This is a genomic window from Streptomyces sp. NPDC051219 (genome assembly GCF_040682335.1).
GTDB lineage: Bacteria > Actinomycetota > Actinomycetes > Streptomycetales > Streptomycetaceae > Streptomyces.
The window spans coordinates 167982-272923 of sequence record NZ_JBFBAS010000005.1 but is presented as its reverse complement, the minus strand read 5'-3'; the positions used below and the strand labels follow the sequence as shown (position 1 = coordinate 272923).

The 104942-nt window shown below is 70.9% G+C and carries 89 protein-coding genes and 7 pseudogenes (1 of these 96 only partly in view); 57 read left to right on the top strand and 39 right to left on the bottom strand.

Annotated elements, in window-relative coordinates:
* Nucleotides 1-792: pseudogene (locus tag AB0M62_RS09550) on the bottom strand (hypothetical protein); the annotation flags it as partial.
* A gap of 48 nt (nt 793-840) precedes the next feature.
* Between AB0M62_RS09550 and AB0M62_RS09545 the strand changes: the two are divergent.
* Nucleotides 841-1578, top strand: coding sequence for a tetratricopeptide repeat protein (locus tag AB0M62_RS09545; RefSeq protein WP_366073535.1), 738 nt, complete (start codon nt 841-843; stop codon nt 1576-1578).
* Nucleotides 1579-1653: 75 nt separating this feature from the next.
* On the opposite strand, the gene AB0M62_RS09540 is transcribed toward AB0M62_RS09545, so the two are convergent.
* Nucleotides 1654-2931, bottom strand: a complete 1278-nt coding sequence (locus AB0M62_RS09540) for a DUF1015 domain-containing protein (RefSeq protein ID WP_366073534.1) — start codon at nt 2929-2931, stop codon at nt 1654-1656.
* A 71-nt stretch (nt 2932-3002) separates the two neighbouring features.
* Here AB0M62_RS09540 and AB0M62_RS09535 point away from each other — a divergent pair, with 71 nt between their 5' ends.
* The 4 genes from AB0M62_RS09535 to AB0M62_RS09520 all read left to right on the top strand — a co-directional run bounded on the left by AB0M62_RS09535 (nt 3003) and on the right by AB0M62_RS09520 (nt 7123).
* A complete protein-coding gene (locus AB0M62_RS09535) occupies nt 3003-4073 on the top strand; it encodes an HAD-IIA family hydrolase (RefSeq protein ID WP_366073533.1) in 1071 nt (356 codons plus the stop codon).
* 172 nt (nt 4074-4245) lie between these two features.
* Nucleotides 4246-5205: an iron chelate uptake ABC transporter family permease subunit gene (locus AB0M62_RS09530; protein WP_366073559.1), complete on the top strand. Its 960-nt coding sequence runs from the start codon at nt 4246-4248 to the stop codon at nt 5203-5205.
* Nucleotides 5202-6272 (top strand): iron chelate uptake ABC transporter family permease subunit, encoded by a 1071-nt coding sequence (locus AB0M62_RS09525; protein WP_366073532.1) that lies wholly within the window; start codon nt 5202-5204, stop codon nt 6270-6272. Before AB0M62_RS09530 ends, AB0M62_RS09525 begins: the two co-directional genes overlap by 4 nt.
* The gene (locus AB0M62_RS09520) at nt 6269-7123 is read left to right on the top strand and encodes an ABC transporter ATP-binding protein (RefSeq protein WP_366073531.1); all 855 of its coding nucleotides are present in this window, start codon (nt 6269-6271) and stop codon (nt 7121-7123) included. The genes AB0M62_RS09525 and AB0M62_RS09520 overlap by 4 nt, the downstream gene beginning before the upstream one ends.
* A gap of 49 nt (nt 7124-7172) precedes the next feature.
* Here AB0M62_RS09520 and AB0M62_RS09515 read toward each other — a convergent pair whose 3' ends face one another.
* Complete coding sequence (locus AB0M62_RS09515; protein ID WP_366073530.1) at nt 7173-7520, bottom strand: SCP2 sterol-binding domain-containing protein; 348 nt, start codon at nt 7518-7520, stop codon at nt 7173-7175.
* Nucleotides 7521-7596: 76 nt separating this feature from the next.
* Here AB0M62_RS09515 and AB0M62_RS09510 point away from each other — a divergent pair, with 76 nt between their 5' ends.
* The 6 genes and pseudogenes from AB0M62_RS09510 (at nt 7597) to AB0M62_RS09485 (ending at nt 13925) form a co-directional block, all read left to right on the top strand.
* Nucleotides 7597-7911, top strand: a complete 315-nt coding sequence (locus AB0M62_RS09510; protein ID WP_366073529.1) for a hypothetical protein — start codon at nt 7597-7599, stop codon at nt 7909-7911.
* Nucleotides 7912-7918: 7 nt separating this feature from the next.
* The gene (locus AB0M62_RS09505; protein WP_366073528.1) at nt 7919-8734 is read left to right on the top strand and encodes a TlyA family RNA methyltransferase; all 816 of its coding nucleotides are present in this window, start codon (nt 7919-7921) and stop codon (nt 8732-8734) included.
* A pseudogene (locus tag AB0M62_RS09500) lies at nt 8731-9636 on the top strand (NAD kinase); the annotation flags it as partial. The gene AB0M62_RS09505 and the pseudogene AB0M62_RS09500, both read left to right, overlap by 4 nt.
* 121 nt (nt 9637-9757) lie before the next feature.
* The gene (gene recN, locus AB0M62_RS09495; protein WP_366073527.1) at nt 9758-11509 is read left to right on the top strand and encodes a DNA repair protein RecN; all 1752 of its coding nucleotides are present in this window, start codon (nt 9758-9760) and stop codon (nt 11507-11509) included.
* Between the two features lie 218 nt (nt 11510-11727).
* On the top strand, nt 11728-12534 hold the full coding sequence (locus tag AB0M62_RS09490; RefSeq protein ID WP_366073526.1) for a hypothetical protein: 807 nt from the start codon (nt 11728-11730) through the stop codon (nt 12532-12534).
* A gap of 275 nt (nt 12535-12809) precedes the next feature.
* Nucleotides 12810-13925: a glycosyltransferase family 4 protein gene (locus AB0M62_RS09485; protein ID WP_366073525.1), complete on the top strand. Its 1116-nt coding sequence runs from the start codon at nt 12810-12812 to the stop codon at nt 13923-13925.
* A gap of 141 nt (nt 13926-14066) precedes the next feature.
* Here the strand turns inward: AB0M62_RS09485 and AB0M62_RS09480 are convergent, their stop codons facing one another.
* From AB0M62_RS09480 to AB0M62_RS09470, 3 genes are all read right to left on the bottom strand, one after another.
* Nucleotides 14067-15704: a PucR family transcriptional regulator gene (locus tag AB0M62_RS09480; protein WP_366073524.1), complete on the bottom strand. Its 1638-nt coding sequence runs from the start codon at nt 15702-15704 to the stop codon at nt 14067-14069.
* A 132-nt stretch (nt 15705-15836) separates the two neighbouring features.
* Complete coding sequence (locus AB0M62_RS09475) at nt 15837-17219, bottom strand: FAD-binding oxidoreductase (protein ID WP_366073523.1); 1383 nt, start codon at nt 17217-17219, stop codon at nt 15837-15839.
* A 114-nt stretch (nt 17220-17333) separates the two neighbouring features.
* Complete coding sequence (locus tag AB0M62_RS09470) at nt 17334-19142, bottom strand: glycoside hydrolase family 15 protein (RefSeq protein WP_366073558.1); 1809 nt, start codon at nt 19140-19142, stop codon at nt 17334-17336.
* Between the two features lie 451 nt (nt 19143-19593).
* On the opposite strand from AB0M62_RS09470, the gene AB0M62_RS09465 reads away from it, so the two are divergent.
* From AB0M62_RS09465 to AB0M62_RS09405, 13 genes are all read left to right on the top strand, one after another.
* Complete coding sequence (locus AB0M62_RS09465) at nt 19594-21258, top strand: CTP synthase (protein WP_366073522.1); 1665 nt, start codon at nt 19594-19596, stop codon at nt 21256-21258.
* Nucleotides 21259-21354: 96 nt separating this feature from the next.
* Nucleotides 21355-21981 (top strand): NUDIX hydrolase, encoded by a 627-nt coding sequence (locus tag AB0M62_RS09460; protein ID WP_366073521.1) that lies wholly within the window; start codon nt 21355-21357, stop codon nt 21979-21981.
* A 400-nt stretch (nt 21982-22381) separates the two neighbouring features.
* Nucleotides 22382-24319, top strand: coding sequence for a tetratricopeptide repeat protein (locus AB0M62_RS09455; RefSeq protein ID WP_366073557.1), 1938 nt, complete (start codon nt 22382-22384; stop codon nt 24317-24319).
* A 145-nt stretch (nt 24320-24464) separates the two neighbouring features.
* Nucleotides 24465-25580, top strand: coding sequence for an alanine dehydrogenase (gene ald, locus AB0M62_RS09450; RefSeq protein ID WP_366073556.1), 1116 nt, complete (start codon nt 24465-24467; stop codon nt 25578-25580).
* Between the two features lie 369 nt (nt 25581-25949).
* On the top strand, nt 25950-27104 hold the full coding sequence (locus tag AB0M62_RS09445; RefSeq protein ID WP_366073555.1) for a ParA family protein: 1155 nt from the start codon (nt 25950-25952) through the stop codon (nt 27102-27104).
* Nucleotides 27101-27682: a hypothetical protein gene (locus AB0M62_RS09440; protein ID WP_366073554.1), complete on the top strand. Its 582-nt coding sequence runs from the start codon at nt 27101-27103 to the stop codon at nt 27680-27682. The genes AB0M62_RS09445 and AB0M62_RS09440 overlap by 4 nt, the downstream gene beginning before the upstream one ends.
* Nucleotides 27683-27941: 259 nt before the next feature.
* Entirely contained in the window at nt 27942-29111 is a 1170-nt protein-coding gene (locus AB0M62_RS09435) for a segregation/condensation protein A (RefSeq protein ID WP_366073520.1), read from the top strand.
* Nucleotides 29108-29749: an SMC-Scp complex subunit ScpB gene (gene scpB / locus AB0M62_RS09430; RefSeq protein WP_366073519.1), complete on the top strand. Its 642-nt coding sequence runs from the start codon at nt 29108-29110 to the stop codon at nt 29747-29749. Before AB0M62_RS09435 ends, scpB begins: the two co-directional genes overlap by 4 nt.
* Nucleotides 29749-30843 carry a pseudouridine synthase gene (locus AB0M62_RS09425; protein ID WP_366073518.1) on the top strand — a complete coding sequence of 365 codons (1095 nt, stop codon included), beginning with the start codon at nt 29749-29751 and terminating at the stop codon, nt 30841-30843. Before scpB ends, AB0M62_RS09425 begins: the two co-directional genes overlap by 1 nt.
* Before the next feature lie 120 nt (nt 30844-30963).
* Nucleotides 30964-31611, top strand: a complete 648-nt coding sequence (gene pnuC / locus AB0M62_RS09420; RefSeq protein ID WP_366073517.1) for a nicotinamide riboside transporter PnuC — start codon at nt 30964-30966, stop codon at nt 31609-31611.
* On the top strand, nt 31608-32687 hold the full coding sequence (locus tag AB0M62_RS09415) for an AAA family ATPase (protein WP_366073516.1): 1080 nt from the start codon (nt 31608-31610) through the stop codon (nt 32685-32687). Before pnuC ends, AB0M62_RS09415 begins: the two co-directional genes overlap by 4 nt.
* Nucleotides 32684-33418: an NUDIX domain-containing protein gene (locus AB0M62_RS09410; RefSeq protein ID WP_366073515.1), complete on the top strand. Its 735-nt coding sequence runs from the start codon at nt 32684-32686 to the stop codon at nt 33416-33418. Before AB0M62_RS09415 ends, AB0M62_RS09410 begins: the two co-directional genes overlap by 4 nt.
* Nucleotides 33415-34455, top strand: a complete 1041-nt coding sequence (locus AB0M62_RS09405; protein WP_366073514.1) for an ADP-ribosylglycohydrolase family protein — start codon at nt 33415-33417, stop codon at nt 34453-34455. Before AB0M62_RS09410 ends, AB0M62_RS09405 begins: the two co-directional genes overlap by 4 nt.
* Before the next feature lie 112 nt (nt 34456-34567).
* Here AB0M62_RS09405 and AB0M62_RS09400 read toward each other — a convergent pair whose 3' ends face one another.
* The 5 genes from AB0M62_RS09400 to AB0M62_RS09380 all read right to left on the bottom strand — a co-directional run bounded on the left by AB0M62_RS09400 (nt 34568) and on the right by AB0M62_RS09380 (nt 37649).
* Nucleotides 34568-35248 carry a nucleotidyltransferase domain-containing protein gene (locus AB0M62_RS09400; RefSeq protein ID WP_366073513.1) on the bottom strand — a complete coding sequence of 227 codons (681 nt, stop codon included), beginning with the start codon at nt 35246-35248 and terminating at the stop codon, nt 34568-34570.
* A gap of 175 nt (nt 35249-35423) precedes the next feature.
* Entirely contained in the window at nt 35424-35864 is a 441-nt protein-coding gene (locus tag AB0M62_RS09395; protein ID WP_366073512.1) for a Rieske (2Fe-2S) protein, read from the bottom strand.
* 10 nt (nt 35865-35874) lie between these two features.
* Nucleotides 35875-36477, bottom strand: a complete 603-nt coding sequence (locus tag AB0M62_RS09390) for a DUF6529 family protein (RefSeq protein WP_366073511.1) — start codon at nt 36475-36477, stop codon at nt 35875-35877.
* A 21-nt stretch (nt 36478-36498) separates the two neighbouring features.
* Nucleotides 36499-37206, bottom strand: coding sequence for a hypothetical protein (locus AB0M62_RS09385; RefSeq protein WP_366073510.1), 708 nt, complete (start codon nt 37204-37206; stop codon nt 36499-36501).
* 98 nt (nt 37207-37304) lie between these two features.
* On the bottom strand, nt 37305-37649 hold the full coding sequence (locus tag AB0M62_RS09380; protein ID WP_366073508.1) for a DUF952 domain-containing protein: 345 nt from the start codon (nt 37647-37649) through the stop codon (nt 37305-37307).
* 151 nt (nt 37650-37800) lie between these two features.
* Between AB0M62_RS09380 and aroH the strand changes: the two genes are divergently transcribed.
* The 5 genes from aroH to der all read left to right on the top strand — a co-directional run bounded on the left by aroH (nt 37801) and on the right by der (nt 42274).
* A complete protein-coding gene (aroH, locus tag AB0M62_RS09375; protein ID WP_366073507.1) occupies nt 37801-38163 on the top strand; it encodes a chorismate mutase in 363 nt (120 codons plus the stop codon).
* On the top strand, nt 38160-39245 hold the full coding sequence (locus AB0M62_RS09370) for a prephenate dehydrogenase (RefSeq protein WP_366073506.1): 1086 nt from the start codon (nt 38160-38162) through the stop codon (nt 39243-39245). Before aroH ends, AB0M62_RS09370 begins: the two co-directional genes overlap by 4 nt.
* A 124-nt stretch (nt 39246-39369) precedes the next feature.
* Complete coding sequence (gene cmk, locus AB0M62_RS09365; protein WP_366073505.1) at nt 39370-40095, top strand: (d)CMP kinase; 726 nt, start codon at nt 39370-39372, stop codon at nt 40093-40095.
* 53 nt (nt 40096-40148) lie between these two features.
* Nucleotides 40149-40736, top strand: coding sequence for a lysophospholipid acyltransferase family protein (locus tag AB0M62_RS09360; RefSeq protein ID WP_366073553.1), 588 nt, complete (start codon nt 40149-40151; stop codon nt 40734-40736).
* A gap of 68 nt (nt 40737-40804) precedes the next feature.
* The gene (der, locus tag AB0M62_RS09355) at nt 40805-42274 is read left to right on the top strand and encodes a ribosome biogenesis GTPase Der (RefSeq protein ID WP_366073504.1); all 1470 of its coding nucleotides are present in this window, start codon (nt 40805-40807) and stop codon (nt 42272-42274) included.
* 15 nt (nt 42275-42289) lie between these two features.
* On the opposite strand, the gene AB0M62_RS09350 is transcribed toward der, so the two are convergent.
* Nucleotides 42290-42703, bottom strand: a complete 414-nt coding sequence (locus AB0M62_RS09350) for a hypothetical protein (RefSeq protein ID WP_366073503.1) — start codon at nt 42701-42703, stop codon at nt 42290-42292.
* Nucleotides 42704-42813: 110 nt separating this feature from the next.
* Nucleotides 42814-43614, bottom strand: coding sequence for a hypothetical protein (locus AB0M62_RS09345; RefSeq protein WP_366073502.1), 801 nt, complete (start codon nt 43612-43614; stop codon nt 42814-42816).
* 394 nt (nt 43615-44008) lie between these two features.
* Here AB0M62_RS09345 and AB0M62_RS09340 point away from each other — a divergent pair, with 394 nt between their 5' ends.
* From AB0M62_RS09340 to AB0M62_RS09330, 3 genes are all read left to right on the top strand, one after another.
* A complete protein-coding gene (locus AB0M62_RS09340) occupies nt 44009-44578 on the top strand; it encodes a transglycosylase family protein (RefSeq protein ID WP_366073501.1) in 570 nt (189 codons plus the stop codon).
* A 434-nt stretch (nt 44579-45012) separates the two neighbouring features.
* A complete protein-coding gene (locus tag AB0M62_RS09335) occupies nt 45013-46293 on the top strand; it encodes a glycosyltransferase family 4 protein (protein WP_366073500.1) in 1281 nt (426 codons plus the stop codon).
* 74 nt (nt 46294-46367) lie between these two features.
* On the top strand, nt 46368-47327 hold the full coding sequence (locus AB0M62_RS09330; protein WP_366073499.1) for a YafY family protein: 960 nt from the start codon (nt 46368-46370) through the stop codon (nt 47325-47327).
* Here AB0M62_RS09330 and ctaD read toward each other — a convergent pair.
* Entirely contained in the window at nt 47287-48984 is a 1698-nt protein-coding gene (gene ctaD / locus AB0M62_RS09325; protein ID WP_366073498.1) for a cytochrome c oxidase subunit I, read from the bottom strand. The two genes, AB0M62_RS09330 and ctaD, sit on opposite strands and share 41 nt — an antisense overlap.
* Nucleotides 48985-49411: 427 nt before the next feature.
* On the opposite strand from ctaD, the gene AB0M62_RS09320 reads away from it, so the two are divergent.
* On the top strand, nt 49412-49627 hold the full coding sequence (locus AB0M62_RS09320; RefSeq protein ID WP_366073497.1) for an I78 family peptidase inhibitor: 216 nt from the start codon (nt 49412-49414) through the stop codon (nt 49625-49627).
* A gap of 126 nt (nt 49628-49753) precedes the next feature.
* Here AB0M62_RS09320 and AB0M62_RS09315 read toward each other — a convergent pair whose 3' ends face one another.
* Together AB0M62_RS09315 and AB0M62_RS09310 are read right to left on the bottom strand one after the other, a co-directional pair.
* A complete protein-coding gene (locus AB0M62_RS09315) occupies nt 49754-50815 on the bottom strand; it encodes a phosphatase PAP2 family protein (RefSeq protein WP_366073496.1) in 1062 nt (353 codons plus the stop codon).
* A gap of 227 nt (nt 50816-51042) precedes the next feature.
* Nucleotides 51043-52290 carry a glycosyltransferase family 39 protein gene (locus tag AB0M62_RS09310; RefSeq protein WP_366073495.1) on the bottom strand — a complete coding sequence of 416 codons (1248 nt, stop codon included), beginning with the start codon at nt 52288-52290 and terminating at the stop codon, nt 51043-51045.
* A gap of 239 nt (nt 52291-52529) precedes the next feature.
* On the opposite strand from AB0M62_RS09310, the gene AB0M62_RS09305 reads away from it, so the two are divergent.
* A complete protein-coding gene (locus tag AB0M62_RS09305) occupies nt 52530-54224 on the top strand; it encodes an MFS transporter (RefSeq protein WP_366073494.1) in 1695 nt (564 codons plus the stop codon).
* Nucleotides 54225-54306: 82 nt separating this feature from the next.
* Complete coding sequence (locus AB0M62_RS09300) at nt 54307-55503, top strand: acyl-CoA dehydrogenase family protein (protein ID WP_366073493.1); 1197 nt, start codon at nt 54307-54309, stop codon at nt 55501-55503.
* A gap of 17 nt (nt 55504-55520) precedes the next feature.
* On the opposite strand, the gene sepF is transcribed toward AB0M62_RS09300, so the two are convergent.
* Nucleotides 55521-55958 carry a cell division protein SepF gene (gene sepF / locus AB0M62_RS09295; RefSeq protein ID WP_366073492.1) on the bottom strand — a complete coding sequence of 146 codons (438 nt, stop codon included), beginning with the start codon at nt 55956-55958 and terminating at the stop codon, nt 55521-55523.
* A gap of 276 nt (nt 55959-56234) precedes the next feature.
* Here sepF and AB0M62_RS09290 point away from each other — a divergent pair, with 276 nt between their 5' ends.
* From AB0M62_RS09290 to AB0M62_RS09280, 3 genes are all read left to right on the top strand, one after another.
* A complete protein-coding gene (locus AB0M62_RS09290; protein WP_366073491.1) occupies nt 56235-57464 on the top strand; it encodes a DUF5685 family protein in 1230 nt (409 codons plus the stop codon).
* A gap of 1006 nt (nt 57465-58470) precedes the next feature.
* On the top strand, nt 58471-59370 hold the full coding sequence (locus AB0M62_RS09285) for a S1 family peptidase (protein WP_366073490.1): 900 nt from the start codon (nt 58471-58473) through the stop codon (nt 59368-59370).
* Nucleotides 59371-59520: 150 nt separating this feature from the next.
* Entirely contained in the window at nt 59521-60000 is a 480-nt protein-coding gene (locus AB0M62_RS09280) for a hypothetical protein (protein WP_366073489.1), read from the top strand.
* Between the two features lie 7 nt (nt 60001-60007).
* Here the strand turns inward: AB0M62_RS09280 and AB0M62_RS09275 are convergent, their stop codons facing one another.
* Entirely contained in the window at nt 60008-60904 is an 897-nt protein-coding gene (locus tag AB0M62_RS09275; protein ID WP_366073488.1) for a DUF4231 domain-containing protein, read from the bottom strand.
* Between the two features lie 226 nt (nt 60905-61130).
* On the opposite strand from AB0M62_RS09275, the gene fxsA reads away from it, so the two are divergent.
* The 5 genes from fxsA to fxsT all read left to right on the top strand — a co-directional run bounded on the left by fxsA (nt 61131) and on the right by fxsT (nt 69760).
* The gene (gene fxsA, locus AB0M62_RS09270) at nt 61131-61295 is read left to right on the top strand and encodes an FxSxx-COOH cyclophane-containing RiPP peptide (protein WP_366073487.1); all 165 of its coding nucleotides are present in this window, start codon (nt 61131-61133) and stop codon (nt 61293-61295) included.
* 9 nt (nt 61296-61304) lie between these two features.
* On the top strand, nt 61305-63575 hold the full coding sequence (gene fxsB / locus AB0M62_RS09265) for a radical SAM/SPASM protein FxsB, inactivated metallohydrolase extension form (protein WP_366073486.1): 2271 nt from the start codon (nt 61305-61307) through the stop codon (nt 63573-63575).
* Nucleotides 63576-63663: 88 nt separating this feature from the next.
* Entirely contained in the window at nt 63664-64368 is a 705-nt protein-coding gene (locus tag AB0M62_RS09260; protein ID WP_366073485.1) for an AAC(3) family N-acetyltransferase, read from the top strand.
* Nucleotides 64369-64440: 72 nt separating this feature from the next.
* Nucleotides 64441-65841 carry a TIR-like protein FxsC gene (locus AB0M62_RS09255; RefSeq protein ID WP_366073484.1) on the top strand — a complete coding sequence of 467 codons (1401 nt, stop codon included), beginning with the start codon at nt 64441-64443 and terminating at the stop codon, nt 65839-65841.
* Nucleotides 65825-69760, top strand: coding sequence for an FxSxx-COOH system tetratricopeptide repeat protein (gene fxsT, locus AB0M62_RS09250; RefSeq protein ID WP_366073483.1), 3936 nt, complete (start codon nt 65825-65827; stop codon nt 69758-69760). The genes AB0M62_RS09255 and fxsT overlap by 17 nt, the downstream gene beginning before the upstream one ends.
* Before the next feature lie 15 nt (nt 69761-69775).
* On the opposite strand, the gene AB0M62_RS09245 is transcribed toward fxsT, so the two are convergent.
* Nucleotides 69776-70642 carry an alpha/beta hydrolase gene (locus AB0M62_RS09245; RefSeq protein WP_366073482.1) on the bottom strand — a complete coding sequence of 289 codons (867 nt, stop codon included), beginning with the start codon at nt 70640-70642 and terminating at the stop codon, nt 69776-69778.
* Between the two features lie 436 nt (nt 70643-71078).
* On the opposite strand from AB0M62_RS09245, the gene AB0M62_RS09240 reads away from it, so the two are divergent.
* Complete coding sequence (locus AB0M62_RS09240; protein ID WP_366073481.1) at nt 71079-72164, top strand: S1 family peptidase; 1086 nt, start codon at nt 71079-71081, stop codon at nt 72162-72164.
* 127 nt (nt 72165-72291) lie between these two features.
* Here AB0M62_RS09240 and AB0M62_RS09235 read toward each other — a convergent pair.
* Nucleotides 72292-72672 (bottom strand): annotated as a pseudogene (locus tag AB0M62_RS09235) (PASTA domain-containing protein); the annotation flags it as partial.
* Between the two features lie 297 nt (nt 72673-72969).
* On the opposite strand from AB0M62_RS09235, the gene AB0M62_RS09230 reads away from it, so the two are divergent.
* From AB0M62_RS09230 to AB0M62_RS09220, 3 genes are all read left to right on the top strand, one after another.
* Nucleotides 72970-76482 (top strand): DNA polymerase III subunit alpha, encoded by a 3513-nt coding sequence (locus tag AB0M62_RS09230; protein ID WP_366073480.1) that lies wholly within the window; start codon nt 72970-72972, stop codon nt 76480-76482.
* Nucleotides 76479-77504: a hypothetical protein gene (locus tag AB0M62_RS09225; protein ID WP_366073479.1), complete on the top strand. Its 1026-nt coding sequence runs from the start codon at nt 76479-76481 to the stop codon at nt 77502-77504. Before AB0M62_RS09230 ends, AB0M62_RS09225 begins: the two co-directional genes overlap by 4 nt.
* A gap of 318 nt (nt 77505-77822) precedes the next feature.
* A complete protein-coding gene (locus AB0M62_RS09220; protein ID WP_366073478.1) occupies nt 77823-78683 on the top strand; it encodes an alpha/beta fold hydrolase in 861 nt (286 codons plus the stop codon).
* Between the two features lie 38 nt (nt 78684-78721).
* Here the strand turns inward: AB0M62_RS09220 and AB0M62_RS09215 are convergent, their stop codons facing one another.
* Nucleotides 78722-79777: a lytic polysaccharide monooxygenase gene (locus AB0M62_RS09215; RefSeq protein WP_366073477.1), complete on the bottom strand. Its 1056-nt coding sequence runs from the start codon at nt 79775-79777 to the stop codon at nt 78722-78724.
* Between the two features lie 277 nt (nt 79778-80054).
* A pseudogene (locus tag AB0M62_RS09210) lies at nt 80055-80293 on the bottom strand (IS607 family transposase); the annotation flags it as partial.
* Nucleotides 80294-80330: 37 nt separating this feature from the next.
* On the opposite strand from AB0M62_RS09210, the pseudogene AB0M62_RS09205 reads away from it, so the two are divergent.
* Nucleotides 80331-80536, top strand: a pseudogene (locus AB0M62_RS09205) (hypothetical protein); the annotation flags it as partial.
* A gap of 42 nt (nt 80537-80578) precedes the next feature.
* On the opposite strand, the gene AB0M62_RS09200 reads toward AB0M62_RS09205, so the two are convergent.
* From AB0M62_RS09200 to AB0M62_RS09190, 3 genes are all read right to left on the bottom strand, one after another.
* Nucleotides 80579-81277: an alpha/beta hydrolase gene (locus AB0M62_RS09200; protein WP_366073476.1), complete on the bottom strand. Its 699-nt coding sequence runs from the start codon at nt 81275-81277 to the stop codon at nt 80579-80581.
* Nucleotides 81278-81684: 407 nt separating this feature from the next.
* The gene (locus AB0M62_RS09195) at nt 81685-82335 is read right to left on the bottom strand and encodes a hypothetical protein (protein WP_366073475.1); all 651 of its coding nucleotides are present in this window, start codon (nt 82333-82335) and stop codon (nt 81685-81687) included.
* Nucleotides 82336-82376: 41 nt separating this feature from the next.
* The gene (locus tag AB0M62_RS09190) at nt 82377-83060 is read right to left on the bottom strand and encodes a response regulator (RefSeq protein ID WP_366073474.1); all 684 of its coding nucleotides are present in this window, start codon (nt 83058-83060) and stop codon (nt 82377-82379) included.
* Nucleotides 83061-83190: 130 nt separating this feature from the next.
* Between AB0M62_RS09190 and AB0M62_RS09185 the strand changes: the two genes are divergently transcribed.
* The 5 genes and pseudogenes from AB0M62_RS09185 to AB0M62_RS09165 form a co-directional block, all read left to right on the top strand.
* On the top strand, nt 83191-84174 hold the full coding sequence (locus tag AB0M62_RS09185) for a tripartite tricarboxylate transporter substrate binding protein (protein WP_366073552.1): 984 nt from the start codon (nt 83191-83193) through the stop codon (nt 84172-84174).
* Nucleotides 84171-84698, top strand: a complete 528-nt coding sequence (locus tag AB0M62_RS09180; RefSeq protein WP_366073473.1) for a tripartite tricarboxylate transporter TctB family protein — start codon at nt 84171-84173, stop codon at nt 84696-84698. Before AB0M62_RS09185 ends, AB0M62_RS09180 begins: the two co-directional genes overlap by 4 nt.
* A 1-nt stretch (nt 84699) precedes the next feature.
* Nucleotides 84700-86196, top strand: a complete 1497-nt coding sequence (locus tag AB0M62_RS09175) for a tripartite tricarboxylate transporter permease (RefSeq protein WP_366073472.1) — start codon at nt 84700-84702, stop codon at nt 86194-86196.
* A pseudogene (locus AB0M62_RS09170) lies at nt 86193-86633 on the top strand (GNAT family N-acetyltransferase); the annotation flags it as partial. The gene AB0M62_RS09175 and the pseudogene AB0M62_RS09170, both read left to right, overlap by 4 nt.
* 9 nt (nt 86634-86642) lie before the next feature.
* Nucleotides 86643-87140 (top strand): annotated as a pseudogene (locus tag AB0M62_RS09165) (NUDIX domain-containing protein); the annotation flags it as partial.
* A 58-nt stretch (nt 87141-87198) separates the two neighbouring features.
* Here the strand turns inward: AB0M62_RS09165 and AB0M62_RS09160 are convergent.
* Both AB0M62_RS09160 and AB0M62_RS09155 read right to left on the bottom strand, forming a co-directional pair.
* Nucleotides 87199-87675, bottom strand: coding sequence for a DUF402 domain-containing protein (locus tag AB0M62_RS09160; RefSeq protein WP_366073471.1), 477 nt, complete (start codon nt 87673-87675; stop codon nt 87199-87201).
* Complete coding sequence (locus tag AB0M62_RS09155; RefSeq protein ID WP_366073470.1) at nt 87672-88604, bottom strand: GNAT family N-acetyltransferase; 933 nt, start codon at nt 88602-88604, stop codon at nt 87672-87674. The genes AB0M62_RS09160 and AB0M62_RS09155 overlap by 4 nt, the downstream gene beginning before the upstream one ends.
* 89 nt (nt 88605-88693) lie before the next feature.
* On the opposite strand from AB0M62_RS09155, the gene AB0M62_RS09150 reads away from it, so the two are divergent.
* The gene (locus tag AB0M62_RS09150) at nt 88694-89068 is read left to right on the top strand and encodes a GntR family transcriptional regulator (protein ID WP_366073469.1); all 375 of its coding nucleotides are present in this window, start codon (nt 88694-88696) and stop codon (nt 89066-89068) included.
* A gap of 38 nt (nt 89069-89106) precedes the next feature.
* On the opposite strand, the gene AB0M62_RS09145 is transcribed toward AB0M62_RS09150, so the two are convergent.
* From AB0M62_RS09145 to AB0M62_RS09125, 5 genes are all read right to left on the bottom strand, one after another.
* Nucleotides 89107-90201 (bottom strand): DUF5925 domain-containing protein, encoded by a 1095-nt coding sequence (locus AB0M62_RS09145; protein WP_366073468.1) that lies wholly within the window; start codon nt 90199-90201, stop codon nt 89107-89109.
* 51 nt (nt 90202-90252) lie between these two features.
* Nucleotides 90253-91026, bottom strand: coding sequence for a polysaccharide deacetylase family protein (locus AB0M62_RS09140; protein WP_366073551.1), 774 nt, complete (start codon nt 91024-91026; stop codon nt 90253-90255).
* A 98-nt stretch (nt 91027-91124) separates the two neighbouring features.
* Nucleotides 91125-92159, bottom strand: a complete 1035-nt coding sequence (locus AB0M62_RS09135; protein WP_366073467.1) for a glycosyltransferase family 2 protein — start codon at nt 92157-92159, stop codon at nt 91125-91127.
* Nucleotides 92156-93019, bottom strand: a complete 864-nt coding sequence (locus tag AB0M62_RS09130) for a glycosyltransferase family 2 protein (RefSeq protein ID WP_366073466.1) — start codon at nt 93017-93019, stop codon at nt 92156-92158. The genes AB0M62_RS09135 and AB0M62_RS09130 overlap by 4 nt, the downstream gene beginning before the upstream one ends.
* 320 nt (nt 93020-93339) lie before the next feature.
* Nucleotides 93340-93732, bottom strand: a complete 393-nt coding sequence (locus tag AB0M62_RS09125; RefSeq protein ID WP_366073465.1) for a hypothetical protein — start codon at nt 93730-93732, stop codon at nt 93340-93342.
* A gap of 247 nt (nt 93733-93979) precedes the next feature.
* Between AB0M62_RS09125 and AB0M62_RS09120 the strand changes: the two genes are divergently transcribed.
* Nucleotides 93980-94789, top strand: a complete 810-nt coding sequence (locus AB0M62_RS09120) for an SGNH/GDSL hydrolase family protein (protein ID WP_366073464.1) — start codon at nt 93980-93982, stop codon at nt 94787-94789.
* Here the strand turns inward: AB0M62_RS09120 and AB0M62_RS09115 are convergent.
* From AB0M62_RS09115 to AB0M62_RS09100, 4 genes are all read right to left on the bottom strand, one after another.
* On the bottom strand, nt 94773-96362 hold the full coding sequence (locus AB0M62_RS09115; RefSeq protein ID WP_366073550.1) for a serine/threonine-protein kinase: 1590 nt from the start codon (nt 96360-96362) through the stop codon (nt 94773-94775). The two genes, AB0M62_RS09120 and AB0M62_RS09115, sit on opposite strands and share 17 nt — an antisense overlap.
* 119 nt (nt 96363-96481) lie before the next feature.
* Nucleotides 96482-97996: a sulfite exporter TauE/SafE family protein gene (locus AB0M62_RS09110; RefSeq protein ID WP_366073463.1), complete on the bottom strand. Its 1515-nt coding sequence runs from the start codon at nt 97994-97996 to the stop codon at nt 96482-96484.
* Nucleotides 97993-99372, bottom strand: a complete 1380-nt coding sequence (locus AB0M62_RS09105; protein WP_366073462.1) for a tetratricopeptide repeat protein — start codon at nt 99370-99372, stop codon at nt 97993-97995. The genes AB0M62_RS09110 and AB0M62_RS09105 overlap by 4 nt, the downstream gene beginning before the upstream one ends.
* Before the next feature lie 94 nt (nt 99373-99466).
* A complete protein-coding gene (locus AB0M62_RS09100; protein ID WP_366073461.1) occupies nt 99467-101002 on the bottom strand; it encodes a DUF4331 domain-containing protein in 1536 nt (511 codons plus the stop codon).
* Between the two features lie 277 nt (nt 101003-101279).
* Here AB0M62_RS09100 and AB0M62_RS09095 point away from each other — a divergent pair, with 277 nt between their 5' ends.
* Complete coding sequence (locus AB0M62_RS09095; RefSeq protein WP_366073460.1) at nt 101280-101543, top strand: hypothetical protein; 264 nt, start codon at nt 101280-101282, stop codon at nt 101541-101543.
* A 77-nt stretch (nt 101544-101620) separates the two neighbouring features.
* Here the strand turns inward: AB0M62_RS09095 and AB0M62_RS09090 are convergent, their stop codons facing one another.
* The 3 genes from AB0M62_RS09090 to AB0M62_RS09080 are packed head-to-tail and all read right to left on the bottom strand — an operon-like array spanning nt 101621 to nt 104664.
* The gene (locus AB0M62_RS09090) at nt 101621-102829 is read right to left on the bottom strand and encodes a CaiB/BaiF CoA-transferase family protein (protein WP_366073459.1); all 1209 of its coding nucleotides are present in this window, start codon (nt 102827-102829) and stop codon (nt 101621-101623) included.
* 60 nt (nt 102830-102889) lie between these two features.
* Nucleotides 102890-103678, bottom strand: coding sequence for an ABC transporter permease (locus AB0M62_RS09085; RefSeq protein WP_366073458.1), 789 nt, complete (start codon nt 103676-103678; stop codon nt 102890-102892).
* Nucleotides 103675-104664 carry an ATP-binding cassette domain-containing protein gene (locus AB0M62_RS09080; RefSeq protein WP_366073457.1) on the bottom strand — a complete coding sequence of 330 codons (990 nt, stop codon included), beginning with the start codon at nt 104662-104664 and terminating at the stop codon, nt 103675-103677. The genes AB0M62_RS09085 and AB0M62_RS09080 overlap by 4 nt, the downstream gene beginning before the upstream one ends.
* Before the next feature lie 64 nt (nt 104665-104728).
* Between AB0M62_RS09080 and AB0M62_RS09075 the strand changes: the two genes are divergently transcribed.
* Nucleotides 104729-104942, top strand: the 5' portion of a protein-coding gene (locus tag AB0M62_RS09075; protein ID WP_366073456.1) for a TetR/AcrR family transcriptional regulator. The gene runs 518 nt beyond the window's last position; the window shows 214 of its 732 coding nt (coding positions 1-214); its start codon is at nt 104729-104731; its stop codon lies off the right edge, out of view.

Sequence of the window (104942 nt, the reverse complement as noted above, 5' to 3'; positions counted from 1 at the left end):
GGTGGTCGTCCGGCCGGCGGTGGTGGCTACCGGGGCCGGGACGAGCGTCCCAGCGGTCCTGCGCGCCGTGACGACCGCCCCAGCGGTGGCGCCGGTGGTGGGTTCCGCCGTGATGACCGCCGTGATGACCGTGGTGGTCGTCCGGCCGGCGGTGGTGGCTACCGGGGCCGGGACGAGCGTCCCAGCGGTCCTGCGCGCCGTGACGACCGCCCCAGCGGTGGCGCCGGTGGCGGGTTCCGCCGTGACGACCGTGCGCCGCGTCGGGACGACGAACGTGGTGGATACCGCGGGCCGCGTCGCGAAGACGACCGTGGCGGCCGTCCGGGCGGTGGCTTCCCCCGTGACGACCGTGCACCGCGTCGTGAGGACGACCGTGGCGGGTTCCGCCGTGACGACCGTCGTGATGACCGTGGTGGTCGTCCGGCCGGCGGTGGTGGCTACCGGGGCCGGGACGAGCGTCCCAGCGGTCCTGCGCGCCGCGACGACGAGCGTGGCGGTGGCTACCGGGGCCGGGACGAGCGTCCCAGCGGTCCTGCGCGCCGCGACGACGAGCGTGGCGGTGGCTACCGGGGGCGCGAAGACCGTCCCAGTGGTGGTGGCTTCCGTTCGGACGACCGACGCGACGCCCGACGCGACGACCGGGACCGCGGTGGGTACCGCGGGCAGCGTGACGACCGGGACCGCGGCGGTTACCGGGGCCAGCGTGATGACCGCGACCGGGGTGGCTATGGGCGCGGAGACGACCGTGACCGCGACCGTGACCGCGAGCCCATCAGGCGGCTGCCGATTCACGAGGACGTCACCGGTGACGAGATCGACAAGGACGTACGCCAGGAGCTGATGAGCCTGCCGAAGACCCTGGCCGAGGATGTCGCCAAGAATCTCGTCATGGTCGCGCGGCTGATCGACGAGGAGCCCGAGCAGGCGTATGAGTACTCGCGCATCGCGCTGCGGCTCGCCTCGCGTGTGGCTGCCGTACGTGAGGCGGCCGGTTTCGCCGCGTACGCGACCCAGAAGTACACGGAGGCGCTCGCCGAGTTCCGTGCCGCGCGGCGGATGACCGGTTCCGTGGAGCTGTGGCCGGTCATGGCCGACTGCGAGCGGGGTCTCGGCCGTCCCGAGCGGGCCCTGGCGATGGCCGGTGAGCCCGAGGTGCAGAAGCTGGACAAGGCCGGCCAGGTCGAGATGCGACTGGTCACCGCCGGGGCGCGCAGGGACATGGGGCAGCTCGATGCCGCCATCGTGACCCTTCAGAGCCCGGAACTGGCTTCGAACTCGGTGCAGCCGTGGACCGCACGTCTGCGGTACGCCTACGCCGACGCGCTGCTCTCGGCTGGTCGTGAGGACGAGGCGCGTGAGTGGTTCGCCAAGGCGCTCGAGGCCGACAAGGACGGGGCCACGGATGCCTCCGACCGGCTGGCGGAGATGGATGGCGTGGAGTTCGTCGACGCCCTCGGCGACGAGGACGACGAGCCGGTACTCGACGTTGATGTCGACGCCGACCGTGAGCCGGAGGCCGTGGCCGAGGCTGATGCAGCCCCGGTCGTCTCCGACGACGAGAAGAACGACAACGCCTGATCGGGCGTGAGAAAGGGCGGCACCCCCACGGGGTGCCGCCCTTTGCCGTTTCCGGACGCCGGGTCGAGGGACCGGTCAGTCCGTCGTAAGGCTGCGCAGGACCAGGCCGGTGGCCGGCTTCGGGCCGAAGGACGTCGACTTCCGCGGCATCGTGACGCCTTGGCGGGCCAGGTCGCGGACGACTTCCTCGTGTACCGGATGCATCAGGACAGCCGTGCCGCCGCGACGCTCAGCCTGGTCGACCGTGGCCTCGGCGTCGTGGATGTACGCGATGTGCTCCGGAGCGTCCGGGATCTGCCACACCTGTTCCAGCAACGTGGCGTGCAGGACCGTGGCGTCCAGTCGGCGCCAGGCCTCCGGACGGTCCCGTCGGATCGTCGAGTCGAGCAGTGCGGGGTCGGGGTGGGAGACCAGATGGAAGGAGCCGTCTCCGGCGAGGAGGAACGCGTTTCCTTCGCCCGCCGCATCACCCAGTGCCATGAGAGCTGCGGGAAGCGGGCCCTCGACCCTGCGGATACGGAAGGAGCCGGCCAGCGCGGAGAGCGCGTCCGCGACCGGCAGCCGGTGCAGCACGCGGTGGATGGCGCGGACCTGGAGCGGGTAGCGGGCCGTGTCGACCAGCAACACCAGGCCGAAGTCCCAGGGGCTCGACGACGGGTGCTCGGCCTGGAGCCGGAGGTACGTCGCCCAGCGGTGGTGGCCGTCGGCGATCAGGGCCTGGTGCTCCGCCAGATCGTCGGTGATCTCGGCCAGGTCGGCGGAGTCCGTGATCGACCACAACCGGTGGCAGAAGCCGTCCTCGGTTGTGGTGGACAGCAGTGGTGAATCGTGCACGGTGCGCTCGATGACGGCTGCCGCCCCCGTCGGTTCTCCGCCGCTGACGTAGGTCAGCAGGAGCGGTTCGAGGTTGGCCGCGGTGGCGCGCATCAGATCGGCACGGTCCTTGACGACGTGCGGCATGACGTCTTCGTGCGGGAGGACGATGCCCGCGCCGGGGGCGGAGAGTTCGAGCGATCCGATGAGCCCGCGCTGGAGGAGATCGCCCTTGCGCTGTTCGTACACGTACAGAGCGGGCTCGGTGTCGGGAGCGAGGACGCCTTCGGACAGCCAGCGGTGGAGGGTGTCGGCCGCCTTCTCGTTGCGGGCGGAGGGCCCGGCCGCCTGGGGGAGGATCAGCCTGACGATGTTGTGGGGGTCCGCGGACTCCAGGTGGTGGAGGCCGTCGGGCCGTACGACGACGTCGTACGGCGGAGAGGTGACGGCGGCGAGGCTGCCGACCCGCTCGGGGACATAGCGCAGCCCGTGAAAAGGGATCAGGCGCAGTCCGCGGTCCGCGGCCCCAGTTCTGCTCATTGATGCATCGTAAGTGGGGTGCCGCGATGAGCGATGATCGGGGGACACGCACCGAGTGAGGAGTGGACAGGATGACCCCGAGCAGGACCAGGCCCGAGGGCAGCGAGCGAACGCTGAACGAGGCGTACGACACGGCCCTGCTCGATCTGGACGGGGTGGTGTACGCGGGTGGTGAGGCGATCGACCATGCCGTGGAGTCGCTCGGCACCGCCCGGGCGGGCGGAATGCACCTGGCGTACGTGACCAACAACGCGCTGCGGACACCGGAGGCCGTTGCGGAGCACTTGACCGAACTCGGGGTGGCTGCGGAGTCCGCTGACGTGATCACTTCGGCGCAGGCGGTCGCCCGGCTGATCTGCGACCAGGTTCCGGCGGGGGCTCGGGTGCTGGTGATCGGCGGGGAGGGGCTGCGGGCCGCGCTGCGTGAGCGGGGGCTGGAGCCGGTCGAGTCGGCGGAGGACGATCCGGCGGCGGTGGTGCAGGGGTACGGCGGGCCGGAGCTGGCCTGGGGGCGGTTCGCCGAGGCGTGCTACGCGATCGCGCGCGGGGTGCCGTGGTTCGCGTCCAACACCGACCTGACGATTCCGAGTGCGCGCGGGATCGCGCCGGGCAACGGCGCGGCGGTCGAGGTGGTACGGATCGCCACCGGTGCGGAGCCGCAGGTCGCGGGCAAGCCGCTGCCGCCGATGCACCGGGAGACGATTCTGCGTACGGGCGCGGAGCGGCCGCTGGTGGTCGGCGACCGGCTGGACACGGACATCGAGGGCGCGTTCAACGGCGGCGTGGACTCGCTGCTCGTACTGACCGGGGTGACGGACGCGGCACAGTTGCTGGCGGCCGAGCCCCGGCACCGGCCGACCTATGTCGACGCGGACCTGCGCGGGCTGCTCACCGGGCAGCCCCAAGTGACCGAGGCGGCGGGCGGATTCACGTGTGGCGGGTGGACCGCGCGGGCGTCGGGCGACGCGCTGGTTCTGGACAGCGACGGCAACGAGAAGGACGAGCGCGCAAACCACGAGCAGACCAAGGACGGTGACGCTCTGAACGGGCTGCGGGCGCTGTGCGCGGCCGCCTGGACGCAGGCCGGGGACGGCTCGTGCACGCTTGACGCGGGAAAGGCGCTGTCCCGGCTCGGGCTGTGAGCCGTTGGGCGGCGCAAGGGAGTTGAGGGACACTCGGAGACCGCCTCGCCGTGGCAGCGTTCGGAGGGTAGGCTAACCTAACCTCGTGTTGGTCGACAGTCCTCCCGAACAGAGCGCGGAGCCAGTCCTCGCGCCCCGCAAACGCAATGCGGCGCGCGCCGCAGGGCTACTTGTGTCCCTCGGCGCGCTGCTGCTCGTCGCGCTGGCGAGCGTCGCCATCGGCGCCAAGCAGATCCCGATGGACCAGGTCTGGCACGGCCTGTTCCACAACACGGGCACCGCCACCGACGTTGTCGTCGAGAAGGTGCGCATCCCGCGCACCCTGCTCGGGCTGCTCGTCGGTTCGGCACTCGGGCTCGCCGGCGCAGTGATGCAGGCGCTCACCCGCAACCCGCTGGCCGAGCCGGGCATCCTGGGCGTGAACGCGGGGGCCGCGGCCGCCGTCGTCTCCGGCATCAGCTTCCTCGGGGCCTCCTCGATGACCGCGTACGTGTGGTTCGCCTTGGCCGGGGCCGCGGCCGTGTCGGTGCTCGTCTATCTGCTGGGGGGCAGCCGCAGTGCCACGCCGGTACGACTCGCGCTGGCGGGCACGGCGGCCACCGCGGCTCTGTACGGCTACACCAACGCCGTCCAGCTGATGGACTCCGCGGCACTCGACAAGCTCCGCTTCTGGACAGTCGGTTCCCTGGCGTCGGCCAATATGGCCACCGTCGGCCAGGTACTGCCGTTCCTCGCCGTGGGCCTCGTGCTCGCCCTGGGCATCGGCCGTCCGCTCAACGCCATGGCCATGGGTGACGACACCGCCAGGGCGCTGGGCGCCCATCTGACGCGTACGCGTGTCGTCGCGATGGCCGCCGTCACCCTGCTGTGCGGGGCCGCGACCGCCGCCTGCGGGCCGATCGTCTTCATCGGACTGATGATCCCGCACCTCGTCCGGGCCATCACCGGGCCGGACATGCGCTGGATCCTGCCGTACGCGGCGGTGCTGTCCCCCGTCCTGCTGCTCGGCGCGGACATCGTCGGCCGGGTGATCGCGCGGCCCTCGGAGCTCCAGGTCGGGATCGTCACCGCACTCATCGGCGGGCCCGTCTTCATCCATCTCGTACGCCGCCGGAGGATGGCCCAGCTGTGAGTGCTCGTTCCCGGGGCAGAACCCCCGTACAGCCCAGTCCCCCCGCCATACGTACGCCGGGCGGTCTCTCCTTCCGGGTGGACCCCAGAGCGTTCGTCGTCGCGCTGCTGCTCGCCGCGGCGGCGCTCGTCGTCGGCGTCGTACTCATCGGTAGCGGGGACTACCCGATGTCGCCCGGTGAGGTGGTACGCACGCTGACCGGGGGCGGCACCCCCGCACAGGAGTTCATCGTCGGGGACCTCCGGCTGCCGCGCGTCCTCGTCGGGCTGCTCGTCGGGGCCGCGCTGGGGATCGCGGGCGCGGTCTTCCAGTCCGTCTCCCGCAATCCGCTGGGCAGTCCGGACGTGATCGGCTTCGGTTACGGATCGTCGGTGGGCGCGCTCGTCGTCATCGTCCTCTTCAAGGGCGGAGCGGCGGAGGTCGCCGCCGGCGCGGTCGGCGGCGGTCTGCTGACGGGTGTCGCGGTCTACCTCCTCGCGTGGAAGCGGGGTATCCAGGGCTACCGCCTGGTGCTGGTCGGCATCGGTGCGTCCGCCATGCTCACCGCCGTGGTCCACTACCTGCTGACCAAGGCGCAACTGGTCGACGCCACCCGGGCCACGGTCTGGATGACCGGCTCCCTCAACGGGCGTGACTGGGCCCAGGTCTGGCCGCTGCTCGCCGTGTGCGGGGTCCTCGTGCCGGTGGTACTGGGTTACGGACGCGCCCTGCGGATGCTGGAGATGGGGGACGACGCGGCGTACGCCCTCGGCGTCCGCGTCGAGCGCACCCGGCTGGTTCTCATGTCCTGTGCCGTACTGCTCACCGCCGCGGCGACCGCCGCGGCGGGCCCCATCGCCTTCGTGGCTCTCACCGCGCCCCAGCTCGCCCGGCGGCTCACCCGCTCGGCGGGCCCCAACCTCGCTGCCTCCGCCCTGATGGGCGCCGCGCTGCTGCTGGTCGCCGACTGGGCCTCGCAGCAGGCGTTCGGTTCGGACCAGCTGCCAGTCGGCGTCGTGACCGGACTCGTCGGTGGTGTCTATCTGCTGTGGCTGCTGGTCACCGAGCGCAAGGCAGGACGCATATGAAGACTTACAGGAGAACCGCAGTGCAGCGCCTTACAGCGGAAAACGTCACCCTCGGGTACGACCAGCGGGTCATCGCGGAGAGGCTCTCCGTCGAAATCCCGGACAACTCCTTCACGGTGATCGTCGGCCCGAACGCCTGTGGCAAGTCGACGCTGCTGCGCGCACTGTCCCGGATGCTCAAGCCCTCGCAGGGCCGGGTGCTGTTGGACGGCCAGGCCATCGGCTCGATGCCCGCCAAGAAGGTGGCCAGGACACTGGGGCTGCTGCCGCAGTCGTCCATCGCGCCCGACGGGATCACGGTCGCAGACCTGGTCGCGCGCGGCCGCTATCCGCACCAGGGCCTGCTGCGCCAGTGGTCGCCGGAGGACGAGCGGATCGTCGGGGATTCGATGGCCGCCACGGGCGTCGGTGAACTGGCCGACCGCTTCGTGGACGAACTGTCCGGTGGCCAGCGGCAGCGTGTCTGGATCGCGATGGCCCTTGCCCAGCAGACCCCGCTGCTGCTGCTCGACGAGCCGACGACCTTTCTCGACATCCAGCACCAGATCGACGTCCTCGACCTCTGTGCCGACCTGCACGAGACGCAGGGGCGCACGCTCGTCGCCGTACTGCACGACCTCAACCACGCCGCCCGCTACGCCTCGCACCTGATCGCCATGCGAGACGGTCAGGTCGTCGCCGAGGGCCCGCCCGGCGAGGTCGTCACGGCCGAGCTGGTTGAGAGGGTCTTCGGGCTGCGCTGCCAGGTCATCGACGATCCCGAGACCGGGACGCCGCTGGTGGTGCCGGCCGCGCGCAAGGCACGTGCACCCGAAGCGGTCAGGGTCTGTCCGGCCGGTCAGGCCGGATGAGCGAGCGGTGCAGGCGCACGCGGGCCCGGCATGACCGGGCGGACATGCCCTAGAGCAGAGTCCGCAGCTTCAGCAGGTCGCGGAAGCCGGCCTCGAGCCTCACCCGGCCCGAGGCCCATGCCCTCGCGAAGTTCAGGTCGCCGCCGACCATGGCCACCAGGTCGTCACCCGTCATCACGAGCCGGATCTGCGCCTTCTCCCGAGGCGGGCCCGGCAGCGTGTCGACCACGTGGATCCGGCCCTCGGCGAGCCGGCCCGTGAAGGTGGTGTCGAGATCGGTGATGTGGCAGCTCAACGAGCGGTCGAGGGCAGCCGCGCTGCGCACGTCGCCGTCGGCCTTCGCCAGGTTGTCCGAGAGTGTGTCGAGTGCGCCGCGGCACTCTTCGATCGTCGCCATCGTGATCGACGTTACCTCAGCCCGCGGACAGGCCATCGTTCGCCGACGTGGGTCGTGTTCGGGGTAGCGTCGGGGCATGAGCGACTCATGGCCGGGCCCCGAGGCCGAGCCCGCGGCCGCGCAGGCGGAGGACGAGGCGATCACGAAAGCGCCGTCCTACGAGCCCGCCGCGCCCGCGCCCCTCGGCGTACCCCGCACTCCCACCGGCGACGCCGACGTGGACGCGCAGCTCCTGCGTCTGGCGGACGCCGACCACCTCGCGGCGGACGGGCACATCGAGGTGTACGAGGATGTCCACCGGGGGCTGCGTGACGCGCTGACCGCGCTCGACGCCCGCCCGGGTCCGCCGGCGCCCCCTCCCGGCCCTTCCGAGTACGACAACAGGAGCTGAACCGAAAGTGGCAGGAGTGGCACGTCGCCGCCTCGACGCCGAGCTGGTCCGCCGTAAGCTCGCCCGCTCGCGCGAGCACGCGAGCCAGCTGATCGCCGCGGGACGGGTGACCGTCGGCGGCACCACCGCGACCAAGGCCGCCACCCAGGTGGAGACCAGTGCGGCCGTCGTCGTCCGTACCGACGAGAGCGACCCGGACTACGTTTCGCGCGGCGGCCACAAGCTCGCGGGCGCGCTGGCCGCGTTCGTGCCGCTCGGGCTGAAGGTCGAGGGGCGGCGGGCGCTGGATGCGGGGGCGTCGACCGGCGGCTTCACAGATGTACTGCTGCGCGCCGGGGCGCGCCAGGTCGTGGCCGTCGATGTCGGCTACGGACAACTTGCCTGGTCTCTGCAGAGCGATGAACGCGTCACCGTCAAGGACCGTACCAACGTCCGGGAACTGACTCTCGACGTGATTGACGGTGAGGCGGTGGACGTGGTGGTGGGTGACCTGTCGTTCATCCCGCTGGGGGTGGTACTGCCGGCCCTGGCGAGGTGCGCGGCACCGGACGCCGACCTCGTGCTGATGGTGAAACCGCAGTTCGAGGTGGGCAAGGACCGGCTGGGCAGTGGCGGGGTGGTGCGCAGCCCCGAGCTCCGCGCCGAGGCCGTGCGCACAGTGGCGCGCCAGGCGGGAGAACTGGGCCTCGGGGTGCAGGGTGTCACCGCAAGTCCGCTGCCGGGTCCTTCCGGCAATGTCGAGTACTTTCTGTGGCTCAGGGCCGGGGCGCCCGAGTTGGATCCAGCCGATGTTGACCGTGCAGTGGCGGAGGGGCCGCGTTGACGACGACAACAGCATCACGAACTGTCTTTCTCCTTGCGCATACCGGCCGTCCGGCCGCCATTCGCAGTGCCGAACTCGTCGTCCAGGGGCTGCTGCGCAGCGGCCTGGGAGTACGGGTGCTCGCTGCGGAGGCGGCCGATCTGCCGCTGCCGCCATCCGTCGAACTGGTGAGCGAAGCCTCGCCGAGAGCGCTGGAGGGCTGCGAGCTGCTGATCGTCCTGGGCGGTGACGGGACGCTGCTGCGCGGCGCGGAGTTCGCCCGCGCTTCCGGCGTGCCGATGCTGGGCGTCAACCTGGGGCGCGTCGGGTTCCTCGCCGAGGCCGAGCGGGACGACCTCGACAAGGTGGTCGACCGGGTGGTCACCAAGGCCTACGAGGTGGAAGAGCGGATGACGATCGACGTCGTCGTCCGCAACAACGGCGATGTCGTGCACAGCGACTGGGCGCTCAACGAGGCCGCCGTGCAGAAGGTCTCGCCCGAGCGCATGCTCGAGGTCGTCCTGGAGATCGACGGCCGTCCCGTGTCGGGATTCGGCTGCGACGGCATCGTCTGCGCCACCCCGACGGGCTCCACCGCGTACGCCTTCTCGGCCGGCGGCCCGGTGGTCTGGCCCGAGGTGGAGGCGCTTCTGATGGTGCCGATCAGCGCCCACGCCCTGTTCGCCAAGCCGCTGGTGACCTCGCCGGCCTCGGTGCTCGCTGTGGAGGTGCAGCCGGGTACGCCACATGGCGTGCTGTGGTGCGACGGACGCCGGACGCTCGAACTCCCCTCGGGGGCACGGGTGGAGGTACGGCGAGGTGCGGTGCCGGTACGGCTGGCGCGGCTGCACCACGCGTCCTTCACCGACCGGCTGGTGGCCAAGTTCGCACTGCCGGTGTCGGGCTGGCGTGGAGCGCCGCACCAGGGTCTCTCGCTCGGATCAGGTCAGACCCCGCGAGCCCGACAAGATCCAAACGAGAGACCCTGGGGCCCAGGAGGGTGAAGGGGGCGGGGCCCGTCGCACACCGGGCCGCGGACCTCGTATGGTCGTGTCCGTGTTGGAGGAGATGCGGATACGGTCGCTCGGGGTCATCGACGATGCGGTCGTCGAGCTGTCACCCGGGTTCACCGCGGTGACCGGCGAGACCGGTGCGGGCAAGACCATGGTTGTGACCAGCCTCGGGCTGCTGCTCGGCGGCCGGGCCGACCCGGCCCTGGTGCGGATCGGGGCCAAGGCCGCGGTCGTGGAGGGGCGGATCACCGTGCCCGCGGACGCGCCCGCCGCCGTACGTGCCGAGGAGGCCGGGGCCGAACTCGACGACGGGGCGTTGCTGATCAGCCGCACCATCTCCGCCGAGGGGCGCTCGCGTGCTCACCTCGGCGGGCGGTCCGTGCCGGTGGGGCTGCTCGGTGAGCTCGCCGACGACCTCGTCGCCGTACACGGGCAGACGGACCAGCAGGGGCTGCTGCGGCCCGCCCGGCAGCGGCAGGCGCTGGACCGTTACGCGGGTGACGCGGTGGCGGTCCCGCACGCCAAGTACGCGGCCGCGTACCGGCGGCTGCGGGCGGTGGCCACGGAGCTGGAGGAGCTGACCACCCGGGCCCGCGAGCGGGCTCAGGAGGCCGATCTGCTGCGCTTCGGACTCGACGAGGTCGCGGGTGTCGAGCCCCGGCAGGGCGAGGACGTGGAGCTCGCGGCGGAGGCGGAGCGGCTCGGCCACGCCGAGGCGCTGGCCTCGGCGGCTGCCGTCGCCCATGCGGCGCTCGCCGGCAACCCCGAGGACCCGGAGGACGTGGACGCGAGCACGCTCGTCGCGGGTGCGCACCGGGCCGTGGAGGCCGTACGTTCCCACGATCCCGCGCTCGCCGCGCTCGCCGACAGGATGGGCGAGATCGGCATCCTGCTCGGTGACGTCGCGGGCGAACTGGCTGGTTACGCGGACAACCTGGACGCCGATCCGCTGCGCCTCGCGGCCGTGGAGGAGCGGCGGGCGGCCCTGACCCATCTGACCCGCAAGTACGGGCAGGACATCGACGCCGTACTGGCGTGGGCGGAACAGGGCGCCGCGCGGCTGACCGAGCTGGAGGGCGACGACGACCGGATCGGCGAGCTGACCGAGGAGCGGGATGCGCTGCGCGGGGAACTCTCCGGTCTGGCACAGGCGTTGACGGACGCCCGGACGGAGGCTGCCGCGCGTTTCGCGGATGCCGTCACCGCCGAACTGGCTTCGCTCGCCATGCCGCACGCGCGGGTCACCATCGACATCCGGCAGCAAGACGATCCGGACGGCATCGAGGTCGGCGGGCGGCCGGTCGCCTGTGGCGCGTCCGGTGCGGACGAGGTCGAGCTGCTGCTCGCCCCGCACCCGGGCGCCCAGCCCCGGCCCATCGCCAAGGGCGCGTCGGGCGGTGAACTGTCCCGGGTGATGCTCGCTGTCGAGGTGGTCTTCGCGGGATCGGATCCGGTGCCCACGTACCTCTTCGACGAGGTGGACGCCGGAGTGGGCGGCAAGGCGGCCGTCGAAGTCGGGCGGCGGCTGGCGAAGCTGGCCAAGTCCGCGCAGGTCGTGGTGGTCACGCACCTGCCGCAGGTCGCCGCGTTCGCGGACCGGCAGCTGCTGGTCGAGAAGACGAACGACGGCTCGGTGACGCGCAGCGGTGTGACGGTCCTCGAAGGCGAGGACCGGGTGCGCGAGCTCTCACGGATGCTGGCCGGCCAGGAGGATTCCGAGACGGCGCGTGCCCACGCGGAGGAACTTCTCGCCGCGGCGCGTGCGGACGCGGTGGCTTCCTGACGGGCACGGTTGAAGGTCACGCTCTGAAGGTCAGGCCTGCAGGTCGGTCCCGAACGTCACGGCTGACGGTGACGGCTGACGATGACGCGGGCCCCGGGAGACGCGAGAGCAGGGCGCAGGCGGTGTCGCGTGCGGCTCCCCGACGTCCCGCCCCGAGCTCGCCGCTCGCGCTCAGGCCGCCGCCGCGCTGCCGCGGCGCGCCCCATAGGGTGGTCGGCATGGCACCTGGGCACCGCACCTCCGTCGGCACAATTGCCGTGCTCGGCACGGCCGTTGGGGTCACCCGCGCCGGATTCGTGGCTTTGCGCCGCAGACCTCCGGGCCGGCCGGCGCTGTGGGAGCGGAAGAACTTCGCAGGGCGTGTCGTCGATCTGTTCGCCGGGCCCGCGACCGCCGTGGGAACCGCGCTCGGCGTGGCCCTCGCGCCTGGGGTGCCCGGACGGGAGAGAGGTGCGGCAATGCTGGCCGTGCTGGTCGCCGGAGCCTGTGGCACGTACGACGACCTGGCTGGCGCCGGGGATCCGCGACGCGGCTTCCATGCGCATTTGTCCGCCCTGCGGGAGGGACAAGTGACCACCGGTGCGGTGAAGCTCTTCGGGATCGGCGGCGCCGGGCTCGCCGCGGGCGCTCTGTTGAGACAACGGCCGGTCGACAGACTGCTGGCGGGCGTGGTGATCGCGGGCACCGCTCATCTGGTCAACCTGGTCGACGTACGTCCGGGAGGAGCAGCCGCGGCCGTACTCGCGATCGGCGCGCCGGGCCTGCTGAAGGGCGGCTCGGCGGGGACGTTCGCCGCGGCGCCCATCGGTGCCGCGGCCGCGGTGGCGGCCGACGACCTCGGCGAGCGCACGATGATCGGCGACGCCGGTGCGCACGCGCTCGGGGCGGCCCTCGGTGTCGCCGTCGTCGCGGGCAACGGCCGGGCCGGGCTCGCGGCGCACGCGCTGGGGCTGGTCGCGGCGGCGGTGTACGGGGACAAGGTCAGCCGTGCGGTGGCGAATTGGGGGACTTCCTCACCCGTGTGAGTGATACCGGGCCTGCCGTGACAGCCCCCGGCGGGGGGATCCACCCCTTGGCGGTGCCGGAACGCGCGTACGGGCTGGCATCCTTGGCGGCAGCAGCTCGCCGCACTTCTGCCGCCCGCTCGTCATCCCCCGAGTGATCCTCCGAGTCATCGCCCGTCTGCCGCCCCGCCGTCGCCTGTCACCGTCCCGCCCGCGCCCGTCCCCTCTCGCTGGACCTCGTAGTACCTCGTCCCGTCCGAGTACCGTCCGACGCCCGACTCAGGAGCTCCGGCCACGTGAGCAGCACCCCGGTCCCGCCGTACGGCAAGGCGCCGTTGCGCACTGTCCAAGTGCTGAGCGGCGCCAGCGCGGGCAGCAGCGCGCACGTCAGGTCGCTGGCCGCGGGGCTGGCGGCGAGGGGCGTGCGGGTGACCGTCTGCGCCCCCGCCGACGCCGACCGTGCCTACGACTTCATCGGGGCGGGCGCCCACTTCGCCCCGGTGCCGCGGCGCGGGGATGCTGCCGCGGTGGCCGCTCTGCGTACGGTGTGCGGCGCGGCGGACGTGGTGCACGCGCACGGACTCCACGCGGCGATGAGGGCCGCCCTCGCGCTCAGGGGCAGGCCGGTTCCCCTGGTGGTCACCTGGCACACGCGGGCGCATACCGAGGGCGCGCGGGGGCACGTGACGCGTCTGATGGAGCGGAGGGTGGCCAGGGCGGCGACTGTCGTGCTCGCCACGTCCTCAGACCTGGTCGACCGGGCGCGCCGCCGGGGGGCGCGCGACGCGCGGCTCGCGCCGGTCACCGTGCCGGGCCCCCGGCGGGCTTTCGGAGGCGCGGCGGACAGCAAGGCCCGGGTGGAACTGGGGGCGGTCGGACGCCCGTTGCTGATGGCCGTCGGCAGTCTCGTGCCGCACCGGGGGTACTCCATGCTCCTGGACGCGGCTCGCCGGTGGCGGAGCCTGGACCCCGTACCGCTGCTCGTCATCGCGGGGGAGGGGCCGCAGCGGGGTGAGCTGCGACGCCGCATCGAGGCTGAATCGCTGCCCGCCCGGCTCGTCGGCCGCCGCGACGACGCCGCCGAACTGCTGGCCGCCGCCGACCTCGCGCTGCTGCCCAGCCGCTGGGAGGCCCGCTCCCTGCTGGCGCAGGAGGCGCTGCGGGCCGGCGTGCCGCTGGTCGCCACAGCGGTGGGCGGGGTTCCGGAACTGGTGGGCGACGCTGCCGTACTCGTCCCGTACGGGGACGCCGAGGCTTTCGCCGACGCGGTCGAGCGGCTGCTGTCCGACCCGGCCCGCCGGAGTGAACTTGCCACGGCGGGACAACTGCAGGCGGCGACCTGGCCGACTGAGGACGACACGGTCGCGCAGGTGCTGGCGGTCTACGACGAACTGGCGGAGCCGGGCCGTTAGCGGTCGGGCCGCCCAGTGGCACTGGGCCGGCGAGGCGCCGGCTTCCTCTGTGGGACGCACTTCCCTGGGCGGGCCGAGACACGCACTCCCGCGCCTCGGCCGCCCGTCGCCCGTACGCACTCGGGCGACGGGCGGGGACGGTCAGGGCGTGTGGCGGCGGGCTCTGAGGGCCAGGCTCAGGGCCAGTACGGTCTGGGGGTCGTCCAGGTCCGTGCCCAGCAGTTCCGAGATCCGGGCGAGCCGGTTGTACAGCGTCTGACGGTTCAGGTGCAGCTCGCGGGCCGTCTCCGCCTTGCGGCCCGCATGCGCCAGATACGTCTCCAGAGTGGGCAGCAGTGGCGGCTTCGATGTCCGGTCGTGGGCCCGCAGCGGCCCGATCGCGCGGTCCACGAACGCCGCGAGGTCGGGGTGCTCCCGCAGCCGCCACAGCAGCAGGTCGATGTCCAGCCGCCGGGCGTCGTACCACGGCCGGTCCATCAGGCCCTGCGCGGCCGTAGCCGTCTCCGCGGCGTGCCGCAGTCCCGCGCTCGCCGCCGCCCAGCCACCCGCGACACCGACCACCACGACGGGCGGATGTCCGCCCGCCCGCTCCAGGCCGGCCCGTTCGACACCGGCTCGCAGCGCCGCCGCCACCCGGTCCGCCACCGCCGTACGTTCGGACTCGGAGCGCAGGCCGAGCAGCAGGGGCACCCGTCCCTCGACCGGGCGCACGCCCAGCAGCACCGGCACCCCGACCGAGGAGAGCTCCTCGAGCACCGCACGTGCGAGCACCGCCCAGTTGCCGGTCGGCGACAGCTCGGCCGCGAGCCGCATCACTACCGGCAGCAGCGGTCCCTCGCCCGGTTTGAAGCCGAGCACCCGGGCCTGGGCGGGGGCGTCCTCCGCGGCGATACGGCCCTCGGCCAGATCGGTCAGGAAGTCGCCGCGCCCGCGCGCCGCGAGCTCCTCCTCCTGGCGCGCCTGCATCAGGACGACGGCGAGGATGCCGGCGGCACGCTCCGCCGCGATCCGGTGCACCGGCAGCAGCGGCGAGGACACGGCCAGCAGGACTATCCGGGCGCGCACCGCCCCGGTCCCGTGGCCACCCCCCGGCACATCCACCAGAACGGCGTTCGCCGGCGGGCCGTCCTCGCGCGCCTCGCGCTGGCCGCGCAGTCCCTCCCACATCTGCAGCGGATCGGCCAAAGCCGGTTCCGGACCGGCGGCGTTGGCAGCTGCGTACAGCAGCTGTCCGTCCGGGGTCTCCAGGAAGACCGGGTCGCCGGTGAAGTCGGCCAGGATGCCCAGCACCTGGGGGATTCCACCGCCGCCCAGGACTGCCTCGGTACACCGAAGGTGGACCTCCTCGGCCTGCTGGAGCAGGGCGTAGTGCCCGTTGACGATCTCGGTGTGGATCTCTTCCGTCACTGTCACGAAGGGCACCTCGCGGTGCAGTTGCACCAACGGCAGCCCTGCCGCCCGCGCGGTCTCCACGATCGTCGCCGGCAGTCGGCCGAAGCGCGGTCCCAGCTCCACGACGAGGGCCGCGATCCCGCGGTCGGCGAGCCTGCGTACGAAGGCGCGCTGCTCGGCCGGCCGGGTGCCGAGCCCCAGCCCCGTGGTGAGCAGCAGCTCGCCGCCCTTCAGCAGTGAGGCGATGTTCGGAACCTCGCCCGCGTGTACCCAGCGCACCGTCCGGTTCAGGCGGTCCGAGGCGGCCACGACCTCCGGCAGTCCGCTGCGGAGTCCGGGCAGTTCGAGCGCCCGCTGCACGGTGATTCCGCCGCCCTGTGTGTCCAAGGAATTCGCCTCGTGATGTGTCGCGCCGGTGGGTGGGCCGACCTTCTCCGCCGGGGTTCCGGATGGGTGTCCCCCGGGGCAGGCACAGCCATGGCTGGGGACGCTACCTGGGCGAATGTTCCGTGAACAACCTCATTGCGGCCTGATGTTGTGGTTGCGACTGAACACGTTGTCGGGGTCGTACTGCGTCTTCACCGCGGCGAGACGCTCGAAGTTCTCGGCGCCGAACCCGGCCACCACCCGCTGCTCGCCCTCGTTCCCGATGAAGTTGAGGTACACGGTCCCGTTGGACCAGGGCTGCATGTCGGACCGTACGTCGCGCACCCACTGACGGCCGCGCTCGTCGTCGGCGGGGTTCTCCCACAGACCGAAGGGGTGCACGATCCACGGTGCCGTCCGCCACGGCACCGGGTACCCGGCCGAGTCGTCGGCCACCGCGCCGCCCTGTGGGAACAGCACGTGCTGGGACGCCGAGGGCACGATCATGGTCCGGGCACGGTCGCAGAAGACGTCTGCCGCCTCGTCCGGGAAGGAGTCGAGATACTCGGCGGACCAGTAGTTCCGCAGGCCCGGCGGATCGTCCAGCATGCACTGCAGTTCCGCGTACGGCATCTCCGCGATCATCGCCGCCTCGGGCCCGAGGTCCAGCAGCGGTGCGGCCGCCTTCCGCGCCTGCTGCTCCGTACCCACGTAGGTCACCAGCGCGGCACCGAGAAGGTTGCCGACCAGGTGCTCCGGCACGAACTCCTCCGGTGGCCCCGTCAGGAAGATGAAGCCGCCGCCTGCCTCGGGCGGAGCGGACTCCACGAAATCGCGGTACGTACGCAGTACGCCGGGACCCGCCTCTGCCTGCCACAGCAGCAGGAGGACCGTCACTCCGGCGACCGGATGCAGCCGCAGCGTGAGCGAGGTGGCCACGCCGAAGTTTCCGCCCCCGCCGTGCAGTGCCCAGAACAGCTCCGGATTCTCGTCCTCGGAGGCGTGCACCCGCTCGCCCTCGGCGGTCACCAGGTCGACGGCGGTCAGGTTGTCGCAGGCCAGCCCGAGCTTGCGGTCCAGCCAGCCGGTTCCGCCGCCCAGGGTGAAGCCGCCGACTCCGGTGGTGGACACCCGGCCGCCGGTGGTGGCCAGACCGAACGGCTCGGTGGCCCGGTCCAGATGACTCATGGTGGCTCCGCCCCCCACCCGGACCGTACGGCCGACGGGATCGACACTCACCGCGTGCATCCGGCGCAGATCCACCACGAGGCCGTCGTCGACCAGTGCCATGCCGGCGACGCTGTGACCACCACCGCGTACGGAGACCGGCAACTCGTGGTCGCGGCCGAACCGGACGGCAGCGGCCACGTCCTCGTCCGTCTCGCACTGGACGATGATGGCGGGATGCCGGTCGATCATGGCGTTGAAGACGGCGCGGGCCTCGTCGTACCCGATTTCACCGGACGTCAGCACTTCGCCGGACAGATCCTCCCGGAGCCGGTCGAGAAACGGGTCGGCGATGCCTTGGGGAGCCATGATGCCCCCTTCCGAGGGGCGCGACAGGACCTACTCATCGTAATTCGCACAGTCCTGCCGCGCCTGTGCCCGAGCCGTCCGCCGGGCCTTGTGCCCGAGCGCCGGCCCGAGCCCTCAGCCGCCGTACGCGCCGCTGGCCGTCAGCCGCAGCGCCGTGTCGATCAGCGGGACATGGCTGAAGGCCTGCGGGAAGTTCCCGACCTGGCGTTGCAGGCGCGGGTCCCACTCCTCGGCGAGCAGGCCCAGGTCGTTGCGGAGCGCCAGCAGCCTCTCGAACAGCAGGCGTGCCTCGTCGACCCGCCCGATCATCGCGAGGTCGTCGGCAAGCCAGAACGAGCAGGCGAGGAAGGCCCCTTCGTCCCCCTCCAGACCGTCCACGCCCGCCTTGTCGCCGGCCGTCGGGTAGCGCAGGACGAACCCGTCCGACGTGGACAGTTCGCGCTGGATGGCCTCGATGGTGCCGATGACCCTCTTGTCGTCCGGCGGCAGAAAGCCCATCTGGGGGATGAGCAGCAGCGAGGCGTCCAGCTCCTTCGACCCGTAGGACTGGGTGAAGGTGTTGCGCTCCTTGTCGTAGCCCTTTTCGCAGACGTCGCGGTGGATGTCGTCGCGCAGTTCGCGCCACCGTTCCAGCGGCCCGTCCGCGTCACCGGACTCGATCAGCTTGATCGTGCGGTCGACCGCGACCCAGGCCATCACCTTGGAGTGCACGAAGTGGCGGCGGGGGCCGCGCACCTCCCAGATGCCCTCGTCGGGCTGGTCCCAGTGCTTCTCGAGATAGCGGATCAGTTTGAGCTGGAGAAGCGACGCGTAGTCGTTGCGCGTCAGGCCCGTCATATGGGCCAGGTGCAGTGCCTCGGTGACCTCGCCGTACACGTCGAGCTGCAGCTGGTTCGCCGCGCCGTTGCCGACCCGGACCGGCGCCGAGTTCTCGTAGCCGGGCAGCCAGTCGAGCTCGGCCTCGCCGAGCTCCCGTTCGCCCGCGATCCCGTACATGATCTGCAGGTTCTCCGGGTCGCCGGCCACCGCACGCAGCAGCCACTCGCGCCAGGCGCGGGCCTCCTCGCGGTAACCGGTGCGCAGCAGCGACGACAGCGTGATCGCGGCGTCGCGCAGCCAGGTGTAGCGGTAGTCCCAGTTCCGTACGCCGCCGATCTCCTCCGGCAGCGAGGTCGTGGGAGCCGCGACGATCCCGCCGGTGGGCGCGTACGTGAGCGCCTTCAGTGTGATCAGCGACCGGACCACCGCCTCGCGGTACGGGCCGTGGTACGTGCAGTGCTCGACCCATTCCCGCCAGAAGTCCGAGGTCGCCTCCAGCGCGCCCTCGGGATCCGGCAGCGGGGGCGGCTCCTTGTGGGAGGCCTGCCAGCTGATCGTGAAGGCGAGCCGCTGGCCCGGGGCGATGGTGAAGTCCGAGTACGTGGTGAGGTCCTTGCCGTACGTCTTCGTCGGGCTGTCCAGCCACACCGAGTCGGGACCGGCGACCGCGACCGTACGCCCGTCCACCCTGTGCACCCACGGCACCACGCGTCCGTAGCTGAAACGCATGCGCAGCGCCGAGCGCATCGGCACCCGGCCGCTGACTCCCTCGACGATGCGGATCAGCTGGGGTGCGCCGTCACGCGGTGGCATGAAATCGGTCACCCGGACCGTGCCGCGGGGGGTGTCCCACTCCGATTCGAGGATGAGCGAGTCCCCGCGGTAGCGGCGGCGGTCGGCGCGCGGCGGCTCCGTGCCCGGCGCGACCGCCGGGCCGATGCGCCAGAAGCCGTGTTCCTCCGTGCCAAGCAGTCCCGCGAAGACGGCATGGGAGTCGAAGCGGGGCAGGCACAGCCAGTCGGCCGTGCCGTCCCGGCAGACCAGGGCAGCGGTCTGCATATCTCCGATGAGTGCGTAATCCTCGATGCGCCCGGCCACGTGCATCTCCAGTCGAACGGCCACGTCGCCCCTCGGGGCGCTTACTGCGGCGCCCCGGAAGGCGCTCTCTGCGGTCAAGGGTCGTTGACGAGCTCTTGTTCCGGGCGGGCGGGGGTGGTGCCTTATGCCGGCCTGCTCGGCAGCGAGTGTCCGAGCAGGATACGACGCAGCATGATGATCCGCGTGACGCTCTTGGCAACGCGACTGCTCCGAACGAGTGAGCCAAGGGTGATGGGATGCCGGACGACTGCCCAGCGTGAGCGCCGGGACGCGGGCTGTGGCGGCGCATGGCCGGAAGCGGCCTGCCCCTCGCGCTGATACCCTGGTACCCCGTGGACCGGTGGCCACCTGTGACGTTTCAGGGGCCCCGAAACCGCAGCGACGGCACCTCCCGGAACTCACGGGCCGGCAGCCGGTACGCACCTCACCTCGCGACCACGGGAGCCCCCTCTTGGCGATGCCGCCCAAATCCATGACGACCAAGCACATCTTCGTCACCGGGGGTGTCGCGTCCTCCCTCGGCAAGGGCCTCACGGCCTCCAGCCTGGGTGCGCTGCTCAAGGCGCGGGGCCTGCGGGTCACCATGCAGAAGCTCGACCCGTACCTGAACGTCGACCCGGGGACGATGAACCCGTTCCAGCACGGTGAGGTGTTCGTCACCAACGACGGCGCCGAGACCGACCTGGACATCGGCCACTACGAGCGCTTCCTCGACGTCGACCTCGACGGCTCGGCCAACGTCACCACGGGGCAGGTGTACTCCACGGTCATCGCCAAGGAGCGCCGGGGCGAGTACCTGGGCGACACCGTGCAGGTCATCCCGCACATCACCAACGAGATCAAGCACCGCATCCGCCGCATGGCGACCGAGGATGTCGACGTCGTCATCACCGAGGTCGGCGGCACGGTCGGCGACATCGAGTCGCTGCCGTTCCTGGAGACCGTCCGCCAGGTCCGTCACGAGGTCGGCCGGGACAACGTCTTCGTCGTGCACATCTCGCTGCTGCCCTACATCGGCCCGTCCGGCGAGCTGAAGACCAAGCCCACGCAGCACTCCGTCGCCGCGCTGCGCAACATCGGTATCCAGCCGGACGCGATCGTGCTGCGTGCCGACCGCGACGTCCCGACGTCCATCAAGCGGAAGATCTCGCTGATGTGCGACGTCGACGAGGCCGCCGTCGTCGCCGCGATCGACGCCAAGTCGATCTACGACATCCCGAAGGTGCTGCACACCGAGGGCCTGGACGCGTACGTCGTGCGCAAGCTCGACCTCCCGTTCCGCGATGTCGACTGGACCACGTGGGACGACCTGCTGGACCGCGTCCACAATCCCGACCACGAGGTCACCATCGCGCTCGTGGGCAAGTACATCGACCTGCCCGACGCCTACCTCTCGGTGACCGAGGCGCTGCGCGCCGGCGGCTTCGCGAACAAGGCGCGGGTCAAGGTCAAGTGGGTCGCCTCCGACGACTGCAAGACTCCGGCGGGCGCGGCGAAGCAGCTCGGCGACTGCGACGGCATCCTCATCCCCGGCGGGTTCGGCGACCGCGGGGTGAACGGCAAGGTCGGCGCGATCACGTACGCCCGTGAGAACAAGGTGCCGCTGCTGGGTCTGTGCCTCGGCCTCCAGTGCATCGTCATCGAGGCCGCGCGGAACCTGGCGGACATCCCCGACGCCAATTCGACCGAGTTCGACGCGGCGACCGCCCACCCAGTCATCTCCACGATGGAGGAGCAGCTTGCCTTCGTCGAGGGCGCCGGTGACCTCGGCGGCACCATGCGGCTCGGCCTGTACCCGGCGAAGCTCGCCGAGGGCTCGATCGTGCGCGAGGCGTACGCGGACCAGCCCTATGTGGAGGAGAGGCACCGCCACCGTTACGAGGTCAACAACTCGTACCGCGCGGAGCTCGAGAAGAAGACCGGGATCGTGTTCTCCGGCACGTCCCCGGACAACAAACTCGTCGAGTACGTCGAGTACCCGCGGGAGGTCCATCCCTACCTGGTGGCCACGCAGGCCCACCCGGAGCTGCGTTCCCGCCCCACCCGCCCGCACCCGCTCTTCGCGGGCCTGGTCAAGGCATCGGTCGACCGGCAGCAGAGCGTGGGCCGGAAGGACAAGTAGTTCCAGGCGATACGGTTGACCGGGGTACGGGTCTTTGAGACCTGTCCCCCGGTTTTCTGTGTGTGGAAGGACGTTCATGACCATCGAGGACACCGCATGATCATCAAGGACACGCCCGAGGAGTGGCGGGTCATCGCGACGGCGACCCCTTTCAAGGGCAACAAGACCAGCGTCCGCACGGACGACGTGGTCATGCCCGACGGTTCGGTCGCCCGCCGTGACTACCAGGTCCATCCGGGTTCCGTGGCCGTCCTCGCCCTCGACGAGGAGGGCCGGGTCGTCGTGGTCAACCAGTACCGGCACCCCGTGCGCCACAAGCTGTGGGAGATCCCGGCCGGGCTGCTCGACGTCCCGGGGGAGAACCCGTTGCACGCGGCGCAGCGCGAGTTGTACGAGGAGGCGCACGTCAAGGCCGAGGACTGGCGGGTGCTGGCCGACGTCTACACGACGCCCGGCGGCTGCGACGAAGCGGTACGGATCTTCCTGGCCCGCGATCTGTCGGAGGCCGAGGGCGCGCGCTTCGAGGTCGCCGAGGAGGAGGCCGACATGCAGCTGGCCCGAGTGCCGCTGCAGGACCTGGTCAGGGGAGTGCTCGCCGGCGACCTGCACAACAACTGCCTGGCGGTGGGAGTCCTGGCGCTCGGCGCGGCGCTGGCGGGCGACGGCGTGGACGCGTTGCGCCCGGCGCAGGCGCCTTGGCCTGCCCGGCCGTTCGAGGCATGACGGGTCGTGCGGCAGATGGAGCAGTTGATCTGACGATCGGTTGATCCGATCGGGCGATGTGCCCGCCCTGCTCTGCCGGGTTCGTCGCTCAGCGTGAACTACGCTCGGAATCCCCCGACCGGAGTCCCCGGGCGGGCTCGTGCGCAGGTGGACGGGAGTGTGGCCCGTGGCGGATCAGGCGGTGGACACCAACGGCCCGGAGGCGGTGTCCGAAGCGACGGACACCGAGCACGGGCCGGACGGGTCCGCGGTCGGTGCGGCGCCCTCGAACGCCCGTCCGGCCCCCACCGCCGGACGCCCCGAACAGCACTCCGGTACGGGCTCGGCCGCACGGGGCGGCGGACCCGGCTCTGGAGGCGGTGGTGGGGAGCACGGCTGGTTCTTCGGGCGGGGGCGGGAGCTGCAGGCTCTCAGGGCCGACATCGAGCGGGCAGGGCTCGACACCATCTCCGGGCGCAAGGCACCGCGGGCCCGAGTGCTCCTGATCGCGGGCCGTCCCGGGTCGGGGCGGACCGCGCTCGCGGAGGAACTCGCCGGACAGCTCGAGAAGGACTACGCGGACGGTGTGCTGTACGCCCGGCTGACCGACTCCGGCGGGCAACCCGTCCCCACCGACCGCACCGCCCGTGAACTGCTCGGCGCCCTGGACCTCCCCACGCCGCCCGGCGCCGGCGAGGACGAGTTGGCCGAATCGCTGCGCGAGGCGCTCGCCGCACGCCGTGTGCTGCTGCTCCTCGACGACGCCGCGGATGCCGAGCAGGTGGACATGCTGCTGCCCGACAACCCCGACTGCCTGGTCGTCGCCACCGCGCGGGGTCCGCTGACGGGCATCCCCGATGTCCGGCCGTGCACGCTCGGCGGCCTGGACACGCCTTCGGCCGTGGAGCTGCTGAGCCGTTTCACCGGTTCGGTCCGGATCAAGGTCGACCCGCGCGCCGCCGAGGCGCTCGCCGAGGAGTGCGCCGGGCAGCCCGCGGCGCTCGTGCTGGTCGGCGGCCGGCTGGCCGCCCGCCCCGAGGTTTCTGTCGCGGACGTGGTCAGACAGCTGCGCGCCATGCCGGGCGAGCACGGGCCGGTCGGCCGTGCCTTCCGGCTCTCGTACGAAAGCCTCGCTCAGCCCGCCGCGCGGATACTGCGACTCCTGGCGCTGGCGCCCGCCGGTCTCGTCGACGCGCACACCGCGTCCGCCCTCGCGGGCTGCTCGATCTCTGCCGCCGATTCCACCCTGGACGACTTCGCCGTGCTCGGCCTGCTGCGGCCCGCCGGGTCTGTCCCGCCGCAGTACGCGGTCCCGGGCTGCCTCGTGCCGATGATCCGGGCCGCGATGGAGGCGCAGGAGCGCTTGGCGGAGGTGCAGCTGGCCCGGGCCCGGATGCTGGAGCGGAACGTACGCCTGCTGCAGTCGTGCCGCGCGATCACCGAGCCCGACGGATCCGCCGCCCGCCGGAAACTGGCCGGACTGCCCCGAGGTCTGCGCTTCCCGAACCGGCAGGCGGCCGCCGACTGGCTGCGGACGCGCCGGCCCGCGCTGCTGGCCGCCGCGGAGGCTGCGGTCGCCGACGGCGAGCTGGACACCCTGGCGCGGCGGCTGGTGTCCGCCCTGGTGCGGGCGCTGGCCGCGCACCGCGGAACCGAGGCCGCGGCCCCCGAGCTGTACGGGCTGCACCGGCTGGTCCTCGATGTGGCCGACCGGCGCGGACTGCACCGCGAGAAGGCCGCGGCGCTGCTGAATCTGGCCGATCTGGACGCGCAGACCGGGCGTACGCGGGAGGCGCTGGCCCGCTACCGCGCCGCGCTGGACGCGGGACGTGCGGCGAATGACCCGTACGCGACCGGCCGGGCGATGGAATCCGTAGGCGGCGCGTACCAGGAGCTGGAGGACTGGCAGCGGGCCGCCGACTGGTACGGCAGGGCGCTCACGCAGCGGCTGGCCCGCGGCGAGCGGGCCGACGAGGCCCGGTTGTACGGACGGCTCGGCACCGTGCACACCTACGCGGGCCGCTACGGCGAGGCGCTGCGGAACTGGCGCGCGTCCGCGGCCGGGCATCGCAGGCTCGGCGATCTCGCGGGCCATGCGCGGGCGTTGAGTGAGATGGCGCGGGTGCAGGAGTACGCCGGCCGGCCCACGGAATCGCTGCACACCTGCCGGGAGGCGGTGGATCTCGCGCGTCGGGCCGGTGACGTGCGACTTCAGGCGGCACTCCAGCTGCGGCTGGCCGACACCCTCGACCGGCTGGGTGACCCGGCGGCGGGCCGGCTGCACCGCGCTACAGCCGAAAGACTGTTGGAAGATGACCCTGTTACCTGCGAAATCCGTAGTGGTTTCCTTGAGGATTGATGCTTTGTAAGGCTAGACAGCGAGAAGTCCTTCATTAGACTGGCTCTGCCGCATGTTCCTGCGGTGTATCCCGATGTGCCGTCGCGCATCCGGGTATGTATGGAATTGCCCCCGTAAATTCCCTGAGCCAAGGACCGTGATCGACGTGAAGGTCGGCATCCCCCGCGAGGTCAAGAACAACGAGTTCCGGGTGGCCATCACCCCCGCCGGAGTGCATGAGCTCGTCCGCAACGGCCACCAGGTCTTCGTCGAGCAGAACGCCGGCGTCGGCTCCTCGATCACGGACGTGGAGTACGTCTCCGCCGGCGCGCAGATCCTCGGCACCGCCGACGAGGTCTGGGCCACCGCAGACCTGGTGCTGAAGGTCAAGGAGCCCATCGCCGAGGAGTACCACCGCCTCCGCAAGGACCAGACGCTCTTCACCTACCTGCACCTCGCCGCGTCGCGCGAGTGCACGGACGCGCTGCTGGAGTCCGGCACCACCGCCATCGCGTACGAGACGGTGGAGACCGCCGGCCGCGCGCTTCCGCTCCTCGCCCCGATGTCCGAGGTGGCCGGCCGGATCGCCCCGCAGGTCGGCGCGTACCACCTGATGCGCTCGGTCGGCGGCCGTGGTGTGCTCCCCGGCGGCGTCCCCGGCACGCAGGCGTCGAAGGCCGTGGTGATCGGTGGCGGTGTCTCCGGCTGGAACGCGGCGCAGATCGCCATCGGCATGGGCTTCCACGTCACGCTGCTCGACCGCGACATCAACAAGCTGCGTGAGGCGGACAAGATCTTCGGTACGAAGATCCAGACGATCATGTCCAACGCCTTCGAACTCGAGAAGGCGGTCCTCGAGGCCGACCTCGTGATCGGCGCCGTGCTCATCCCGGGCGCGAAGGCCCCGAAGCTGGTCACCAACGAGCTCGTCTCCCGAATGAAGCCCGGAAGTGTACTTGTCGACATTGCAATCGATCAGGGCGGCTGCTTCGAGGACTCGCGTCCGACCACCCACGCCGAGCCGACCTTCCAGGTCCACAACTCGGTCTTCTACTGCGTCGCCAACATGCCCGGCGCGGTCCCGAACACGTCCACCTACGCACTGACCAACGCCACGCTGCCTTACATCGTGTCGCTGGCCAACAACGGCTGGGTCGAGGCGCTGCGTCGTGACCCCGCGCTCGCCAAGGGCCTCAACACCCATGAGGGCCAGGTCGTTTACGGTCCGGTGGCCGAGGCGCACGGGCTCGACACGGTCGAACTGCACACGCTGCTCGGCTGACGCGTCAACACGCACCGTCAACCTCACGCATCCGGCCGGACCTTGCCTCGCAGGGTCCGGCCGGATGCGTATCGGGACAGTTTGCGAAGCTCGCTCAACTCGCCTCGAACGTAACCCTTTAACCGTTTCGCACACTCGCGAAATTTCGCAGTGACAGGCCGTACGCCCTTGACAGAGGGGCGTTCGGTTGCCGACACATCGTGCCGGGTCCGGCGGATTGTGTTGCTGCGGAGCGGTGACACGCCATAGAGTCGCCAACCGTCGGCATGGTGCCACGCTGACCTATCGATAAGTTTCCTGGTCACGTCCAAGGAGGTAAGACGACTTGTGAATGAGTCGACATTTACTCCCGGGGGTGGTCAACCAGGAATCCCCCCCCTACGCCCTGCGGGCGCGGGGGAGGTGCCCCCAGCGCGGGGCCAGGGCCCTGGCGGGCTCGAGGCTGTCGGCTCCGTCGCTGTCCGCACCTTCGCAAACCACCAGCACATGACGACAGCCCACCAGAGCATGGACGGCCAACACGTGAACGCCATGGCCGGCGACCGGAGCGGCCGAGAGCCCACCGGCTTCGCCGACTACGACGAAGTCCCCGAGGGGCACTTCTACGACCCCGACGCCGAGTACGAGCCCGATCCCGAGTACGCGGCCACCCTGGCGCCCGACGCGGCCCGTCAGCGCCGTGAGCGGATCGGCCCGACCGGACGGCCACTGCCCTACTTCCCGATCCCGGGCCCGTTGACGGACCACGGCCCGGCGAAGATCATCGCGATGTGCAACCAGAAGGGCGGCGTCGGCAAGACGACGTCCACCATCAACCTGGGTGCCGCGCTCGCCGAGTACGGACGCCGGGTGCTGCTCGTCGACTTCGACCCGCAGGGAGCCCTGTCGGTCGGCCTCGGCGTCAACCCGATGGAGCTCGACCTCACCGTCTACAACCTGCTCATGGAGCGGGGCATGTCGGCCGACGAGGTCCTGCTGAAGACCGCCGTGCCCAACATGGACCTGCTGCCGAGCAATATCGACCTCTCGGCCGCGGAAGTGCAGTTGGTCAGCGAGGTGGCCCGTGAGTCGACGCTGCAGCGCGCCCTCAAGCCGCTGATGGCCGACTACGACTACATCGTGATCGACTGTCAGCCCTCGCTGGGCCTGCTGACGGTCAACGCCCTGACGGCGGCACACAAGGTGATCGTGCCACTGGAGTGCGAGTTCTTCGCGCTGCGCGGTGTGGCGCTGCTGACCGAGACCATCGAGAAGGTCCAGGAGCGACTGAACCCCGACCTGGAACTCGACGGCATTCTCGCCACCATGTACGACTCCCGCACGGTGCACAGCCGTGAGGTGCTGGCGCGCGTCGTCGAGGCTTTCGACGACCACGTCTACCACACGGTGATCGGCCGGACCGTGCGCTTCCCGGAGACCACGGTCGCCGGCGAGCCCATCACCACGTACGCCTCCAACTCCGTCGGTGCCGCCGCTTATCGCCAGCTCGCCAGGGAGGTGCTCGCCCGGTGTCACGCCGAGTGAGTCTGCCGGGGGCCGACGAACTGTTCCGTACGACCGGGGGGATGGCACTTCAGTCGTCGTCGCCGCGGCGCGGCGTGAACGGCGAAGCGAGGGTGCCGGCGCCGGCCGGTGAGAGCGATCCCGTGCCGGAGCCGGCGGCGGCGCAGAGCGGCGAGGCCGCGGAGCACTCCGCCGCGGACGCCGACTCCGGCGAGCCGCGCAGCAGGGCGGCGGACGCGGAGCAGACCGCCGCCGCGACCGGGCGCCGGCCGCAGGAAGGTTCTGGCACACGGCCCGTGCCGGCTCAGGCGGCTCAGGCGGCTTCCGCCGGGGCGTCCGGCGGCGGGCAGCAGCGCCGCCGCGGCCGGGGCGCCAACCGACGGCCCAGCGGTCGGGAACGGCACGACGAGAAGATCACGGTCTATGTCTCCGCCGAGGAGCTGATGGACCTCGAGCACGCGCGGCTCGTCCTGCGCGGTGAGCACGGCCTCGCTGTCGACCGCGGGCGGATCGTGCGTGAGGCGGTCGCCGTCGTCCTCGCGGACCTGGAGTCGCGCGGCGACGCGAGCATCCTCGTACGGCGCCTGCGCGGGCGCTGACCGGCCAAGGGGGCGTCCGGCCGATTGCGCCGGGGCTCGCGCGGTCACAGTGCATGAGCCTTGCTCCGCGGAGTTCCGGGCCTCGCCGCGTTGTCGTCGGCCGCCGACGCTCCGCACAGGCCTCCGCCTCCGGCGTGCGATCCACGGCACCGGCCCCCGCTCCCTGATCCGGCCCTGATCGACCGGACACCCCCAGCGCCGGTAGCCTGCCCACTCGTACGGGCTGCCCGCCCGCTGATCCCCCGCACCCTGGACCGCGATGCCCCAGCCCGAAGACCCGGCCTCCGCCCGGCCCGCCCGCGCACCGCGCCGCAGCCTGGGCCGTGGCCCCGGGGTGGACCTGCCGGCGCCTTCGGAAGGCGAGACCGAGCCCGAGGTGCTGCCGGCGGCAGAGGGCGAGGAGACGCCGGAGGAACTGCCCGGTCCCGCCCCGTCCCCAGAGCGGCGAGAGGCCCGCGGTTTCCCCGACCGCCGCCGCCCCCTCGCCGGCGGCGCGCGCGACCTCGCGGCAGAGGCGTCCGCCCGACCCCCGGAACCGGCCCCCGAGCCGGAACCGCCAACGCACCCGGAGGCGGCAACCCACCCCGCGCCGCGCGCGGCCGGAAACCAGCAGCTCTCGGCCGGGGACGGTCGGTTCACCGTCCGGCTGGCCAACTTCGAGGGCCCCTTCGATCTGCTGCTGCAGCTGATCTCCAAGCACAAGATGGACGTGACGGAAGTCGCGTTGTCCAAGGTCACCGACGAGTTCATGGCCCACATCCGTGCCATGGGCGCCGACTGGGATCTGGACCAGACCACCGAGTTCCTGGTGGTGGCGGCGACGCTGCTCGACCTCAAGGCCGCCCGGCTGCTGCCCGCCGCCGAGGTGGAGGACGAGGCCGACCTCGCCCTCCTGGAGGCGAGGGACCTGCTCTTCGCGCGGCTGCTGCAGTACCGGGCGTACAAGCAGATCGCCGACATCTTCAGCGCGCGGCTGGACGCGGAGGGCAAGCGCTACCCGCGGACCGTGGGGCTGGAGCCCCACCACGCCGAGCTGCTGCCCGAGGTGGTCATCAGCATCGGCGCGGAGGGTTTCGCCAGGCTCGCGGTGAAGGCGATGCAGCCCAGGGCGAAGCCGCAGGTGTACGTCGACCACATCCACGCGCCGCTGGTCAGTGTGCGCGAGCAGGCCGACGTGCTGGTCGCACGCCTGCGCGAGCACGGGGAGGCGAGCTTCCGTACGCTCACCGAGGACGCGCCGGACACCCTGACCGTCGTGGCGCGCTTCCTGGCCCTGCTGGAGCTGTACCGGGAAAAGGCAGTGGTCCTCGACCAGGAGGAGGCGCTCGGCTCCCTCATGGTCCGCTGGACGGGCGGCGACGGGGCGCAGCCGGCCGTGACGGACGAGTTCGATCAAGAGGTTCGGCAGAACCGGGAGGAGAAGCCGTGAGCGAGGAGATTCCGGCGGGACCGGGCACGGTCGCCGATCTCGGCCTCAAGCCCGCCCTCGAAGCGGTGCTCATGGTCGTGGACGAACCCGCCACGGAGGAGCACCTCGCCAAGATCCTCGAGCGGCCGCGCCGCGCGGTGGCGGACGCGCTGCGCGAGCTGTCGGACGAGTACACCGTGCAGGGACGCGGCTTCGACCTGAGGCTGATCGCCGGGGGATGGCGGTTCTACACCCGCCCCGAGTACGCCGAGGCCGTCGAGGGCTTCGTCCTGGACGGACAGCAGGCCCGGCTCACACAGGCCGCCCTCGAGACGCTTGCCGTGGTCGCCTACCGCCAGCCGGTGAGCCGTTCGCGGGTCTCAGCCGTACGCGGAGTGAACTGTGACGGCGTGATGCGGACGCTCCTCCAGCGCGGTCTGGCGGAGGAGGCGGGGACGGAACCCGAAACAGGTGCGATCCTGTACAGGACGACGAACTACTTCTTGGAGCGAATGGGCCTGCGTGGCCTGGACGAGCTCCCGGAGCTCGCGCCCTTCCTTCCGGAGGCGGACGCGATCGAGGCCGAGACGCAGGAAGGTGTTCCGTCGTTCGACCCGGACGCACCGGACACCGAAGCAGACGACAAGACGGAACTTTAATGCAAAGCAGCGGCAGGAACAGCGGAAGCGGCAACCGGAACCAGCGGGGTGCGGGCTCCGGGCGTGACGGGCGTGACGACAAGCAGAAGCGCGACCGTCCCCGCCCCGAGGAGCGCCGTTACGACGTAGGCGGAGGATCCGCCGACAAGCCCGCGGAGCGGGGCAGGGGCGCGTCCGCCCGCGGCGGTGCCAAGGGCGGACCCAAGGCACCCGCGGGCGGCAAGAGCGGCGCCCCGCGCCGCTCCGGCGGTGGCCGGCCGCAGAGCGGTCCGGCCCGCCCGCGCGAGCTCGACGCCCGGATCGAGGAGCGCAACCGGGAGCGCCACAACAAGCCGCAGGTCAAGACCCCCAAGACGTTCCCCGGGGCCGAGCAGGAGGGCGAGCGGCTGCAAAAGGTCCTCGCCCGGGCCGGCATGGGCTCGCGCCGGGCGTGCGAGGAACTGATCGAGCAGGCCCGCGTCGAGGTCAACGGCGAGATCGTGCTCGAACAGGGCAAGCGGGTCGACCCGGAGAAGGACGAGATCAAGGTGGACGGCCTGACGGTCGCCACCCAGTCGTACCTGTTCTTCGCGCTGAACAAGCCTGCCGGTGTCGTCTCCACCATGGAGGACCCGGACGGCCGGCAGTGCCTCGGCGACTACGTCACCAACCGGGAGACCCGGCTGTTCCACGTCGGCCGGCTCGACACGGAGACCGAGGGCATCATCCTGCTCACCAACCACGGCGAGCTGGCCCACCGGCTGACCCACCCCAAGTACGGCGTCAAGAAGACGTACCTCGCCGCCATCCAGGGCCCGCTCCCGCGCGACCTCGGCAAGCAGCTGAAGAACGGCATCCCGCTGGAGGACGGCTACGCCCGTGCCGACCACTTCCGGGTCGTCGAGAACACCGGCAAGAACTACCTCGTCGAGGTCTCCCTCCACGAGGGCCGCAAGCACATCGTCCGCCGGATGCTCGCGGAGGCCGGCTTCCCGGTCGACAAACTCGTACGGACGCACTTCGGGCCGATCCCGCTGGGCGACCAGAAGTCCGGCTGGCTGCGCCGCCTCACCAACACCGAGGTGGGCATGCTGATGCGCGAGGTCGGTCTCTAGGACCGAGAGCACGAGCCCGCGGCCGGTTCCCTGACAACGGGGGGCCGACTGCGGGCTTTTGTGTCTTGTGGTGGGCACCGCCAGCCCTTTATAGTCAGAGTGACCATAAAGGAGGCGGGCGTGAGTCTCGCAGACGTACTGGACCCTCTGCAGCAGCCGTTGTTCACCGTGCTGGACACCCCCTTCACCTGGACCGAGGTCCTGGGGTTCGGCAGCGGCGCGCTCTGCGTCCGGCTCGTCGCCCGCCAGCACATCTCCAACTGGCCGATAGGCATCGCCAACAACGCCTTCTTCATCCTGCTGTTCACCCAGGCCGGCCTGTACGCCGATGCGGGGCTGCAGGTCGTCTTCATCACCCTCGCCGGGTACGGCTGGTGGACCTGGACCCACGGGGGTGGACCAGGTTCATCCGTCCTCCCGGTGCGCCGCACCACGCGCACCGAGTGGACTGGCCGGCCTCGGCGGGGGTGGTGGGGAGCCGTGACCCCTTTGGCGATTGCTTCGTTGATACGTTCATCGGGCGGATCGTGGACCCGCCCCGGCCGCCGGGAGGGTGGTCGCTGGACAGGCATGACCTGTCGAACTCCCCGGAGCGATTCAGGGGAGAGTCCTTTGCGCTTGCGTGAAGGAGAACTCCAAATCCCGCTGTACGCCTATGGCTGGATGCACCTGACGCCTCGATTGGCGTCTTGCGTTGCTGGACTGCGCGACTGGCTCCGCCCTTCGGCGGGACCGGACGCGCGGCCGGTGGCGGAGGCACTCGTATGAAGCGCTACGAGCACGGCCTCGTCCTCGGCAAGTTCTATCCGCCGCACGCCGGCCACCACCATCTCGTACGGACCGCCGAGGACCGGTGCGAGCGGGTCACCGTGCTGGTCTGCGGTGCCCCGGTCGAGTCGATCCCGCTCGAGGACCGCGTCAACTGGATGCGTGAGACGCACCCGTACGCCGACGTGGTCGGGGCCGTGGACGACATCCCCGTGGACCTCACCGACAACGCCGTCTGGGACGCGCACATGGCCGTCTTCCGGCCGGCCGTCCCCGGGCGGGTCGATGCGGTGTTCACCTCGGAGTCGTACGGCGAGGAACTCGCCCGGCGCTTCGGCGCGGAACCGGTCTGCGTCGACCCCGACCGTACGGTGTTCCCGGTCTCCGGGACCGCCGTACGCAAGGCCCCGGTCGGCTGCTGGGACTTCCTGGAACGTCCGGTGCGGGCCGCGCTCACCCGCCGGGTCGTGGTGCTCGGTGCCGAGTCCACCGGCACCACCACCATGGCGCGGGCACTCACCGAGCACTTCCAGCGCCGGGGCGGCGTCTGGGCACAGACCCGCTGTGTGCCGGAGTACGGTCGGACCTACAGCGAGCGCAAACTCGGCTCTCTGCGGGCCACCTGGCCGGACGCCCGGTGGGAGGGCGTCGAATTCTCGGCGGACGACTTCCCCCGGATCGCCCGCAAGCAGCAAGGCATGGAGAACGCTGCCGCCCGGGCCACCTCGCCCGTACTGTTCTGCGACACCGACGCGTTCGCGACCACCATCTGGCACGAGCGCTATCTGGGCGGCAGCCACCCCGAGGTCGCCGAGATCGCCGCGCTCGGACGTCAGCACCTGTGGCTGCTCACCGACCACGAGGACGTGCCCTTCGAGGACGACGGCCTTCGTGGCGGAGCGGAGCTGCGGCCCTGGATGACCGGACGCTTCCACGCGGAACTGACCCGTACAGGGCGGCCGTTCCTGATGCTCGGCGGCCGCCATCAGGAGCGGCTCGCCACCGCCGTCGCCGCGGTGGACAGTCTGCTCGCCGAGGGCTGGCACTTCACCGACCCACTCCCGGAGCTCCGGTGAACGCCGGTTCGCCCGAGGGCTACGACCCGCACGCCTTCGAGCCCTTCGCGGTGACCGTCGACCTCGCCGTCTTCACCGTGCGGGGCGGCCGGCTGCACGTCCTGCTCATCCGGCGCGGACAGGACCCGTACGCGGGCGCGTGGGCGCTGCCCGGTGGCTTCGTACTGCCGAGAGAGTCCGCGGAGACGGCCGCCCGACGCGAACTCGCCGAGGAGACCGGCCTCTCGGAGCGCACGGTGGCCGCGCTCCACCTCGAACAGCTGCGCACGTACAGCGAACCGGACCGGGACCCCAGGATGCGGGTCGTCTCCGTCGCGTACACCGCGCTCGTCCCCGACCTGCCCGAGCCGCGTGGCGGCGGTGACGCGGCCCACGCCCAGTGGGTTCCCGCAGACGCGGACGAACCCCTCGCCTTCGACCACGACCTGATCCTCGCCGACGCCCGGGGGCGCATCGGCGCGAAGCTCGAGTACACCTGCCTCGCGACCTCCTTCTGCCCGCCCGAGTTCACGCTCGGCGAGCTCCAGCAGGTGTACGAGACGGTCTGGGGCACCGCACTCGACCGCCCCAACTTCCGGCGCAAGGTCCTCGCCACCCCCGGCTTCGTCGAACAGGTGGCGGGGGCCGCGCGGCTCACCGGCGGGCGGGGCAAGCCCGCCGCGCTCTACCGCGCCGGCCCCGCCACTGCCCTGCACCCACCGCTGCTGCGCCCGGAAGGACGGCCCCGATGATCGGCACGAACGGCATGAACGGCACCCTGACCCGTACCAAGCAAGCGGCCACCGGCTCGCTGATCGGACTGGCCCTCGGCGACGCGCTCGGGTTCCCGACCGAGTTCAGTGATGTGCCCGCCATCCTGGGAAAGTTCGGGCCCTGGCGGGAGATGGACCTGCCCAAGCCCGCGATCGTCACGGACGACACCCAGATGACCCTCGCGCTGGCCCAGGGCATCCGTACCGCGATGGACCGAGGGCTGCTGGGCCCGCTGCGGCTGGCCCGGCCGGTGCGCGAGGAGTTCGTGAACTGGTACCACTCGCCGGAGAACAACCGGGCACCCGGGCGGACCTGCATGGTCGCCTGCCGGCTCCTGGACAGTGACCGGCCCTGGCAGGAGGCGAGCCAGGTCGGCTCCAAGGGCTGCGGCGCCAATATGCGGGTCGCGCCGGTCGGGCTCGTGCCGGGGCTGAGCGAGGAACAGCGCGCGGGCGCCGCACAGATGCAGGCCGCGCTGACACACGGCCACCCGACGGCGCTGGCGGCGAGCGACCTCACGGCCCGCGCGGTGTTCCTGCTCGCCCAGGGCGCGGAGCCGACCGGACTGGTCGGGCAGCTGCGTTCGTACGCGATGGACAACCGCACCCGGTACCACGAGCGCTGGCTCGGCGACCTCTGGACGTACGCGCACGACGCCTCGCCCGGGGTCTTCATATCCCGTGGCTGGGACGAGTGCCTGGCCGTCCTGGACCGCCTTGCCCAGGCCCTGCGCACACCGTCGCCGGAGACCGACCCCTGCCTGGCGACGGGGGAGGGCTGGATCGCCGAGGAGGCACTCGCGACGGGACTGCTGTGCTTCCTGCTCTTCCCCGGGGAACCGGTCACCGCCCTGCGCAGAGCGGCCTGCACGAAGGGCGACTCCGATTCGATCGCCTGCCTGGCGGGCGCCTTCGCGGGCGCGCACCTGGGTGCGGGGGCCTGGCCGCGGGAGTGGGAGGCCCGCATTGAGTACCGGAGCGACCTGCTGTCGCTCGGGGCGCTCTGGGACGCCTGACCCGCGACGGATCGATCGCGAGGGGCCGCTGCGGACCGCCGCGGTCCGTCGCGGTTGCCGGTGCGGCCGGCCAGGGCGCAGGAGCCCTGAATGGATCCAGCCCTGAATGGATCTAGTCGAACGTGTAGTGGACGGCGCGGACGCGGTGCAGCCACGCCTCGGCGGCCGCTTCGTCCGGCTGGTCGGGCAGGACGCTCTTCGTTTTGTCGAAGAGCCGCTCGAACCCCTTCAGCATCGGGAGGGCGACCATGGCGTCGGCCGCCACTTCCTCACCGAACTGGTGGTAGGACTCCGGGTCGTCGACACGTATCTGCAGCCGGCCGGTGGCGTACAACTCGAAGCCCTGATGGCACAGCCGCCGGAGATGTCTGGCGTGCTTGGCGGTGCGATTGCGGGTCTCGGCCGAGAGCGATCCGTTGCCGCGGTCGTAAAGGCGCTTGAACTGCTGGGTGGCGTAGCCGAGATAGGCGTCGCGGACGCGCTTCGCGGACAGCAGGTTGCTGCGGATGCCGATCAGCTCGTCACCGAGCGGGGTGCGCACTTCGTACAGGTCGTCCGGGAGCCAGACGAGTTCCATGACGGAAGGGTTGCCGCGGAGGGCGAGCCGGCACCATTTCGCGGCTTCGTGGAGGGTGCGGTCGGGGCCGGTGGTGACGTGGGACGCGGTCGGCTGCTGGAGGCCGTGGAATGATGCGGTGTCCGCGGCGAAGACACCGAGGCGGTCGATGTCGGATCCCGGTTTGGCCAGTCCGTAGGCGGTGGAGCCGACTATCCCTGACAGCAGTATGTTCATGGTGCGGCGTCTCCGGCGAGGACGGTTGCGGTCGGCCAAACGCTACGACAGCCGCCCTGCGCGGTGTTCGGAATTTCGGCGACAGGCCGCAGTCCGTGAACTCCTCGGCAGCGGGCCGGTTGCAGGCTTCGGCGAGGGAGCGGAGCGCCCCTGGCGTGGCCTGCACGCGGGAGCCTTACGCCAGACGGATCGTGTCCCCATCGACGGTGATCTTCATCTCCTCCAGGGGACGTGTGGCCGGCCCCTCCTCGACCGAGGCGTCCGCGACGGCGAATTTGCTGCCGTGGCAGGGGCAGTCGATGGTGCCGTCCGCCACCTTGTCGACCAGACACCCCTGATGGGGGCATACCGCCGAGAAGGCTTTGAAGTCGCCCGCATCGGGCTGCGTGACCACGATCTTCCGGTCCTTGAACACCATGCCGCCGCCCACCGGGATGTCCGCCGTGGCGGCCAGCTCCTCGCCGCCGGGCGGCTGAGCCTGCGTGGCCGAAGTCGCCCTCGGGGTGCTGTCCGCGCCGTTGTCGCCCTCGTTGTACTCGCTGCAGCCGATGAGCGCGCTGCCCGCCACCGCGGCGCCCGCCGCCAGTACCGTCCGTCGGCAGGTGGTTTCCCGCATGGCCGTCTCCTTAGGTCGTCACCCCGAAGGTGCGGAAGAACCACAGCGCCGAGGTCAGCCAGATCACTGTCAGCGCCGCGAACGTCAGGCCGCCCACGATCGGCAGCAGCCAGCCGGGCAGCCGCTCCGTACGCAGCAGGAGCATCTTGGCGCTGAATGCCCCGAAGAAGAAGCACCCCACCAGCGAGTGCCACATCACGCGCGATTCGTAAGCCTGATAGCCCAGCCCGTACAGGCAGTGGACGGCGACGGGCACCGTCAGCAGGAAGGCGATCCGGCCCGACCACCGGTGCGCGGGCGCGGTCCACGAGGCCACGCGGATCCCCGGCAGCCGGCCGTACATGGCGAGCGCCGACACAACCTGGACGAGGGCGAACGCGAAAGCCGCGGTGGCCAGCCAGGACTTGACCGCTCCGGTGCTGTTGAAGCCGGCCAGGTTGAAGGCGGTCCCCGCCGGATCGTGGGTCCTGCCGTACACGCCGAGACCGACCGCGACCGCGGCGGCGACGAGCGCCGGGACCAGGAAGCGGGCCGGACTCGGCCGGGCGTGGCCGTGGGCGGCTCGGGGCGGGCCGGGGAACGAGGCGGTCCGGGCGTTGGGATCGACGGGCATGGCGTACTCCACTCCCTGCGCTCAGGGGACGGCGGGGCGGGCGGTGAGCTGCTGACCGTCGATCGTCACCGATCCGGTCCGGGGATCGATCCGGGGAGCGGGGGCGGGGTCGCCGTCACGCTTGAGGATCCCGACCTGCCGGCCGTCGGGAAGGACGATCCAGCCGCCGTCGAGCTTCGCTCCGCCCACCTCGGCGGTGGCGCGGTAGAGGCTCCCACCCGGCTTGTCGGCCCGCGGAGCGGTGAACTGCCGGCTCTTGCCGCTGATCTCGACCGTGCCCTCGATCCTGCCGCCGCTCAGGGTGCCTTCGAGCGTGGCGCCGTTCCGGCCGGTCAGTCGCATAGAGCCGTCGTCCTGGACGTCGCCGCGCAGCCAGGACTCCACGCTTCGCCCGTCGCAGAAGTACGCGATCGCCTTCCCGTCCCGCAGGGACACGGCGACGGCCGCGGTGTCGTCCTCGGTGCGGCCCGAGTACTCGGCGTCCGGCGGCGGCTTCCCCGGCGGCGTCACCGACGGAGTGGCGGTGGGCGTAACGCTGGGCGTGGTGGTGGGCGTGGTCGAGGAGGGCGTGCCGGCTGCGGCGGGGGCGCTGGGGGACGGGCTTGCGCCGGTCTCCGTGCCCTCCCCGTACGACGAAGTCTTCGTCCCCGTGGTGGCGTTGAGGGACAGCATGAACAGTCCGAGGAGCAGACCGGCCAACAGGGTGAAGAGCGGTCCTGAGCGTTTCATCGCGTCCTCCCCCAGGGGCGGGGCATCGCAGTCGCCCCATGCAACCGGACCGGCACCCCGCGCGTCCAGAGGGGAACAGGACGGGACGGCCTACGCCATCAGGATCCGGCGGGCCACGGCTCCAGGCCCAACGCCCGGCCCGCCTCGTCCCGCCGCACCTCCAGCATCCCGGTCACGGCGGCCCGGTCGATCGGTCCGTACACGTGCGGGAAGAACTTCTCGCCGTTGCCCTCGCGGCGGACCTCGGCGTCCAGCAACGCTTCGTCGATCAGCAGCACCAGCAGGGGGCCGGGCGTCTCCCGGTAGTACTCGTCCGCGATCGCCAGTGCCGAGTCCTCGTCCGGCGAGCAGTGCACAAAACCCTCCGCGGCCAGGGAGCCGGGGGTGTAGGGGAGGCCGGGTGAGGCCGTCCACTCGTCCAGGGACACGACATGAAAGATCATGACCCCGTTCTACCGCAGCCCGCACGCCGGGTTCCTGCCCGTCCCGTACTCCGGCAGCCGTCTCGCAGGACGGGCGCCGGGGCCTTGTGCTCCTCCCGCTGACTACGCTGATCGCAGCAGGGACAACCGAGGTACGGAGCAAGGAGCAGACGTGGCGGTACGAGCGGTCCGGGGAGCCGTCCAGCTCGAGCGGGACGAGGCCGGGCACATGGACGAGCAGGTCAGCGAGCTGCTCACCGCCGTCCTCGAGCGGAACGGCCTCACCGCCGACGACCTGATCAGCATCTGGTTCACGGCCACGCCCGATCTGCGCAGCGACTTTCCGGCCGCCGCCGCCCGCAAGCTGGGCATCATCGACGTACCGCTGATCTGCGCCCAGGAGCTGGACATCGTAGGTGCCATGCCACGGGTCGTCCGCGTGCTCGCGCACGTCGAGACGGACCTGCCCAAGTCCCGGATCGCGCACGTCTACCTCGGCGCCGCGGGCGCCCTCCGCAAGGACATCGCCCAGTGAGAACCGCTGTCGTCATCGGAACCGGCCTGATCGGTACGTCCGCCGCCCTCGCCCTCGCCGGGCGGGGGGTCGTGGTCCACCTGGTCGACCACGACCCGGCCCAGGCCCGTACCGCCGCAGCCCTCGGCGCCGGTACGGACGAGCCGCAGGAAGGACCCGTCGATCTCGCGATCGTCGCCGTCCCGCCCGCGCACGTCGCGGCGACCCTGGCCGACGCCATGCAGCGCGGCATCGCCCGCGGCTACATCGATGTCGCCAGCGTCAAGGGCGGCCCACGCCGCGAGCTGGAGGCGCTGGGCCTCGACCTCACGCCGTACATCGGTACGCACCCGATGTCCGGCAAGGAGCGTTCCGGCCCGCTGGCCGCCACGGCCGATCTTTTCGAGGGACGCCCCTGGGTGCTCACCCCCACCCGGGACACCGACACCGAGGTGCTCAACCTCGCTCTGGAGCTGGTGGCGCTGTGCCGGGCCGTGCCGGTGGTCATGGACGCGGACGCGCACGACCGGGCGGTGGCGCTCGTCTCGCACACGCCGCAGCTGATCTCGAGCATGGTCGCGGCCCGGCTGGAGAGCGCCGACGAGTCGGCGGTACGGCTGTGCGGCCAGGGCATCCGCGACGTCACCAGGATCGCCGCCTCCGACCCCCGGATGTGGGTCGAGATCCTCACGGCCAACCCGGGACCGGTCGCCGACGTGCTGGCCGGGGTCGCGGCCGACCTGGACGAGACGGTCCAGGCGCTGCGTGCCCTGCAGTCCTCGGACGAGGACAAGCGCCGCGGCGGCGCCGAGGGCATCGAGGACGTCCTGCGCCGCGGCAACGCGGGCCGGGTCAGGGTGCCCGGCAAGCACGGCGCGGCTCCCACCACGTACGAGGTCGTCGCGGTCCTCATCAGCGACCGGCCGGGCGAGCTGGCCCGGATCTTCGCGGACACCGGCCATGCGGGCGTCAACATCGAGGACGTCCGGATCGAGCACGCGACCGGGCAGCAGGCGGGCCTGGTCCAGCTGATGGTGGAGCCCCGTGCGGTACCGGTCCTGACGGCGGCCCTGCGTGAACGGGGCTGGTCCATCCGGCAGTAGACCCGCGCCCGGCCCGGGTGCGGGCGATGGGCGCGACCGTCCGTGCCGGGCGGCCTTGAATACTCGGTAACCTTGGGCGGGGGCGCTTACGCGTGCCCGTCCTCCCGCCCCGTGTACCAGGAAGGTGTCCACCACCGTGGAAACCGCAGCAACCGTCGCCCGGACTGCCCCGGCAGCTGTGATTGTCGCCATCGACGGTCCCTCCGGCACGGGCAAGTCCAGCACCTCCAGGGCCGTGGCCGCCAAGCTCGGGCTGCACTACCTGGACACGGGCGCCCAGTACCGGGCCATCACCTGGTGGATGATCACCAGCGGTGTGGACGTGACCGACGTCGCCGCGGTGGCGACGGCCGCCGCCAAGCCGTCCATCGAGTCCGGTACGGACCCGGCCGCGCCGACGATCACCGTTGACGGCATGGACGCCTCGGGGCCGATCCGCACCCAGGAGGTCACCACCAAGGTCAGCGCGGTGAGCGCGGTGCCGGAGGTGCGGGCCCGCATCACCGAGCTGCAGCGGTCCATCGCGGCCGCGGCGGAGGGCGGCATCGTGGTCGAGGGGCGGGACATCGGCACCACCGTCCTGCCGGACGCCGACCTCAAGATCTTCCTCACCGCCTCCCCGGAGGCGCGGGCCGCCCGCCGCAGCGGCGAGCTCAAGGGGAAGGACGCCCTGAGCCTCGCGGCCACCAGGGAGGCGCTGATCAAGCGGGACGCGGCCGACTCCGGCCGCAAGACCTCGCCGCTCGCGAAGGCGGACGACGCGGTCGAGGTGGACACCACAGCACTGACGCTGGAGCAGGTCATCGAGTGTGTCGTCACCCTCGTCGAGGAGAAGCGGGTAGCCGCGTGAGCGCACCCACCCTGCGGGGTGCGGCGGTCGGCCGCCGGATCGGCATCGGACTGATGTACGGGCTGTGGAAGCCGCGCGTACTGGGAGCCTGGCGGGTTCCTGCGAGGGGACCGGTCATCCTGGCCGTCAACCACTCGCACAACATCGACGGACCCATGCTGATGGGCACCGCCCCCCGCCCGGTGCACTTCCTGATCAAGAAGGAGGCGTTCGTCGGCCCGCTCGACCCGTTCCTGCGCGGAATCGGTCAGCTGAAGGTGGACCGTACGACCGTCGACCGCGCCGCGATCACCAACGCGCTCGGCGTACTGGAGAACGGCGGGGTGCTCGGGATCTTCCCCGAGGGCACCAGAGGCGAGGGCGACTTCGCCTCGCTGCGCGCCGGGCTCGCGTACTTCGCGGTACGCAGCGGGGCGCCGATCGTTCCGGTGGCGGTGCTGGGAAGCACTGAGCGGAACGGACGGTTGATACCGGGGCTGCCCCCGCTGCGAAGCCGCGTCGACGTCGTGTTCGGCGAGGCCTTCCAGGCAGGCGAGCGAAGCGGGCGCCGTACGCGCAAGGGGCTGGACGAAGCCACGGTGCGCATCCAGGAACGGCTGACCGCCCACCTGGAAAACGCCAAGCGCCTCACCGGGCGCTAGGCGAGACTTGAGTAGTGGGCTGCGGACTGTGGTCCATCGATGATGCAACGAACGAGGTACGGACTTTCATGAACGACCAGATCCACTCCGGCGACGAGCACGGGGAGCTTGGCGACGCCGAGTACGCGGAGTTCATGGAGCTCGCCGCTCAGGAGGGCTTCGACGCCGAGGAGGTGGAGGGCGCGATCGGCGAGGCCGGTCACGGTCCGCTGCCCGTCCTCGCCGTCGTGGGCCGCCCGAACGTCGGCAAGTCGACCCTGGTGAACCGCATCATCGGCCGCCGCGAGGCCGTCGTCGAGGACAAGCCCGGCGTCACCCGCGACCGCGTCACCTACGAGGCCGAATGGGCCGGCCGCCGCTTCAAGGTCGTCGACACCGGCGGCTGGGAGCAGGACGTGCTCGGCATCGACGCGTCCGTCGCCGCCCAGGCCGAGTACGCCATCGAGGCGGCCGATGCGGTCGTATTCGTCGTGGACTCCACGGTCGGCGCCACCGCCACCGATGAGGCCGTCGTCAAGCTGCTGCGCCGGGCCGGCAAGCCCGTCGTGCTGTGCGCGAACAAGGTCGACGGTCCCAGCGGTGAGGCGGACGCGACGTCGCTGTGGTCGCTGGGGCTCGGCCAGCCGCACCCCGTCTCCTCGCTGCACGGCCGCGGCACCGGCGACATGCTCGACGCCGTTCTGGAGGCCCTGCCCGAGGCCCCGGCGCAGACCTTCGGCAACGTCATCGGTGGCCCGCGCCGTATCGCGCTCATCGGCCGCCCGAACGTGGGCAAGTCGTCCCTCCTCAACAAGGTGGCGAACGAGGAGCGGGTGGTCGTCAACGAGATCGCCGGCACCACGCGCGACCCGGTCGACGAGCTGATCGAGCTCGGTGGCATCACCTGGAAGTTCGTGGACACCGCCGGTATCCGGCGCCGGGTCCACCTCCAGGAGGGCGCGGACTACTACGCCTCACTGCGTACCGCCGCCGCCGTGGAGAAGGCCGAGGTCGCGGTCGTACTGATCGACGCGAGCGAGTCCATCAGCGTTCAGGACCAGCGGATCATCACCATGGCCGTCGAAGCGGGCCGCGCGATGGTCATCGCCTTCAACAAGTGGGACACCCTCGACGAGGAGCGGCGCTACTACCTCGAGCGCGAGATCGAGACCGAACTCGCCCAGATCGCGTGGGCCCCGCGGGTCAACGTCTCGGCCCGGACCGGCCGCCACATGGAGAAGCTGGTCCCGGCGATCGAGACCGCCCTGGAGGGCTGGGAGTCCCGCATCCCGACGGGCCGGCTGAACGCCTTCCTCGGCGAGATCGTCGCCTCCCACCCGCACCCGATCCGCGGTGGCAAGCAGCCGCGCATCCTGTTCGGTACCCAGGCAGGCACCAAGCCGCCCCGCTTCGTGCTCTTCGCCTCCGGTTTCCTCGAGCACGGCTACCGGCGTTTCGTCGAGCGTCGGCTGCGCGAGGAGTTCGGTTTTGAAGGCACCCCGATCCACATTTCGGTGCGGGTGCGGGAGAAGCGTGGCGGCAAGCAGAAGAGGAAGTAGGGCCGCGCGTACGGCTCAGAGCCCCCTGCGGGGCGCGGGCGGCAGCGCCGCCGGGAAGTGATTCCCGGTGTGGTGCTGTCGCCCGCCGCTGTTTCCGGTTCCGCCGTGACCAGTTCCGCCGTGCCCGTTTCCCGCGCCGTTTCCGTGGCTGTTGTGTCCGGTGTGGTTGCTGTGCCACGCGGCGCTGTGCCAGGACCCGCCGTGGCTGCTCGGGGCGCCGTGACTCCCGATGCCGAACGCCGTGAACCCCAGATCCTCCTCGCCGCTGCGGTCGCCCGGCAGGGTCCTGAAGGACCGGCGGTACTCCGAGTACAGCGCGTCGTAGATCGGGGTGTGCGAGAAGTGGCCGGCCTGGTTGTCCCGCGCTGGTCGCATCGAGGGAATCTGGCCGCTGATCGGCTGATGGCGGGGGGGATCGTATGAATGCACGTATCTGCCAACGAACCGGGCGGCCGACGGATGCGGGCCGGGCGAGGAAATCGCAGATCGCCGGGGGTGCGGCCGGTGCACCCGGCGCACCCCCGGCGCGCGGGGGCCGGTCAGGTACCCGCGAGCGGCATCGCGGCCGCTACGAGCACCCCGGAGGCCGCGGCCTTCTCCAGGGCGTCCCGGAGCAGGTCCTCGCGCGGCTGCTGACCGATGGAGCCGACCGGGGCCGCGTACACCAGGACGGTGTGCGACCGGTTGACCGCCGCACGCCAGCCGTCGGTGACCTGGAGCGGCTGGTGCGCCTGCCACCAGGAAACGGGGCTCCCGCCACCGGGCCCCGGCTGAAGTACGGCGTGCAGCTGACCCATGGCGAGCAGCACGGACCAGCCGGGCAGGCCGGCCGGCCGCCGCGTGAGGTCCGTGACCGGCATGAAGCCCTGCTCGATGAGAAGCGGCAGGAAGTCGTCGCCGGGTCCGGAGGTGCCGGGACGGGCGATCCGTGCGGTCGGCTCGACGACGAGGGCCGGGAACAGGTCCCCGTCGAGAAGCACGAGTCCGCTCGTGACGCCGAGCACGGCCTGCCCGCCGGGCTGCCCCGCCTGGGCAGGCAGGCTGGGCTGTCCCGCGAGTCCCTCCTCGGCGGTGATGCTGCGGACGGCGCCCTGGAGCTGCTCCTCGGACACCGTCACCACCTGGGACGGAATGCAGGACGCGTGGGCGAAGGCGAGCACGGCCGTCTCGTTGCCGACGAACAGCACGGTGCTGGTCCGCTCCTGTTCGGAGTCGCCCGGGGTGCGGCATGAGGTGCAGTCGTAGTTGCCCGGCGCGGACTCGCCGGCGAGCAGCAGGTCGGCTTCTTCGTCGCCGATCTCGGCGCGTACGTCATCACTGACGTCGAGCATGCGCGGCAAGGGGTGCTCCTCGGACTCGGTGCGGTGCCGGGTGGTTCCCGGCTCTCAGAACACAACGGGCGATCCGTCGCCGGAGTCACGCAGGAAAGGGAACGGAATCGAACCGCGAAGCGGAAGGTGGGCCGCCGCCGGTCGTCTCACTCCACGTCAAAACCTCTGACCGGGACGATGGTTGGCCGGGTGCGGGTGCGGGTGCGGGTGCGGGTGCGGGTGCGGGTGCGTGCGGGTGCGGGTGCGCGCGGGCACAGGTCCTGCAGGGGCAGGTCTCCGGGCCCGGTACGGCTCCAGACCCTAGGTGCAGGCCGAGCCCGTCCGGTCGGCCGACCGGGTGGGGCCGACGCGTGAGCCGCGCGGCGCAGGCCCGGTGACCCGTGCATCTGCATAGCGTGACCCGATGCCGACACTCCGCCTCTGGCCGGTCGCCCTGCTCACTGCCGTGCTGATCGCCGTGCCGCTGCCCGCCAGGGCCGCGCCCCTGCCCCCCGCCGCAGCCACGGCAGCGTCCGGCAGCGCTTCCGGCGCCCCCGGCTGCGCCGCCACCGGCTGGCCGTGGAACTGCCTCGCCAAGTGCGAGAGCGGCGGGAGATGGCACGTCAATACGGGCAATGGCTACTACGGCGGGCTGCAGTTCTGGCAGCCGACCTGGAAGCAGTACGGCGGGCTCGCCTACGCCCCACGCGCCGATCTCGCAACCCGCGAGGAGCAGATCGCGGTCGCGGAGAAAGTGCTGCGTACCCAGGGCTTCAAGGCCTGGCCGGTGTGCTCCGCGAGATACGGACTGAAGGGCCGCGCGCATGTGGTGAAGCGGGGGGAGACGCTGAGCTCGCTCGCCCGCAGGTACCGGATCAAGGGTGGCTGGCGCGTCCTCTACCGGGCCAATGCAAAGGTCATCGGGCCCTCCCCGGACCGCCTCGCCGTCGGCGCCCTGCTGGCCCTGCCGAAGGGTGCCGGCACCGGCCGCTGAGCAGTTCGGCCGCTTTCCCGCCGAACACCTCGGCCCCTCGCCGGAGTTCGCCACCACCGGCGCCGCCCCGGCCGCAACCACGAGGACAAGGACCACCCGGCAGTCCGCCGGGTCCGGCAGGGGATGCGGAGCGGGAGGGGCGACCGGCCGCTCTGCCGGTGACAGTTGGGCGGGGCGGGGCGGCGGCGATGTGGTCACCGATGCCGCGGATTCCTGTCTGCCCGGCCTCACTCGGGCTGTCGTCCGCCCGCCGGCAGCGCGGGCGCAAATGGGTGACACGGGGCGGTGAACGGCCGCGAACCGCTTCGACGTACCCCGGCAGGCCTATCTGAACTGAAGTCCTGGCCGCCTGGTGAGATCCTTGTACTTGCTGACAATGGCACTGCTGTTCGTTGGCCTGAACGGCAGTTCACAACAGGGGGATCCATCCGAGCATGCACATATCGTTCCTGCTCCACAACGCGTATGGAATCGGCGGCACGATCCGGACGACGTTCAACCTCGCCGAGACGCTCGCGGAGCACCACGACATCGAAGTCGTCTCGGTCTTCCGGCACCGGGAGCAGCCCATGATGGGCGCACCGGCGGGCGTACGCATGAGTCACCTGGTTGATCTGCGGAAGGGAAGCCCGGACTTCGACGGCGACCATCCCGACCGCGACTTTCCGGCGAAGGTCTTCGCGAGCGGCGACAGCCGCCACAAGCAGTACAGCCGGCTCACCGACACCCGGATAGCCGAGCACCTGAAGTCCCTGGACGCGGACGTCGTCGTCGGTACCCGCCCCGGCCTCAACGTGCACATAGCCCGGCAGACCGGGCGCGGCCCGGTGCGGGTCGGTCAGGAGCACCTGACCCTCGACAGCCACGGTTACCGGTTGCGGCGCGAGCTGGGCAGCCGGTACGCACTGCTCGACGCGATCACCACGGTCACAGAGGCAGACGCCAGGGCCTACCGCGCCAGGCTGCGGCTCGCCGGTGTTCGGATAGACGCCGTGCCCAACAGCGTGCCCGCCGCCTCGGTCGAGCCGGCCGACGGTTCGGCGAAGGTGATCGTCGCGGCCGGCAGGCTCACTCCGGTCAAGCGGTACGACCTGCTGGTCCAGGCTTTCGCCAAGGTGGTCGCAGCGCACCCCGACTGGCGGCTGCGGATATACGGCAGCGGCGACGCGACCGGGAACGAGAAGGGCGCCCTGGGCGTCCTCATCAAGGAACTCGCCCTGGACGACCACGTGTCCCTGATGGGCTCGGTCAGCCCGCTGGAACCCGAGTGGGTGAAGGGCTCGATCGCCGCTTCCACCTCCCGGCTCGAGTCCTTCGGCATGGCGATCGTCGAGGCGATGCGCTGCGGACTGCCCGTCGTCTCGACCGACTGTCCGAACGGCCCGCGCGAGATCATCGACAACGGCGTCGACGGCCTGCTGGTGCCGCCGGGCGATGTGGAGGCGATCGCCGGTGCGCTGCTGGAACTCATCGGGAACGACGAACTGCGGCGCCGGATGGGCCGGGCGGCGCTGGCCGCATCGGCCCGGTTCGACCCGGCACGGATAGCCGAACGGCACGAGGCGATCTTCAGAGATCTGCTCGCGCACAGCCGCGGACGGTCCCGCAGCGCCCTGCGCGACTCGGTGCTGCGCGGCCGCGGGGCGGCGCTCGGCCGGGCATACGCCCTCCGGGACATGGCCGCAGCCCAGGTGAGGAAGCGGCGCGCCGCCTGATGCTGCGGCCGGGCAGGGATGGAGGACAGCTTTGAGGACAGCCGTTGTCCTCAATCGCTGGCAGACTCGTGTCCATGTTGGAGACCTCGGCACGACTGCTCCGCCTGCTGTCACTGCTCCAGGCCCACCGCGAGTGGTCCGGCGCCGGCCTGGCGGACCGGCTCGGCGTCACGCCCCGCACCGTACGGCGTGACGTCGACCGGCTGCGCGAGCTCGGCTATCCCGTCAACGCCAGCCCCGGAACGGGCGGCGGCTATCAGCTCGGCGCGGGAGCCGAGCTGCCGCCGCTGCTGCTCGACGACGAAGAGGCCGTCGCGGTCGCCGTCGGCCTGCGCACCGCCGCGGGCAACGGCATCGAGGGCATCGGCGAGACGTCCGTACGCGCACTGGCCAAGCTCGAACAGGTGCTGCCCCACAGGCTGCGCCGCCGGGTCAGCGCGCTCAACGCCTTCACCGTGCCCATGCTGCACGGTCCGCGGACCTCTTCGGTCGACGCGTCCGTGCTCACCGAACTGGCCAACGCCTGCCGGGACAGCGAACGAGTGCGGTTCGAGTACCGCGACCACGAAGGCTCCACCACCCGGCGCACCGCCGAACCTCACCGGCTGGTGTGCACAGAACGGCGCTGGTACCTCGTCGCCTGGGACGTCGACCGCGCCGACTGGCGTACGTTCCGGGCGGACCGGATCGTCCCGTGGCCGCCGCACGGCCCGCGGTTCGCCCCGCGCAAGCCGCCGGCCGACGACCTGGCCGCGTATGTCTCGAAGGGTGTCTCCACCCACGCCTACGCCGCCCATGCGTGCATCCGGCTGCTGGTGCCGCTGGAGGAGGCGGCGCAAGCCGTCTCCCCGTCCGCCGGGGTACTGGAGGCCGTGGACGCGCACAGCTGTCTGCTCCGCACCGGAGCCGCGAGCCTCGATGTGATGGTGATCCATGTGGCGATGATGGGCTTCGACTTCGAGGTGGTCGAGCCGGTGGAGCTCTCCGACCACATCAGGGCTGTACGGGACCGGCTTTCCCGGGCCCTGAACTGATCTGCCGCTCCTCGGCCACCGCCGCGTACTCGGGGTGGTGGAGGTCGAACGCGGGCGACTCGGAGCGCACGCGGGGAATCGTCAGGAAGTTGTGGCGGGGCGGCGGGCAGGAGGTCGCCCACTCCAGGGACCGCCCGAACCCCCACGGGTCGTCGACCTCGACCTTCTTCCCGTACTTCGCGGTCTTCCAGACGTTGTAGAGGAACGGCAGGGTGGACAGCCCCAGCAGGAAGGAGCCGATGGTCGAGACCGTGTTCAGCGCGGTGAAGCCGTCGGTGGCCAGATAATCCGCGTACCGGCGGGGCATTCCCTCGGCGCCCAGCCAGTGCTGCACGAGGAACGTCATGTGGAAGCCGACGAAGAGCGTCCAGAAGTGGATCTTGCCGAGCCGCTCGTCGAGCAGCTTGCCGGTGAACTTGGGCCACCAGAAGTGGAAGCCCGCGAAGGTCGCGAACACCACCGTCCCGAAGACGACGTAGTGGAAGTGCGCCACCACGAAGTACGAGTCGGTGACATGGAAGTCCATCGGAGGCGAGGCGAGGATCACGCCGGTCAGCCCGCCGAACAGGAAGCTCACCAGGAATCCGACGGTCCACAGCATGGGGGTCTCGAAGCTCAGCGAGCCCTTCAGCATCGTTCCGCTCCAGTTGAAGAACTTCACCCCCGTCGGGACCGCGATCAGGAAGGACATGAAGGAGAAGAAGGGAAGCAGCACCGCGCCCGTGGCGAACATGTGGTGCGCCCAGACGACCACGGAGAGGCCGGTGATGGCCATGGTCGCCCCCACGAGAGGGATGTAACCGAAGATCGGCTTCCGGGAGAAGACCGGCAGGATCTCGGTCGCGATGCCGAAGAACGGCAGCGCGATGATGTAGACCTCGGGATGGCCGAAGAACCAGAACAGGTGCTGCCAGAGCAGCGCGCCGCCGAACTCGGACTGGAAGACCATCGATCCGTACCGCCGGTCGGACTCCAGCACCAGCAGCGCGGCGGCGAGCACGGGGAAGGCGAAGAGCACCAGGATCGAGGTGAAGAGCACGTTCCAGGTGAAGATCGGCAGCCGGAACATCGTCATGCCGGGCGCGCGCATCCCGATGATCGTGGTGATGAAGTTGACCGCGCCGAGGATCGTGCCGAAGCCGGAGAGCGCGAGCCCCATGATCCACATGTCGGCGCCGATACCGGGTGTGCGGTCCAGACTGTTGAGCGGGGCGTAGGCGAACCAGCCGAAATTCGCCGGGCCGCTCGGGGTGAGCAGTGAGCCGAGCACGATCACGCCGCCGAAGAGGTAGAGCCAGTACGCCAGCATGTTCAGCCGGGGGAACGCCACGTCGGGGGACCCGATCTGCAGGGGCATGATCGCGTTGGCGAACCCGGCGAACGCCGGGGTGGCGAAGAGCAGCAGCATGATCGTGCCGTGCAGGGTGAAAGCCTGGTTGAACTCGTTGTTCGACATCAGCTGCAGGCCCGGCCGGGCGAGCTCGGCCCGCATCATCAGGGCCATCAGGCCGGCGATCAGGAAGAACAGGAACGACGTGATCAGGTAGAGGTGCCCGATTTTCTTGTGGTCGGTGGTGGTCAGCCAGTCCACGACGATCCGGCCGGGATGCTTGATCCGTTCCGGTCCCGCAACGGACTCTGCGGTCTCCGTCCCCATCGCTGTCCCCTCGCTGTCCGTCCCGTCTGCGGATCGGGCCTCAGGCTCAAGCCATGATGCTCGCAGGCGGCGGTGTCCAACAGGGCGCGGACGCGCCAGGACACATCCCGTTGTGTGGATCCGGTGGGGATACCGTGAATTGCCAATGGCCCGTCAATCTGCCCCCGTCGACGGGTCACGGGGAATTCGGCGCGGCGTTCGGCCGCTTGGTCCGGTGGAAATTCGGAAGGCAGTTCAACGGGGCGCGCACCGGGCGGGGAATTGCGGCGGGTGAACCGCGGAACTTCCCATTCGAGTAGGCCCGTTCGAGGGAAAGCAGTGTCGTGATCCTGTGACACAAGCGTGACCGGTGGGGGACGAATGGTGAGGCGCCCGGCTGACGGCCCCCGACTTCCGCCCCCGCCGTCCGACGCCTACGGTGAATGTCATGGCACCCATACCGACCCCCTCCGCAGACCCCGCAGACAGCCCCGAGTCGTACGTCGGACTGGACGCGGCCGCCGCCGAGCAACTGGCCCGCAGGCGCGGCTGGAGCACCGTCAGAGCGCTGCCGCCGGGCGCGATCATCACCCTGGAGTACCTTGCCGGACGACTGAACTTCGAGGTCGACGGCGGCGTCGTCCGTCGTTGCTGGAAGGGCTGAGGCGGGCTCGAACGGCCCGGGCGGGCGGAGACGGTCCGTTACGGACCGAGGCCCTGGCAGGCTCCTCGGGAGCGTGCCAGGGCCTCGTCTCGCGGTGGCGAGGTGGTGCGTACCTCTGCCGGGGGCTCAGCCGCCCGCCAGCGGGCGGGCCGAGGGATTGCGGGACACCCGTTCCGGGTGCGGCGGCCGCCGGCCGCCCACGGGCGTGACCGGCGTCCGCTCGGAACGGACCGTGTGCGGCTTGGGCGACGAGAGATGCGCGGTGGTCCTGCTGGACGTGGCGCTGACGGTGGCGGCGCCACGCCCGGTGCCCACGGGCTTGCGGACAGGGGGTTCTTCCTCCACCGCCGGGATGCGCTGCGGGTACATCGCGGGCCTGACCCCCACCGGGACCGGGACCGGTACCGGTACCGGAGCGCGGCGCTCGCGCAGCCGGGTGCGCAGCTCGTCGCGCCTGGCCAGGATCCATGCCTCGGCGACGGCGATCAGCGGCTCGAACCAGGGCAGGGCCAGCAGGATCAACAGCCCGGCGGCCCATCCCAGCAGAACATCGCTCACCCAGTGCGTACCGAGGTAGACGGTGGTCGCTCCGACGCCGAGGGCCACGACCGCGGACAGCACGGACAGGTAGCGCCTGGTCCGCAGCGTGGAGGCCAGATACGCCAGGATGCCCCACGTCACCACCGCGTTCGCGGTGTGTCCCGAAGGAAATATATCGCCGCCCGCGAAGAGTTCGGCCGATCCGATCTGGGTCGCGTAGTGCGGACCGAGCCGGCCGAGGCCCAGCTTCACGGCGCCCACCGTGACGTTGAGCAACAGCAGGGACACGCCGAGCGTGATCAGCGGGCGCAGGGTGTGCTGGCGCCAGGACCGCCAGCCGAGCCAGGCCGCGACCATCACCGCGGTGGGGCCGCGCTGGCCCAGCACCACGAAGTAGTCGAGGAACGCGTGCAGTTCCGGCCATTGCTCGTAGGGCCGGAAGAACATGATCTGCCAGTCCAGCCGGACCAGCCAGGAGGTGGTCAGCACGGCCACGACGATCGCCAGGTAGAAACCCAGGGTCGAGCCGAAGAGCACCGTGCGGTGCCGGCTCATCCGAGGGATCTCTAGATGGGCCGGTCGTTCGGGCTCACGGTCCAGCCGGGCGAAGACCCGGTCCAGACGGGTGAGAGTTCGGTCGGTACGCACTCAATCGACGTTACAGCGAGCGCGTCGGAGCCCACGTCGAATCGGTCGCTTTGTGATGACGATGTGATGTGGACTTGGTCTCAATCCGGCCTTAATTCCTATGAATCCAGGAAACCCTGTGCTGCGCCGAGAATGATGTTCGGATCAATTCAATTGATTATGGATGCGGCAGTTGTGCGTCCGCCGTATTCAATTCACCCGGGCGCTGCGGAGACTTTCCCGTCTGCTCACGGCGGCCCGGTGCCGTTCAGCCACAGAGCCCCGTACACCGCCGAGGCCAGCGCCACCGGGCCCAGCACCAGCACCGCCCGTGACGTGCGCAGACGTGCCAACGCCACGGCGACCGGCAGCAGCAGCGGGAACGCCGGCATCAGCAGCCGGGGCTTGGAGCCGAAGTAACCGGAGGCGCACAGGGCCAGAGCCACCACGATCCCGCAGAACACCAGCAGCGGCAGCGGCTGGCGCTGCCGCAGGCACAGCCGGTAGAGCCAGAGCACGAGGAGGACCCCGGCGATCAGTCCGGCACCGGCCGCGAAGGCGGGCGAGGCCAGCCGCTCGCCGATGAACCGGGCGAACGCCAACCCCCCGTCGAAGCCGTTGCCCCACCCGCCCTGGACCTCGAGATAGCCGAAGAGCCCGCCGCCCGTCCGGTGCCCGACCCACAGCACGTAGCCCGCGGCGCCGAGCGGAGCGAGCACCACTCCCCACAGCATCCGCCACCGGCCGCGCGGCCCGTCGGGGCTCCACCCGCCGACGCCCCACTCACCGACACCACTCCCGCTGTCGTCCGGCCTGCCGCCGTCCGACCCCCCGGCCCGTGACTCGCGGATCAGTGTCACGGCCCCGGCGACCCAGACCGCCGCCACCACCGCGGCCCCCACCGGCCGGGTCAGCCCGGCCAGGGAGGCGAGGACCCCCGCCCACACCCAGCGCCCGCTCAGCAGCGCGTACAGCGACCAGGCCGCCAGCGCGGTGAAAAGCGTCTCGCTGTACGCCATCGACTGGACGATCCCCACCGGCAGCACCGCCCAGAGCACCACCGCCAGGGTCCCGGCCCGGCGCCCGTACAGCCGGTCCGCGATCGCGAAGATCCCCCAGGCGGCGAAGAGCGAGGCAGTCCAGGCCACCACGAGTCCGGCATCCGCGGGCGAGAGCGGACTGATCGCCGAGAGCAGCCGCTCCAGCCAGGGCAGCAGTGGGAAGAACGCCAGATTGGAGTGGACGTCGCCGTTTGCGAGCCGTACTTCGTAGCCGTACCCGAGCTCGGCGACGCGGGTGTACCAGAGCGAGTCCCAGCGCGCCGACAGCAACTGGTGCGGGCTGCTGCCCGCCGCCGCTCCCCACACCCCCAGTACCGCGACTCCGAGCAGCCGGACCGCGGCGTACGCGAGCAGCGCGGGGGCCGCGTGGCGCAGCGCGGTCCCGGCGGGAGACGCCGAGGAGCCCGGGGAAGCGGCGGGAGCGAGAACAGTCACGAAGACGATTATCCGGGCAGCGCGCGAAGCGCCGGCCGCCCGTCGGCGTGTACGCAAAGGCGGGAGTGGCGTACGCCACACCCCGTGGCCTGCGGAGGTGAGAGATGGACCACGCATCCTGTCCGTGGACTCGCGTACGCTGACGGCTCACTCGCCTGTCGATGCCGGGACCCGGGGTACGCGGAGAACGCCGTCCTCGCTGGTCCGCCGAGCGCGAGGGATCACTGGGAGGTACGTACATGTCAGGGACGAACACGGCCGGCAACCGCCGCCCCGACGCTCCCTGGCAACGCCTCACCGCGACGGCCGACGGCGTGAACCGCTGGGTCGTCCTCGTCGTCCTGTGCGTGAGCCTGCTGTTCGTCGCCCTCGACGCCACGGTGCTGCATGTCGCCGTCCCGGCCGTCACCGAGGACCTGCGCCCCGGCGCGATCGAGTTGCTCTGGATCGTCGACGCCTATCCGCTGGTCTGCGCTTCGCTGCTGATCCTCTTCGGTACCCTCGGCGACCGCGTGGGACGACGCCGCATCCTGCTGCTCGGATACGGACTGTTCGGCGTGGCCTCGGCGGTCGCCGCCCTGGCGGACACCCCGCAGGTGCTGATCGCGGCCCGGGCGCTGCTCGGCGTCGGCGGCGCCATGATCATGCCGGCCACGCTCTCGATACTCCGCCAGGTCTTCCCGGACCGACGGGAGCGGGCCACCGCCATCGGCATCTGGACGGCGGTCGCCGCGATAGGCGCCGCCACCGGCCCGGTGCTGGGCGGGTTCCTCGTCCAGCACTACTGGTGGGGCTCGGTCTTCCTGATCAACATCCCGCTGATGGCGCTGATCCTGCCCATCGGCCGCTGGCTGCTCCCAGAGTCGAAGGGCGAGGGCAACGGCCCGTGGGACGTGCTCGGCGCGCTGATGGCCGCGGCCGGAGTGCTCGGTGTCGTGCTCGGCGTGAAGCGGGCCGGTGGCGGTGAGGGCATCGTCGACGCGAAAACCCTCTGCCCGCTGATCGTCGGCGCTGTGCTGCTGGTCTTCTTCGTGCGCAGGCAGAAGCGGCGCAGCCAGCCGCTCATCGACGTGCGGATGTTCGCGCGCCCCACCTTCTCCACCTCCGTGGGCTGCATCGTCCTGGCCATGCTGGCGCTGGTCGGCCTGGAGCTGATAGCCGTCCAGTACCTGCAGCTGGTCCTGGACCTCAGCCCGCTGGAGACCGGACTGCGGCTGCTGCCGCTCACCTTCGCCGCGATGGCGGCCGGCGCCACCGGTTCGTACACGCTGCAGCGACTCGGCCCGCGGGTCATGGTCTCGCTCGGCTTCGCGCTCACCGCCGCCGCCGTCCTCCTGCTCACGCTGATGGGCCAGCAGGACCGGCCCCTCCTGCTGACCGTCGGCTTCGTCCTGCTCGGCTTCGGGCTGCAGACCACGCTCTTCGGCGCGTACGAGTCGATGCTCAGCGAAGCGCCGGCGGAGCAGGCGGGCGGCGCGGCGGCCATAGGGGAGACGTCGTACCAGCTGGGTGCGGGTATGGGTATCGCCCTGCTCGGCAGTGTCATGAATGCCGCCTACTCGCCGGCCCTTTCCCGCGTGGCCGGGGTCCCGTCCGCCGAGAGCAGCGCCGCCGGTCACTCACTCGGTGAGGCATACCAGGTCGCGGCCCAGCTGGGCGGATCCGCCGGAGACGCGCTGCGCACGGCCGCGCGGGACTCCTTCGTGCACGGTCTGCATGTGACCCTCTTCGTCAGCGCGGGCCTGCTGCTGCTCGGCGCCCTTGCCGCGCTGCGGCTGCCGCGGGTGATGGAGTGCGCCGCGCCGCAGGGGGAGCAGGCCGTACCGCAGGCGGAACAGGAAGCCGGGACATCGCAGCGGGAGGCCCGGGTCCCCGTACCGGCGTCGCGCCGGGAACCCGCCGAGGCGGCCGGCTCTGGACGCGCGGGACACTGACCCGTAACGTCGGCGCCGAGCCGTGACTACCACTGCTAGTTTCGCAGCGTACCCAGCGCGTATGCCTGCCGGGAGGCCCCGCATGTCCTCGTCCGCACCCTCGAAGCTGCCCCCCTTCGACGCCGGCGATCCGCTCGGTATCGACGACCTGCTCAGCGCCGAGGACCTGGCGGTTCGCGACACCGTCCGCTCGTGGGCGGCCGACCGGGTCCTGCCGCACATCGCCGACTGGTACGAGAAGGGCGAGCTGCCGGGCATCCGCGAACTGGCGAGGGAGCTCGGCTCGATCGGCGCGCTCGGGATGTCCCTCCAGGGCTACGGCTGCGCGGGCGCCACCGCGGTGCAGTATGGGCTGGCCTGTCTTGAACTGGAGGCTGCCGACTCCGGCATTCGCTCGCTCGTCTCCGTACAGGGGTCGCTGGCGATGTACGCCATCCACCGCTTCGGCTCCGAGGAGCAGAAGCAGCGCTGGCTGCCCGGCATGGCCGACGGCTCGGTCATCGGCTGCTTCGGTCTGACCGAGCCCGACCACGGCTCCGACCCGGCCGGCATGCGGACGTACGCCAAGCGCGACGGCAGCGACTGGGTGCTGACCGGGCGCAAGATGTGGATCACCAACGGCTCGGTGGCCGGAGTCGCGGTCGTGTGGGCGCAGACCGATGACGGCATCCGTGGATTCGCCGTCCCGACGGACAGCCCCGGCTTCTCCGCACCCGAGATCAAGCACAAGTGGTCACTGCGCGCCTCGGTCACCAGCGAGCTGGTCCTCGACGAGGTACGGCTGCCCGCCGACGCGGTACTGCCCGGGGTCACCGGACTGCGCGGGCCCCTGAACTGTCTGAACCACGCCCGCTACGGAATCGTCTGGGGAGCGATGGGCGCAGCACGCGCCAGCTTCGAGGCGGCGGTCGAGTACGCGCGGACGCGAGAGCAGTTCGGCAGGCCGATCGGCGGCTTCCAGCTCACTCAGGCCAAGCTGGCCGACATGGCGCTCGAACTGCACAAGGGCATCCTGCTCGCCCACCATCTGGGCCTGCGCATGGACGCGGGGAAACTCCGTCCCGAGCAGGTCAGTTTCGGGAAGCTCAACAATGTGCGCGAGGCCATCGAGATCTGCCGTACCTCGCGCACGATCCTGGGCGCCAACGGGATCTCGCTCGAGTACCCCGTGATGCGGCACGCGACGAACCTCGAGTCGGTGCTCACCTACGAGGGCACCGTCGAGATGCATCAGCTGGTGCTGGGCAAGGCGCTCACCGGTCTCGACGCCTTCCGGTAAACCGGCGAGCGCCCTGCTCAGCTCTGGTTGAAGAAGCCGTCCCCGGGCCGGCCGCCGGCTTCGCCACTGACGACCTGGGTGTCGACGGGGGACAGCAGGAAGACCCGGGTGGCCACGCGCTCGATCGAGCCGCGCAGGCCGAAGGTCAGGCCGGCCGCGAAGTCCACCACGCGCTTGGCGTCGGAGGGCTCCATGGACGTCAGGTTCACGATGACCGGGACTCCCGCCCGGAAGAGCTCGCCGATGCCGCGGGCATCCCGGAAGCCGTCCGGTGTGACCGTGGCGATCCGGCGGCCCTGCTCGTGCGCGGCCTCGGAAGCCACCCGCACGCGCGGGTCGGTCACCCACTGCTCGCCGGCCCCGGATCCCTCGGCGTACTCGTCGTCGTAGTAACGCTCGTCGTCGCTCTCCTCGACGAGTCCCAGCCAGGCACTCGCCTTGCGCACCGAACCCATGGACGCCTCCTCTCACCGCGGTCTGTCTGCGTTCCGCACACCTATGGTCGTCCATGATGCGGATAGCGCGCCAAGTGGATAGACGCCGCGTAGGGGTTTCGTGACGCTACTGGTGCAGAACTTATGGCGATTCGTCAAGGTTCTTCCTGCACCCGGCTGCTGACAGAGTGAAAATATGACTCATCGATCCGTACGGGTGACGCGGGAGCGTACGGGTGAACGGATCGCTCGATACGATGCGGGCCGCGCAGCCGCACGACTTTCGGGGGGACCGTCATGTTCGGAATCGTCAGACCTTGCACGCACCGGCTCACCGATGGGTTCAAAGCGGAGTGGGTGGCGCATCTCTGTGGGCTCTGTCTGGCACTGCGAAGTGACCACGGCCAGTTCGCCCGGGTCGTCACCAACTACGACGGCCTGATCGTCTCGGTTCTGACGGAGGCTCAGGCGGAGCGCGGCACGGACCGGCGGCGCACGGCCGGCCCCTGCCCGCTGCGGGGTATGCGCACCGCGCCGGTCGCCCAGGGCGAGGGGGCCCGGCTCGCGGCCGCCGTCTCGCTGGTGCTGGCGTCGGCGAAGGTACGCGACCACGTCGCCGACCGGGACGGACTGTTGGCCCGGAGGCCGCTGGCCGCCGCCGCCCGCAGGGTCGCCGCGGGCTGGGACAGGGCGGGCGCGCGCACCGGGGCGGCGCTGGGTTTCGACACCGCCGTACTCCTCGACGCGGTCGACCGGCAGCCGGGCATCGAGGCGGGGGCGGGGCCCGGCACTCCACTGCTCACCATCACCGAGCCGACCGAGACGGCCACCGCGGCGGCCTTCGCCCATACCTCGGTGCTCGCCGGCCGGCCCGGGAACGCCGCCCCGCTGGCCGAGGCGGGCCGGCTCTTCGGCCGGCTCGCGCACTTGCTGGATGCCGTGGAGGACCAGGCAACTGACGCGGCGTCGGGCGCCTGGAACCCGCTCACGGCGACGGGTACCTCTCTGGCGGAGGCGCGGCGGTTGTGCGACGACGCGCTGCACGGAATCAGGCTGGCACTGAAGGACGCCGAGTTCGTGGACGGCAGGCTGGCGCATCTGCTGCTCGCGCACGAGCTGAAGGCCTCGGTCGACCGTGCCTTCGGCACGACGAGCTGCGCACACCGTGCGAGCCACGGGGACCAGGGCGGACCCGGCGGCTTCGGGCCGCCGCAGTCGTGGCAAGGCGGTCAGAGCGGCAATGCGTATGGAGGCGGCCCGTACGGCGGCAACCCGTACGGCGGGGGCGCTCCCGGCGTACCCGGGGGACCCGGCGGCACGCCGCCCGGTGTGGGTCCCACGAACGAGCCGCAGCGCCCCGGAAGGCGGGGCTTCTGGGAGGGCTGCGCGGTCGCGATCGGGCTGTGCTGCACATGCAAGCTCTGCTGCGCCAAGGAGTACGAGGGCCCGTGGTCGCGCAAGAAGCGCGAGGGCTGCTGTCGTGACTGTGACTGTGACTGCTGCGACTGCTGCTCCTGCGACTGCTGACCCGGCCCGGCCGGAGGTGATTCGGCCTGAGGTGGCCCACCCGGAGGAGCCCCGGCCACCCGCGTCGCGTGTCGAGGGGGGACCGCCATGGCCCGGAAGGTCGAATTCCGGCCGTCCCGGGGGAGTGGCGCGGGGAGGGGGGACGCGATCGTGCCGAGTGCCACCCCGGAGGACGGCTCACCGTCGACGGCAGGCCGTTCACCGGCGGGTCCGCCTCACCGCGGACACCGGACCGTTCGCCGGATCGCGGGTCGCGGTCGGCGAGCGACGCCTGATCGTGCCGCTCGCGAAGGCCGGTGGGAGATGCGCGTCCTGAACCCCCGATCGGCCACGCACCAAGCCTTCGCGGGCATCGGTGCCACCGCGTACGACGCCCGCCGGGTACGGCCGGGCCCCCTCCGACCGAACCCGGAACGGAGCACCGTACGGGTCAGGACGCAGACGGCCACGAAGGGGGCCGGTCTCGGCGCGGGGAAGTCGCCTTCCGGCTCGACGGCGACGAGTGCACCGTCCACGCGCCGCTTGAGGGAGAGGGTCGCTCCGGGCGGTCTTCGGCGCCGGGACCAGCGGGAACAGCAGATGCCGGTTCCGATTTCTGCGGCCCTCCGCCGCCCGATGCCGAGGGCGCCGTGGCGGTTGGCTTCGACCGGTCGCCACTGCCGCCGCACCTTTATCAACCACTTCATCCGCCCCGCCGCGCCGCCAGGGAACACCCTTCCGTTCAAGCCTCGGACGGGAGACCGGAACCTTCTCGGCCGCTGAACCGTCCGACCACCGAGACGGGAGTCCCCAGCCCCGGCGGATCACGAGCCGCCGGGGCCGGTGCGCGTGTGCGCTCCCGGTCGGCCGAAAGGCGCCCTTGCGTACGTTGATTGACGCCGCGAATACTCCCGAACAGCGCTTGTCAGGGGCACGGCTTGTCCGGATTCCGGACGTGCCCCCGGCTGCGCCTCACGGGCCCCGAACCCCACAACGGGCCCCCGATTCCCCTCGGGAGGAACGAGAAGTGAGGATCAAGCGCACCAACCCCCGCAGCGGTATGGCGAGACGAACGCGGCTGCTGGCCGTGACCACCGGCCTCATCGCAGCTGCCGCACTCGCCGTACCCACCGCCAGCGCCGACCAGGCCGGTACGTACAGTGCCACCCAGCTCACCCAGGCCGGCGCGTCGGTGCTCCGTGCCGATGTGGCCGGTACCGCCTGGCATGTCGACAAGGCCGCCAACACCCTTGTCGTCACGGCCGACAGCACCGTCTCGAAGGCCGAGATCGCCGAGATCAAACGGGAAGCCGGCGCCAACGCCGGAGCGCTCCGCATCGAGCGGACGCCCGGCAAATTCTCCAAGCTGATCTCCGGCGGCGACGCCATCTACGCGACCAGCTGGCGCTGTTCGCTCGGCTTCAACGTCCGCAGCGGCAGCACGTACTACTTCCTGACTGCCGGCCACTGCACCGACGGCAACCCGCCCTGGTACACCAATTCCTCGCGCACCACGAGCATCGGTCCGACGGCCGGCTCCAGCTTCCCCGGCAACGACTACGGCCTCGTCCGGTACAGCAACACCTCGCTCGCGCACCCGGGCACCGTCGGCGGCCAGGACATCACCAGCGCGGCCAACGCCACGGTGGGGATGTCCGTCACCCGCCGCGGTTCCACCACCGGCACCCACAGCGGCAGCGTCACCGGCCTCAACGCCACCGTCAACTACGGCGGCGGCGACGTCGTCTACGGGATGATCCGCACCAACGTCTGCGCCGAGCCCGGCGACAGCGGCGGCCCGCTCTACTCGGGCACCCGTGCCATCGGTCTTACCTCCGGCGGCAGCGGTAACTGCTCCTCCGGCGGCACGACGTTCTTCCAGCCGGTCACCGAGGCCCTGAGCGCGTACGGCGTCAGCGTCTACTGATCCCCGCCAGTCCCACCAGCTCGCAGCCAGCGGCACAGGGGCCCCCGTCCGGCACACAATCCGGGCGGGGGCTCGCGTGTGCGCGCCCCTGGACGTCTTGCGCCCTTTTGAGAGGATGCACAGGGGGATTCCCGGGGGAGGCTGTCAGGTATGAAGCGCATCGGGGTGACGGGCCACAGGACCATTCCGGGCGAGGCGCTCGACGAGGTGCGTGCACGGCTGCGCGCTCTGCTGTGCGGCCACGACGGGCCGATGGAGGCACTGTCGAGCCTGGCCGCGGGCGCCGACCAGCTCTTCGCGGACATCGCGCTGGAAGGCGGGGCGGACCTCACGGTCGTCATTCCCAGCGGCGACTACGAGGAGGGGTTCGACGACCCCGGCGAGCTCGCCCGCTACCGCGCGCTCAAGAGCCGGGCCACGCAGGAGATCCGGATGGCCTACACCCACTCGAGCGATGACGCCTACTACGCGGCCGGCACCTATATCGCCGACAACTGCGACCGGCTGGTCGCGGTGTGGGACGGCCTCCCGGCGCGCGGCCGCGGCGGCACGGCGGAGATCGTCGAATATGCACGTGCACTCGGCAGACCCGTCACCGTCATCTGGCGCGAGGGCGTACGGCGCACCTGATCCGAAGTCAGCTGCTGTGCCGTGCCAGCCAGTCCGTGTGCTGGGGGGAGACGTACCGTTCGGTCTCGTAGACGGCGCCGGACCACTGCGGCTCGGTGACCGTGGTCTGCATCGCGACCAGCATGGCCGACAGATCCCGCTCCACCACGGAGTGCGCTTCGATGAGGGCGTGGTGGCGCCGGACCTCGTTCCAGGCGATGCCGGCCGCCGCCGCGGCGGAGAACAGCCCGGCGAGATTGGCGGACGGCCCGGTACCGAGGGCTCGCAGCGAGCTGAACATCAGGGCCAGGAAGGTGAGTACGGCGATGGAGGAGGCCCACAGGGTGGTCGCCTTCCGTGACACCTCGGTGCGCCTGCGGTACCAGTTGCGCTGCTCGATCAGCCGGTCACGTACGTACGTCTCTCTGCGGACCTGGTAGGCCCGGACCCGTAACTCCCGCATGGGCGCGGTTATTTCGACACCGGAGGCCGAGCCGGCATCCCCGCGCGGGTCCTGCCAGCCGATCTTCCGCAGCTCCTGCAGCCCCGCCTCCATGCGGGCGTGGAACAGCCCGTCGGGGTCCGCCGTGTCCGACTCGAACGGCGCACCGTGCACGGCATACCGCCAGCAGAGCGATTTGATGAACTCGGCGGCCGAGCGGTTCAGTTGCCACTGCGGTCTGGCCCTGCGCCGGGCGATCCGGAAGCTGAGGAACAGCACTCCCGCGTACGCCGACGCGCTGAGCGCCCCGACGAGCTGGAGTCCTCCAAGCTCGACACTCCACGGCAGCGCGGCAGCCACCGCCGCCAGCACCAGCAGGAGCAGCTGGGTCCTGGTGGCCTGGGTGGATTCCTGCTGGCGAGAGATCGCCGCGGTGTCGGCCCGATGGAACAGGGCGGGTAGGTCATCGTTCCGGAACACCATGCTCTGCAGTGGACCGGGAAACTCCGTCACAGCCACCCCCGTCTGCTGTTCTGGTCCTCACCCTTTTGACGGAATGCTTGCCTTCGATCTTTTGGCGCAAGCACCGCGCAACGCTCGTGTATCAGGTGCTCGTGCTTCAGTTGCCAACAGTGCGCAGAAGAGTAAAGTCCACGCTGACACTACAGCGTCGCTGTTGTCATCACCATGCCCAGCCCTAAGGACGGCCGTGAAGATCTCTGCAAATCCTTCGTTCGCCGCTGCGAAGAAGCGTCGTGTGCCCGTGGCCGAGATCGACGTTCACAGCGCTTCCGCCGCGGCGAAGCTCGGCCGGGTACTTCCGGCGGCGAGCGGCCGTCCCGTGCAGGCTCCGACGTTCAACTCGGCGCTCTAGACTGGTGGAATGACCGGCCTGATCGCATTTCGCGAGATCGTTCTCAAGGTTCACAGCAGGTGTGATCTTGCTTGTGATCATTGCTACGTCTACGAACATGCAGATCAAAGCTGGCGCGCCCGTCCGAAAGTGATCTCGGAAGAGGCCATTTCCCGGACCGCGTCCCGCCTGGCCGAGCATGCCGGAGCACATTCGCTCCCCTCCGTCACGGTGATTCTCCATGGAGGGGAGCCTCTTCTTGCCGGGCCCGCGAGACTGCGGCTGGTCTGCGAAGAGTTCACCCGGGCCCTCGACGGCGTGGCCGCCCTCGACCTGCGCATCCACACCAACGGACTGCAGCTGAGCAGCCGCGTTCTGGACCTCTTCGTCGAGTACGGAGTGAAGGTCGGCATCTCGCTCGACGGCGACAGGGCGGCCAACGACCGCCACCGCCGCTTCGCGGACGGCCGCAGCAGCCATCCCCTGGTGTTACGTGCTGTCGACCTGCTCCGCGAGGAGCGCTACCGGCACCTCTACCTGGGCCTGCTCTGCACGGTCGACGTGGCCAACGACCCCCTCGCCGTCCATGACGCGCTGACCGCGCTGGGCCCTCCGCGCATCGACTACCTGCTGCCCCACGCCACCTGGCAGACGCCCCCGGCCAGGCCGGACGGCGCCGGCACACCTTACGCGGACTGGCTGCTGCGCATCTTCGACCACTGGGACCGGCAGGGCCGGCCGGTTCCCGTCCGGCTCTTCTCCTCCGTCCTCAGCACGCTGGCGGGCGGCGCCAGCCTCACCGAGTCGCTCGGTCTCGCGCCGACCGATCTGGTCGTCGTGGAGACCGACGGAACCCTGGAGCAGGTCGATTCGCTCAAGAGCGCATACGAAGGCGCGGCCGCCACCGGCTTCGACGTCTTCTCACACTCCTTCGACCAGGTCGCGGCACATCCAGGCGTGCGTGCCCGGCAGCTTGGTCTGGCAGGCGTCAGCAAGGAGTGCCGGGAATGCCCGGTCGTACGCTCGTGCGGCGGTGGCCTCTACACCCATCGCTACAAGCCGGAATCCGGATTCGACAACCCGTCGGTCTACTGCGCGGATCTGCAGGCGCTCATCGAGGGCATCGAGGCCCGGACCATGCGTACGGTCACGGCGGCCGAGGTGTCCGACCCGGCGGAGCTGGCCGCCTCCCAGCAGGAACTGACGAGCACACTGCTCGCCCAGCTGCACAGCGATCTGGACGGTCGCGGGGGCGACGAATGGGACCGGGCATGGGCTCTGCTGGGTGAGATCGAACAGAGCTCCGACGCCCTCGATCCGGTCCTGGACCACCCCTATACGCGCAGCTGGCTGCTGGGCACGCTGGAGGCCGTACGGGAAGGGCGCTCCTGCGAGGCGGACCCTGCCGGCCAGTTGGCCGCGGTCGCCGCCGCGGCGGTGGTGGGGGGAGAGCTGGACCTGACGGTGCGGGTGCCGTATCAGGACGGCCGGCTCAGCCTGCCGACTCTCGGGCGGTTACTTCCGGCGGCCACCGCCGCAGGGCAGACCTGGGCCGAGGTGCGGGCCACCGGCGAGGGTGGCTTCGTGGTCCGCAGCGGGCGGCGGGAATGGCGGACCGGCGGGCCCGGCGGGCCGGACGACGAAGCGGCTGGGTGGCAGCGGGTCCGCAGGCTCACCGCCGAGGGGGTGCCGCAGCTGGCGCTGGACGATGTGGACCCGTACCGCGACTGCTTCTCGATGCCATTGCACCGGCGGCTGGGCGCACGGCAGGTGGCGGACTGGCAGGCGAAGCTCGCCCGCGCCTGGGCCCTGCTCGGCGCGGCCGTACCGGAGCTGGCGCGGGCGGCGGCCGCCGGGCTGACCACCCTGACTCCGCTGGAGAAAGAGGAACCCGACGGTGTGGGTTCGGTGGGCCGGCACGGCCCGGGGGCGCTCGGGATCGCCATGTCGTACAGCGCGGACGCCACGGCCCTCGCGCTGCTGGCGGGATATCGCCGGGCCCGGCTGCGAGCGCTGACCGAGGTGGCCGATCTGTACGCACTGGACGCCGAGTGGCTGCACGAGGTGCCGTGGCGGGAGCGGCCGGTGCCGGTGTCGCGGTTGTTGGCGGACGTGTACGAGCGGGTGGCCGTGGCGGCGTACCGGGCGGGCCGGGCGGACGCCGGCGCGAGCGGGAACGGGAGCCTGGACGACACCAGGCGGGCCATGGAGCGGCTGGGGGGTGCGGCCGAGCTCACCAGCAGTGGCAAGAGCCTGCTGGCCGGCCTGTGGAGCGAACTGGAAGAGGCGACCCATGGCTGAGCGGCCTCTGGCTGAGCGGCCTCTGCGTGAGCACACGGCCGCGCTGGCCGGCGACCTCCGGTCCCTGGGGCTGCGCCGCGGGACGACGGTGCTCGCGCACGCTTCGCTGCACAACACGGGGCTCCGGCCGAGCGCCCTGCGCGAGGCGCTGCTGGAGGTGCTGGGGGAGGACGGCACGCTGATGGTGCCCACTTTCACCCCCGAGAACTCCGCGTCTTCCTCCGCCCATCTGGCACGTGTCCAGGGAATGACCGGCGAGCAGATCCGGGCATTCCGTGCGACCATGCCCGCCTTCGACCCGGAGCGGACGCCGAGCCAGGGAATGGGCAGGCTGGCCGAATCGGTGCGGACGGCGCCCGGCGCGGTCCGGAGCACCCATCCGCAGACTTCCTTCGCGGCCCTGGGCAGGAGCGCGAAGGCTCTGCTCGCCGATCATGAGCAGGACTGCCATCTAGGCGAGGCATCGCCATTGGGGGCCATGTTCCGGGAGGGGGGCCAGGTGCTGATGGTCAACGTGGGATTCGCAGTCTGTTCTGCTTTCCACCTCGCGGAATATCGAATTCCCTTCACCCCCTTGCGCGAGTACCGATGTGTGGTGAACCTGCGGGGTAGGGCGGTATGGGTCGCTTACAAGGATGTCGAGCTGGACGACAGCGATTTCGCGGAGATCGGCGCGGCGTTCCCGGGTTCCGAGGTGCGCACCGGACAACTGGGAGGAACAACCGCAATGCTGTTCTCGATCAAGGAAGCGGTTGACCACGCTGTTGCCTGGATGACTCAAAACAGGCGTTGATTGACTGAAGGTTGAGGGGATGTGGCGGGGGCTGCTCGGGAATGATGTTCTTCCTCGCATCTTCCTCACTCCATGCGATGTGAGCGGTCATCACAGGACGGGGGTCGTGTGCACGCAGCAGCACAACAGCGAGCGGCGGACCATCGACCGTACTTCTTTCTCAGCTACGCGCATACGCCGAGGTACGGGGCCGGTGGTCCCGATCCCGACATGTGGGTCGAGCGGCTGTTCCGGGACCTCTGCGGACATGTGATGGCGCTGACCGACCTCCCCGCCGGCGCGCCCGCGGGTTTCATGGACCGGGAGATACGCTCCGGCGAGGGCTGGTCGGAGCGGCTGGGGGCGGTCCTCGCCTCGTGCCGGGTCTTCGTACCGCTGTTCTCGCCGCGCTATTTCGCCAGTGAGATGTGCGGAAAGGAGTGGTACGCCTTCGCGCAGCGGGCGATCCACCACAGCGCTCTCAGCAACCAGCCGGCCGAGGCGATCGTGCCGGCGCTCTGGGTGCCCGTACCACCCGACGAACTGCCGGGGCCCGCCGAGCGGTTGCAGTTCAACCACGGCACCTTTGGGGACCGCTATGTGACCGACGGGCTCTACGGTCTGATCAAGCTCCGGATATTCGCCGAGGAGTACGAACGGGCCGTCTATGAACTGGCCAAGCGCATAGTCCGGGTGGCGGACACCGTACGTCTGGGCCCCGGCCGGCCGGTCGACTACAGGCTCGCCCCGAGCGCCTTCGGAAACCCCAGCGGCCGATCAAGGACCATGCAGGTCACGGTCGCCGCCGCCAACCGCCATGAACTCCCCGAGGGACGCAATTCCGAGTACTACGGGGATTCCGCACTCGACTGGAACCCCTACCACCCGGTGTCCCAGCGACCGGTCGCCTATGTCGCGGAGGACCTGGTGCGCTCGCTCAACTACCAGACCACCATGGCCTCTTTCGACGAGGAGGCGGGGCACTTCGACAACAAGCAGCCCCCGACCAAGCCGGAGATCCTGCTCGTCGACCGCTGGGCGGTGGCCGACGAGGAGCGAAGGCAGCGGCTCGCCGCCTTCGACCAGGACGCCCGGCCGTGGGTGAGCGTGGTCGTGCCGTGGAACCGGCTCGACCACCAGAGCCGGGCAAAGGAGACCGAATTGGCCCATCGGCTCGAGGACACGATGCCGACCAAGATGAGTCAGGGAAGGGCCGCGTGCCGGACCGCCGCCAACGGTGTGCCCAGTATGGAGGCCTTCGGCCAGATACTGCCCCAGGTGGTGGAAGCCGCCGCGCAGCAGTTCCTCAGACACGCCCAGGTCTATCCGCCGGCCGGGGGAGTCCACACCGAACGGCCCCGGCTGGTCGGCCCCATGGCGCCGGACGGTCCCACGCAGCACCCACCGTCCGGGTGGACGCAGAACAGCCCGCTGCATGACAGCGACGACGACCTCGATGCCGATGCGGAGGACACGGATGACAGCCAGTCGTGACGGACGCATCGTCACCTTCTATTCGTACAAGGGAGGTACGGGCCGCACCATGGCCCTGGCCAACACGGCCTGGATCCTGGCGGCGAACGGCAAGCGCGTCCTCGCGGTCGACTGGGACCTTGAGGCGCCCGGCCTCCACCGCTTCTTCCACCCCTTCCTGGACCCCTCCACGCTCGGCGCCACCACCGGTGTCATCGACCTGATCACCGAGTACGCATGGGCCGCGACCAGCCCCGTCCAGCGCGCCGACGACTGGCACCGGGACTACGCCCGGATCCAGCCGCACGCCGTCTCCCTGGCCCCCGAGGCGCTGGGCTGGGAGTTCCCCGACGGCGGCACCCTCGACTTCGTCTCCGCGGGACGGCAGAACCGCGAGTACTCCGCCACGGTCTCCACCTTCGACTGGGACAACTTCTACGACCGGCTCGGCGGAGGGCACTTCTTCGACGCATTACGCGAGGACATGAAGGAGAACTACGACTACGTCCTCATCGACAGCCGGACCGGCCTCAGCGACATCGCCGACATCTGTACCGTCCATCTGCCGGACGTCCTCGTCGACTGCTTCACCCTCAGCGACCAGTCCATCGACGGCGCCGCCTCGGTGGCCCGCCAGATCGACGAACGCTACGGCGACCGGGGCATCAGGATCTTCCCCGTACCCATGCGCATCGACGAGGGCGAGAAGGAGAAGGCCGACGCCGGACGAGCCCTCGCGCGGCTGAAGTTCGACCGCTTCCCGAACGGGCTCGCCGGTGACGAACTCACCTCGTACTGGGGCGCGGTGGAGATCCCGTACCGCCCCTACTACGCGTACGAAGAGACGCTGGCCACCTTCGGCGACGAAGCGGGGCTGACCAACTCGCTGCTCTCCGCCTTCGAACGGCTCGCAGCCGTCGTCACAGACCAGCAGATCACCTCGATGCCGCCGGTCGCCGAGGATGTCAGGCTCCGCATCCGGGACGCGTTCACCCGTCGCCGGCCCGCGCTGCCCGCCGACCTCTTCCTCAGCTATGTGGCGGAGAACCGGATGTGGGCCGACTGGATCGAGTCGGTGCTCACCCGCGCCGGCTTCCGGGTCGTGCCGCGGGACGTGTCCGGGGAGCCGCGGCCGTCCGACACACTGGGCGCCGGCCTGGACAGCGCGGCCCGGACCGTTGTTCTGCTCTCCAGCGCGTACCTCAAGTCCGCGCGTGCCGTGGCGGTCTGGGAACGCGCCGCGGCCGAGGACCCCACCGGTGCCCGGCGGCATCTGCTGCCGCTGCGCGTCGGCGACGTCCGGCTGACCACGCCGTACATCGACCGGAACCCCGTCGACCTGTTCCGGCTCGACGAGGTCCACGCCACCGCCGCGCTGCTGCGCGCGCTGGAGCGGCCGGTCCAGCTCACCGACAACGTCTCGCCCGGACCCCGCTTCCCCGGCACGGTGCCGAAGATCTGGAACGCACCGCCCCGCAACCCCGGCTTCACCGGCCGCAGTGTCGTACTGGAGCGTATGCGCGACCAGTTGGGCGGCGGCATGGCCGTGGTGCTGCCGCAGCCCCAGACTCTGTACGGACTGGGCGGGGTCGGCAAGACGCAGGTCGCCCTGGAGTACGTGCACCGCTTCATGGCGGACTACGACCTGGTGTGGTGGATCTCCTCCGAGCAGACCGACGACGTGGTGGCCGGCCTCGCCGAGCTCGCCGTCCGGCTGGGAGCCCAGGGTGGCGAGGACATGGCGGCGGCCTCCCAGGAGGCCATCGACCTGTTGCGCCGCGGTGTGCCGTCGTCGCGCTGGCTGCTCGTCTTCGACAACGCCGACGACCCCGAGCAGCTGAAGCGGTTCTTCCCGCCCGGCGGGCCCGGCCATGTCCTTGTCACCTCCAGGAACCAGACCTGGTCGCAGTACGGGGACGCGCTGCCCGTCGACGTCTTCCTGCGCGACGAGTCCATCGAGCACCTGCAGCGTCGCGCGCCCGGACTGACGAAGGAGGACGCCGACCAGGTCGCCACCGCCGTCGGTGACCTGCCCCTCGCCGTCGAGCAGGCCGCCGCCTGGATCGCCGAGACCGCCACACCGGTCGCGGCCTATGTGGAGCAGCTGGCTCAGCAGGCCGCCCGGGTCCTCGCGCTCAACCAGCCCGCCGGTTACCCCGAGCCGGTCGCCGCCACCTGGAACGTCTCAATAGACCGGCTGCAAAGCCGGTCGCCCGCCGCGGTACGGCTGTTGCAGCTCTGCGCCTTCTTCGCGCCCGAGCCGATCTCGGCCAATCTGCTGTACAGCAAGGAGATGATCGACGCCCTCAAGCCGTACGACGCCTCCCTCCAGGAGAAGCTCGTACTCGGCCGGGTCATCCGGGAGATCGGCCGGTTCGCGCTGGCCAAGGTCGACCAGGTCGGCAACAGCATCCAGGTGCACCGGCTGGTGCAGGCCGTCATCAGGGCCCAGCTCTCGGAGGAGGAGCAGGCGGACGCCCGGGCCGCGGTCCACCGGATCCTGGCGGGCGCCCGGCCCGACGACGACGAGCCGATAGACAACCCGGAGACCTGGCCGCGGTTCGCCGCGATCTGGCCGCATCTCACGCCGTCGGAAGCCCGGCTCAGCAAGGATCCGGAGACCCGGCGACTGCTGATCGACCGGGTGCGCTACCTGTGGAAGCGTGGCGACTTCAAGGCCGCCTCCGCCCTCGGCGGCGAGCTGCGCGAAACCTGGAAGGAGATGCTGGGCGACAGCGATCTGCAGTACCTCTACCTTCGGTTCCACCTCTCCAACATCCTCCGCTCGCAGGGCCGTTACGTGGAGGCCCGGGAGCTGGACGAGGTGACGCTGGAGCGGCAGCGCGAGGCGCTGGGAGCCTCGCACCCGCACACGTACATGACCACCAGCGGCCTCGCCATGGACCTGGGCACACTCGGTGAGTACGGCAGGGCCATAGAACTGGCGAGGGAGGCGCACGAAGGCTTCAGCCAGATCTTCCACGAGTCCCATCCCCGGACACTGGCCGCCGCGAACAACCTGGCGCTCAACCTGCGCATGGTCGGTCAGTACGCGCGGGCCCGCGAGATCGACCAGGACGTCTTCGACCGGCGCACCGAGGTACTCGGCCCGGAGCACCCATACACCCTGTCGTCGGCCACCAGCCTGGCCCGTGACCTGCGCGAGGTCGGGCGCTACGAGGACTCGGTGAGCCTGCTCAGCCGTACCTACGACGTCTACAAGCGGCAGCTCGGCAAGGCGTTCCCCGGCACGCTGAGCGCGGCCAAGAGCCTTGCCGTTTCGCTGCGCAGGGCGGGCCGGCTGGAGGACGCACGCCGGCTGACCACGGCAACGCGGGCCCGCTACCGCGCCAAGTACACCTCCGCCAACCCCGACTCGCTCGCCTGCGACCTGAACCTCGCCGCCGACCTGTTCGCCGCAGGCGACTCGGTGGGGGCGCGGGACCTGGCCCAGGAGGTCGTGGACGAGTACCGGAAAGTGCCGGGGGAGCGGCACCCGTACACGCTCGCCGCCATCAACAACCTGGGCATCTACCACTGGGGCTGCGGCGCACCGGAGACCGCCGAGCCGCTGCTCGAATCGGCGGTGCGGGTGATGCGGCAGGTGCTCGGGGACACCCACCCGCACACCATCTTCACCACGCTCAACCTCGCCAACGCCCGTGCCGACCTCGGGAAGCTGGACGGCGCCCTCGACATGGAGCGGCGCGCGGTCGACCTGCTGCGGGACGTGCTGGGGGCGCATCACCCGGAGACGCTGGCCTGTGCCTCGAACATGTCGGTCACCCTCGATGCCCTCGGCCGGAAGGAGGAGGCCCAGCGGCTGCGCAACGAGACCGTCGACGAGTTGCAGCGGCTGCTCGGCGACGAGCACGCCCTGACCCGGATCGCCCGGGACGAGCGGCGTGTGCACCGCGATCTCGAACCGCTGGCGGTGTGATCCGCACGCTGTTCCTCAGTCGCGCAGCAGCCAGGTGAGGATTCTGGGGAGAGCATGCAGGGCGGCGAAATGCGCGGCGGCGGGTTCGAACGCGGCCGTCGCGCTGGGGATGCGGGCGGCCAGCCAGCGCGAGTGGCCGACCGGCGAGAAGACGTCCTGCTCGCCGTGCCACAGCATGACCGGGGAGGTGATGTCGGCCGGATCGAAGCCCCACGGCGTGCAGAAGGCGATGGCGTCGTCGATCCAGCCGTACGCCGACGTGCGCAAGCCCTCACGGTAGTTGCGGAGGAGCATCGAACGCAGTCCGGCGTCGGAGACGATCATCCGGTCGTTGTCCGTGAGTTCGCGGCGCAGCTCGTCCAGCAGCCGGCCCGGATCCTTCCTGATCGCGTCCGAGCGGGGGATGAGGCGGGCGGCGAGCTCTTCGGGGTCCACGGCCGCGGTGCTGTATTCGCGGACATTGGACGCCGTCATCCCGTCGAACCAGTCGAGCCCGTCCGCGTCCCAGGGCGCGAGACCCACCAGCGCCGCGGTCCGGGTGACCCGGTCCGGCAGCAGCGCGGCGCACGCCAGGGCGTGCGGTGCGCCGCCCGACCGGCCGGCCACGGCGAAGGTGTCGAGGCCCAGGGCGTCGGCGATGGCCGCGACGTCCTCGGCCACATGGGCGACGCTGCGGCCCCGCAGCCGGTCCGAACCGCCGTAACCGGGGCGGTCGTAGGCGATGAGCTGCATCCGGCGCTGATAGAGCACCATGCCGCGGGGAGCGGGACCGAGGCGGCTGCCGGGTGTGCCGTGCAGCAGGAAGACCGGCCTGCCGCGCGGGTCTCCGAACCGCTCCACCATCAGATGCCGCCCGTCCGCGGCGCGCACCTGACTGCGCACCCCGCCTCCTTCGCTGTGGCCTTCGCCTTCGCCCGGGCCTTCGCCCGGGATTTCGCCCGGGGCTTGTTCCGGGACTTCGCCTGGGACTCCGCTTCGCCTGGGACTTCGCCCGGCTGCACCCTGATTGTCGTCGGTGCGGACCGGCTGCGTAAGGCTGTACGCCACATCCAACCGAACCGGGGAGACCGGTTCAGGACAGGACTAGTCCTCACGCGGTGACGAAGGCTTGATCGCAGGCAGTGTTCGCATGTGGAACTGACATGGCGTGACCACCGGTAATCAACACAACGGCGTCACGGTGTGGTTGTGGTGTGCGCGTCCTGAAGTCGTCCTTGTGTGCTACCGATCAGTATCGGAATAGTGGGCCTCTCACGTCCTCCGTACCCGTCTGACACCCCACTTGTCTCCCGGTACGGCCCCCACAGGAGGTCACGACTTGAAGCACCGACGCATAGCCAAACGACGTGCGGTCATCGCAGGGGCGGGCGTTGCAGCGCTCGTTGCTGCCGGCGTCACATTGCAGACTGCGAACGCCAGTGAGGATGTCCCCCGGTTCACGGTCAAGACGCTGTCGGCGACGGCGGCCGGAAATCTCGCGTCCGACCTCTCCGAGGACCTGGGCGCCGACGGGGTTGGCGCCTATTACGACGCCGACACCAAGACCCTTGTGGTGAACGTCCTCGACGAGGCGGCGGCCGAGGGCGTACGCGAGGCCGGCGGCAAGGCCAGAATCGTGGAGAACTCACTCCTCGACCTGAAGAGCGCCCGGGAGACCCTCAGCGCCAAGGCCACCATTCCGGGCACCTCGTGGGCGGTGGACCCGGTCACCAACAAGGTCCGTGTCACCGCGGACCGCACGGTCGACAGCGCGGAGTGGGCCAAGCTCTCCGGGGTCGTGAAGAGCCTCGGCTCGAAGGCCGTACTGAAGCGGACCGCCGGAGAGTTCAAGCCCTTCGTGGCCGGTGGAGACGCCATCCACACCGGCGGTGGGCGCTGCTCGCTCGGCTTCAACGTGGTCAAGGACGGCGAGCCGCACTTCATCACCGCGGGTCACTGCGGGGAAGCCGGCAGCCAGTGGTCCGACCAGCAGGGCGGCGCGGCCGTCGGCGAGATGGTCGACTCGCAGTTCCCGGGCAACGACTTCGCCCTGGTCAAGTACACCGCGCAGACCGACCACCCGAGTGAGGTCAATCTCTACAACGGCAGCGCGCAGCAGATCGCGAAGGCGGGTGAGGCGACCGTCGGCATGCAGGTGACGCGCAGCGGCTCCACCACCCAGGTCCATGACGGCGAGGTCACCGGCCTGGGCGCCACCGTGAACTACGGCAACGGTGACATCGTGGAAGGGCTCATCCAGACCACGGTCTGCGCCGAACCCGGTGACAGCGGCGGTTCCCTCTTCGCGGGTGACACGGCGATAGGCCTCACGTCCGGCGGCAGCGGCGACTGCACCTCGGGCGGCGAGACGTTCTTCCAGCCGGTACCGGAAGTACTGGCGGCGTTCGGAGCCCAGATCGGCTGACTTCCGGCCACCACCCCTGCGTCATGTGCCCCGCCCCGGGTCGAAACCGGGGCGGGGCGCCGCGTTCAGGGGCAGTTCTCGCCGAACTCCACCGCGGTGAAAGTGACCGGCTGCCCCTTCAGGACTTCGGGCAGGTCTCTTCGAGCTTGACGGTGCCGAAGTCGACTCGGGAGTCCGACGGCCGGTTGCCGGGCTTGGGCGTCTGCGAGCAGACCTTCCAGTTGCGGTCGAACGCCTGGTTGCGGCCTCGGCCGAGAGCGTCGTGCGAGGTGAGGCTGTGGAAACCGGCATCTTGTGCGCTGTCCTGGGCGCTCTGGAGGCCCATGCCCACGAAGTCGGGCAGCTGGGCGGTCTCTGTTCCCCCGGTCCCGGGTGCGGGTGTGGACGGCTTTGCTCCGTCCTCGCGGGTCGGGGCGGGTGGCTTCGACGCGGTGCCGGAGCCTTCGCATGCGGTGATCGTGAGCAGACCGGCCGTGATGAGCACGGCTGTGGCGGCGGTGGTACGCATGTGTCCCCCAGGACGTCGGGTGTCCAGTCGCGATTATGCGCCGCGTCGGGGTGAGTGTCCGCGAGGTACGCGACATGTGTCGCCCGGGGGTGGCAGGGACCGCAGCGGTGGCCCGTACGGTGCGCCGCTGCCGCTGCCGCCGCTGCCGCCGCTTCCCGGCGAGCTCCGCGACCTGGGCGCACACCTCCACGGGGGTCGCACAGGTGTCGCACGAATGTTCGAAACTTGGTCTATGGTGGAGACGGGGGAGGCGATCACAGAGGTCACGGCGGTCATAGAGGGAAGCAGGAGGCGCGGGTGCCAGGGTTTACCCATCTGCACACCGTTTCCGGGTTCTCCATGCGATACGGAGGCTCTCACCCGGAACAGCTGGCCGCACGCGCCTCCGAGCGGGACATGGACGCCCTCGCCCTCACCGACCGCGACACCCTCGCGGGCACCGTCCGCTTCGCCAAGGCATGCGCGGAGGCGGGAGTGCGGCCGCTCTTCGGGGTGGAGCTGGCGGTGGGGGAGCGCGTGAAGGAGGCCGGGCGTACGCACCGGTCGCGTACGCCGGTCCGTGGTGGGGCGTTCATCGACGAGTCCGCGCCCCGCGCCGTCTTCCTGGCCCGGGACGGCGCCACCGGCTGGGCCGCGCTGTGCCGGCTGGTCACCGCCGCCCACGCCGACGGTGCGGAGCGCCCTCTGCTGCCCTGGCCGGAGAACCACGGCGACGGTCTCACCGTGCTGCTCGGCCCAGGCTCCGAGGTCGGCCGGGCGCTGGCCGCCGGCCGCCCCGACCGCGCCGCGAAACTGCTCGCCCCCTGGCGGGACGTGTACGGCGACGCGCTGCGCCTGGAGGCCGTGCACCACGGCAGGACCGGCACCGGCCCCGGCTCACTGCGGCTCGCCGCCCGCACCGTCGGCTTCGCCGCCGAACAGGGCGTACGCGCCGTACTGACCAACGCCGTCCGCTACGCCGACCGGGGGCAGGGCCCGGTCGCCGACGTGCTCGACGCGGCCCGCCGTCTCGTCCCCATCGATCCGCGGGGGCCCCTCGACAGCGGCGAACGCTGGCTCAAAGGTGCCGATGCCATGGGGGCGACCGCCGGGCGGATCGTGGAGGCGGCCGGATGGCGGCGCGACGCGGCGCACCGGCTGCTGGAGGAGACGCAGCGCACCGCCGCCGAGTGCCTGGTCGACCCCGCCGACGACCTGGGCATCGGCTTCGCCCACTTCCCCGAACCGCATCTCGTCGGCGCCGGCCACCGCACCGCGGCGCGCGTGCTGCGCTCGCGCGCCGCCGCGGGCATGGTGCTGCGCGGCTACGACCGTACGTACGCCTACTGGGAGCGGATGGACCACGAGCTGGACATCATCGACCACCACGGCTTCGCCTCGTACTTCCTGACCGTGGCCCAAGTCGTCGACGACGTACGCAAGATGGGAATCAGGGTGGCCGCCCGTGGCTCCGGCGCGGGCTCCCTCGTCAACCATCTGCTCGGCATCGCCCACGCAGACCCCGTCGAGCAGGACCTGCTGATGGAGCGCTTCCTGTCCAAGCGCCGCAAGGAGCTGCCCGACATCGACATCGACGTCGAGTCCGCCCGCCGGCTCGAGGTCTACCGCGCGATCATCGGCCGCTTCGGCACCGAGCGGGTCGCGACCGTCTCCATGCCCGAGACCTACCGGGTGCGCCACGCGGTACGGGACGTGGGCGCCGCGCTCTCCATGGACCCCGTCGAAGTGGACCGGCTTGCCAAGTCCTTCCCGCACATCAGGGCCCGCGACGCGCGCGCCGCGCTGGCGGAGCTGCCGGAGCTGCGCGGTGTCGACCCCGACGGGAAGAAGTACGGGCGGCTGTGGGAACTGGTCGAGGCACTGGACGCGCTGCCGCGCGGGACCGCCATGCACCCGTGCGGAGTGCTGCTCTCGGACGCCACCCTGCTGCACCGCACCCCCGTCGTGCCCACCAGCGGCGAGGGCTTCCCCATGTCCCAGTTCGACAAGGACGACGTGGAGGAGCTCGGCCTGCTCAAGCTCGATGTCCTGGGCGTGCGGATGCAGTCGGCGATGGCGCACGCCGTCGCCGAGATCGGGCGCGCGACGGGCCGGCGGCTCGACCTGGACGACCCGGCCCAGGTGCCGGACGGCGACCCGGCGACGTACGAACTGATCCGCTCCGCCGAGACGCTGGGCTGCTTCCAGATCGAGTCGCCCGGACAGCGCGACCTGGTCGGCCGGCTGCAGCCCGCGACCTTCCACGACCTGGTGGTCGACATCTCACTGTTCCGGCCGGGGCCGGTCGCTGCGGACATGGTGCGGCCGTTCGTCGAGGCCCGGCACGGGCGTGCGCCGGTTCGCTATCCGCACCGCGACCTGGAGAAGCCGCTGAGCGAGACGTACGGAGTCGTGGTCTTCCACGAGCAGATCATCGAGATGGTGAACATCATGACCGGCTGCGGCCGGGACGAGGCCGACCGGGTGAGGCGCGGGCTCTCCCACCCCGAGTCCCAGGGGAAGATCAAGGTCTGGTTCGCGCAGCACGCGGAGCGCAAGGGGTACACGGCCGAGGTGATCGCCCGTGCCTGGGAGATCATCGAGGCGTTCGGGTCCTACGGCTTCTGCAAGGCGCACGCCGTCGCCTTCGCCGTACCCACCTACCAGTCGGCCTGGCTCAAGGCGCACCATCCGGCGGCGTTCTACGCCGGGCTGCTCACGCACGACCCCGGGATGTACCCGAAGCGGCTGCTGCTCGCGGACGCGCGGCGGCGCGGCGTGCCGGTGCTGCCCCTGGATGTGAACCGGTCCGCCGTCGCTCATCGAATCGAACTGGTGTCTGATGCGGCTGAGGTGCCCGAGACGAGGAGGTGGGGACTGCGGCTCGCGTTCTCCGACGTCCATGGCATCAGCGAGGCCGAGGCCGCCCGGATCGAGGCCGGACAGCCCTACTCCTCCCTGCTGGACTTCTGGGAAAGGGCCCGTCCTGGCCGGCCGGTCGCCGAACGGCTGGCGCAGGTGGGCGCGTTGGACACCTTCGGCCCGAACCGCCGGGACCTGCTCCTGCACCTGGCCGAACTCCACCGCGCACAGCGGAAGATGCCGCTGGAGGGCGGACAACTTCCTCTCGGAGGCGGCCGGAAGACCGCGCCCGTCGGACTGCCGGATCTCAACGAGGCCGAGCGCCTCAGTGCCGAACTGGGCGTCCTCGGCATGGATGCCTCCCGGCACCTGATGAGCGACCACCACACCTTCCTCGACGAGCTGGGCGCCATCCCGGCGAAGCGGCTCCGGGACACCGCGCACGGGCAGACCGTGCTGGTCGCGGGCGCCAAGGCGGCCACCCAGACCCCGCCGATCCGTTCCGGCCGCCGGGTCATCTTCACCACCCTCGACGACGGGACCGGCCTGGTCGACCTCGCCTTCTTCGACGACAGCCACGAGGCCTGCGCGCACACCGTCTTCCACTCCTGGCTGCTGCTGGTGCGCGGAGTGGTCCAGCGGCGCGGTCCGCAGAGCCTCAGTGTGGTCGGCGCGGCGGCCTGGAACCTGGCTGAACTGGCCGAACTGCGGCGCGAGGGCGGCCTGGACGCGGTCGCGGCCAGGCTGGCGGAGGTTCCGGAGGTTCCGGAGGTTCCGGAGGTTCCGGAGGTTCCGGAGGATGCGGCGAGGGAGGTCTCTGGGGAGGCGGCGCGTGCGGGCGACAGCGGCCGCCGGATCCAGTTGTCCACGGGGTACGAACTGAACCCGTGGGCGGACCTCCAGCCGGCCGGTGAGCAGGCCGCCACCGGTCGCAAGCTGTGGCACTCGAGTCCGGGGAGCGCGGGATGATCCTCTGTATACGTTTCCATCTGGAGCCGGACGCTTTCGGCGCGAGGGCCACCGGTGCCGGGGCCTTGAGTACCGGGGCCACCTGTGCCGGGACCGCCCTCTCCGCGCTGCTCGCGCTGACCGAGGGACTCACCCCCACCGTCCAGGCCATGCCGCCCGACGCCGCGCTCGCCGATGTCCGGGGCGCCGAGCGGTACTTCGGCCGGGACGCGGCCGGAGTCGCTGCGTTGCTGCGGGTGCGTGCGCTCGCGCACTGGGGCATCGGCTGCACGATCGGCGTGGCCGGCAACCCGATGCTGGCCCGGATGGCCGCGCGGCGGGCCGCGCCCGGGACGACCCTGGTCCTGCCCGACGAGCCGGAGGCTGTACGGGAGTTCCTCGCCCGGATGCCCGTCGGCGCGCTGGACGGGGTCGGTGCCTCGACCGCCCGCACCCTCTGTTCGTACGGGCTCGACTCCATCGGCCGGATCGCCGCGGCGCCCCTGCCCACCCTCCAGCGGATCATCGGCGCGCGCGCCGGGCGCGAACTGTACGAGAGGGCGCGGGGCATCGACCGTACGCCGGTCGTCCCGAACGCCGCCGCCCGGTCGATGGCCGCCGAACGCCCCTTCGACCGCGACGAGCTGGACCCGGTACGGCACCGGCGGGCGCTGCTCTCCCTCACCGAGGAACTGGGCGCCCGTCTGCGTGGTGAGGGGCAGGTATGCCGCTCTCTGACCCTCACCGTGCGCTGCGCCGACCGGTCAACGGTCACCAGGAGCCGTACGCTGCGGGAGCCGACGGGACACTCCGCGGCGCTCACCGGGACCGCGTACGGGATCTACGAATCGCTCGGCCTGCAACGGGCCAGGGTCCGCGGTCTCGCGCTGCGCGCGGAGGGGCTGGCCCCCGCCGAACTCGCCGCCCACCAGCTCAGCTTCGATCCGGCGGACGACAAGGCCCGCAGGATCGAGGAGGTCGCCGACCTGGCCCGGGCGAAGTTCGGCCCGCGGGCGGTCCTGCCGGGTTCGCTGGCGGCCTGACCCGTACAGCTGCGCCGCCTGCTTGCCCGCGCGGCCCGAGAGTTCTGACTCAGGTCACTGGTTCGCCCACGGGGGAGTGCACCCGGGCGGCGGAGGCCGCGGCCGCCGATGCCCTACGTCCGTGGACCGAGCTGCTCGGCGAGCCCCGGGCGCACCCATCAGACCCACCTGGTGATGGCCCGCAAGGTTTTTACCGACGCGTAACTTCACACTTTTACTACTCGCGCGTAATTTGGCATGAGCACGGCATTCTTGTGATCCGGATCACAGGGCGAATCCCCCATCGCAATTCCCCTTGAGCCGCAAGGAGATCACCCGATGCTGCCCTGGAAACGAGTGCTCAGACCCCTGGCCGCCATGCTCCTGGCCTTCGCCGCCGTCACCGCCGCCCCCGCGACCGCGGGGGCGGCCGCCGCGCCCAGCAGCGGCTGGAACAACTACTCCTGCAAGCCCTCCGCCGCCCACCCCCGCCCCGTCGTCCTGGTTCACGGCACCTTCGGCAACGCCGTCGACAACTGGCTCGGTTTCGCCCCCTACCTGGTGCACCGCGGCTACTGCGTCTACTCGCTCGACTACGGTCAACTGCCCGGTGTGCCGTTCTTCCACGGCCTCGGCCCGATCGACAAGTCGGCCGAGCAGCTCGACACGTTCGTAGACAAAGTGCTCGCCGCCACCGGCGCCTCCGAAGCCGACCTCGTCGGCCACTCCCAGGGCGGCATGATGCCGCGCTACTACCTGAAGTTCCTCGGCGGCGCCGAAAAGGTCAACGCCCTCGTCGGCCTGGCCCCCGACAACCACGGAACCACTCTGCTCGGGCTGACGAAACTGCTCCCGTACTTCCCCGGCGCGGAGGACCTGCTCAGCTCCGCCACCCCCGGACTCGCCGACCAGGTGGCGGGCTCGCCCTTCCTGACCAAGCTCAACCAGGGAGGCGACACCGTCCCCGGCGTGAGCTACACCGTCATCGCCACCAAGTACGACCAGGTCGTCACCCCGTACCGCAGCCAGTTCCTCGAGGGCTCGGGCGTACGCAACGTCCTGTTGCAGGACCTGTGCCCGGTCGACATCTCCGAACACGTCGCGATCGGGCTGATGGACCGTATCGCCTTCCACGAGGCGGCCAACGCGCTGGACCCCGCCCATGCGAAAAGGACCACCTGCGCGTCGGTCTTCGCCTGACGCACAGGTGGTCCGGTCCTTGCGGGGAGGCCGGTGACTCAGCGGCCGTGACGGCCGCCCGTCACCGCCTTCCGGCGGACCGAGGCGAACAGCACCGCGGCCCCGACGGCGAGGGCGGCCGCACCACCGATCGCGAGCGTGGAGGTGGTGCTGTCGCCGCCGGTCTCGGCGAGGTTCTCGCCGTCGGCGGCCGGGGTGGCGGAACCATTGGCGGCCGGTTGGTTGCCGGCCGCCTCCTCGGTGGCGGGAGTGGTCGCGGGGGCACTCGACTCCGTACCCGTGCCGGGTTCGTCGCCGCCGTGCCCGCCGTGATCGACGGAGGAGTCGTCTGCGCCGTCCTCGATCTGGTCGTCGGTGGGGGCGGAGGCGGTCGGCGCCGGAGCCGGTGCGGTCTCACCGGAACCACCGCCGGAACCCGACCCGCCGGAACCCGACCCGCCGGAACCCGACCCGCCGGTGTCCTTGCCGAACACCACGTCGGAGCAGGTGTAGAAGGCCTCGGGGCTGTCCGACCGCTGCCAGATGCTGTAGATCAGGTGGCGTCCGGACTTCTCCGGCACTGTTCCGTCGAAGACGTACTCGCCGCTCTGCAACTTCGGGTCGGTGACCGTCGCGAACGGCTTCGCCTCGAGGTCGGACCACTTCAACGGCCTCGACGGGTCGTATCCGTCCTTCGTGATGTACAGCTCGAAGGAGCCCTTGTGGGGAGCGGTCGCCTTGTAACGGAAGGTGTGCGCACCCGGCGAGAGCTTGCTGGACGGCCAGTCGGCCCGCGCCAGATCCACCCCCTTGTACTTGTCCCGGCCCGCGGAGCAGAGCTTGCCGTCCGGGATCAGCGACTTGTGGTTGCCCGCCGCGTTGGCGATGTTGACCTCGTTCCAGTCGTAGAACGCCTGCGTTCCACTCGCCGCGACAGCCGCCTTGCACGCCGCCGACTTCGGGCTCTCCGGCCCTTCCGCGAAGCAGGCCGACACCCGGCTGACCGGGTCGGTCATCGACCCGTGGGCGGCGGCGGGCCCGGCGGCGAGCGCGGCCAGCGCGAGCGGCGCGAAGCCGAGGGCGGCTATGCCGGTGGCCGTACGACGAGCGGTCATGGGGGATCTCCTTCGACAGCGGCAAGTTCACTGCAGGCACTTCACCCCGTCGGCGCCACCCCCCGAAAGACGGCACCGACGGACCGAAACCCGCGCCCGACGATCAGCAAGCTAGCCGCTCGGAACGCCGAAATGGCCTGCTGAGGAGGTGTGGAGGACATCCTTATGGTCGCTTTAAGGCAACGCTAAGCGGGCTCTCAGGTAGGCCGCCGACAGAACCGTTCATCCCGGACGCGACCTCAACTTCGATCCGCATCACCCGATGCCCGGCCTTCGCCGCCCACGCCGACAACCGCGCCGTCTGACGCTCCAGATCCGCCTTCTGGTCGTGTGAGGAGCGCGGGCATACAAGCCGACACCACCGACCATCTCCGGCACGGCATTGGCCTCCACGTTCACCAGAATCGTGCGCGGCCCAACACGCTCAGCCGGAACGGGCAAATTGCCCTCACGGAACCAGCGATACGCGGTCTGCGGATGCACACCCTGCGCCTTCGCCCACTCCTTGAGATTCATCCACACTAAAGAATCAACAGCTCCCCACCCCCTGAAGGGTGTGGCCTACGCCGCAAGCTGGCCCAGCGTGGAGATCGTCTGCCACCAACGTCCCAACTTCCCGTGCATCTCGTTGCGGCAAGCGCCGGCCGACGGCTTGTCCTGCACGCCATGCACAGCGTCGTCGACTGGCTCGCCTTTGCCGTGTGGGAGGACGGGCAACTGGTCCGCTCCCTGAGCCTGTCAGCGGACAGCGGCATCATCAGAACGCAGCGCCATCCGGCGCAACTACGGTGAGCTGCTGCGCTACTGTGGCGCGGCCACCGCGGACGCGGCCTGTTTGATGAGGTCGGTTACTGCGGCCGGTTGTGACACGTAGATGGAATGGCTGCCCGCGACCTCGACGGTGGTCGAGCCGACTCGCCCGGACATGGTGCGCTGCGCGGGCGGAGGAATCATCTTGTCGTCGGTAGCGACCATGTACCAGCTTGGCTTGGCCCGCCAGGCGGGCTCGGTGACCTGCTCGCCGAGGGCGTCCACGCCCCAGGGGACCTGCGAGTCGGCCATGAACGCGGCCAGGTCGGCGGGCAGGTCACCGGCGAACGATGCGGGGAATTTGTCCCGGTCCAGAAACAGGAAGCCGTCCCTGGGCGGCAGGATCGGCGGTCCGGGCACGTCGGTCGGGAAACCGGCGAGGAGCGTGCTGACCGACTCGCCCGCGTCCGGTACGAACGCCGCGATGTAGACCAGGGCCGCCACGTTCGGGTCGGTTCCCGCTTCGGTGATGACCGCGCCGCCATAGGAGTGACCGACCAGCACGACCGGGCCGTCATGCGCGTCGATGATCAGCCGTGCCATGGCGGCGTCGCCCTGCAGCGACAGGGTGGGGTTCTGCACCACGGCGACGTGGTAGCCGTCGCGGGTGAGCAGGTCGTACACCGCCCGCCAGCCGGACCCGTCCACGAATCCGCCGTGTACCAAAACGATTGTGGGCTTGTCAGCCATGGACGCTGCCCTTTCAGTGGAGCCAGGGGTGTCTGACTCACCAAGCAGACCTCAGCCCGGTGGCCACCGCACGCCGGGCCCACCTTGCAGGTGACCCCAGGGGACTACACCTGATTCGTTTGGCTGAGTATGTGAACCCGGACTTCTCCCGCACGACTTCCCGGAAGGCCGAGGCGTGGAACCGCACCTCGTGCGAGTCGGCAGGTCAGGATTTCTTGCGGCATGTGCGCCGAGACAACCGCCTCGGGATTTCCCGAATGCATCGATCCGCGCCTGGTGAGGCACTGGGTCTCATCAGGCATGATCGAAGAGCTGTACGTCATATCTCGAATATTCGTGTCTTGACAGGAGCGACTGCGCCCTGTGCGGAATGCGGGGCCGTTCATCGCATCCCGCCGAGCCGGGAGCTACGTCCGCGGCGTGCCGTACCAGCGCCACTTGGTCAGGCGCGGGCGCCCCGGCAGTGCGGTGCGTCCGGTCGCCCACAACAGGGTGGGCCAGGGGTCCGTGGTCCCGGGTGCGTCCGGAAACAGCCGTGCGAGGACCCGCGAGCACAGGTCGGCGGGCGGGTCCCAGGGAAGCCCCAGGCCCTCGGCCAGGTCGTGCGTGTGAACCAGGGTCTCCACGACCCCCATCGCGGCGAAGCCTTCCGGATCCGACACCCCGTGGCTGTGGTAAGCGCGGACCTGCGGCGGCGTCGTACGCACCATCGCGACCAGCAGCGCGCCGCTCGCCTCCAGTACCTGCAGCAGTCCGGCGGACCCTGCCGCCCGGTCCGCGTGGATGGCGTTCGCGGGGCCGCCCGGTCTCCGGCTCTCCCAGACGAAGGGGACTTCACCGTTCAACGGCGGTCTCCTCGGTCCCAGTTGCGCGGCGTAAGCGAAGAGGTCGTCGCTGAGGTGCTCGACGGTCTCCCAGCAGTCCCACTCCAGCGTGCCCGCCATGCTGCTCCAGGACGCCGCGGGCGCCTTCCGGAGCGTGGCGACCGCGAGTTGGACGGCTTGGCCGAGGTCCTCCGCAGTGACAGGCAACGCTTCGGCTTCTATTGATCCATGCATGGCAAGCACCGTAGTGCGGCGACGGGAGGGAGGGCGAGCGTTCAGCCCACCCACCGGTAGCGGCGTTCCGGGCGGCCCGTACCGCCGTACCGGAGCGTCACCTCCGCGCGGCCCGTGTCCGCGAAGAACTCCAGGTAGCGGCGCGCGCTGACGCGCGACAGTGCTCCTGCCTCCGCGCACTCCGAAGCCGACAGGCCTCCCGCGTGAGCGCGAAGGGTGCGCTCCACAAGCTCCGCCGTGTGTGCCGCGAGCCCTTTCGGAAGCTCGCGCGAGCCGGGCGGACGGGTGCCGAAGATCTGGTCCACGTCCGCCTGGCGTGCATCGCCCAGGGTGGCCAGGCGCGCGCGCAGGGAGGCCACGTGGCGCAGCTGTTCCTGCAAGGCCGCCTGGTTGAACGGCTTGATCAGATAGTGCAGGGCCCCGGCCCGCAGGGCCGCCCGGATGACCCCGGCGTCGCGCGCCGCCGTGATGAACAGTGCGTCGGCACTGGGCCTGCCCTCCCGCTCCTCCGCCGCGCGCACTTCGCGCAGTACGTCGATCCCCGTCATATCGGGCAGATAGACGTCCAGGAGTACGAGGTCGGGGCGCAGGCCGGCCGCCGCGCGCAGCGCTTCGGCGCCGCTGTGGGCCACCCCGACGACCGTGAACCCGTCCGTCGCGGACACATAACGGCTGTGCAGCCTGGCGACCATGAAGTCGTCATCCACGACCAGCACCTTTGTCACGGCGACAGGCTAAGCCGCGACCACAACGACCACAACGTCCGTTGATTCCGGAAGGGAGACAGCTTCTTAACACGCAGGCAACATGTGGGCCACCTCACACAGACTCCCGTACGAACAGGTGGTGGCACACGTGCGTCTGCGCACTCCCCTCGCCCTGCTCGGGGCGGCGCTGCTCGTGCTCGTCGGCCCACCGCTGCTCACCACAGGCAGCGGCGCCGGCACCGGCACGCAGATCCCCGGCCTGCGCTTCATGGTTCCCAACAGTCCGGGCGGCGGATACGACATCACGGCCCGTACCGCCGCCAAGAACGCCGAGGACGCCGGCCTCAGCCACAACATCGAGGTGTTCAACCTGCCGGGCGCCGGCGGCACCGTCGGGCTCACCCGGCTCGTCGGCGAGCACGGCAACGGCAAACTCGCCATGTCCATGGGGCTCGGCGTCGTCGGCGCCGTCCACACCAACAAGGCCCCGAAGAGCCTGTCCGACACCACCCCCATCGCCCGGCTCACCGAAGAGCAGGACATCGTGGTCGTCTCCAAGGACTCCCCGTACCGGACCATCGGGCAGTTGCTCGACGCGTGGAAGAAGAACCCCGGCAAACTGCCGGTCGGCGGAGGGTCCTCACCCGGCGGGCCCGACCACCTCGCCCCCATGCTGATGGCCCAGGCGGCCGGGATCGCCCCCAAATCCGTCAACTACATCCCCTTCGACGGCGGCGGCGAGCTGCTCGCCTCGATCCTCGGCAACAAGGTCGCCTTCGGCGTATCGGGCGTAGGCGAGTACCTCGACCAGATCAGGTCGGGAGAGCTGAGACTGCTCGCCGTCACCGGCCCCGAGCGGGTACCCGGCCTCGCAGCACCGACCCTCCGCGAGGCCGGACTCGACACGGAGTTCACCAACTGGCGTGGCATCGTCGCCCCGCCCGGACTCTCCGGTGCGGAACGGGACAAGCTCATCGCCCTGGCCGAAGAGCTGCACGACTCCCCGCAGTGGCAGGAGTCGATGAAGAAGAACGGCTGGGACGACGCCTTCCTGACCGGGGACGCATTCCGCGACTTCCTGGCGGACCAGGACAAGCGCGTGGACACGGTACTGAAGGAGCTGGGGCTGTGACGACCGACGTGAAAACCCGCGCCACGCGCCGCACGTCATGGCTGCGCGAGCACTCCGAACTCGGCGTCGGCGTCATGCTGCTGGCGCTCGGTGTCCTCGTCCTCACCGACGCGCTCACCATGGACGTCGACATCGCCCAGCGCGGACCGGTCGGACCGAAGACCGTTCCCGTCGTCGTGGGCGTCGCGCTCCTGCTCGTGGCCGCACTGCTCACCGTCGACGTCCTGCGCGGCGGTCGCGGCGAGGCCGAGGGCGGCGAGGACATCGACCTCACCGAACCGAGCGACTGGCGGACCGTGCTGCTGCTCGCCGGAGTCTTCCTCGGCAACGCCGTCCTCATCGGACCGCTCGGCTTCCCGATCTCCGGCGCGTTGCTCTTCTGGGGCTCGGCGTACGCCCTCGGCAGCCGCCAAGTCGACCGCGACCCGCTCATCGCGGCCGGGCTCTCCCTGCTCACCTACGTCGTCTTCAACAACCTGCTCGGTGTCCCGCTCCCCGGCGGCCCGCTGATGGGAGCGCTGTGACATGGATTCGTTGAACTCCCTGCTCGACGGCTTCGGTACCGCCCTCACCCCGATGAACCTGCTCTGGGCGGCGATCGGCGTTCTGCTCGGCACGGCGATCGGTGTACTGCCCGGCATCGGCCCCGCCATGGCGGTGGCCCTGCTGTTGCCGGTCACCTACGGACTCGAACCCACCGGCGCGTTCATCATGTTCGCCGGGATCTACTACGGCGCCATGTTCGGCGGCTCCACCACCTCCATCCTCCTCAACACCCCCGGCGAGAGCGCGGCCGTCGTCGCCGCCATCGAAGGCAATCCGATGGCCCGCGCCGGGCGCGGAGCGCAGGCCCTCGCGGCCGCCGCCATCGGCCACTTCGCGGGCGGCATGATCGGCACCGTCCTGCTGGTCGCCCTCGCCCCCACCGTTGCCTCGCTCGCCGTCGGCATCGGAGCGCCCGACTACTTCGCCATCATGGTGCTGGCCTTCATCGCCGTCACCTCCGTGCTCGGGTCCTCGCGCATCCGCGGGGCCGCGTCCCTGCTCATCGGCCTGACCATCGGTCTGGTCGGGCTCGACCAGATGACCGGACAGCAGCGCCTTACGTTCGGCTCCCTCCAGCTCGCCGACGGCATAGACGTCGTGATCGTCGCGGTGGGTCTGTTCGCGATAGGCGAGGCCTTGTGGGTCGCCGCCCATCTGCGCCGCTCGACGGGCGAGGCGATCCCGGTCGGCCGTCCCTGGCTCGCCAAGTCCGACGTCCGGCGCACCTGGAAGTCCTGGCTGCGCGGTCCGGTCATAGGCTTCCCGTTCGGCGCGATCCCGGCCGGCGGCGCGGAGATCCCCACCTTTCTCTCCTACGTCACGGAGAAGCGGCTCTCCAAGCACAGGGAGGAGTTCGGCAAGGGGGCCATCGAGGGGGTCGCGGGCCCCGAGTCCGCTGCGTCCGCCTCGGCCGCCGGGACGCTGGTGTCCATGCTGACGCTCGGCCTGCCGACCACCGCGGTCGCGGCCGTGATGCTCGCCGCCTTCCAGCAGTACGGAATCCAGCCCGGTCCGCTGCTCTTCGAGCGCGAACCCGACCTGGTGTGGGGCCTCATCGCATCCCTCTTCGTCGGCATGGTGCTGCTGCTGGCCCTGAACCTGCCGCTGGCCCCCCTGTGGGCGAAGCTGTTGCGGATCCCGCGGCCCTACCTGTACGCGGGCATCCTCTTCTTCGCGGCGGTCGGCGCGTATGCCGTCGGCGGCGAGGCCCTGGACCTGGTGATCCTGCTGGCCATCGGCCTGGTGGGGTTCGGGATGCGCCGGTACGGCCTGCCGGTGCTGCCGGCCGTCATCGGCGTCATCCTCGGCCCGGCCGCCGAACAGCAGCTGCGGCGAGCGCTGCAGATCAGCGACGGCAGCGTGACGGGCCTGGTCGACACCCCCTTCTCGGTGACCGTCTACGCGGTGATCCTGGTCCTGCTGGCCTGGCCCTGGCTGAAGAAACTGGTCCTGCGCCGCCGTAACGTGTCGGCATGACCGACGACATCCGCCCTGCCACCGCAGCAGACGTGCCCGCCGTGAAGGCCGTGACCGACGCGGCCTATCACCCCTACATCGAACGGATCGGGATCCGTCCGGTCCCGATGGAGGCGGAACACAGCTCGAACGTGGCGGCGGGGCGGGTGTTCGTCACCGGTGACCCCGTGGTCGGCCTGGTCGTCCTTGTCCCGCACGACGACCACCTCTTCCTGGACAGCATCGCGGTCCACCCCGACGCCCATGGCACCGGGGTGGGCCGCCGGCTTCTGCGCTTCGCCGACGCCTACGCCCTGGCGCTGGGCCTGCCCGAGATCCAGCTGTATACGAACGCGCTGATGTGGGAGAACCAGAAGATCTACCCCCGGTACGGCTACGAGGTCGTCGAGCGCCGGGTCGACGGTCCCTACGACCGCATCCACTACCGGAAGCGGCTCCGCCCTGCCCCGCCCCAGCGTCACACCGAGGTCGTCGACGTACATCTGATCCTGCGCCGGGGCGACGAGGTGCTGCTCGCGCGCCGTGCCAACACCGGCTACGCGGACGGGCTGTTGCACAGCCCGGCGGGCCATGTCGAGGACGGCGAGGACGTTCTCGAGGCGGTGATCCGTGAGGCACGGGAGGAGACCGGCCTCGAACTGACCCCGGACGACCTGCGCGTCGCCCTGGTGATGCACCACCGCGCGCCCGGCGAGACGCCCAGGACCGGCTGGTTCTTCGAGGCCGGGTACGGGACGGGCGGGGAGCCGTACAACCGCGAGCCGCACAAGTGCTCCGAACTGGTCTGGCACCCGCTGGCCGCGCTGCCGGACGACATGGTGGCGTACTGCCGTGCGGGGCTCGACGCCTACCGGACCGGTGACCGGTTCGTCGTGCACTGGCGCGAGGACGGGGACACCGTCGCGTACGACCCGGAGCGGGAGAGCCGGGCCAGGGTGATCTGAGCGGATCGACCTGCGGCGTATCTTTCGCCCCGTCCGGGTGCGCCCCGCCACCTCCGCTTCAGGCGAGCAGCCGGTCGAAACCGGTCCCCCGCGCCAGGAGTTCGAGGGTGTCGAGGGCACGTCGGGCCTGTGCCGCCGCCTGCGGGTCGCGGGCGGCCAGGCCGCTCGCCTCGAACTCGTCCTCGTCCAGGCGCAGAACGGCGGACCCGTCCGCCGAGACCCACAGGTCGAGGTCCAGGTCCTCGACCACCAGCTCGTCGCCGCGGACGACGGCGGGCCGGGTCACGTCGCAGTACCAGCCCTTCAGCATTCCGTCCCCCGAGCGGACCTCCTTGAGCGCGTACCAGCGATCCCGCCAGAAGTGCTCGGTGAACACATCGCCCGGCTCGAACCGGACGAAGCCGAAGTCCCGGGTGCCCTCGGCCGCCCACGGAGCGCGGACCGTGATGCGGTCCCCGTCGTCCGCGATCACGGTCGCCGGGTAGCGGATCTTCGTGCGACCGCCCTTGACCAGCGCGACGGTCAGCGCGGTCATGAGCTGCCCTCGCCCAGTTGCTTGACGTGCCGGACCTCGGTCGCCGAGATCTCGTAGCCGAACCACTTGTTGACCGCGAGCATGGGACCGTTGTCCGCGTCGTTGCCGGTGAACGCCTCCGTGTAGCCGGCCGCCCTGGCCCGGTGCAGGGAGGCGTTCTTGGCGAGCTTGGCCAGGCCCCGCCCGCGGAAGGCACGGCGGGTGCCGGTCATGGCCGACGAGTAGCGGGTCAGACCGTCGGTCTCCGCGGCGCTGAACGCCGCGACCTCGCCGTCCACCACCACGACCGTTGTCAGTTCGCGGTCCAGGGACGGGTTGTTCCAGGTGTGGTTGAGCCAGTCCGCGTAGTCCGTGAACTCCGCGCCCACGTCGCTCGGCTCGTCCATGGTGGTCTCCGCGTCGGCCTCGAAGAGCGGTCGCGGGTCGTCGGCGAAGTCCGCGGCCGTACGCAGCTCGGTCCCCGCCGGCAGCTCGGCCTGTGGCGGCAGCGTGCCGTTCGCGAGGTCCAGCCGCAGGAAGTGGGCCGGGCGGCTCGGCCGGTAGCCGCGGCGCTCGGCGAAGGCGCGGAACGGGGGCTCGTCCAGTACCCAGGAGTAGACGGCGGTGGCTCCAGCGGCAGCGAGGTAATCCTCGGCCTTACGCAGGATCAGTGAGCCCGCACCCCGGCCCCGGCGCTCCGGGCGGACGTACGGGTTGACGAAGGACTGGCCCGGCTCGGCGCTGTCGTACGCGATGCCCACCTGCGCCGTTCCGATCACCTCGCCGTCCTCCTCTGCGACCAGGATCCGGAAGCGTTTGGCCGGGTTGGCGCTCGCGAGCTCGAAGGCGATGCCGTCGGGTGTGGTCACCATGAAGGGGAGCGCGGCGCGGCGTACCCGTACGACCCCGTCGGCGTCGTCGGGGCGGAAATCGCGGACGATCACAGTCATGAGGCAGCACGCTACGCGCGGGCGGGCAACGGCCGCCTCTCATTTTTCTCCGGACGGCGTTCCGCCCGGCGGTGGGGGAGAATCGGGCCGTGACCTTGAAGATCTCCATTGATCCCGCTGTCGGGACCGCTCCGTACGAGCAACTGCGTGCCCAGATCGCCGGGCAGGCCCGCTCCGGCCGGCTTCCCGTCGGCTACAAGCTGCCGACCGTACGGGGGCTGGCCGAGGACCTCGGGCTCGCTGCCAACACCGTGGCCAAGGCGTACCGCGCGCTGGAGGCCGACGGCGTGATCGAGACACGCGGCCGGAACGGCACGTTCGTCGCGGCCGCGGGCGATGCGGCCGAGCGGGAGGCGGCGGCCGCGGCGCAGGCGTACGCGGAGCGGGTCCGGCGGCTGGGCCTCGACAAGGCCATGGCCCTGGCCGCGGTCGAGGACGCGCTGCGTGCGGCCTATGCGAAGTGAGCCGTATCACCGGCAAATGGATTACCGCGCCCGCGGAATCACATGTACAGGCCCGCGTCCGCGGTCGGGTGCTGGGAGGGGACCGAGGCCGGCCCGCTGCCCCGGCGCAGGGCGTACAGCTCGGCCAGGGTCGCGCCGTCGCGGCCGAGGCCCTCGTCCGTGCCGAGCCAGTCGACCGCTTCCCGGTGCGTCAGCGAGCCGACCTGGATCCGGGCCAGGCAGCGGCCCGGGCGGACGACCGCGGGGTGGAGGCGTTCCAGGTCCTCGTTCGTCGTGACACCCACCAGGACATTGCGGCCCTGGCCGAGCAGCCCGTCCGTGAGGTTCAGCAGCCGGGACAGGGCCTGGCCGGCCGTGTGCTTGGCCTCGCCACGGATGAGTTCGTCGCAGTCCTCCAACAGCAGCAGCCGCCAGCGGCCCTTCGCCGTACCGTCGTCCTCGCCGATCGCGATGTCCATCAGGTAGCCGACGTCGTTGAACAGCCGTTCGGGGTCGAGTACGCAGTCGACCTGGCACCAGTCCCGCCACGAGCGCGCCAGCGTCCGCAGTGCCGAGGTCTTGCCGGTCCCGGGAGGGCCGTGCAGCAGGAGCAGCCGGCCGGCGATGTCGTCGGGGGTGACCTTCATCAGCCGGTCCATCGCCTCGGCCACCGGCGCGGTGTAGTTGGGCCGGACCTCGGCCCAGGTGCCTGCCGCGATCTGCCGGGTGGTGCGGTGCGGGCCGCGGCGCGGCGAGACGTACCAGAAGCCCATCGTCACGTTCTCGGGCTGCGGTTCGGGCTCGTCCTGTGCCCCGTCGGTGGCCTGCTTCAGCACCGTCTCGGCCAGGATGTCGCTGACGGCGGTCACCGTCACATCGGCACCACGGTTCCAGCGCGAGACGAGCAGGGTCCAGCCCTCACCCTCGGCGAGGGTGGCGCTGCGGTCGTCGTCGCGCGCCGACCGCAGCACCTTCGCCGCCGGCGGCAGCAGAGTCGCGCCGGACTTGACCCGCTCGAGCGAGGAGCTGTGGGAGTACGGTTGCTCGCCCGTCGCGAAGCGGCCGAGAAACAGCGCGTCGACGACATCGGACGGTGAATCACTGTCGTCGACGTTGAGCCGGATCGGCAGAGCCTCATGAGGGTTGGCGGACATGGCGCCCATGATCCGGCACGGCAAGGTCCTTCGCACCCAGGTTTCGCCGGATCACCGATCGGGCCGCCGGCCGGCCTGCAGCGCCCGGCGCACCCCCCGGACGAGGGCGTACCCCTTGGTGAGGGCCCGGTCGCGGGCGAAGTCCCGGGCGATTGCCCGGCCCTCGACCAGACGCTCGAACTCCTCGATCCCCGTACGGCGCCGCACCGTCAGCCGCTCCAGCGCGTACGGGCCCTGGCGGCGCCGCGCGAGAGCGTTGCCCACCGCGAGCGACTGCATGTACCCGGCGGCGCGCACGGTACGCCGGACCCGCCGGGTCGAGTAGCCGTACGGGAACGCGAAGGACACCGGCGGCTCCCCGAGTTGTCCGGCGATCGCCTCCGTACAGTGCCGAACCTCGAAGCCGAGCTGGTCGTCCGCGAGTTGGTCCAGCTGTGGATGGGTGTGGCTGTGACCCCCGATCTCGCTGCCGGCCGCGGCGATTTCGCGCACCTGGTCCCAGTCGAGCATGGTGTCGAGTGCGCCCCCGCAGTCGTCCGGGCCGCGGAGCCAGCCGGTGGAGACGAAGACGGTCGAGGCGAATCCGTGCTTGGTGAGGACGGGGAGGGCGTGCCGGTGCACACCCTCGTAGCCGTCGTCGAAGGTGATCAGCACGGGCCGCCGCGGCAGCGCTCCGCGGCAACGCCAGGCGGCGGCCAGTTGTGCTGTGGTCAGCGGGGTGAAGCCCCGGTCGCCGAGCAGGTCCATCTGCTCGGCGAACGCCTCCGGGGTGACCGAGAGCCCGTGGGTCGCGGCCGCCGGAGTGTGGGCGACCGCGTGGTACATCAGGATCGGCACCGGACCGGCGCTGCCCGTGCCTCTCCCGCTTCCCGTGCTCCCCGTGCTTCTCTCCTTCGCGTGGTTGCCCGCGTCGCCTGCCGTGTTCACGCGGCGCCCTCCTCGAACCCCGCCCGCCGCGAGTCGCATCCGTCCGGCGGGTCGATGGGCGCGGCCTTGAAGGTGGTACCTCCCCGGCGGGCGCGGACGCTGCCGAGTACGTATCCGCCCGCCGCGGCCGCGACCCCGGCGACGATGGCACCGGCACGCCCAGCGCCGCCGGGGCGGCCGAGCAGCGCGTCGCGCAGCCCGCGCCCCACACCTGCGGGCAGTACCCGGGTGGTGTAGCGGCGCTCCGACTCGAGCCCCTTGTCCGCACCCACACTGCGGGCCACCAGCGCCTTCGACAGACCTTCCGCATAAGCCCGGGTGCGGAAGTAACCGAACCGCTCCCGCGCAGCCGGCACCTTGTGATGGATGACCGCCCGGTCGTCGATCAGCAGCAACGCGTGCGGCAGCGCCCTGGTGAGCCGTATGCACAGTTCGGTCTCCTCGCAGCCCAGCGGCCGCTTGTCGCCGTCCCGTCCGATGCCCGTCGCGAAGCCTCCGGCCGCGTCGAAGGCCACCCTGCGGAAGGAGGCATTCCCGCCGAGTACGTTACGGACGCGCACCTTGCCCTCCGGCAGCCCCCGGTACGTACACCCGACGATCCAGTCGAACTCCTCCGGGAACCAGGCCGGCCTGCGGCGCGAGGCCCAGACCGGCACGGTCCGCCCGCCGACCGCCATCACACGGGGATCGTCGTACGCGGCGGCGAAGTGGTGCAGCCACTCGCGCTCGGCGACCGCGTCGTCGTCGAGGAACGCCAGGATCGAGCCCCTGGCGGATGCGATACCGGTGTTGCGGCCCGCGGAGAGGCCGCGGGGGCCCGAGTTGGCGAGCACCCGCACCGTGCCGGCCGCCGTGCTGTCCTTGTACTGGTTGCCGAGCCGCTCCAGGAGGGCCGGATTGTGGTCCACCACGAGCAGCGTCTCGAGCGCGGGCAGCGACTGGTGCCGCACCGAGGAGACCGCCGCGAGGATGTCGTCCCAGCGCTCCTCGGTGTAGACGCAGATCACCACCGAGATGTCCGCCTGGTTCAAGACACCTCTCCCCGGCCCGTGTTGAGGGTGAGGGGCGGAGTGAGCCGCCTGCGCCGGCGGATTCCCTGCTCCTCGAGGATGACCTTGAGAACCCGCAGGCCGTCACGCACGGCGCGCAGATTGCTGACGCCGTGGATCCGCAGGTACTCGTGGCTGGGGATCTCCTGCACCTTGAGCCCTGCCTTGACGATGCGGATGTTCATCAGGGTCTCGACCTCGAACCCGGTGCAGTCCAGTGAGATCTTGTCGAGGCAGTGGCGCCAGAAGGCGTTGTAGCCGTAGCAGAGATCGGTGTAGCGGGCGCCGAACTTGGCGTTGACCACGGCACACAGGGCCCGGTTGCCCAGCTTGCGGACCAGCGTCATGTCGTCCGTACCGCCGCCGTTGGCGAATCGGGAGCCCTTGGCGAAGTCGGCTCCGCCGACCAGAGCCGACACGTAGGAGACGATCTCGCCGCCGTCCGCCGAACCGTCCGCGTCGACCATCACGATGATGTCGCCCGTGCAGGCGGCGAATCCGCTGATCAGCGCGTCGCCCTTGCCTTTTCCACGCTGTTTGACGATTTTGACGCCCGGCCAGAGATCTCTCGCGACCTGGACGGTGTCGTCCGTCGAATTCCCGTCGACGAGGACGACTTCATGAATCCATTCGGGCAGGGTCTTGAATACGTAGGGAAGATTCTCCGCCTCGTTCATTGCGGGGATCACCACACTCACCGGTGGCGCTATGGCGAGGTGGGAGGAGACCGGGCGGTACTGGCCGTGTATTCGGCCGGCTCCGGTCTCGGCGGAGTTGCCGTTCCACGACGGCAGCGTTAACGGATCTTGCCCCGGAACTGCAGGGCGAAGGAATGAGCTCATGAGTCTTTTCCCTCTCGTCCGGTGGACTGCCCGCCCCCGGGCAGTCCGGATGAGTGTCCGGTTCGAAAGGGGGGTTCTCACTGCGGCCATGACGGCACGGCACACCGTACTGGCTGAGTGAGCTGGCAAAACTGGCCGTGCCGGCCCGCGACTTGGCACAAGTCGGTGACCGAGTACGGCACCCCCCTACCGCGCCCCGCCCCGGGTCCCATCGCGACGCTAGAGCCCTCCCCTGAGCCGCTGTGCATGATGGTCCGATGCGGGTGGATGCATGACGGTATTGATGATTGAGACTGTATGGCAAGACCTGCATTGAGGTCTCACGTTTCTGTGTTTTTGACCCTTCTTTCGTGGGCGCGGAGAATCGCCGGAAGGAAGAGGAGAGCGCTGACCGCGGCGACTGACGCAATACCGGCGCCGACCGACCGGGTGTTCATGGCCGACATCACTTGAGCGATCAGCAGATTGACCGTCACTGCCCCTGCTGTCGACGCCACCAGACGGGCCGGCAGTTCCATTGCGGACAATGCCGAACCGATTGCGGTGGCGGGCATCGTGATCAGAAAGAAGAGCGCGAACGGAGCGCGCAGCAGCGATTCGCTGTCGTTGACCGCGAGGACGGCGCCGACCCCTCCGACGGCTGCCGCCGCGCCCGCGAGCACGGGCAGGACGCCATGCCCTGCTGGCCCCGACTTGCCACTGATCGTCTGCATTGGCGGCTTTGCCCCCCGACGCGCCTGATGCCGGGCTTCAATGTCGCGCAGGAGATGAGGGGTCGTCAAGATGTGAACAGCATGTGCAGGAGCACTGGAGGCGCACAGGTCGCATGACGGTCTGTCATGCCGGTGTCACGCAAGGGAAATGCGGGCACACGCATCGTCTGTTTTGGCATGGACACTTCCCGAAGCGCATGGGTCTTGGTACGACAGATGTGGCAGAGATCCTGCTAAGGGAGGTTCCATGAAACTGTCCCGATTCGCGGCTTTCTCATCCTCACTCCTCCTCGCCGTCGCCGGAGCCCTGACCGGGTCCGGCGCGGCGCACGCCGCTCAACAGGCCGCTCCCGGGCCTTATGTGGCGCTCGGTGACTCGTATTCCTCGGGTCTCGGCGCCGGCGGCTACGACAGTGCGAGCGGCAACTGCAAGCGCACCACGCGGGCCTATCCGGCTCGTTGGGCAGCCGCCCAATCACCCTCCAGCTTCCACTTCACCGCTTGCTCCGGCGCTCGAACGGGTGATGTTCTCGCCGGTCAACTCGGCCCCCTCAACGCCGCCACCGACCTCGTCAGCATCACCGTCGGCGGCAACGACGCCGGCTTCTCCGACGTCATGACCACGTGCGTACTGCAGTCCGAGACCAACTGCATCAACCGCGTCAACGAAGCCCGCCGGTACGTCGACACGACGCTGCCCGGTCAGCTCGACCAGGTCTACTCGGCGATCCGGTCCAAGGCACCCGCGGCCCAGGTCGTCGTCCTCGGATACCCGCGCTTCTACAAGCTCAGCGGCACCTGCGTGGCCGGGCTCAGCGAAAAGGAACGCTCCGCCATCAACAACGCCGCCGACCACCTCAACAGCGCCACCGCCAAGCGCGCCGCCGACCACGGCTTCACCTTCGGCGACGTCGTCCCCACCTTCACCGGCCACGAGATCTGCTCCGGCAGTGCGTGGCTGCACAGTGTGAACTGGCTCAACATCGCCGAGTCCTACCACCCCACCTCAGCCGGACAGTCGGGCGGATACCTGCCCGTCCTCACGGCTGTGGCGTGACCGTATCCGGCGAATAGGAGGAGGCCCCGCCCGTCGGGGTCTCCTCCTCACATGTCACCGAGAACTCCACAGTGCCCGACCGTGCTTCGACCGGCTGCCCGGCCTCCACCCAGATCTCGTCGCGGTGCACCTCGCCCTGCTTGTACGTCAGCTCCGTGTGGTTCACCTGCTGCGTCCTGCCACCGCCCGCGGCGAAGGTGAGCGTCTTCCAGCCGCCCCCGGACGTCTCACCGCTCCTTTTCACCCAGCGGTACTCCACCGTGGCAGGGGTACGGCCCACCGTGATCGTGGCGGTGAAGGCCGGTGCCTCCGCCTCCGGTGGCGGACAGGCGCCCGAGAAGCTGCCGCGCACGGTCTGGAGATGGATCTCCACGGTCTGCTCGGGTGGCGGGCTGGACGTATGGCCGCCGCCGTCCGTCGTGGTGCCGTTGCCGCTGGGGGTTCCGCTCGCGCCGCCCGGCTCACCCGAGTCGCTCGGTGTGCCGACGCCCGGACTTCCGGTGTCACCGCCACCCGACGCGCCACCCGTCGTACCGCCCGGACTCCTTGTCGTGCCCCCGTTGTCGCCGTCGCCGCCCATGCCGTTGATCAGTACCCAAGCGATACCGCCGACCGCGAGGAGGAGCGCGAGGACACCGGCCGCCAGGACCACGGCAGCCCGCCGAGGGCGGTCCTGTGCGGCGGTACTGGTGGTGTTCGTGGTCGCCGGGCCGCCCGCGGACGGCAGGGGCGAGGGGAGCCGGGGCGTGGCCGGCGGGGTCGCCGACGTGACCGTCGGCCCGTACGGACCGGGGGAGGGCGGCACATCTGCCCGGGGGGCGCCACCGGCACCGACGACCCGCAGCATCCGCTCGGCATCGTCGGCATGCAGCCGGTCCGCCGGGTCCTTGCGCAGCAGCCCCTCGAGTACCGGAGTGAGGGGCCCCGCCCGGCGCGGCGGCGGAAGTTCTTCGTCGACCACGGCCCGCAGCGTGCTCAGGGGGGTGTCCTGGCGGAACGGCGAACTGCCCTCCACCGCCGCGTACAGCAGCACGCCGAGCGACCACAGATCGGACTCGGGGCCCGGCCTGCGACCCAACGCGCGCTCGGGAGCGAGGAATTCCGGTGAGCCGACCACCTCGCCCGTCATGGTGAGCGCGGAGCTGCCCTCCACCGTCGCGATGCCGAAGTCGGTCAGCACCACCCGCCCGTCGTTGGAGATCAGTACATTGCCGGGCTTGACGTCCCGGTGCAGTACGCCCGCCTCGTGCGCGGCGCGCAGCGCGGCGAGGACCTCGGCGCCGATGTGCGCGGCGCGCTGAGGCGGCATGGGTCCCTCCCCCTCCAGCACCTCGGAGAGGGAGAGCCCGCGCACCAGCTCCATCACGATCCAGGGACGGCCGTCCTCGCTCGCCACGTCGTAGACGGTGACCACGTTGCGGTGCGAGATACGGGCCGTGGCCCACGCCTCGCGCTCCAGCCGGGCGTACATCCGCTGCTCGTCCGAGGCCGGCAGACCGGCCGGGGCGCGGACCTCCTTGACGGCGACCTCGCGGCCCAGCACCTCGTCACGGGCCCGCCAGACGACACCCATGCCGCCCTGGCCCAGTGGGGTGATCAGCCGGTACCGGCCCGCCACCACACGCTCATTGCCCGGCACTCCGCTCACAGGCGAGCCCCCAATCCGCAACAGCGTGATTACCCCAAGTTAGCTCAACCAAGAGCGGTTGCCGCCCCCCTGAGCGCCAAACCGCACCCGAGAACCAGCACGACGAACGCGGTGCCGAGCGGAGCCAGGCGGTGAGCGACCGAGAACACGCGCCCCTCGCGGCGCTTGCGCTCGGTGAGACGCCGGGTGGCGCGGGCGCCGAGGCGCACGACGGCGAACCCGGCGGCGGAGAGGGTGAGGGCGAGACCGGCGCCGTAGGCGAGCACGAGCAGGAAGCCGAACCAGGCCCGTCCCAGGGCCGCGGCCCCGACGAGCACGACGACGGCGGAAGGACTGGGCACGAGCCCACCGGCGAACCCGAGCAGAACGGTGCCGCGAAGCCCGGCGCGACGGCGGTCGTGGCTGTGGGCGTGGTCGTGGTCATGGCTGGGTGCCCCGTGCGTGTGGCTGTGCCCGCCGTGTCCGTGGGTGTGGCTGTGCCCCCCGTGTCCGTGGGTGTGGCCGTGTGCACCGCCCCGGTTCTTCCAGGCTCGCCGTACCAGCACCCCGCCCGCGCCCGCCACCAGCGCGCCGCTGGCCACGCCCAGCCAGGCGACCACCGACGGCGCCGCCGCCGAGCCCGCCGCGATGAGTGCGCCCAGGGCGAATACCCCTAGAGTGTGCGTGACCGTCACCGAGGCACCCAGGGCGAGGACGTCTCGCAGGGAGTTCCGCCCGCCGGCCGCTGCGGCCGCCGCCATCAGCGTCTTGCCGTGGCCGGGCGCGAGCGCGTGCATCGCGCCGAGCAGCAGCGCGGCCCCCAGGGCGAGGACGGCGAATCCGGCGGTCAGGTCGTGCCGGTCCACCAGGCCGGTCAGTGCCTGTGTCCAGCGGTCCGCGCCCCGCGGGAGTATTGAGGCCGGGGCCGTTCCCGTCTCCTGCGCCACCAGTGCGGGGCCGCCCGGGGAGACCGAAAGTCCGGCCGTCCTGCGGTCGGGCGGTGAGGAGAGCTGCTCCTCCGGGTACCGGTCCAGTCGCCCTGAGATCGACGACCGCGGTACGTCGGACTCCGCCAGGGTCATCCGGTCGCCGAGCGCGGTGATCTCCCGCCAGCCCGGGACCTGGTCGTCCGCCGTCCGGAATCCGACCGTGTGCCGGCCGTCCGGCAGGGCGGCGGCCAGCCGGCACTCCACGCGGAGCGTCGGCAGTCCCGCCTGACCGGGGCGCACCTGTGCACTGCCCGCGCCCGGCGTGAGCGCGATGCCGCGCCGGTCCACCGTGAGCCGGCTGTCACGCGCGGCGGTCCGGCACCGCTCACCGGCCCAGACGGACAGCTCGGCCGGGGACATCTGCTTGTCCCCGTTCCGGTCGATCCGCGAGCGCGCCTGGGCGGCCGGAATCTCCGCCAGGTCCTCGACATGGTCGACCGTCAGCCTGCCGGGCGCGACGACCAGCCCGTCGTACCGGTTGACCGTGAAGTTCCCCAGCGGGTGCGCGGCGGCTGTTCCCGCGGGCATAACCGCGAGCGCGGCCGCGGCCACGAGGACCGCGGCGCCGACGGCGCGGGTGCGCCACCTCATGACGCTCCCAGCGACTTGAGCGCGGCACGGGCCGCACGCGAACCGGTGGGGGAGAAGGCGGGGTTGATGTCCAGGGCCGCGGTGAGTGAGCGGAGCGCGGCCCGCTTCTCGCCCGCCGCCCGCTCGATCATGCCCCGGTGGTAGAGGAACACCGCGTTGCGGCTGCCGGCCGGCGCGGACCGCTCGACGTACCGGAGCGCCTCAGCCGAACGGCCGTTGACGTGCAGCGCCCAGGCCAGGGCGTCGGCGGTGTGGACGGTGTGCCGCTTGCCCCACTCGGCGCGAGCGGAGCGCAGCGCCTCGGTCCGGTCGCCGTGGTCGGCCAGAGCGAGAGCGGTGTCCAGGTCGGTGTTCACGCCATTGGCACGGGCGAGCGCCGTCCACGCGCCGATCAGTTCGTACTGGGCGCGCGCGTCGGCGGTACGCCCCTCCGCCTCGTACAGCTCACCCAGCGCCACGAGTTGGCCCGGCAGCGGGTGCCGGGCCACCACCGCCTCCAGCCCCTTCCGGGCGGCCTCCGTGTCGCCGCGCGCCGCCTGGGTGCGGGCCCTGCCCTCCAGGGCGGGCAGGTGGCCGGGGTCGGCGCGCAGGGCGGTCGTGAAGTGCCGCAGAGCCGTGTCGTACTGACCCTGGCTCCAGTCGAGTTGCCCGAGTGCCGACGCCACGTACGCCGTGTCTGCGGAGGACGCGGCCGAGTCGAGGGCCCGTGTGAGCACGCCCCGAGCCCCCTTCGTGTCGCCTCGCAGCTCCAGAACATATGCGTAACGCGTGAAGACGGGAATGCCCGGACGGCGGCTGTCGGCCTCCTTGGCGGCGGCCAAGGCCTTGGGATAGCTCCCCAGTTCGACCAGGGCGTCAATCCGCGAGGAAAGCGCGCGTTCGCTGTACGGATTGACCGCCAGCGCCCGCCCGGCATCGCGCAGCGCTCCACGGAAGTCGTGCCTCGCGGCGGCGAGCGCCGCACGTCCCGCGAAGGCCGCGTCGTTGTCGCGCGGCTGAATTCCCAGCGAGCGGGCGAAGGCCTTGGCGGCCTGCGGGTAGCGGGTCGGATCACCGCCGGTCCTGGCCTGCTCGACATAGGCGGTGCCCAGCGTGGCCCACGCGCCGGCGTCCTCGGGCTGCGACCGCAGATGCGCCTGGAGGTCCCTGACACCCCGGGCCAAGTCGCCGGCGCCGAGCCGGTCGAGCGGGGCGTCGGCCGCCGGCGCCGTGCGCGCGGCGGGCGGAGCGGGGTCGGGCCCGCCGACGGCGAGGGCGGTCGCGGTGAGCGCGAGCGCTGTCGCCCCCGCGAGGAGGAACACCCCTCCTGCCCGCGCCTTCCTGTTGGAGCCGCCCGACCCGCCCTCGTTCGTTCGTGGTTCCCCTCGCAGGGACATGCAACCGCCCTTTCCGTTCGCGCGTTCGTGCGTTCCTGCCTTCGTGACCTCGTTCGGCGGGGGCCGGCCCTCCGGCCGGCCCCCTACGAGCCGGTCAGTAGGGCAGGTTCCTGCGACGGTTCCGCCACCACGTGAGTCCGAGTCCGACCAGCAGGACGCCGGCCGCTGCCGCGCCGGCCGATGCGAGCAGCACCGTGCTGCTGTCGTCGGCGCTGGAACCGGCCACGGCCGCGCCCCCGTTGATCAGGTTGCGTCCTGACCCCTGAGCCCCGTCCTGCTTCGCCACCGGGCCGCGGGAACCGGCGGTCGGGAGCGCGACATAGGGGAAGCTCCGGTCGAACTTCTGGTCGTTCTCGTTCACCGCGTCGCCCAGATCGTTCTTCTTGCCCAGCAGCTCGCCCTCCACGACCTGGAGTGCGATGTCCACGACGTCGTCCGTCAGCCGACGCCCGTTGGGGAAGCCGGCGTTGTCGCCGTCCAGCACACCCAGTCGCTTGGGCTCGCCGGCGGGCGGGATGGCGGTGTTGAGCCGCAGGACCTCGGCGGGCTTGACGTGCGGCGGCTTGTTGAGCTCGTCAACACCGGTCAGAAAGACGGAGACCAGGTCGTCACGTGGCTCGGCGGGGGCCTCGATCTTGTAGATGGCCTCGATCAGCTTGGGCAGTTCCGGGTTCGTGACGGACTGCAGGAAGTCGCCGTCGTTCCAAGGAGCGGACGCGTTGAACTTGTCCTTGTCCTTCATCGGCAGGACGACCTCGTTGACCAGCGGCATGCCGAGTCGCGACACCTGCGTGAAGTCGCCCTGGGCGTTCCTGCGCTGGGTCGTCGACCAGATGCCGACGACGGGCTGCGCCTCCGAGTGGCGGATGTGCTCGGTCGGCACCTGAAGGGCGATGGTGTTGACGTTGTAGCCGCTCAGGGTGTCGCGGCCGACCTCCGAGAGGTCCGCGCCGTACAGCAGGTCGAAGACCCGCAGGTCGAGGAAGAACGGATCGTCGGCCTGACCCGCGAACGCCGTTGCTCCGCTGGGCAGTTCACGTACCGCTTGGTCGCGCAGGTCCCGGTAGTCCGGCATGGACGCCTTGCCCACATTGGAGGGGGCGACCGGCAGGTCGTCGGCGATCTTCGTGGTGGACATCACATGCTGGTTCTTCAGCCTCAGCAGATCGATGTCGTAGGTCTGGGTGACGTTGAGGTCCGGGTCGTCGAGAGCGGTGACCGGGCCGGTGTTGAACAGGAACGTGTCGCCGTTCTTCACGTGGTCCTTGAACGTCCACCGGTAGAGCAGGTCGCCCTGGGCGTCGCCGTCACTGTCGACGTGCACGTCGTACTGGGCGTCGTCGGCGAACTTGAAGAAGTTCGGCCCGCCGGCCGGCTCCTCGAACGGCAGCCAGTTGGCGACGATCGTCGTCGTGTCTGCTTTGTCGGGGCTGACAAACGCGTATACGTCCGTGTTGTCATACTGCGGCTGGCCCGAGATCAGCGGAGCCTCCCGGTGGCTGGAGGCGCGGGCGGCCTCCGGTTCGAGGGTGGCCACGCCGGCGGCTACGAGCCCTCCGGTGGCCAGCGCACCACAGGTGAGCGCGGCGATACTCCTGAGCCCCGGTCGCCGCCTGGGTATGGCTGTCATCCCGTACGTCCTTCGCGCGAGTGCTGATCGTGCTCCGATGACCGGCATTCGGTGCCGGCGGCCGGGTGGATTGGTCGCACGTGCGATCAATTCCGCAGAGCCTTGCGCGGATGGCTGAGCACTGTCCAACTCGCCCTGGAATACGTTAGATTCGGGGAGTAGTCGTCAACTTCCGTACAGAGGTGGTCAATCGCGTGACCGGGATACACGGGTGTGACGTCGGGGCGATAGGGTTAACCTGCCCGGGCCGGGTGCCCTCGTACGGGTGGGGAGTGACATGGAACAAATAGCTATGCGCAGCAGGCCGCGTGTGCCTGCTGTCACGTGTGGGAGCAGCGCGACCAGTTCGCGGCTCGACCGCCATCTCGCGGTGCTGGGCGGCCCAGCCGTTCCCCAGCGCGAGGCGGCCGAGGCGACACTGCTGATGCAGGAGCTCACCACGCGCGACATCGCGCACACCCGCCGGAGCAAGAGTGCGCGCGTCTCGCTCTTCGCCCCGCTGCGGCGCCTGCGCCGTTCGCTGTTCGGCAGCCGCGGCTGACCTGCTCCGCGTAGGCCGCAGAGGCCGCGCACGAATGCGTACGACTGCGTACGGAGAACTCCGTACGCACATCGCGCTCAGGCGACCACGCCGTCCCGGCGCAGCGCTGCGATCTGCGCGTCCGTCATCCCCAGGGCGTGCAGCAGCGCGTCGGTGTGCTCGCCGAGCGCGGGAATCGCGCCCATACGAGGAGCCGGGCCGCCCGGCAGTCCGATCGGTGGCAGCATCGCCCGCAGCGGCCCGGCCGGTGACTCCACTTCCCGCCAGCGGTCCTGGGCCGCGAGCTGCGGATGCGCGGCCAGATCGGCGACCGAGTTCAACCGGGCGCAGGCGATACCCGCGGCCTCCAGCCGGATGATGGCGTCTTCCGTGTTCATGCTGACCAGCGCCTGCGCCACCACCGAGTCGGTCTTCTCGCGGTTCGCGGTACGGGCGGCATTGCTGGCGAACATCGGGTCGTCCGCCAACTCGGGTGCGGAAAGCACCTGTTCGGTGAGCCGGCGCCACTCCCGGTCGTTCTGCACCGAGAGCAGAACCTGCCCGCCGTCGCTGGTCGGATAGGCGTCGTACGGCGCGATGACGGCGTGCGCCACCCCGGTGCGCGCCGGTGGTTCACCACCGTGCATCACATGGTGCAGTGGGTGGCCCATCCACTCGGCGAGGGAGTCCAGCATGGAGATCTCGACCGGCCCGCCGAGGCCGGTGACCCCTCGCCGCAGCAGAGCGGCCAGCACCCCCGAGAACGCGTACATCGCGGCGGCGATGTCGGCCGCCGGGATGCCGGCCTTCACCGGCTGCTCCGGCGTCCCGGTCACCGACACCAGGCCCGCCTCGCACTGGACGAGCATGTCGTACGCGCGTTTGTGGGCGTAGGGTCCACCGGCTCCGTAACCGGAGACGTCCACCGCGATCAGCCGGGGGTGGCGCGCACACAGCGTCGCGGCGTCCAGGCCGAGCCGGGCGGCCGCGCCCTGCGCCAGGTTCTGCACGAACACGTCCGCTTCGGCGACGAGTCGGTGGACCACCTCGAGGCCGCGGGGATCCTTGAGATCGACGGCGAGGGACTCCTTGCCACGGTTGGCCCAGACGAAGTGCGAGGCCAGTCCGCGTGCGGCCGTGTCGTAGCCGCGGGCGAAGTCCCCGCCGTCGCGGCGCTCGACCTTGATGACCCGGGCGCCGAGATCGGCGAGCTGGCGGGTCGCGAAGGGGGCGGACACCGCCTGCTCGACGGCGACAACGGTGATCCCGTCGAGGGGGAGGGGCTGCGGCCTGTGCTGGGTGCTCATGACAGCCGTACCTATCGTGTACAGGGCACCTTTGTCACCCCCGGCGGTGCCTGGACCCCTTCAGCGTCCGCCCCGCGCGTACCGACGGGCCGCCAGGGGGACGAACACGGCCAGCAGCACCACTGACCAGCAGACCGCCCCGGCCACCGGATGGGTGATCGGCCAGGCCGCGCCCGGCGCCGCCTGGGCTCCCGAGTTGCCGAACAGTTCGCGGACGGCCGTGGCGACCGCGCTGATCGGGTTCCACTCGGCGATCGCGCGCAGCCAGTCCGGCAGGTTGTCCGTCGGAATGTACGCACCGGACAGCAACGGCAGGATGAAGGTCGCGCTGCCGAGCTGGCCGGCCGCCTCCTCGTTCCGCACGAGCATCCCGAGGTACGCGCCGACCCAGGAGCTCGCGAACCGGAAGAGGAGCAGCAGCCCGAAGGCGCCGAGAGCGTCGAGCGCCCCGCCCTCGATCCGCCAGCCCACCGCGAGGCCCACCAGGATCAGCGGGACCATCCCGGCGGCGGTCGTCAGGAGATCGGCGGCGGTCTGCCCGAGCGGAACCGCCGCCCGGCTCATCGGCAGCGTACGGAAGCGGTCCATCACGCCGCGGTCGGCGTCCTGCGCCGCCTGGAACATCCCGGTCATGATGCCGTTCGCGGCGGTCGCGGCCAGCAGTCCCGGCACCAGGAAGGCGCGGTACTCCTGGCCCGGCACGGCCAGTGCGCTGCCGAAGACATAGCCGAAGAACAGCAGCATGGTGATCGGCATGGTCTGGGTGAGGATCAGCACGCCGGGGGCGTGCCGGATGCGCTGCAGATGGCGGCCGAGCACCGCGGTCCCGTCGTACACGATGGTGCTCATGCCTCACACTCCTCGATCCTTGCGGAGCCGGCCGTGCCGACGCGGTAGGTCGGGCGGTCGGTCAGGCGGAGGAAGACCTCGTCGAGTGTCGGAGGGCGCAGGCTCGCGTCGACCACCGGCACTCCGGCCGCATCGAGTTCGCGGACGATACGGGGGAGGGCGAGCGCGGGGTCGGCCGCGACGGCCCCCACGGTGCGGCGCTCGTGGTCGAGGACCGGTTCGGAGCCGGTGAGCTGGTCGAGGACACCGGCGGCCGGGATCAGCGCGGACACGTCCGCGACCACCACCTCCGCGTACGAGCCGATCCGCGCCTTGAGGCCGGCCGGGGTGCCGGTGACCGCGGCCCGGCCCCGGTCGATCAGTACGATGTCGTCGGCCAGTTGGTCGGCTTCCTCCAGGTACTGGGTGGTGAGCAGCACGGTCGTGCCCTCGCCGGTGAGCTCGCGCACCGCCGTCCAGATCTGGTTGCGGCTCTGCGGGTCGAGGCCGGTGGTCGGCTCGTCGAGGAAGAGCACCGCGGGCCGGGTGAGCAGGCTGCTCGCGAGGTCCAGGCGGCGCCGCATACCGCCGGAGTAGGTGCGGGCCGGACGATCGGCGGCGTCGGTCAGCTCGAAGCGTTCAAGGAGTTCATCGGCGCGCGTCCGGCCCGCAGCACCCCTGAGCCGGAGCAACTTGGCGAACAGCCGCAGATTCTCGCGCCCGGTCAGATCGCCGTCGACCGAGGCGTACTGGCCGGTGACGCCGATGCTCCGGCGCACGGCGGCCGCCTCCCGGACCACCTCGTGGCCGGCGACCCGGGCCGTGCCCGCGTCGGGGGTGGTGAGCGTGGTCAGGATCCGGACAGCGGTGGTCTTGCCCGCGCCGTTCGGCCCGAGCACTCCGCAGACCGTCCCCTGGGCGACCGCGAGATCGAGCCCGCGCAGGGCGTGCACCTGTCCGTAGCGCTTCTGAAGACCTTCACTAAGTACGGCGTACGTAGTTGGCATGGCTGCACCGTACCGCACTACGTACGGCGTACGTAACTAGGATGGTGGGCGAGGTGATGGATCGATGACAGCCGACGGGCGTTCCGCGGTACCCGAGGTGATCTGGGCACGCCCGGAACGGGCTGGGCGTGGTCCCCGGCCCGCCTACAGCCGGGCCGACATCGCCGCGGCGGCGGTGCGCATCGCCGACGCGGACGGTCTCGACGCCGTCTCCATGCGGCGGGTCGCCGCCGAGATCGGCTGCGGCACGATGTCGCTGTACAACTACGTGCCCCGCA

What these genes read in the sequence shown, in the direction of transcription:
- AB0M62_RS09545 (WP_366073535.1), top strand. Translation starts at nt 841, where the DNA reads ATGAGCCTGCCGAAGACCCTGGCCGAGGATGTCGCCAAGAATCTCGTC.
- AB0M62_RS09540 (WP_366073534.1), bottom strand. Translation starts at nt 2,931, where the DNA reads ATGAGCAGAACTGGGGCCGCGGACCGCGGACTGCGCCTGATCCCTTTT.
- AB0M62_RS09535 (WP_366073533.1), top strand. Translation starts at nt 3,003, where the DNA reads ATGACCCCGAGCAGGACCAGGCCCGAGGGCAGCGAGCGAACGCTGAAC.
- AB0M62_RS09520 (WP_366073531.1), top strand. Translation starts at nt 6,269, where the DNA reads ATGAAGACTTACAGGAGAACCGCAGTGCAGCGCCTTACAGCGGAAAAC.
- AB0M62_RS09515 (WP_366073530.1), bottom strand. Translation starts at nt 7,520, where the DNA reads ATGGCGACGATCGAAGAGTGCCGCGGCGCACTCGACACACTCTCGGAC.
- AB0M62_RS09510 (WP_366073529.1), top strand. Translation starts at nt 7,597, where the DNA reads ATGAGCGACTCATGGCCGGGCCCCGAGGCCGAGCCCGCGGCCGCGCAG.
- recN (WP_366073527.1), top strand. Translation starts at nt 9,758, where the DNA reads ATGGTCGTGTCCGTGTTGGAGGAGATGCGGATACGGTCGCTCGGGGTC.
- AB0M62_RS09490 (WP_366073526.1), top strand. Translation starts at nt 11,728, where the DNA reads ATGGCACCTGGGCACCGCACCTCCGTCGGCACAATTGCCGTGCTCGGC.
- AB0M62_RS09475 (WP_366073523.1), bottom strand. Translation starts at nt 17,219, where the DNA reads ATGGCTCCCCAAGGCATCGCCGACCCGTTTCTCGACCGGCTCCGGGAG.
- AB0M62_RS09470 (WP_366073558.1), bottom strand. Translation starts at nt 19,142, where the DNA reads ATGCACGTGGCCGGGCGCATCGAGGATTACGCACTCATCGGAGATATG.
- AB0M62_RS09465 (WP_366073522.1), top strand. Translation starts at nt 19,594, where the DNA reads ATGCCGCCCAAATCCATGACGACCAAGCACATCTTCGTCACCGGGGGT.
- AB0M62_RS09460 (WP_366073521.1), top strand. Translation starts at nt 21,355, where the DNA reads ATGATCATCAAGGACACGCCCGAGGAGTGGCGGGTCATCGCGACGGCG.
- AB0M62_RS09435 (WP_366073520.1), top strand. Translation starts at nt 27,942, where the DNA reads ATGCCCCAGCCCGAAGACCCGGCCTCCGCCCGGCCCGCCCGCGCACCG.
- AB0M62_RS09425 (WP_366073518.1), top strand. Translation starts at nt 29,749, where the DNA reads ATGCAAAGCAGCGGCAGGAACAGCGGAAGCGGCAACCGGAACCAGCGG.
- AB0M62_RS09415 (WP_366073516.1), top strand. Translation starts at nt 31,608, where the DNA reads ATGAAGCGCTACGAGCACGGCCTCGTCCTCGGCAAGTTCTATCCGCCG.
- AB0M62_RS09405 (WP_366073514.1), top strand. Translation starts at nt 33,415, where the DNA reads ATGATCGGCACGAACGGCATGAACGGCACCCTGACCCGTACCAAGCAA.
- AB0M62_RS09400 (WP_366073513.1), bottom strand. Translation starts at nt 35,248, where the DNA reads ATGAACATACTGCTGTCAGGGATAGTCGGCTCCACCGCCTACGGACTG.
- AB0M62_RS09395 (WP_366073512.1), bottom strand. Translation starts at nt 35,864, where the DNA reads ATGCGGGAAACCACCTGCCGACGGACGGTACTGGCGGCGGGCGCCGCG.
- AB0M62_RS09390 (WP_366073511.1), bottom strand. Translation starts at nt 36,477, where the DNA reads ATGCCCGTCGATCCCAACGCCCGGACCGCCTCGTTCCCCGGCCCGCCC.
- AB0M62_RS09385 (WP_366073510.1), bottom strand. Translation starts at nt 37,206, where the DNA reads ATGAAACGCTCAGGACCGCTCTTCACCCTGTTGGCCGGTCTGCTCCTC.
- AB0M62_RS09380 (WP_366073508.1), bottom strand. Translation starts at nt 37,649, where the DNA reads ATGATCTTTCATGTCGTGTCCCTGGACGAGTGGACGGCCTCACCCGGC.
- AB0M62_RS09360 (WP_366073553.1), top strand. Translation starts at nt 40,149, where the DNA reads ATGTACGGGCTGTGGAAGCCGCGCGTACTGGGAGCCTGGCGGGTTCCT.
- der (WP_366073504.1), top strand. Translation starts at nt 40,805, where the DNA reads ATGAACGACCAGATCCACTCCGGCGACGAGCACGGGGAGCTTGGCGAC.
- AB0M62_RS09340 (WP_366073501.1), top strand. Translation starts at nt 44,009, where the DNA reads ATGCCGACACTCCGCCTCTGGCCGGTCGCCCTGCTCACTGCCGTGCTG.
- AB0M62_RS09335 (WP_366073500.1), top strand. Translation starts at nt 45,013, where the DNA reads ATGCACATATCGTTCCTGCTCCACAACGCGTATGGAATCGGCGGCACG.
- AB0M62_RS09330 (WP_366073499.1), top strand. Translation starts at nt 46,368, where the DNA reads ATGTTGGAGACCTCGGCACGACTGCTCCGCCTGCTGTCACTGCTCCAG.
- ctaD (WP_366073498.1), bottom strand. Translation starts at nt 48,984, where the DNA reads ATGGGGACGGAGACCGCAGAGTCCGTTGCGGGACCGGAACGGATCAAG.
- AB0M62_RS09320 (WP_366073497.1), top strand. Translation starts at nt 49,412, where the DNA reads ATGGCACCCATACCGACCCCCTCCGCAGACCCCGCAGACAGCCCCGAG.
- AB0M62_RS09305 (WP_366073494.1), top strand. Translation starts at nt 52,530, where the DNA reads ATGTCAGGGACGAACACGGCCGGCAACCGCCGCCCCGACGCTCCCTGG.
- AB0M62_RS09300 (WP_366073493.1), top strand. Translation starts at nt 54,307, where the DNA reads ATGTCCTCGTCCGCACCCTCGAAGCTGCCCCCCTTCGACGCCGGCGAT.
- sepF (WP_366073492.1), bottom strand. Translation starts at nt 55,958, where the DNA reads ATGGGTTCGGTGCGCAAGGCGAGTGCCTGGCTGGGACTCGTCGAGGAG.
- AB0M62_RS09290 (WP_366073491.1), top strand. Translation starts at nt 56,235, where the DNA reads ATGTTCGGAATCGTCAGACCTTGCACGCACCGGCTCACCGATGGGTTC.
- AB0M62_RS09280 (WP_366073489.1), top strand. Translation starts at nt 59,521, where the DNA reads ATGAAGCGCATCGGGGTGACGGGCCACAGGACCATTCCGGGCGAGGCG.
- AB0M62_RS09275 (WP_366073488.1), bottom strand. Translation starts at nt 60,904, where the DNA reads ATGGTGTTCCGGAACGATGACCTACCCGCCCTGTTCCATCGGGCCGAC.
- fxsB (WP_366073486.1), top strand. Translation starts at nt 61,305, where the DNA reads ATGACCGGCCTGATCGCATTTCGCGAGATCGTTCTCAAGGTTCACAGC.
- AB0M62_RS09255 (WP_366073484.1), top strand. Translation starts at nt 64,441, where the DNA reads ATGCGATGTGAGCGGTCATCACAGGACGGGGGTCGTGTGCACGCAGCA.
- fxsT (WP_366073483.1), top strand. Translation starts at nt 65,825, where the DNA reads ATGACAGCCAGTCGTGACGGACGCATCGTCACCTTCTATTCGTACAAG.
- AB0M62_RS09225 (WP_366073479.1), top strand. Translation starts at nt 76,479, where the DNA reads ATGATCCTCTGTATACGTTTCCATCTGGAGCCGGACGCTTTCGGCGCG.
- AB0M62_RS09220 (WP_366073478.1), top strand. Translation starts at nt 77,823, where the DNA reads ATGCTGCCCTGGAAACGAGTGCTCAGACCCCTGGCCGCCATGCTCCTG.
- AB0M62_RS09215 (WP_366073477.1), bottom strand. Translation starts at nt 79,777, where the DNA reads ATGACCGCTCGTCGTACGGCCACCGGCATAGCCGCCCTCGGCTTCGCG.
- AB0M62_RS09200 (WP_366073476.1), bottom strand. Translation starts at nt 81,277, where the DNA reads ATGGCTGACAAGCCCACAATCGTTTTGGTACACGGCGGATTCGTGGAC.
- AB0M62_RS09195 (WP_366073475.1), bottom strand. Translation starts at nt 82,335, where the DNA reads ATGCATGGATCAATAGAAGCCGAAGCGTTGCCTGTCACTGCGGAGGAC.
- AB0M62_RS09175 (WP_366073472.1), top strand. Translation starts at nt 84,700, where the DNA reads ATGGATTCGTTGAACTCCCTGCTCGACGGCTTCGGTACCGCCCTCACC.
- AB0M62_RS09160 (WP_366073471.1), bottom strand. Translation starts at nt 87,675, where the DNA reads ATGACCGCGCTGACCGTCGCGCTGGTCAAGGGCGGTCGCACGAAGATC.
- AB0M62_RS09155 (WP_366073470.1), bottom strand. Translation starts at nt 88,604, where the DNA reads ATGACTGTGATCGTCCGCGATTTCCGCCCCGACGACGCCGACGGGGTC.
- AB0M62_RS09145 (WP_366073468.1), bottom strand. Translation starts at nt 90,201, where the DNA reads ATGTCCGCCAACCCTCATGAGGCTCTGCCGATCCGGCTCAACGTCGAC.
- AB0M62_RS09140 (WP_366073551.1), bottom strand. Translation starts at nt 91,026, where the DNA reads ATGTACCACGCGGTCGCCCACACTCCGGCGGCCGCGACCCACGGGCTC.
- AB0M62_RS09130 (WP_366073466.1), bottom strand. Translation starts at nt 93,019, where the DNA reads ATGAGCTCATTCCTTCGCCCTGCAGTTCCGGGGCAAGATCCGTTAACG.
- AB0M62_RS09125 (WP_366073465.1), bottom strand. Translation starts at nt 93,732, where the DNA reads ATGCAGACGATCAGTGGCAAGTCGGGGCCAGCAGGGCATGGCGTCCTG.
- AB0M62_RS09120 (WP_366073464.1), top strand. Translation starts at nt 93,980, where the DNA reads ATGAAACTGTCCCGATTCGCGGCTTTCTCATCCTCACTCCTCCTCGCC.
- AB0M62_RS09115 (WP_366073550.1), bottom strand. Translation starts at nt 96,362, where the DNA reads ATGGGTGTCGTCTGGCGGGCCCGTGACGAGGTGCTGGGCCGCGAGGTC.
- AB0M62_RS09110 (WP_366073463.1), bottom strand. Translation starts at nt 97,996, where the DNA reads ATGAGGTGGCGCACCCGCGCCGTCGGCGCCGCGGTCCTCGTGGCCGCG.
- AB0M62_RS09105 (WP_366073462.1), bottom strand. Translation starts at nt 99,372, where the DNA reads ATGTCCCTGCGAGGGGAACCACGAACGAACGAGGGCGGGTCGGGCGGC.
- AB0M62_RS09100 (WP_366073461.1), bottom strand. Translation starts at nt 101,002, where the DNA reads ATGACAGCCATACCCAGGCGGCGACCGGGGCTCAGGAGTATCGCCGCG.
- AB0M62_RS09095 (WP_366073460.1), top strand. Translation starts at nt 101,280, where the DNA reads ATGGAACAAATAGCTATGCGCAGCAGGCCGCGTGTGCCTGCTGTCACG.
- AB0M62_RS09090 (WP_366073459.1), bottom strand. Translation starts at nt 102,829, where the DNA reads ATGAGCACCCAGCACAGGCCGCAGCCCCTCCCCCTCGACGGGATCACC.
- AB0M62_RS09085 (WP_366073458.1), bottom strand. Translation starts at nt 103,678, where the DNA reads ATGAGCACCATCGTGTACGACGGGACCGCGGTGCTCGGCCGCCATCTG.
- AB0M62_RS09080 (WP_366073457.1), bottom strand. Translation starts at nt 104,664, where the DNA reads ATGCCAACTACGTACGCCGTACTTAGTGAAGGTCTTCAGAAGCGCTAC.